At 33.1% G+C, this 115,343-nt stretch carries 109 protein-coding genes, 2 tRNA genes and 1 riboswitch (1 of these 112 running past the window's edge); of the genes, 60 read left to right on the top strand and 51 right to left on the bottom strand.

All coding sequences use genetic code 11. The annotated features are described in order from the left end of the window. The 3 genes from VP395_RS11605 to VP395_RS11595 all read right to left on the bottom strand — a co-directional run. Window positions 1-1,542, bottom strand: the 5' portion of a protein-coding gene (locus tag VP395_RS11605) for a phospho-sugar mutase (RefSeq protein WP_346242177.1). The gene continues 189 nt to the left of window position 1, outside the view; 1,542 of the gene's 1,731 nt are visible here — the first part of the coding sequence; its start codon is at window positions 1,540-1,542; the stop codon falls past the left edge of the window. 344 nt (window positions 1,543-1,886) lie between these two features. Further along, entirely contained in the window at window positions 1,887-2,837 is a 951-nt protein-coding gene (locus VP395_RS11600; protein ID WP_346242176.1) for a glycosyltransferase family 2 protein, read from the bottom strand. Between the two features lie 41 nt (window positions 2,838-2,878). Beyond that, the gene (locus VP395_RS11595; protein WP_346242175.1) at window positions 2,879-3,409 is read right to left on the bottom strand and encodes a DUF4199 domain-containing protein; all 531 of its coding nucleotides are present in this window, start codon (window positions 3,407-3,409) and stop codon (window positions 2,879-2,881) included. A gap of 159 nt (window positions 3,410-3,568) precedes the next feature. On the opposite strand from VP395_RS11595, the gene VP395_RS11590 reads away from it, so the two are divergent. From VP395_RS11590 to VP395_RS11580, 3 genes are all read left to right on the top strand, one after another. Next, complete coding sequence (locus VP395_RS11590; protein WP_346242174.1) at window positions 3,569-3,820, top strand: type B 50S ribosomal protein L31; 252 nt, start codon at window positions 3,569-3,571, stop codon at window positions 3,818-3,820. A 145-nt stretch (window positions 3,821-3,965) separates the two neighbouring features. After that, window positions 3,966-5,141 carry a GlmU family protein gene (locus tag VP395_RS11585; RefSeq protein ID WP_346242173.1) on the top strand — a complete coding sequence of 392 codons (1,176 nt, stop codon included), beginning with the start codon at window positions 3,966-3,968 and terminating at the stop codon, window positions 5,139-5,141. A 69-nt stretch (window positions 5,142-5,210) separates the two neighbouring features. Beyond that, window positions 5,211-6,107, top strand: a complete 897-nt coding sequence (locus tag VP395_RS11580) for a TolB family protein (RefSeq protein ID WP_346242172.1) — start codon at window positions 5,211-5,213, stop codon at window positions 6,105-6,107. Here the strand turns inward: VP395_RS11580 and VP395_RS11575 are convergent. Then, the gene (locus VP395_RS11575) at window positions 6,104-7,723 is read right to left on the bottom strand and encodes an ABC transporter substrate-binding protein (protein WP_346242171.1); all 1,620 of its coding nucleotides are present in this window, start codon (window positions 7,721-7,723) and stop codon (window positions 6,104-6,106) included. The two genes, VP395_RS11580 and VP395_RS11575, sit on opposite strands and share 4 nt — an antisense overlap. A gap of 90 nt (window positions 7,724-7,813) precedes the next feature. On the opposite strand from VP395_RS11575, the gene mtaB reads away from it, so the two are divergent. Together mtaB and VP395_RS11565 are read left to right on the top strand one after the other, a co-directional pair. Continuing rightward, a complete protein-coding gene (mtaB, locus tag VP395_RS11570) occupies window positions 7,814-9,139 on the top strand; it encodes a tRNA (N(6)-L-threonylcarbamoyladenosine(37)-C(2))-methylthiotransferase MtaB (RefSeq protein ID WP_346242170.1) in 1,326 nt (441 codons plus the stop codon). 112 nt (window positions 9,140-9,251) lie between these two features. Continuing rightward, window positions 9,252-9,755, top strand: coding sequence for a hypothetical protein (locus VP395_RS11565; RefSeq protein ID WP_346242169.1), 504 nt, complete (start codon window positions 9,252-9,254; stop codon window positions 9,753-9,755). A gap of 71 nt (window positions 9,756-9,826) precedes the next feature. Here the strand turns inward: VP395_RS11565 and VP395_RS11560 are convergent, their stop codons facing one another. Next, a complete protein-coding gene (locus tag VP395_RS11560; protein ID WP_346242168.1) occupies window positions 9,827-10,123 on the bottom strand; it encodes an N-acetyltransferase in 297 nt (98 codons plus the stop codon). Between the two features lie 171 nt (window positions 10,124-10,294). Between VP395_RS11560 and VP395_RS11555 the strand changes: the two genes are divergently transcribed. From VP395_RS11555 to VP395_RS11545, 3 genes are read left to right on the top strand one after another with little or no spacing between them, the layout of a single operon-like run. Further along, complete coding sequence (locus tag VP395_RS11555) at window positions 10,295-10,960, top strand: alpha/beta hydrolase (RefSeq protein ID WP_346242167.1); 666 nt, start codon at window positions 10,295-10,297, stop codon at window positions 10,958-10,960. Window positions 10,961-10,994: 34 nt separating this feature from the next. After that, a complete protein-coding gene (locus tag VP395_RS11550) occupies window positions 10,995-11,921 on the top strand; it encodes a lytic transglycosylase domain-containing protein (protein ID WP_346242166.1) in 927 nt (308 codons plus the stop codon). Between the two features lie 27 nt (window positions 11,922-11,948). Further along, on the top strand, window positions 11,949-12,707 hold the full coding sequence (locus VP395_RS11545; RefSeq protein ID WP_346242165.1) for a DJ-1/PfpI family protein: 759 nt from the start codon (window positions 11,949-11,951) through the stop codon (window positions 12,705-12,707). Window positions 12,708-12,711: 4 nt separating this feature from the next. Here VP395_RS11545 and VP395_RS11540 read toward each other — a convergent pair whose 3' ends face one another. Beyond that, window positions 12,712-13,287 carry a DUF2892 domain-containing protein gene (locus VP395_RS11540; protein ID WP_346242164.1) on the bottom strand — a complete coding sequence of 192 codons (576 nt, stop codon included), beginning with the start codon at window positions 13,285-13,287 and terminating at the stop codon, window positions 12,712-12,714. Window positions 13,288-13,580: 293 nt separating this feature from the next. Between VP395_RS11540 and rpmH the strand changes: the two genes are divergently transcribed. Both rpmH and carB read left to right on the top strand, forming a co-directional pair. Next, a complete protein-coding gene (rpmH, locus tag VP395_RS11535) occupies window positions 13,581-13,742 on the top strand; it encodes a 50S ribosomal protein L34 (RefSeq protein WP_038527912.1) in 162 nt (53 codons plus the stop codon). A gap of 112 nt (window positions 13,743-13,854) precedes the next feature. Beyond that, window positions 13,855-16,707 (top strand): carbamoyl-phosphate synthase large subunit, encoded by a 2,853-nt coding sequence (carB, locus tag VP395_RS11530; RefSeq protein WP_346242163.1) that lies wholly within the window; start codon window positions 13,855-13,857, stop codon window positions 16,705-16,707. Window positions 16,708-16,737: 30 nt separating this feature from the next. On the opposite strand, the gene VP395_RS11525 is transcribed toward carB, so the two are convergent. The 6 genes from VP395_RS11525 to VP395_RS11500 all read right to left on the bottom strand — a co-directional run bounded on the left by VP395_RS11525 (window position 16,738) and on the right by VP395_RS11500 (window position 21,105). Beyond that, window positions 16,738-17,283 carry a YceI family protein gene (locus VP395_RS11525; RefSeq protein ID WP_346242162.1) on the bottom strand — a complete coding sequence of 182 codons (546 nt, stop codon included), beginning with the start codon at window positions 17,281-17,283 and terminating at the stop codon, window positions 16,738-16,740. Between the two features lie 40 nt (window positions 17,284-17,323). Next, a complete protein-coding gene (locus VP395_RS11520; protein WP_346242161.1) occupies window positions 17,324-17,698 on the bottom strand; it encodes a cytochrome c in 375 nt (124 codons plus the stop codon). Between the two features lie 54 nt (window positions 17,699-17,752). Beyond that, window positions 17,753-18,604: a DUF5777 family beta-barrel protein gene (locus tag VP395_RS11515; protein WP_346242160.1), complete on the bottom strand. Its 852-nt coding sequence runs from the start codon at window positions 18,602-18,604 to the stop codon at window positions 17,753-17,755. Between the two features lie 25 nt (window positions 18,605-18,629). Then, the gene (locus tag VP395_RS11510; protein ID WP_346242159.1) at window positions 18,630-19,478 is read right to left on the bottom strand and encodes a T9SS type A sorting domain-containing protein; all 849 of its coding nucleotides are present in this window, start codon (window positions 19,476-19,478) and stop codon (window positions 18,630-18,632) included. A 19-nt stretch (window positions 19,479-19,497) separates the two neighbouring features. Then, on the bottom strand, window positions 19,498-19,872 hold the full coding sequence (locus VP395_RS11505; RefSeq protein ID WP_346242158.1) for an OB-fold protein: 375 nt from the start codon (window positions 19,870-19,872) through the stop codon (window positions 19,498-19,500). 156 nt (window positions 19,873-20,028) lie between these two features. Continuing rightward, window positions 20,029-21,105, bottom strand: a complete 1,077-nt coding sequence (locus VP395_RS11500) for a hypothetical protein (protein WP_346242157.1) — start codon at window positions 21,103-21,105, stop codon at window positions 20,029-20,031. 110 nt (window positions 21,106-21,215) lie between these two features. On the opposite strand from VP395_RS11500, the gene VP395_RS11495 reads away from it, so the two are divergent. From VP395_RS11495 to VP395_RS11485, 3 genes are read left to right on the top strand one after another with little or no spacing between them, the layout of a single operon-like run. After that, window positions 21,216-21,740 carry an RNA polymerase sigma factor gene (locus VP395_RS11495; protein ID WP_346242156.1) on the top strand — a complete coding sequence of 175 codons (525 nt, stop codon included), beginning with the start codon at window positions 21,216-21,218 and terminating at the stop codon, window positions 21,738-21,740. 49 nt (window positions 21,741-21,789) lie between these two features. Continuing rightward, window positions 21,790-22,701 (top strand): FecR family protein, encoded by a 912-nt coding sequence (locus tag VP395_RS11490; RefSeq protein ID WP_346242155.1) that lies wholly within the window; start codon window positions 21,790-21,792, stop codon window positions 22,699-22,701. Then, window positions 22,685-25,201 (top strand): TonB-dependent receptor, encoded by a 2,517-nt coding sequence (locus VP395_RS11485; RefSeq protein ID WP_346242154.1) that lies wholly within the window; start codon window positions 22,685-22,687, stop codon window positions 25,199-25,201. Before VP395_RS11490 ends, VP395_RS11485 begins: the two co-directional genes overlap by 17 nt. A gap of 7 nt (window positions 25,202-25,208) precedes the next feature. On the opposite strand, the gene VP395_RS11480 is transcribed toward VP395_RS11485, so the two are convergent. The 8 genes from VP395_RS11480 to VP395_RS11445 all read right to left on the bottom strand — a co-directional run bounded on the left by VP395_RS11480 (window position 25,209) and on the right by VP395_RS11445 (window position 33,426). Continuing rightward, the gene (locus tag VP395_RS11480; RefSeq protein ID WP_346242153.1) at window positions 25,209-25,754 is read right to left on the bottom strand and encodes an acyl-CoA thioesterase; all 546 of its coding nucleotides are present in this window, start codon (window positions 25,752-25,754) and stop codon (window positions 25,209-25,211) included. Window positions 25,755-25,758: 4 nt separating this feature from the next. Beyond that, entirely contained in the window at window positions 25,759-26,463 is a 705-nt protein-coding gene (locus VP395_RS11475) for a DUF3307 domain-containing protein (RefSeq protein WP_346242152.1), read from the bottom strand. After that, window positions 26,460-27,071: a transcriptional regulator gene (locus tag VP395_RS11470; protein ID WP_346242151.1), complete on the bottom strand. Its 612-nt coding sequence runs from the start codon at window positions 27,069-27,071 to the stop codon at window positions 26,460-26,462. The genes VP395_RS11475 and VP395_RS11470 overlap by 4 nt, the downstream gene beginning before the upstream one ends. Before the next feature lie 104 nt (window positions 27,072-27,175). Beyond that, a complete protein-coding gene (locus VP395_RS11465) occupies window positions 27,176-28,492 on the bottom strand; it encodes a DNA recombination protein RmuC (protein ID WP_346242150.1) in 1,317 nt (438 codons plus the stop codon). Window positions 28,493-28,581: 89 nt separating this feature from the next. Further along, the gene (locus tag VP395_RS11460) at window positions 28,582-30,306 is read right to left on the bottom strand and encodes a hypothetical protein (RefSeq protein WP_346242149.1); all 1,725 of its coding nucleotides are present in this window, start codon (window positions 30,304-30,306) and stop codon (window positions 28,582-28,584) included. Window positions 30,307-30,453: 147 nt separating this feature from the next. Further along, window positions 30,454-31,248 (bottom strand): ABC transporter ATP-binding protein, encoded by a 795-nt coding sequence (locus VP395_RS11455; protein WP_346242148.1) that lies wholly within the window; start codon window positions 31,246-31,248, stop codon window positions 30,454-30,456. Then, window positions 31,249-32,280 (bottom strand): FecCD family ABC transporter permease, encoded by a 1,032-nt coding sequence (locus tag VP395_RS11450; RefSeq protein ID WP_346242147.1) that lies wholly within the window; start codon window positions 32,278-32,280, stop codon window positions 31,249-31,251. Further along, window positions 32,281-33,426: an ABC transporter substrate-binding protein gene (locus VP395_RS11445; protein WP_346242146.1), complete on the bottom strand. Its 1,146-nt coding sequence runs from the start codon at window positions 33,424-33,426 to the stop codon at window positions 32,281-32,283. A gap of 68 nt (window positions 33,427-33,494) precedes the next feature. Next, a riboswitch (cobalamin riboswitch) is annotated at window positions 33,495-33,770 on the top strand. 66 nt (window positions 33,771-33,836) lie between these two features. Here VP395_RS11445 and VP395_RS11440 point away from each other — a divergent pair. Next, complete coding sequence (locus VP395_RS11440; RefSeq protein WP_346242145.1) at window positions 33,837-35,708, top strand: TonB-dependent receptor plug domain-containing protein; 1,872 nt, start codon at window positions 33,837-33,839, stop codon at window positions 35,706-35,708. Window positions 35,709-35,746: 38 nt separating this feature from the next. Here VP395_RS11440 and VP395_RS11435 read toward each other — a convergent pair whose 3' ends face one another. Beyond that, window positions 35,747-37,234, bottom strand: a complete 1,488-nt coding sequence (locus tag VP395_RS11435) for a S41 family peptidase (protein ID WP_346242144.1) — start codon at window positions 37,232-37,234, stop codon at window positions 35,747-35,749. Between the two features lie 160 nt (window positions 37,235-37,394). On the opposite strand from VP395_RS11435, the gene VP395_RS11430 reads away from it, so the two are divergent. The 4 genes from VP395_RS11430 to VP395_RS11415 all read left to right on the top strand — a co-directional run bounded on the left by VP395_RS11430 (window position 37,395) and on the right by VP395_RS11415 (window position 39,587). Continuing rightward, window positions 37,395-37,904, top strand: a complete 510-nt coding sequence (locus tag VP395_RS11430; protein ID WP_346242143.1) for an RNA polymerase sigma factor — start codon at window positions 37,395-37,397, stop codon at window positions 37,902-37,904. Continuing rightward, a complete protein-coding gene (locus VP395_RS11425) occupies window positions 37,891-38,391 on the top strand; it encodes a hypothetical protein (RefSeq protein ID WP_346242142.1) in 501 nt (166 codons plus the stop codon). Before VP395_RS11430 ends, VP395_RS11425 begins: the two co-directional genes overlap by 14 nt. 74 nt (window positions 38,392-38,465) lie before the next feature. Next, window positions 38,466-39,029, top strand: coding sequence for a DUF4252 domain-containing protein (locus VP395_RS11420; protein ID WP_346242141.1), 564 nt, complete (start codon window positions 38,466-38,468; stop codon window positions 39,027-39,029). Between the two features lie 15 nt (window positions 39,030-39,044). Continuing rightward, window positions 39,045-39,587: a DUF4252 domain-containing protein gene (locus VP395_RS11415; RefSeq protein WP_346242140.1), complete on the top strand. Its 543-nt coding sequence runs from the start codon at window positions 39,045-39,047 to the stop codon at window positions 39,585-39,587. Between the two features lie 51 nt (window positions 39,588-39,638). On the opposite strand, the gene VP395_RS11410 is transcribed toward VP395_RS11415, so the two are convergent. The 3 genes from VP395_RS11410 to VP395_RS11400 all read right to left on the bottom strand — a co-directional run bounded on the left by VP395_RS11410 (window position 39,639) and on the right by VP395_RS11400 (window position 42,012). Further along, window positions 39,639-39,830 (bottom strand): hypothetical protein, encoded by a 192-nt coding sequence (locus VP395_RS11410; RefSeq protein ID WP_346242139.1) that lies wholly within the window; start codon window positions 39,828-39,830, stop codon window positions 39,639-39,641. Window positions 39,831-39,840: 10 nt separating this feature from the next. Beyond that, the gene (purB, locus tag VP395_RS11405) at window positions 39,841-41,184 is read right to left on the bottom strand and encodes an adenylosuccinate lyase (protein WP_346242138.1); all 1,344 of its coding nucleotides are present in this window, start codon (window positions 41,182-41,184) and stop codon (window positions 39,841-39,843) included. A gap of 264 nt (window positions 41,185-41,448) precedes the next feature. After that, window positions 41,449-42,012: an adenylosuccinate lyase gene (locus VP395_RS11400; protein WP_346242137.1), complete on the bottom strand. Its 564-nt coding sequence runs from the start codon at window positions 42,010-42,012 to the stop codon at window positions 41,449-41,451. Between the two features lie 40 nt (window positions 42,013-42,052). Between VP395_RS11400 and VP395_RS11395 the strand changes: the two genes are divergently transcribed. Beyond that, on the top strand, window positions 42,053-42,526 hold the full coding sequence (locus VP395_RS11395; protein ID WP_346242136.1) for a heme-binding domain-containing protein: 474 nt from the start codon (window positions 42,053-42,055) through the stop codon (window positions 42,524-42,526). Window positions 42,527-42,624: 98 nt separating this feature from the next. Further along, entirely contained in the window at window positions 42,625-43,872 is a 1,248-nt protein-coding gene (locus VP395_RS11390) for a glycosyltransferase (protein WP_346242135.1), read from the top strand. Window positions 43,873-43,890: 18 nt separating this feature from the next. Here VP395_RS11390 and VP395_RS11385 read toward each other — a convergent pair whose 3' ends face one another. Next, entirely contained in the window at window positions 43,891-44,337 is a 447-nt protein-coding gene (locus tag VP395_RS11385; RefSeq protein ID WP_346242134.1) for a KTSC domain-containing protein, read from the bottom strand. A 129-nt stretch (window positions 44,338-44,466) separates the two neighbouring features. Between VP395_RS11385 and VP395_RS11380 the strand changes: the two genes are divergently transcribed. From VP395_RS11380 to VP395_RS11370, 3 genes are all read left to right on the top strand, one after another. Next, window positions 44,467-46,104, top strand: a complete 1,638-nt coding sequence (locus VP395_RS11380; protein WP_346242133.1) for an ABC-F family ATP-binding cassette domain-containing protein — start codon at window positions 44,467-44,469, stop codon at window positions 46,102-46,104. A 285-nt stretch (window positions 46,105-46,389) separates the two neighbouring features. Further along, the gene (locus VP395_RS11375) at window positions 46,390-47,175 is read left to right on the top strand and encodes a hypothetical protein (protein WP_346242132.1); all 786 of its coding nucleotides are present in this window, start codon (window positions 46,390-46,392) and stop codon (window positions 47,173-47,175) included. A gap of 155 nt (window positions 47,176-47,330) precedes the next feature. Further along, complete coding sequence (locus VP395_RS11370) at window positions 47,331-48,065, top strand: DUF2490 domain-containing protein (RefSeq protein WP_346242131.1); 735 nt, start codon at window positions 47,331-47,333, stop codon at window positions 48,063-48,065. Window positions 48,066-48,079: 14 nt separating this feature from the next. On the opposite strand, the gene VP395_RS11365 is transcribed toward VP395_RS11370, so the two are convergent. Together VP395_RS11365 and VP395_RS11360 are read right to left on the bottom strand one after the other, a co-directional pair. Then, window positions 48,080-48,874 carry a transglutaminase-like domain-containing protein gene (locus VP395_RS11365; RefSeq protein ID WP_346242130.1) on the bottom strand — a complete coding sequence of 265 codons (795 nt, stop codon included), beginning with the start codon at window positions 48,872-48,874 and terminating at the stop codon, window positions 48,080-48,082. 129 nt (window positions 48,875-49,003) lie between these two features. Then, window positions 49,004-49,651 (bottom strand): SIR2 family NAD-dependent protein deacylase, encoded by a 648-nt coding sequence (locus VP395_RS11360; protein ID WP_346242282.1) that lies wholly within the window; start codon window positions 49,649-49,651, stop codon window positions 49,004-49,006. Between the two features lie 72 nt (window positions 49,652-49,723). Between VP395_RS11360 and VP395_RS11355 the strand changes: the two genes are divergently transcribed. From VP395_RS11355 to VP395_RS11340, 4 genes are all read left to right on the top strand, one after another. Continuing rightward, a complete protein-coding gene (locus VP395_RS11355; protein WP_346242129.1) occupies window positions 49,724-51,451 on the top strand; it encodes a recombinase family protein in 1,728 nt (575 codons plus the stop codon). Between the two features lie 140 nt (window positions 51,452-51,591). Further along, entirely contained in the window at window positions 51,592-54,096 is a 2,505-nt protein-coding gene (locus tag VP395_RS11350) for a hypothetical protein (protein WP_346242128.1), read from the top strand. Continuing rightward, window positions 54,089-55,018, top strand: a complete 930-nt coding sequence (locus tag VP395_RS11345; protein WP_346242127.1) for a hypothetical protein — start codon at window positions 54,089-54,091, stop codon at window positions 55,016-55,018. The genes VP395_RS11350 and VP395_RS11345 overlap by 8 nt, the downstream gene beginning before the upstream one ends. Before the next feature lie 239 nt (window positions 55,019-55,257). Further along, complete coding sequence (locus tag VP395_RS11340; RefSeq protein WP_346242126.1) at window positions 55,258-55,695, top strand: hypothetical protein; 438 nt, start codon at window positions 55,258-55,260, stop codon at window positions 55,693-55,695. Here VP395_RS11340 and VP395_RS11335 read toward each other — a convergent pair. Then, on the bottom strand, window positions 55,681-55,908 hold the full coding sequence (locus VP395_RS11335) for a helix-turn-helix domain-containing protein (RefSeq protein ID WP_346242125.1): 228 nt from the start codon (window positions 55,906-55,908) through the stop codon (window positions 55,681-55,683). The two genes, VP395_RS11340 and VP395_RS11335, sit on opposite strands and share 15 nt — an antisense overlap. 160 nt (window positions 55,909-56,068) lie before the next feature. Here VP395_RS11335 and VP395_RS11330 point away from each other — a divergent pair, with 160 nt between their 5' ends. From VP395_RS11330 to VP395_RS11320, 3 genes are all read left to right on the top strand, one after another. After that, window positions 56,069-56,536, top strand: coding sequence for a hypothetical protein (locus VP395_RS11330; RefSeq protein WP_346242124.1), 468 nt, complete (start codon window positions 56,069-56,071; stop codon window positions 56,534-56,536). A gap of 1 nt (window position 56,537) precedes the next feature. Continuing rightward, the gene (locus VP395_RS11325; protein WP_346242123.1) at window positions 56,538-56,963 is read left to right on the top strand and encodes a hypothetical protein; all 426 of its coding nucleotides are present in this window, start codon (window positions 56,538-56,540) and stop codon (window positions 56,961-56,963) included. Window positions 56,964-57,861: 898 nt separating this feature from the next. After that, the gene (locus tag VP395_RS11320) at window positions 57,862-58,464 is read left to right on the top strand and encodes a recombinase family protein (RefSeq protein WP_346242122.1); all 603 of its coding nucleotides are present in this window, start codon (window positions 57,862-57,864) and stop codon (window positions 58,462-58,464) included. A 107-nt stretch (window positions 58,465-58,571) separates the two neighbouring features. On the opposite strand, the gene VP395_RS11315 is transcribed toward VP395_RS11320, so the two are convergent. Then, window positions 58,572-59,309: a helix-turn-helix domain-containing protein gene (locus VP395_RS11315; protein ID WP_346242121.1), complete on the bottom strand. Its 738-nt coding sequence runs from the start codon at window positions 59,307-59,309 to the stop codon at window positions 58,572-58,574. Window positions 59,310-60,105: 796 nt separating this feature from the next. On the opposite strand from VP395_RS11315, the gene VP395_RS11310 reads away from it, so the two are divergent. Together VP395_RS11310 and VP395_RS11305 are read left to right on the top strand one after the other, a co-directional pair. Then, a complete protein-coding gene (locus VP395_RS11310) occupies window positions 60,106-60,759 on the top strand; it encodes a TrmH family RNA methyltransferase (RefSeq protein ID WP_346242120.1) in 654 nt (217 codons plus the stop codon). Between the two features lie 39 nt (window positions 60,760-60,798). Then, window positions 60,799-61,329: an SRPBCC family protein gene (locus VP395_RS11305; protein ID WP_346242119.1), complete on the top strand. Its 531-nt coding sequence runs from the start codon at window positions 60,799-60,801 to the stop codon at window positions 61,327-61,329. Between the two features lie 50 nt (window positions 61,330-61,379). Here VP395_RS11305 and VP395_RS11300 read toward each other — a convergent pair whose 3' ends face one another. The 3 genes from VP395_RS11300 to VP395_RS11290 form a co-directional block, all read right to left on the bottom strand. After that, window positions 61,380-62,144: a carboxypeptidase-like regulatory domain-containing protein gene (locus tag VP395_RS11300; RefSeq protein WP_346242118.1), complete on the bottom strand. Its 765-nt coding sequence runs from the start codon at window positions 62,142-62,144 to the stop codon at window positions 61,380-61,382. A 104-nt stretch (window positions 62,145-62,248) separates the two neighbouring features. Next, window positions 62,249-64,147 carry a DEAD/DEAH box helicase gene (locus tag VP395_RS11295; RefSeq protein ID WP_346242117.1) on the bottom strand — a complete coding sequence of 633 codons (1,899 nt, stop codon included), beginning with the start codon at window positions 64,145-64,147 and terminating at the stop codon, window positions 62,249-62,251. 143 nt (window positions 64,148-64,290) lie between these two features. After that, window positions 64,291-65,187, bottom strand: a complete 897-nt coding sequence (locus tag VP395_RS11290) for a LysR family transcriptional regulator (protein ID WP_346242116.1) — start codon at window positions 65,185-65,187, stop codon at window positions 64,291-64,293. 104 nt (window positions 65,188-65,291) lie between these two features. On the opposite strand from VP395_RS11290, the gene hutH reads away from it, so the two are divergent. The 3 genes from hutH to hutI are packed head-to-tail and all read left to right on the top strand — an operon-like array spanning window position 65,292 to window position 70,022. Further along, the gene (hutH, locus tag VP395_RS11285) at window positions 65,292-66,782 is read left to right on the top strand and encodes a histidine ammonia-lyase (protein ID WP_346242115.1); all 1,491 of its coding nucleotides are present in this window, start codon (window positions 65,292-65,294) and stop codon (window positions 66,780-66,782) included. A gap of 7 nt (window positions 66,783-66,789) precedes the next feature. After that, a complete protein-coding gene (gene hutU, locus VP395_RS11280; RefSeq protein ID WP_346242114.1) occupies window positions 66,790-68,787 on the top strand; it encodes a urocanate hydratase in 1,998 nt (665 codons plus the stop codon). Beyond that, window positions 68,787-70,022, top strand: a complete 1,236-nt coding sequence (gene hutI / locus VP395_RS11275) for an imidazolonepropionase (protein WP_346242113.1) — start codon at window positions 68,787-68,789, stop codon at window positions 70,020-70,022. The genes hutU and hutI overlap by 1 nt, the downstream gene beginning before the upstream one ends. Before the next feature lie 265 nt (window positions 70,023-70,287). Here hutI and VP395_RS11270 read toward each other — a convergent pair whose 3' ends face one another. Together VP395_RS11270 and VP395_RS11265 are read right to left on the bottom strand one after the other, a co-directional pair. Then, a complete protein-coding gene (locus VP395_RS11270) occupies window positions 70,288-71,520 on the bottom strand; it encodes a M48 family metallopeptidase (protein WP_346242112.1) in 1,233 nt (410 codons plus the stop codon). A gap of 66 nt (window positions 71,521-71,586) precedes the next feature. Next, entirely contained in the window at window positions 71,587-72,387 is an 801-nt protein-coding gene (locus VP395_RS11265) for a TrmH family RNA methyltransferase (protein ID WP_346242111.1), read from the bottom strand. A gap of 127 nt (window positions 72,388-72,514) precedes the next feature. Here VP395_RS11265 and VP395_RS11260 point away from each other — a divergent pair, with 127 nt between their 5' ends. Beyond that, complete coding sequence (locus tag VP395_RS11260) at window positions 72,515-75,157, top strand: T9SS type A sorting domain-containing protein (RefSeq protein ID WP_346242110.1); 2,643 nt, start codon at window positions 72,515-72,517, stop codon at window positions 75,155-75,157. 62 nt (window positions 75,158-75,219) lie between these two features. Then, window positions 75,220-76,011, top strand: coding sequence for a DUF6503 family protein (locus tag VP395_RS11255; protein ID WP_346242109.1), 792 nt, complete (start codon window positions 75,220-75,222; stop codon window positions 76,009-76,011). Window positions 76,012-76,013: 2 nt separating this feature from the next. Here the strand turns inward: VP395_RS11255 and VP395_RS11250 are convergent, their stop codons facing one another. Further along, entirely contained in the window at window positions 76,014-77,081 is a 1,068-nt protein-coding gene (locus VP395_RS11250) for a DUF3810 domain-containing protein (RefSeq protein ID WP_346242108.1), read from the bottom strand. A gap of 173 nt (window positions 77,082-77,254) precedes the next feature. On the opposite strand from VP395_RS11250, the gene VP395_RS11245 reads away from it, so the two are divergent. Continuing rightward, a complete protein-coding gene (locus VP395_RS11245) occupies window positions 77,255-78,718 on the top strand; it encodes an aminoacyl-histidine dipeptidase (RefSeq protein WP_346242107.1) in 1,464 nt (487 codons plus the stop codon). 45 nt (window positions 78,719-78,763) lie between these two features. Here VP395_RS11245 and VP395_RS11240 read toward each other — a convergent pair whose 3' ends face one another. Then, window positions 78,764-79,906: a hypothetical protein gene (locus tag VP395_RS11240; RefSeq protein ID WP_346242106.1), complete on the bottom strand. Its 1,143-nt coding sequence runs from the start codon at window positions 79,904-79,906 to the stop codon at window positions 78,764-78,766. 100 nt (window positions 79,907-80,006) lie between these two features. Here VP395_RS11240 and VP395_RS11235 point away from each other — a divergent pair, with 100 nt between their 5' ends. Both VP395_RS11235 and VP395_RS11230 read left to right on the top strand, forming a co-directional pair. After that, entirely contained in the window at window positions 80,007-80,588 is a 582-nt protein-coding gene (locus VP395_RS11235; RefSeq protein ID WP_346242105.1) for a HupE/UreJ family protein, read from the top strand. A gap of 10 nt (window positions 80,589-80,598) precedes the next feature. Further along, a complete protein-coding gene (locus VP395_RS11230; protein ID WP_346242104.1) occupies window positions 80,599-81,111 on the top strand; it encodes a DUF6702 family protein in 513 nt (170 codons plus the stop codon). Window positions 81,112-81,117: 6 nt separating this feature from the next. Here VP395_RS11230 and yidD read toward each other — a convergent pair whose 3' ends face one another. From yidD to VP395_RS11205, 5 genes are all read right to left on the bottom strand, one after another. After that, a complete protein-coding gene (yidD, locus tag VP395_RS11225; protein WP_346242103.1) occupies window positions 81,118-81,339 on the bottom strand; it encodes a membrane protein insertion efficiency factor YidD in 222 nt (73 codons plus the stop codon). Between the two features lie 95 nt (window positions 81,340-81,434). Then, window positions 81,435-82,916 carry a cysteine--tRNA ligase gene (gene cysS, locus VP395_RS11220; RefSeq protein ID WP_346242102.1) on the bottom strand — a complete coding sequence of 494 codons (1,482 nt, stop codon included), beginning with the start codon at window positions 82,914-82,916 and terminating at the stop codon, window positions 81,435-81,437. A gap of 21 nt (window positions 82,917-82,937) precedes the next feature. Continuing rightward, window positions 82,938-83,615: a GTP cyclohydrolase I FolE gene (gene folE / locus VP395_RS11215; RefSeq protein WP_346242101.1), complete on the bottom strand. Its 678-nt coding sequence runs from the start codon at window positions 83,613-83,615 to the stop codon at window positions 82,938-82,940. Between the two features lie 171 nt (window positions 83,616-83,786). Then, entirely contained in the window at window positions 83,787-85,295 is a 1,509-nt protein-coding gene (locus VP395_RS11210; protein WP_346242100.1) for an outer membrane protein transport protein, read from the bottom strand. Window positions 85,296-85,324: 29 nt separating this feature from the next. Next, window positions 85,325-86,461 carry a hypothetical protein gene (locus VP395_RS11205; RefSeq protein WP_346242099.1) on the bottom strand — a complete coding sequence of 379 codons (1,137 nt, stop codon included), beginning with the start codon at window positions 86,459-86,461 and terminating at the stop codon, window positions 85,325-85,327. A gap of 99 nt (window positions 86,462-86,560) precedes the next feature. Here VP395_RS11205 and proS point away from each other — a divergent pair, with 99 nt between their 5' ends. From proS to VP395_RS11185, 4 genes are all read left to right on the top strand, one after another. Then, entirely contained in the window at window positions 86,561-88,039 is a 1,479-nt protein-coding gene (proS, locus tag VP395_RS11200; RefSeq protein WP_346242098.1) for a proline--tRNA ligase, read from the top strand. A 173-nt stretch (window positions 88,040-88,212) separates the two neighbouring features. Continuing rightward, window positions 88,213-88,284: transfer RNA gene (locus tag VP395_RS11195), tRNA-Glu, on the top strand. A 28-nt stretch (window positions 88,285-88,312) separates the two neighbouring features. Further along, window positions 88,313-88,564 carry a 30S ribosomal protein S20 gene (gene rpsT / locus VP395_RS11190; RefSeq protein ID WP_132218587.1) on the top strand — a complete coding sequence of 84 codons (252 nt, stop codon included), beginning with the start codon at window positions 88,313-88,315 and terminating at the stop codon, window positions 88,562-88,564. Window positions 88,565-88,770: 206 nt separating this feature from the next. Beyond that, complete coding sequence (locus VP395_RS11185; RefSeq protein ID WP_346242097.1) at window positions 88,771-89,124, top strand: hypothetical protein; 354 nt, start codon at window positions 88,771-88,773, stop codon at window positions 89,122-89,124. Window positions 89,125-89,212: 88 nt separating this feature from the next. Here VP395_RS11185 and rho read toward each other — a convergent pair whose 3' ends face one another. Beyond that, entirely contained in the window at window positions 89,213-90,865 is a 1,653-nt protein-coding gene (rho, locus tag VP395_RS11180; protein WP_346242096.1) for a transcription termination factor Rho, read from the bottom strand. A 196-nt stretch (window positions 90,866-91,061) separates the two neighbouring features. On the opposite strand from rho, the gene VP395_RS11175 reads away from it, so the two are divergent. Then, window positions 91,062-91,472, top strand: coding sequence for a DUF4293 domain-containing protein (locus VP395_RS11175; RefSeq protein WP_346242095.1), 411 nt, complete (start codon window positions 91,062-91,064; stop codon window positions 91,470-91,472). Window positions 91,473-91,761: 289 nt separating this feature from the next. On the opposite strand, the gene VP395_RS11170 is transcribed toward VP395_RS11175, so the two are convergent. Next, complete coding sequence (locus tag VP395_RS11170; RefSeq protein ID WP_346242094.1) at window positions 91,762-92,190, bottom strand: FKBP-type peptidyl-prolyl cis-trans isomerase; 429 nt, start codon at window positions 92,188-92,190, stop codon at window positions 91,762-91,764. Between the two features lie 279 nt (window positions 92,191-92,469). After that, window positions 92,470-92,961, bottom strand: coding sequence for a metallophosphoesterase family protein (locus tag VP395_RS11165; protein WP_346242093.1), 492 nt, complete (start codon window positions 92,959-92,961; stop codon window positions 92,470-92,472). A gap of 150 nt (window positions 92,962-93,111) precedes the next feature. Here VP395_RS11165 and truA point away from each other — a divergent pair, with 150 nt between their 5' ends. Further along, window positions 93,112-93,861 carry a tRNA pseudouridine(38-40) synthase TruA gene (gene truA / locus VP395_RS11160; RefSeq protein ID WP_346242281.1) on the top strand — a complete coding sequence of 250 codons (750 nt, stop codon included), beginning with the start codon at window positions 93,112-93,114 and terminating at the stop codon, window positions 93,859-93,861. Further along, on the top strand, window positions 93,854-95,626 hold the full coding sequence (locus VP395_RS11155) for an ABC transporter ATP-binding protein (protein WP_346242092.1): 1,773 nt from the start codon (window positions 93,854-93,856) through the stop codon (window positions 95,624-95,626). Before truA ends, VP395_RS11155 begins: the two co-directional genes overlap by 8 nt. Here the strand turns inward: VP395_RS11155 and VP395_RS11150 are convergent. From VP395_RS11150 to folP, 3 genes are read right to left on the bottom strand one after another with little or no spacing between them, the layout of a single operon-like run. Continuing rightward, window positions 95,623-96,408, bottom strand: coding sequence for a diadenylate cyclase (locus tag VP395_RS11150; RefSeq protein ID WP_346242091.1), 786 nt, complete (start codon window positions 96,406-96,408; stop codon window positions 95,623-95,625). The two genes, VP395_RS11155 and VP395_RS11150, sit on opposite strands and share 4 nt — an antisense overlap. Window positions 96,409-96,444: 36 nt before the next feature. Further along, entirely contained in the window at window positions 96,445-97,122 is a 678-nt protein-coding gene (locus VP395_RS11145; protein WP_346242090.1) for a hypothetical protein, read from the bottom strand. 1 nt (window position 97,123) lies between these two features. Next, window positions 97,124-97,948 carry a dihydropteroate synthase gene (gene folP / locus VP395_RS11140; RefSeq protein WP_346242089.1) on the bottom strand — a complete coding sequence of 275 codons (825 nt, stop codon included), beginning with the start codon at window positions 97,946-97,948 and terminating at the stop codon, window positions 97,124-97,126. A gap of 201 nt (window positions 97,949-98,149) precedes the next feature. Between folP and VP395_RS11135 the strand changes: the two genes are divergently transcribed. The 7 genes from VP395_RS11135 to VP395_RS11105 all read left to right on the top strand — a co-directional run bounded on the left by VP395_RS11135 (window position 98,150) and on the right by VP395_RS11105 (window position 103,554). Next, on the top strand, window positions 98,150-98,686 hold the full coding sequence (locus VP395_RS11135) for a DUF1599 domain-containing protein (protein WP_346242088.1): 537 nt from the start codon (window positions 98,150-98,152) through the stop codon (window positions 98,684-98,686). Between the two features lies 1 nt (window position 98,687). After that, complete coding sequence (locus tag VP395_RS11130; protein WP_346242087.1) at window positions 98,688-99,782, top strand: BT_3928 family protein; 1,095 nt, start codon at window positions 98,688-98,690, stop codon at window positions 99,780-99,782. Window positions 99,783-99,873: 91 nt separating this feature from the next. Further along, window positions 99,874-100,950: an ABC transporter permease gene (locus VP395_RS11125; protein WP_346242280.1), complete on the top strand. Its 1,077-nt coding sequence runs from the start codon at window positions 99,874-99,876 to the stop codon at window positions 100,948-100,950. Window positions 100,951-100,985: 35 nt separating this feature from the next. Continuing rightward, the gene (locus VP395_RS11120) at window positions 100,986-101,465 is read left to right on the top strand and encodes a TlpA family protein disulfide reductase (RefSeq protein ID WP_346242086.1); all 480 of its coding nucleotides are present in this window, start codon (window positions 100,986-100,988) and stop codon (window positions 101,463-101,465) included. A gap of 39 nt (window positions 101,466-101,504) precedes the next feature. Then, on the top strand, window positions 101,505-102,254 hold the full coding sequence (gene tpiA, locus VP395_RS11115; RefSeq protein ID WP_346242085.1) for a triose-phosphate isomerase: 750 nt from the start codon (window positions 101,505-101,507) through the stop codon (window positions 102,252-102,254). A gap of 134 nt (window positions 102,255-102,388) precedes the next feature. After that, window positions 102,389-103,225 carry a 50S ribosomal protein L11 methyltransferase gene (gene prmA / locus VP395_RS11110; protein ID WP_346242084.1) on the top strand — a complete coding sequence of 279 codons (837 nt, stop codon included), beginning with the start codon at window positions 102,389-102,391 and terminating at the stop codon, window positions 103,223-103,225. A gap of 53 nt (window positions 103,226-103,278) precedes the next feature. Then, a complete protein-coding gene (locus VP395_RS11105) occupies window positions 103,279-103,554 on the top strand; it encodes an ATP-dependent Clp protease adaptor ClpS (protein WP_346242083.1) in 276 nt (91 codons plus the stop codon). A 1-nt stretch (window position 103,555) separates the two neighbouring features. Here VP395_RS11105 and VP395_RS11100 read toward each other — a convergent pair whose 3' ends face one another. Together VP395_RS11100 and VP395_RS11095 are read right to left on the bottom strand one after the other, a co-directional pair. Continuing rightward, entirely contained in the window at window positions 103,556-103,969 is a 414-nt protein-coding gene (locus tag VP395_RS11100) for a DUF6691 family protein (protein WP_346242082.1), read from the bottom strand. A 3-nt stretch (window positions 103,970-103,972) separates the two neighbouring features. Further along, entirely contained in the window at window positions 103,973-104,530 is a 558-nt protein-coding gene (locus VP395_RS11095) for a YeeE/YedE family protein (RefSeq protein WP_346242081.1), read from the bottom strand. Between the two features lie 188 nt (window positions 104,531-104,718). Here VP395_RS11095 and VP395_RS11090 point away from each other — a divergent pair. Then, window positions 104,719-104,792: transfer RNA gene (locus tag VP395_RS11090), tRNA-Arg, on the top strand. A 54-nt stretch (window positions 104,793-104,846) separates the two neighbouring features. Here VP395_RS11090 and VP395_RS11085 read toward each other — a convergent pair. Further along, entirely contained in the window at window positions 104,847-104,999 is a 153-nt protein-coding gene (locus VP395_RS11085; protein ID WP_346242080.1) for an SsrA-binding protein, read from the bottom strand. A gap of 460 nt (window positions 105,000-105,459) precedes the next feature. On the opposite strand from VP395_RS11085, the gene VP395_RS11080 reads away from it, so the two are divergent. After that, window positions 105,460-106,404, top strand: coding sequence for a calcium/sodium antiporter (locus tag VP395_RS11080; RefSeq protein WP_346242079.1), 945 nt, complete (start codon window positions 105,460-105,462; stop codon window positions 106,402-106,404). A gap of 75 nt (window positions 106,405-106,479) precedes the next feature. Here VP395_RS11080 and VP395_RS11075 read toward each other — a convergent pair whose 3' ends face one another. Continuing rightward, the gene (locus VP395_RS11075; protein ID WP_346242078.1) at window positions 106,480-107,502 is read right to left on the bottom strand and encodes a glutamine synthetase beta-grasp domain-containing protein; all 1,023 of its coding nucleotides are present in this window, start codon (window positions 107,500-107,502) and stop codon (window positions 106,480-106,482) included. A 260-nt stretch (window positions 107,503-107,762) separates the two neighbouring features. On the opposite strand from VP395_RS11075, the gene VP395_RS11070 reads away from it, so the two are divergent. From VP395_RS11070 to VP395_RS11055, 4 genes are all read left to right on the top strand, one after another. Then, a complete protein-coding gene (locus tag VP395_RS11070) occupies window positions 107,763-109,949 on the top strand; it encodes a glutamine synthetase III family protein (protein WP_346242077.1) in 2,187 nt (728 codons plus the stop codon). A gap of 183 nt (window positions 109,950-110,132) precedes the next feature. Then, complete coding sequence (locus VP395_RS11065; protein ID WP_346242076.1) at window positions 110,133-111,311, top strand: AIR synthase related protein; 1,179 nt, start codon at window positions 110,133-110,135, stop codon at window positions 111,309-111,311. Between the two features lie 79 nt (window positions 111,312-111,390). Beyond that, window positions 111,391-112,350, top strand: a complete 960-nt coding sequence (locus VP395_RS11060) for a DUF3078 domain-containing protein (RefSeq protein WP_346242075.1) — start codon at window positions 111,391-111,393, stop codon at window positions 112,348-112,350. A 186-nt stretch (window positions 112,351-112,536) separates the two neighbouring features. Beyond that, the gene (locus VP395_RS11055; RefSeq protein ID WP_346242074.1) at window positions 112,537-115,089 is read left to right on the top strand and encodes an adenosylcobalamin-dependent ribonucleoside-diphosphate reductase; all 2,553 of its coding nucleotides are present in this window, start codon (window positions 112,537-112,539) and stop codon (window positions 115,087-115,089) included. Window positions 115,090-115,343 lie beyond the last annotated feature (254 nt).

The raw sequence follows: 115,343 nt of genomic DNA, 5'->3' as shown, positions 1-115,343 counted from the left end.
TTTCGGAATATCGATTGAAGATGTTTCGCCAGTTATTATGTTTTTTGACGTTGATAAATCATAATCTTCAATTTTTAAAACTTTTGAACCATTTACTATTTTTAATGGGTTTTCACGTGCATCAACCATCATTTGTGTAATTTCTTGAGCACCTTCAATCCCTTTTTTAGTAAGCGAAACTAATTTTTCTTTGTAGCAGCCATGTTCGACATAAAGGTTTAGAAGTTCGCTGTAAAATGAACTGCCATTTTCTTTTGTTATAGCAGCTATCTCGCAAGCCAATAGGGTAGAAGTAACGGCATCTTTATCGCGTACAAAATCGCCTACCATATAACCAAAACTTTCTTCGCCACCCCCAATAAAATCAAGTTCAGGGAAATCTTTAATAAGTTTTGCAATCCATTTAAAACCTGTTAAAACAATTTTACTTTCAACTTTGTAAGCTTCAGCAAGTTTATTTAGCATAGGTGTTGAAACGATGGTGGAAGCAATAAATTCTTTTCCTTTTATTTTGCCTTCGGCTTTCCATTGTTTTAATAAGAAATCGGTCATCATCAACATCGTTTGATTTCCGTTAAGCAATTGTAATTTATTTTCAGAATTTCTAACAGCTACACCTAAACGGTCGCAGTCTGGATCGGTACCAATAACAATGTCTGCATTTACTTTTTCAGCCAATTCTAAAGCCATTTTTAATGCCGCAGGTTCTTCTGGGTTTGGTGAAGCTACAGTTGGAAAGTTTCCGTTTGGTGCTTCCTGTTCTTTTACTATATGAACATTTTTAAAGCCTGCACGTTTTAAAGTTTCAGGTACGGTAGTTATAGATGTTCCATGAAGTGATGTGAATACAACAGTTAAATTATCTTTTGCTTTTGCAGACGTATTGAAATTTGCATTTTTAACTGATTCATTTATAAAAGCATCATCAACTTCTTTACCTATATATTTTATTAAAGAATTGTTGGCTTCAAACTTGATATCGGAATATTGTAAACTATCTATAACGTTAATAATTTCACCGTCTTGTGGTGGTACCAATTGCCCACCATCTTGCCAATACACTTTGTAACCATTATATTCTGGAGGGTTGTGTGATGCGGTTAATACAATGCCGCAGTGGCAGTTTAAATGTTTTACTGCGAACGATAATTCCGGAGTTGCACGCAAATCTTCAAATAAATATACTTGTATACCATTTGCTGAAAACACGTCGGCAACTACTTTTGCAAGCGATTTACTGTTGTTTCTACAATCGTAGGCTATAACTGCCTTTGGTGTTTCGTTTGGAAACGATTTTTTTAAGTAGTCACTTAAACCTTGTGTGCTTTTTCCAAGGGTAAATTTATTTATTCGATTGGTGCCTACTCCCATAACACCACGCATACCACCAGTACCGAATTCTAGGTCTTTATAAAAACTTTCTTGAATGTCTTTTGGGTTGTTTGCAATACTGTTTTTTATAATAGATTGGGTTTCTTCATCAAAAGTTGGAGTTAACCATGAGTTAATTCGATCTAAAATTTTTGGTTCAATGTGTATCATAATGTCTTAAAATATGAGTTTCAAAAGTAATTAATTGTAAGAGAATATTTTTGTAAAAGTTACTAATTTGAAGTGAAATGCTAAGGTTTTTGAATGATTTTTTATTAAAAAAAATAAAATATTATTTGAATTTGCCATTTGCGTTAGGGATTGCAGTGAAAATCCTTTTTAAAACTTGTGAAAACCGAATTTTAGGTTTAATTGAAAATTGACAGGTTGCTTTGTCTTGCCTGTTTGCAAAGACGCTTTGAAAGGATTGAAACCTTTCGGCTTCGCTCAAGATAAACTTCAAACCCGACGACCTTCCGTCCCGATAGCAATCGGGAGTGGTAACGCCCAAATAGTTATTCTAAATTCAATACTTCTTTAACTAAATAGCGTTTTTTGTCTTGTTTTGTGCGTAAAATAATTTCACCTAAAAACCCAGCTACAAAAAACTGTGTGCCAATAATCATGGTTGAAAGCGATAAATAAAATTGTGGACGCTCTGTTATTAACCTGCCGCTAGGGTTTAAAAATAATTTATCTATGCCTAAGTACAGTGCAAAACCAAAACCTATGGCGAACATTATAAAACCTAAAGCACCAAACAAATGCATGGGCTGTTTGCCAAAACGCGATAAAAACCAAATAGTGATTAAATCTAGAAAACCATGTATGAAACGGTTCATGCCAAACTTGGTTTCTCCATATTTTCTAGCTTGATGCTGAACGACTTTTTCGGTGATTTTTATAAAGCCTGCATTTTTGGCCAAAACAGGAATGTAGCGGTGCATTTCGCCATTAACATCAATGTTTTTAACAAGTTCAAGTTTGTATGCTTTAAGGCCACAATTAAAATCATGAAGTTTTACCCCCGAAGTTTTTCGTGCTGCCCAATTAAATAGCTTTGATGGTAAATTTTTAGAAATAACAGAATCATAGCGCTTCTTTTTCCAGCCAGAAACCAAATCATAACCATTAGTTACAATCATGTTGTATAGTTCTGGAATTTCGTCTGGATTGTCCTGTAAATCGGCATCCATAGTTATTACCACATTACCAGAAGCCTTTTCAAAACCAGCATGTAGTGCTTGCGATTTACCAAAGTTTTTTAAAAACTTGATACCTTTAATGTTTTTGTTTTTAGAAGATAATTGAGAAATTATTTTCCAAGAATCGTCGGTACTGCCATCATCTATAAAAATGATTTCATAAGAAAAACTATTGGATTGCATCACTTTTGCAATCCAATCGTGTAATTCGGTTAAAGAATCTTGTTCGTTAAGTAGTGGTATAACTACTGATATGTTCATTTAAAAGCTTTCAAAAAGTTGATGCTTCAAAAATACAGAATTTATTCGGTGTCAGGTTTACTTTTTTTCATGGCAGCAGCAACTATTAACCCAATAATACTAAAAAACACTAAGTAACCAGCTAATCCTTTAATAATATTGCCTAATCCAAATTGGTTTTGACTCTCAATATTATCAACTGCTTGAGCAATTGCTTCATTTGGTGTATTAAAACTTTCCATCATTTGAACTGTTTTTTCGATGGTTTTTTCTTTCAAAACAGCAGCGGCATCTGTGTCAATAAAGTTAAATAGTAAATATGAAACCAGTGTACTTATTAATAAACCAACTAAAACAGTAATAAAATAAGAAGAGAAAGCATCTTTAAAACTAGCATAGCCATCTTGTGCTTGTTTAGTTTTGGCTACAGATATAATTCCTAAAGCAACTATAGCTATTAAAATAAAAATTCCATACCAAGTATTTGTAAGTAGCTCTAGATTAATGGCATAAGATAACACGGTAAGAAACGCTAATAAAACACCTAAGTATAAGCCGTAATTAGTAGCGATTGATTTTAAAGATTTTTCCATAAATATTGTATTTTTGTGATTAGTTCTTTAGTTAGTATTCAAAGATAGTAATTCGTTACAATAATATTAGTGATAAAAAATGTAAAAATTATTGTGAGATTGTAAAAAATGCTTATTTTTGCACTTCCAAAATTGAAAAGAATATTAAAGCTTTAAGCGATGAAAAAAGGTATACATCCAGAAAATTATAGAATTGTAGCATTTAAAGATATGTCTAACGAAGATGTGTTTTTAACAAAATCTACTGCAAACACAAATGAAACTTTAGAGGTTGATGGTGTTGAGTATCCACTTATTAAAATGGAGATTTCTAGATCATCGCACCCATTTTATACTGGTAAGTCTAAATTAATTGATACTGCTGGTCGTATTGATAAATTCAAAAACAAATACGCTAAGTTTAGTAAATAAACTTAACAAAACTTATTATACAAAGCCTTCATATTTATATTGAAGGCTTTTTTATTTTATACAATTAGCCTACTTTTGGATAGATAACTAATAAGTTTAGGTTTTGAGTGAACAACTTTTAACCTTTAAACTTTAAACTCGTTTTATGAACTATATTCTTTTTGACGGACCTTCGCGCAACAATTTATTGCCATTTACATTTACACGCCCTGTTGCCGATATAAGGGTAGGGATTTTGACCATTCGTGAAAAATGGGAAACGTTTTTAGACTCTACAACCACAACCATTACCGAAGATTATTTGTCTGACAAATATCCCATGGTAGAAATGGATGAAAATGTAATGATAAATGCTTCCTATTTGCCAAATTTAGAATTGGTTGAAATGGTGAAAGATTTACAGGAAAACCAGGCCATTTTTAAAGATGAAGATGTGATTGCTTTCTTTTCAAAAGACACACAGGAAGATGTTAATTTTGATACTTATGAAGCCATCGAGTTTGATGATGATGTTCTTAAAATAGAACATACCTGGGATATATTTTCGAAAAACGGTGAGGCGATTCAAGAAGATTTTAATTTGTTAACTAACGGTAGAAGGTCGCAACCAATACCGTCGAGTAATAATGTTATAGCTGCTGAAAACATTTTTATAGAAGAAGGTGCCAAATTAGAGTTTACAACACTAAACGCTACTGCAGGACCAATTTATATAGGGAAAAACTCCGAAATTATGGAAGGCTCAATAATTCGTGGCCCTTTGGCATTATGTGAAGGTGCGGGAATTAAATTAGGTGCTAAAATTTATGGACCAACTACTATAGGGCCATACAGTAAAGTTGGTGGCGAGGTTAATAACTCTGTTTTATTTGCCTATTCGAATAAAGGACACGATGGTTTTTTAGGGAACTCAGTCTTGGGCGAATGGTGTAATTTAGGAGCAGATACCAATAATTCGAATTTAAAAAACAATTATGCTGAAGTTCGTCTTTGGGATTATAAAACAGAAGGTTTTGCTAGAACGGGACTGCAGTTTTGTGGGCTCATGATGGGCGATCATAGTAAATGTGGCATCAATACCATGTTTAACACCGGTACGGTTGTAGGGGTAAGTGCCAATATTTTTGGTAGTGGCTTCCCTAGAAATTTTGTACCTAGTTTTAGTTGGGGAGGTAGCGCTGGATTTACGGTTTATTTAACTAAAAAAGCTTTTGAAGTGGCTGAGGTTGTTATGTCGAGACGCCAAATAGAATTTACCGAACAAGATAAAGCCATTTTAGAACACGTTTTTCAAGAAACTAAAAAGTACAGGCGCGAGTAAATTTGTGGTATTTTTAATGGAGTTTATTTAAATTCAAATGGTTATATTTGTGTGTAACACCTTGTTTTTATGACAAAACTACTATGTACCGCATATTTTTTAATAAGTCTTATTGGATTTTCTCAAACAGAAGTTTACTCTGTAAAAAATATTGAAATGAATACCGAATACCCGCATTTTGGATTAATGCTGGTAAACAATTCTAAAATAATCTTCACGTCTTACTTATTAGACAACAAAGGCAGATTAAAACGTTTTCAAGGAAACCCCGTGCTTTCTATTTTTGAAGGTGAGTTATTTGAAAATGGCAGTATTAAGAATATTAAAAATATTGAAATTGCACCTGATGAAAAAATAAAGTATATAACGAGTGCAACCTTATCTCCCGATAGTAAAAAACTTTATTTAACCACAACTACAAGTGATGATTTTAGCGAGGATAACTTCCAAATTAAAGTTGGCGCGTTTAAAGAAGGAGAAGGTTGGATTCATTTCGAAACCTTGCCATTTTGTAATCCTAAATATTCTTATGCACATCCAGCAATAAGTATAGATGGGAAAACTTTATACTTTACATCGAATATTAGAGGTGGAAAAGAAACAACTAAAGGCGGTTCAGATATTTTTATGGTCAATATATTAGATGATAACACCTTTAGCGAGCCTAAAAATTTAGGTAGTAAAGTGAACTCTTATAGTAAAGAGATGTTTCCTTTTATTAGTGCAGATAATACGCTGTATTTTGCTTCCAACAGGCCCAATGGTTTTGGAGGTTTTGATATTTATAAAAGTAAAATGATTGCCGATGGCGCTTTTGAAAAAGCCGAAAAACTACCCAAACCCATTAATAGTTTTCAAGACGATTTTTGTTTAGTTATTGATAGTGCAAATAATTCTGGCTATTTTTCATCAAAACGCGATGGTGGTAAGGGCGATGATGATATTTATTATTTTATTTTAAATTAATTTTTTCGTACTCTTTTTAATTCCAATAAATTAATAGGATTTATTCCCAAGCCATTTATGTTTTTTCTTGTGAAACGCACCACTTCATCATAAAATAATGGCACTACAGGTGCTTCGTGCATAATTAAAGAATCCATTTTCGTGTAAAGCTGTTCTCTTGTAACGGTATTTGTTTCTGTAAACGCTTTTTCATACCAAGTGTCAAATAAATCACTTTTATAATGTGTGTAATTTGGCCCGTTTGGAGCAAAATTTTTGCTGTAATATAGTGATAAATAGTTTTCCGCATCAGGGTAATCAGCAACCCAACTGGCTCTGAATAAATTAAGCTTACCATTTGCTTTGGCGTCTTTTAAAGTTGCAGCAGGAATGACATCTACTTGAACAATGAGCCCAATTTTTTGAAGCTCGCGCTGAATGTATTCACAAAAGCTTAGATAGTTGCTAGTTGTTGTAATAGATATTTCTGGGGTTTTGTTTCCGGTTTCGGTTTTAAATTGATTGATTAGTTGTTTGGCTTTTTCCGGTTGAAACGTAAAGCCTATAGATTCATTATATCCCGGCAAACCTTTTGGGATAAAACCACCATGTGCAGGTATACCCACGCCATTTCGTAAATAAATCATCATTTTTTTTCTGTCGAATCCATAATTTACTGCTTTTCTGATTAATTCTGATTGTATTTCCGTCACGTCTGAATCCATGTAAAACGCTAAATATTCGGTATTTAAATAAGGTCCACGAATCATATTCACGTCATTTGAATATAAGTCGCGTAGTTGTCCATCGGCCGTTAAAATTTCATCTTTATACGAGGCATCTAGCCCAGAAACAAAATCGATGTTTCCTTGTGCAAATTGCAAAAACTCACTTTGTTTGTCAGGTAGAAAAGTAATGGATACTGCCTCTAAATAAGGCAGCGCCTTGCCGTTTTCATCTGCTTCAAAATAGTTTTCATTTCTTCTAAATACTAATTTGATGTTTTCTTCCCATCGTTTAAACTTAAATGGGCCTGTGCCAATAGGGTGCGACCTAAAATCACTTCCATAATGTTTTACAATTTCTTTTGGAACTACCGAGCAATATTTCATGGTTAATAAGCCTAAAAACGCTGGAAATGGTTGCTTTAATTGAATTTGAAAAAGCGTGTCGTTCACGGCTTTAAAACCATCAACTTTTGCCAATACCCAACTACCTGGTGAAGCGACTTGCTTGTTCAACAAGCGGTTTAAACTGTATTCAAAATCTTTAGCTATTACGGTTCTGGTGGAATCATTTCCAAATAAAATATCCTTATGAAAATAGACGTCATTTCTTAATGAAAATGAGTAGGTAAGGGCATCTTCTGAAATCGTCCAGTTTTTTGCGATACATGGCTGCACGTTTAGGTTTTCATCCATTTGCACCAATCCATTAAAAAGTTGGTTGGTAGCCCATATATCTGCAATGTCTTTTGAAAATGCAGGGTCTAAGGAGCCTATGTTTTTGTGTTCATTGTACTTAAAAACTAAATGATTATTATTTGATCTTGAATTTTTTTCGCAAGAAAAGGATAGAATTAAAATACAACTAATTGATAAATAGTTTGTTATTTGTTTTAAAACATGTTTTACCATATAACTTATTAATTGTAAATTTGCAGCCTTATTATGAAAGTAGGTAAATATAATGAGATTTCTACCTTCATGGAAATGGCGATACAATAAATGAGAAAAAAAGTTGCATTTTATACACTTGGTTGTAAGCTGAATTTTTCTGAAACCTCTACCATTGCTAGAAGTTTTACAGATGAAGGCTTTGATCGTGTAGATTTTTCAGAGAAAGCAGATATATATGTTATTAACACGTGTTCGGTGACAGAGAATGCAGATAAACGTTTTAAAACTATTGTAAAGCAAGCACAAAAAGCAAATCAAAAAGCATTTGTTGCTGCAGTTGGGTGTTATGCCCAATTGAAACCACAAGAATTAGCCGATGTTAACGGGGTCGATTTGGTTTTGGGTGCTACCGAAAAGTTTAAAATTACCGATTATATAAACGATCTATCTAAAAACGATTTTGGAGAAGTACATTCTTGTGAAATAGAAGACGCCGATTTTTACGTAGGAAGTTATTCTATAGGGGATAGAACACGTGCTTTTTTAAAAGTACAAGATGGTTGCGATTATAAATGTACTTATTGTACCATTCCTTTGGCACGTGGTATTTCTAGAAGTGATACTGTACAAAATGTACTGGAGAATGCTCGGGAAATTTCTGCCCAAAACATAAAAGAAATTGTTTTAACAGGTGTGAATATTGGCGATTACGGTAAAGGTGAATTTGGAAACAAAAAGCACGAACATACGTTCTTAGATTTAGTTACCGAATTAGATAAAGTAGAAGGTATTGAGCGTTTACGAATTTCTTCTATAGAACCCAATCTTTTAAAGAACGAAACCATCGATTTGGTTTCAAAATCCAGGGCCTTTGTACCCCATTTTCATATCCCGTTGCAATCTGGAAGCAATGAAATCTTAAAAAAAATGAAACGTCGTTACATGCGTGAATTGTATGTAGACCGCGTTTCAAAAATAAAAGAAGTAATGCCGAGTGCCTGTATTGGTGTTGATGTAATTGTTGGATTTCCAGGTGAAACAGACGAACACTTTTTAGAAACTTACAACTTTTTAACCGAACTGGATATCTCATACTTACATGTATTTACTTATTCTGAGCGAGACAATACAGAGGCAGCAGAAATGGAAGGAGTTGTGCCTATGAATGTTAGAAATAAACGCAGTAAAATGTTGCGAGGATTATCGGTTAAAAAGCGTCGTGCTTTTTACGAAAGTCAGTTAGGTAGCCGTAAAACAGTTTTGTTTGAAAGTGAAAATAAAGAAGGCTATATTTATGGTTTTACTGAAAATTATATAAAAGTTAAAGCGCCTTGGAATCCTGAACTTGTAAATACATTGCATCAAGTAGAACTAATTAAAATTGATGACGATGGCTTGGTGCGGTTCGAATTTATTGAAGTATTTTCAAATTAAATAACTAGAGTAATACAATTCATCCCAATTATATCTTGTTTAACTTATTTATGATTGAAATTAAACCTGGTTTTGTATATTATTATAAACAATTGTAAATCATGTCCTAAATATGAAGAGAATAGTTTGCATGCTGTGTTTTGTCCCGTTCTTGTTGCTTAGTTGCTTTAATGATACTGACGATGATTATACAATTGAAGGTGTTTGGAAACTTACAGATTGGAATGTTGCCGATGGATTTGATATTAATAATGATGGCATTGTAAATACAAATATTTTAAATGAAATAGACTGCCCAAATAATGAAACCTTGGTTTTTGAATCTACAGGAGTGGTATCTTCAAATGAAACTTTCAATCCAACAATAGAAATAGCTTTGCAAAACGGCATTTTAAATTCTTATGCTTTTAATGTTGTTTGTGATGAAGAAGGTATTATAAGTTTTGCCACAACTTATATTAAAAATGGTAATGTGATTTTAATTGATAATGGCATAGCTAATATGAACAGAAATCAATTAATACGTGTATTTATTGATGCCATTAAAATATATAATGAAGATTTTACTGAAGTAGTGGCTACTAAAGATTTAACCTTAGTTTATACCAAGCAATAATTCTAAATACCAAGCACAAAAAAAAATCCGAAGCCAAACTTCGGATTCTATATTTTTCGTAAATCGAAAACTCATATTCTCAACCCAACAGGAAGCATACGCTTATATTTTCTATTGCTTCTTATAAACTTAGCAATTTCAGGACTAGTTGGTACAATACTTAAGTTGCGTTCTTCAATTTGTTGAAAAACAGCAGTTAAAAATTCTTTGCAAAAACCTTCGTCATTAATTTCTTCAGGAATAATAAGTTTAGTTAAAAAAATCTTTCGTTCTTGTAAAGAGTATTCAATTTTAGCTAAATGATTGTCAATTTTCAGTTCATATTGGCGTAAAAAATCATTATCTACTAATTCTGCAACATCAATCATAGTGAGTGTTTTTTAATTTTTTAGGAAACTTAAAATAGTGAGTACTATTATATAACTTTGTTCAGCAAAAATACGAAAAATAATCGTTAGTAAAAAGCAAAATATAGGTTTAATACCTTATGAAATAAACTATTAGCGGTTATCTTGTTTTTTATTTTTACATTAGAATTTATGAGTGAAGAAATAATACATGTTTATTTAATGCCAGGAATGGCAGCGAGTTCTAAAATTTTTGAATATATTAAATTGCCAGAAAACCAATTTAAAATACATTATTTGGAATGGATTTTACCCTTAAAAAACGAAACTATTAGCGCGTATGCCCTAAGAATGACCAAACATATAGTGCATGAAAACATCGTGTTAATGGGGGTGTCTTTTGGAGGTGTTTTAGTGCAAGAAATAAGCAAATATATTAAGGTTAGAAAGCTTATTATAGTATCTAGTGTGAAGTCTGCCCAGGAATTGCCCAAGAAAATGATATTGGCCAAAACAACTATGGCATATAAATTGTTGCCAATACAATTAGTAAGTAATATAGAGCTTTTTGCTAAGTATGCTTTTGGTAGCAATATTACAAAGCGGTTGGAGTTATATAAAAAATATTTATCGGTAAATGATAGTTCCTATTTAAGTTGGGCCATAAAAGAAATGGTTTGTTGGAACCAAGAAACCCGTCTAGCAGATATTATACACATTCATGGTGATAATGATGTGGTGTTTCCAATAAAAAATATTTCAAACTGCATTACGGTAAAAGGTGGAACGCATATTATGATTATCAATAAGTATAAATGGTTTAACGAAAATTTACCGTGTATAATTTTAAAGAATTAAACAAAATATTTACCTTTAAATAAAACTTTTTAAAATGAAGACTGTGCAGAAAATATTGGCGTTTGTGGGATTATTAAGTTTATGTGCGCTATTTGTTTATGCCCTACAAGATGCGCCAACCGATGAAAATTTTGAGAAGAAGCTTATAAACGATTATAATGTTTATGCGCTTCAAGTACCGAGCAATCTAGATTTTGCTGGTGAAGCTATGCCGCTTAAAAGTCCTGATATTTATGAGCGCATGGATAAAGAACTATTGGTTAATACTTATTGGCAATCTAATGGATTGTTAATGTTTAAGCGTGCCAAAAAATATTTCCCAATTATAGAACCTATTTTAGCAAAATACAATATTCCAGATGATTTTAAGTATTTAGCAGTTATAGAAAGTGGTTTAACAAATGCTGTTTCTCCTGCTGGAGCTAGAGGTGTTTGGCAAATTATGCCAGCTACAGGTAGAGAAAATGGATTAGAGGTTAATGATAATGTAGATGAACGCTATCATTTAGAAAAAGCGACAGAAGTAGCATGTAAATATCTGTTGAAATCTAAGGATGAATTAGGCTCATGGACATTGGCTGCCGCTGCATACAATGCGGGTAATTCAGGTATATCCAGATATTTAAGAGAACAAAATGTTAGCAATTATTACGATTTGCTATTAGGTGAAGAAACTGGACGTTATGTTTTTAGAATTGTAGCATTGAAAGAGATTTTAACCAACCCTGCAAAGTATGGTTTTAATTTCAGAGAAAAGGATTTATACAGTAATGTCCCAACCTACAAAGTTGAAGTGAAAACAGAAATAACAGATTTTACAAAATTTGCAGAACAGTACGGTATTAATTATAAAATATTAAAGATTCATAACCCATGGCTAAGAGAACCAAGGCTTAATAATAAATCTGGTAAAAATTATACGATTGAAATCCCTGAAATAGGGTATTATAATGTACGGTAGCGTATTAGCACGCTAAAAATAATTTTCATGAATAGAAGAGTCGGAACTGTTGCTATTACTGTGTTTATGCTCGGCTTGTGCAGTTGTAATAATTCAGATAAATCAAAAATTGATTCTGTTAATAACGAACAAAATAGTGTAGTAGAATCCGATACACTAACCAAACATTTAAAGCTTTTTAAAACAGATTTGCCAACCATTGGACTGTTAGTTTACAATGGAGTACTAATAACCGAGGTAACGGCTTCAGCAGATGTTTTTACAAAGCCTACTGAAAATTGCAACCAAGTTTTTAACGTTGTTACTATTGGCGAAACTAAAAATCCCATTGTTTCAGAAGAAGGTTTAAAAATAGTTCCTGATTATACGTTTGAAAATTGTCCGAAGTTGGAAGTTCTTTTCGTGCCAAGTGCTTACGATATATATGCCCAAGTTCACAACAAAAAAATTGTGGAGTTTATAAAAGAGAAAAATAAAGAAACCAAATATACGGTAAGCAATTGTGCTGGCGCGCAATTAATTGGCATATCTGGCATTGCAGATGGAATGAAAATTGTTACTTGGATAGGTGGTGGCGAGCAATTACAAAAAGATTACCCTAATTTAATTGTACAAAATGATGCTTTAGTAACTTATGTTGAAGACGGTAAATTCAGCTCTTCAAACGGTAATTTGGCGAGTTATATTTCTGCTTTGAATTTGGTAGAAAAAATGACCAACAAGGCACATAGGAAATTTGTAGAATCGTATTTGTATCTAGATAGGCTTCAAAACTGGAAGCAATAGTTAATTAACCTCTTCTTTTCTGAGATCGAATAGAGCCACCTGCACCAAAATGTTGGTTTGGCATTTGTGAACGCTTCATGTTTTCCTTCATCATTTTTATTTGGTCAGTAAGCATGCCTTGTTTATCTAATTTTTGAGCTTCAGAAAGCAATTTTTCAGCTTCTAGTTTTCTGCGTTTAGAAAAAGCAATGCCAGATAAATTTAGTTTCGCCATAGCCAAATCATGGTTCATAGACAATCCTAAAGCAATAGCTTTCTTAAAATATTTTTCTGCTTCATTCATGTTGGTTTGAGAAACCATCAAACCATGTAAATAATTATAATACCCTTGTTGCTTGGTAACTAAAGCAGCTTCAGGATTTTTAATTTTATCAAGCCATTTTTTAGCGCCTTCAAAATCTTGTTTACGTAACCTTAAAAATGCCAATAAAATAAACTCGTTTTTAAAATATAGAAACACAAAAATTAAGGAAAGTAATATAAACATAATACCGTTGCCAATATTTCCTTCCGTAAATTGATAAACTGCAAAGGCTATTATTCCAGCTGCTATAATTAATTTTATTATTTTATTGTACATTTTTTATGGTTTGAATTGTTGCATTGGATGCTTTTTTGCATCTAGTTTTAATATAGAATGCAAAGAAACTAAATTTTTATCAAAATCAATCCATAGATATTTAACAAAAAAGTGATGTTTCAACCAAATAAATTAAGTGTTTATTAAGGTGTTTAATCTCAAAAAAATAATTCAAAATATTTTTAAAATAACATTTGCCAAAGTAAAAACTCTTTGTATATTTGCGCTCAGTTTTGGAGAAAGCCAAAATTATAAATAATAAAGTACAATTCAGATTTTAAAGATATAAGATAATGAGTAAAAGAACATTTCAGCCATCAAAAAGAAAAAGAAGAAACAAACATGGTTTTAGAGAAAGAATGGCTTCTGCTAATGGAAGAAAAGTACTTGCTCGTAGAAGAGCTAAAGGTAGAAAAAAGTTGTCTGTATCATCTGAATCAAGACATAAAAAATAATGATTAACAATTGTTGATATTTAAAAGGTGTTACTTAAGTGTAACGCCTTTTTTTATATCTACAAATCACTACTTTTGTAACTTATTATAAAACACTATTTAAACAATAAAAATGCCGAAAAATTCAAAACTAAAATCTATCCTAATTATTGGCTCAGGACCTATTGTAATAGGGCAAGCATGCGAATTTGACTATTCAGGGTCTCAAGCTCTACGATCGTTAAGAGAAGATGGAATTGAAACAATTTTAATTAATTCTAACCCAGCAACTATTATGACTGACCCTTCGATGGCAGATCATATTTATTTGTTGCCGCTTACTACTAAATCGTTAGTAAAAATTCTTAAGGAACATCCACAAATCGATGCCGTTTTACCAACAATGGGAGGTCAAACCGCACTGAATTTATGTATTGAAGCTGATGAAAAAGGTATCTGGAATGATTTTGACGTAGAAATAATTGGAGTAGATATAGATGCTATTAATATTACAGAAGACAGAGAGAAGTTTAGAGAATTGATGCTTAAAATAGGCATCCCTATGGCGCCTCAGGCTACTGCAACTTCTTATTTAAAAGGAAAAGAAATAGCACAAGAATATGGCTTTCCATTAGTAATTAGAGCTTCATTTACCCTTGGAGGCGCAGGAGCATCGATTGTGTATAATGAAGAAAGTTATGATGAGTTATTGACTCGCGGATTAGAAATTTCTCCTATCCATGAAGTCATGATTGATAAAGCGTTGATTGGTTGGAAAGAGTATGAGTTAGAGCTACTTCGTGATGCAAATGATAACGTGGTTATTATTTGTTCTATTGAAAACATGGACCCGATGGGGATTCATACGGGAGATTCCATTACGGTTGCTCCGGCAATGACTTTAAGCGATAAAACGTATCAAAAAATGCGTGATATGGCTATACATATGATGCGTAGTATTGGCGATTTTGCTGGAGGGTGTAACGTGCAATTTGCAGTAAGTCCAGATGAAAAAGAAGATATAATTGCTATTGAAATAAATCCACGTGTATCGCGTTCATCAGCGTTGGCAAGTAAAGCAACAGGTTATCCTATAGCAAAAATTGCTGCTAAACTAGCGATTGGCTATCATTTAGATGAATTGCAAAATCAAATAACTAAATCTACTTCAGCTTTATTTGAACCAACTTTAGATTATGTTATTGTAAAAATACCACGTTGGAATTTCGATAAATTTGAAGGAAGTGATAGAACTTTGGGAATTCAAATGAAATCGGTTGGCGAAGTTATGGGTATTGGTCGATCGTTTCAGGAAGCACTTCATAAAGCAACGCAATCCCTTGAAATTAAGCGTAATGGTTTAGGAGCAGATGGAAAGGAAAATAAGAATTACGAGCAAATTATAGAAAAACTTACTTACGCTTCTTGGGATCGTGTATTTATTATTTATGATGCCATAGCAATGGGGATTCCGTTAAGTAGAATTCATGAAATCACAAAAATAGATATGTGGTTTCTAAGACAGTATGAAGAATTGCACTTGCTTCAAAAAGAAATTTCTACTTATACAATTGATACTATTCAAAAAGACTTGTTGCTTGAGGCAAAGCAAAAAGGTTATGGAGATAGACAAATAGCTCACATGCTTGGGTGTTTGGAAAGTCAGGTTTATAACAAACGTGAAGAATTTGGTGTGAATCGTGTGTATAAATTGGTAGATACGTGTGCAGCTGAGTTTAAAGCAAAAACACCCTATTATTATTCAACATTTGAAAGTGACATGGAAACTGCCGACGGAAAACGTTATGCAGATAACGAAAGTATTGTTACAGATAAAAAGAAAGTTATTGTTCTAGGCTCTGGTCCAAACCGAATTGGACAAGGTATTGAGTTCGATTATTGCTGTGTACACGGTGTTTTAGCTGCTGCGGAATGTGGTTATGAAACCATCATGATTAACTGTAATCCTGAAACGGTTTCAACCGATTTTGATACCGCTCATAAACTTTATTTCGAACCAGTTTTCTGGGAACATATTTACGATATCATTAAGCACGAAAAACCGGAAGGTGTTATCGTTCAACTAGGTGGGCAAACCGCTTTAAAACTTGCTGAAAAATTAACCAAATACGGTATTAAAATTATAGGAACAAGTTTTGAATCTTTAGATTTAGCTGAAGATAGAGGGCATTTTTCAAACCTTTTAAAAGAGAATAACATCCCTTATCCAGAGTTCGATATTGCAACTACTGCCGACGAAGCTGCAGCAATAGCAGATGTGTTGGATTTTCCAATATTGGTACGTCCATCATACGTACTTGGTGGGCAAGGCATGAAGATTGTAATCAATAAAGAAGAACTTGAAAAGCATGTGGTTGATTTATTAAGCCAAATGCCAGGGAACCAATTGCTTTTAGACCATTATTTGGAAGGCGCTATTGAAGCAGAAGCTGATGCCATTTGTGATGGAGAAGATGTCTATATTATTGGTATCATGGAACATATTGAACCTTGTGGAATCCATTCAGGAGATAGTAATTCTATGCTGCCTCCATTTAATTTAGGTGAGTTTGTGATGCAACAAATTAAAGACCACACTAAAAAAATTGCTTTAGCACTTAATACGGTTGGTTTAATAAATATTCAGTTTGCCATTAAAGACGATATTGTTTACATTATTGAAGCGAACCCAAGGGCATCTCGTACCGTACCATTTATAGCTAAAGCTTATGGAGAACCGTATGTAAACTATGCTACTAAAGTGATGCTTGGAGAAAAGAAAGTGAAAGATTTTAACTTTAATCCGCAGTTAACAGGGTATGCCATTAAACAACCTGTATTCTCTTTCAATAAGTTTCATAATGTGAATAAGAAGTTAGGACCAGAAATGAAAAGTACGGGTGAGAGTATTTTGTTTATAGATAGTTTAAAAGACGATGAGTTTTACGAACTATACTCAAGACGAAAAATGTACTTAAATAAATAAAAACAGAAAAGCCGCTTTAAGCGGCTTTTTTTATGTCTTTTTAAGGGAGAAATTTAAGGAGACTTCAACTGTTTCAGAGACTTTGTCTTTTACTACTTTAGGAATTTTTATATCAAAATCTGATGCATTTACTTTGAAATTACCTGACACATTTATAAAAACCCCTTCTCGTGAAAACGTTAGAGGAATGGATTCTAGCTTTTTTGTTTTACCATGAAAAGTTAAAGAGCCACTTATTTTAAATACCGTATTTGAACTTAATTTTTCTATAGAGAAATCTTTTAAGTTTCCTTTAAAAGTGGCTTTTGGATACTTGTCAGATTCTGCATAGTTTTCATTAAAATGTTCTTCCATAAGAGCATTTTTAAATCGAAACCCTTTAACCAAAATCAATGCTGCAAACGCACCGCTTTCAACTTCAATTATAGCTGTCGCAGAATTATTAATAGCTTTAACTTCTTCAAAAGAAGAAACAGAAGCTTCAAAGTTTACTATGCCTGTTTTTGTAATATACTTGGTTTGTGAAAATATATTAAGGCTTAAAAAGGCAATAAAATATGTTATTGTTTTTTTCATTTTGAATTTATTTAATATACTAAATCAATATGAACTTTATCTAATTTTCCAGCAAACCGTCATCTACCCATTGTTGAATTAAATCTCTATTATTTTGAGACATTAATCCACTTTGGGGCATAGGGTTGTTAGTACTGTTTATTCTGCTGATTAAACCTCTTGTTTCTACGGCGCTTTTTACCTGGCTATATGTTGTTAAAGACATGGGTGCACTATTTGTTGGTGGATTACCATGGCATGAAGTGCAATGAGCATTCATTATACTTTTTATATTAGCATTATAAGTAACTTTACCAGAGGGGTTGGGGTTGGGGTTCGGATTTGGTGTAGGCGAAGTTTCATCGTCACTACCACTAGAGCAATTGAATAGCAATATAATTGTTGCAAATACATAGATTAAACTTTTAAATTTCATAACGTCAAATTTTAAATTAATTTTTATTAATATTATTTATTTATGGGGTTGGACCTAAAAAGTTCTACTTAGGTTAAATCCAAAGTATATATTGCCATCGGTCCAATCTCCTGTTGCTTGACCTAAAAAGCCGTTGGTATTCATGGCTTGTGCATTGGTAAAGTGCATTTGAAAAACATGCCCACCAGTTTCTAGGTCTAAGCCAAGGGATAATGGGTTTTTAAAGGGCGAATTACCAGATCTATTTAAATGCCAGCCGTAATCGGCATTTATAGACCATCTTTTCCCTAATTTATAACGCCCACCTATACCTAAAGCAAACTGGGAATTATCTTGTTCTTCTATTAAAACATAGTTGTCGTGAAAAAATGTAGGAGCGAATTCTATAGATAAATTGGTGTTCACCTTTCTAGAAATTAATAGTTGTGCAGCATATCCTAAACGATCCTTGAATTTAATTGATGGTACATCGTTTTCATCTAAAGCTGTATTGATTAGGAGGTCATTAAAACCAACAATAGTAAAAGGAAATCCATCCTTTTCCTGTCTTATAAGTCTATATTTTAATGAGGTTTCATAAGTTTTTTGAAACGAACTCCTTGATACGCCAATATTTAGCCCATCTGAAATTCCGTATACAAAATTGAGTCTGGTTACGGCATCATCAAGTCCAAAAAACGTGTTTATGCCATTTTTAATTGTGCCAAATCTGTGTGATACAATAAATGTTAATTGTTTTTTTGCAACCAGTTTAGTAGATTCGAAGTTTACAATTTTCAATCCTTTAAATGTTGCTATTTCATATTGATAATTTGTCGAGTCTATATCAATTTCTTTTAACAAATCATTTTGAGCATAAGCGAATAAAGAAAATATTGATAAGATAAATATTGTGATGATTTTCATAGGTTCAATTGTATTTAAATGGTAGCTATTGTTTTAAAAATCGTATCGTTTTAGAAAAGTTATTTGCTGATATTTTTAAAATATACATGCCTTTGCTCCATTTTGAAACATCTATTAGACTTTCTAACACTTTGCTTGTATACACTTGTTTTCCCAATAAATCAAACACTACTACGCTATTTATGCTTAAGTTTGAATTTGATGGTTTTTTTAATTGGATAAGGGTATTAGCAGGATTTGGAGATATAATGATTTCGTTTAATTGAAAATTGTCTAAACTTAAAGTTGTAGATGCTTCAATAACATCAATATCTAAAGTGGCTGAAATGGCAGCACCTTCCCAGGCGGGAGACGAACTGCTTAGAATACGCATCGTATTAACATTTTGTAATGTTTGGGATATGTTTGTGCCTCCAACCAATGTGAAGTCAGAGGCGCTAATTGGAATTGTTACATCTGTCCACGGACTACCACTAGTAATAGTAAAGGCATTTGTTGTACATATTCTGCCGCCAGTTCCATCAAAAGCGATTCTTAAGTTTAGAGAGTTTGTTGTTGCTTTAGCTTTGAATTTTATAGCAACAATACTTTGCCCAGTATAATTGCCAGTCCATTGGTTTTGGTTAAACATGATCATTTTACTTCCAGCTCCAAAACCTCCACTCGAAACATTTCGTAAAAAATTGTCGTTTGCCCCATTTGGTCCTCCAGTAGAAATATTAACAGGAGGATTTGGTGAAGACGACGAACCTCCGCCTTCTTCCCAAGACTGTGCTGTGCCGTTTTCAAAATCATCAATTTGACCTGCAACCACCTGGGATGAAACCGATGTTGAAATCAATATTGAAAGAATAAAAAGTAATGTTGTTTTCATGATGTTTTAGTTTTTAGGATTAATCAATAATAGTACATTGGTCTAGTTTTACTTGTTCTAACAAGTCATCATAGCCAATAAAACGTCCTTTAATTTTAATTTGGTCAGTACTTAGATCCGTTTGGATTTCACTTGAAAATTGACAAAACACTTTGCTCTCTATAGTGATGTTTTTTGGGTTTTTATCTGAAATACTGCCACTAACTTCAATAGTTTTATTTAAATATTTATTTTCTGACGATATGGGGTTAATTGCAAATTCATTCGAAATGTTTGATGCTGTAAGTTTATACATAGATGTCTCGGTAGCTATATCCCGATGGTCTTGATAAATGTATCTGTAGCCTATAATAGCTACAATACATAGCAATATTAATATGAACCATTTTTTCATAACCTTTTGTTTTTTAAACTGCTTCAGCTTTTAAACTGAAGCAGTTCTGCTAGTAATCAAATGTTTTTAACACTTAAAAATTACATTTGAAATGAAATTTTTCTTTTTCATTAAGTATTTCTACTAGCTTGTTTATTTAATAAAACGAAAAAATAATTAGTTACAATTATTTTTATATCGCATTCTATCGTTCCCGCCAACTCTTAGGTCAATTTTGGTTTCGGTATATTTTGATATTTCATGTAAAACCCAGTTGTTGTTGCAATACGGTAAATTGGGGATATTTATAGAAACTGTTAAACTGTTTCCGGAGCCTGTAGTAGTGTAAGTACCGTAATCTGTATTATTGGAGTAATAAGCAGAAACAGTTCCATTGGTGCGAAAATTAAAGGTGTAACCATCGTAATAGTTATCATAATCATTTCCATAACGCTCTAATTTATCAATGGTCCAACCCGAACAGTTGGTTAAAATGTTAAGTAATTGGTCTTGATTACAGTCATTACAATCATCATCATTATAATCATAATCATCATCTTCATCACAATTATTATTATAAGTTTCTATAAGGTTTTTTAGTTCAATTAGATTGTTAATAGTTAATTGGGTGCCATTATATAGTGTTACTTCAATTGGGAATTTAATGGTAACAAAATCTTTACTACTTAAATTTTTGATAAACCCATATAGCTGAATATCTGAAGTCATGGTAATGCTATCTATAATTTCGTTGCTTGAGTTGTACAAAGACGCAGTAATAGGGTAATTAAAATCTAAGCATTCTATATCGTCGTCGATTTCATTTTCACCATTGCAAGTGCTGGAGTAATTATATAATTCTGTATAATTATAGATGGTTACATTCCTGAAATCACTAAGAATTATAGTAATTGGGAAAGAAATGGATAAAGTATCAATATCATCATCGTCATCATCAAAAATGTATTCAATAATTTTGTAATCTTCTTCTGTATTAATAGTAATGCTATTACCGTTTACCGTTACAGTAATAGGTAATTTTATATTAAAGCAATTCGCTTTATCTATGATATTATCGTTAGACCCATCATTGGTAGAGGTTTTTTGCATTAAACTAGCAACCGAAGAATTGGCAACCAAAACTTCATCTTCTGGAGCCTGTATAGATTCAGTTTCTTCGGTTCTGCAAGAAGTAATGAGCACCATTGATGTTATAAAGATGTAAAAGATAACTTTTAGAGCTATTGTTTTCATAATTTGGCGGTCTTTACAGAAGCTTTTATTAATTAAACAACTTGGAATGTAGAACTCCTGAAACTTTTAATAATTTTTTTATATAACTTTAAAGCACTAAATTAAATACTTTGCCAAAAGAACTTAACAACCATATTTGTAATGACAAAGTTTTTGAGCGTGTTTACAATAAATACTCACAAGACTTGCTTAATTTTTTATACTATAAATATGGTTCGCAAATAAACCCTAACGACGTTGCACAAGATGCGTTTATCAAATTATGGGATAATTGTAAAAATGTTAGTTTAAGTAAAGCTAAATCTTTTTTGTTTACGGTTGCCAACAATATGATGTTGAATGAAATAAAGCACCAAAAAGTGGTTTTAAAATTCCGTCAAGTTAAACCAAAAGATTTTACTAATGAAACGCCAGAGTTTATTTTAGAAAAAGAGCAATTTTTACAACGCTATCAAAAAACATTGGAAAATTTAAATGAAGAACAGCGTGTTGCTTTTTTATTGAATAAAGTGGAAGGAAAAAAGCATAGCGAAATTGCTGAACTTTTGGGAGTTACTCAAAAAGTTGTTGAATATAGAATTTATAGTGCCTTTAACACTTTGAAGAAAGAGTTGGAAGGATTTAAAATAAAATAGTCAGGAGAATTTAGTTTGAGGTTGTTATATATGTAAAAGTTAAGGATAGATGGACAAAGAGCAATTAATGGGGAAATGGTTAAAAGGAGAGCTAAATGATTCTGAAAAAGAAATTTTTAGCAAGTTAGATGATGCACAGCTAAACGGATATATTATTGATAATGCGCAACATTTTAAAGCATCACATTTTTTTAAGTTAAATGATTTTGATACGTTTAAAAGGCAGTACAAATCATCAAAAGCACCTGTTGAAAAATTAAATGGGTTTAGTGCGCTGCTAAAAGTAGCGAGTGTTATTGTAATTAGTTTAGGTATCTATTTTACCTTTTTTTCAAACTCACTTTCCCATTTCGAAACCTTAGCTGGCGAGAAATCTGCTTTTGAGCTTCCAGACCATTCTAAAGTAGAATTAAATGCGCTATCTTCAATTGAATTCAATACCAAAAATTGGGATGACAATAGGTTTTTAATGCTTGATGGAGAAGCTTATTTTATGGTTTCCAAAGGGAAAACCTTTAATGTTAAAACCAAAAGCGGAACAGTAACAGTTGTAGGTACACAGTTTAATGTAAAACAGCGTGATAATTTTTTTGAAGTAAAGTGTTTTGAAGGTATTGTAAAAGTAACTTCGGATACTATAACTAGAAAACTATTGGAAGGCGATGTGTATCAAATTTTAAATGGTAAGTTCACCCAAAGTAAAGTTTTGACTTCTGCTCCAAAATGGACAGACAATAGGAGTGAATTTGAGGCTATTCCAATAAAAGAAGTGCTTTCGGAATTAGAACGACAATATAATGTACAAGTCACTTTTAAAAATATCGATACTAACAGATTGTTTACTGGGGGCTTTGTACATAATAACCTTGAAAATGCCCTCATTGCCATAACGCAACCTATGAATATGACCTATGAATTGAGTTCTTCAAAACTGGTAATAATTCATGGAAAGGAGCATTAAGAAAACAACCACTTTTTTTAGTTTTTTGCTTTTTGTCTTTTTTAGTAGTTATGCTCAAAATGCCAATAAGCAGGAATCATTGACTCATGTTATAAATGCATTAGAGGAGCAGTATCAGGTTCAATTTAATTATGCCGAAGATACTATTGAAGCTATTTTACTTATTCCTCCAATTAAAAGTTTATCATTAAACGAAGCCTTAACTTATCTAGAAGATCAAACTGGGTTGTTGTTTTCTATAATGAGTGATAGCATTGTTCTTGTTAAACCTAAAGAATTCATGGTGTTGTGTGGTTATTTAAGAGATAAAGATAATTTGCAACCCTTAGCATCGGCAACAGTTCAAACTTTAAATAACTCTACCATAACAGACGAAAATGGCTTTTTTCAAATTAAAGTTGAAAATATCACACAGCCTATCACTATTCGGTTTTTAGGATATAAAACCATTGTCCTAAGGTATGATCAATTTTCAAAATCTGGTTGTGAAGATGTTTTTTTATTTCCAAATCTTCAATCACTATCAGAAGTTGTTGTTTCAAATTATATTACAAGTGGTATTAGTAAGATTAACAATGGTTCTTATGAAATAGATTTTTCTGATTTTGATATTCTTCCGGGATTAATTGATAATGATGTTTTACAGTCTGTTCAGGCATTTCCAGGTATTCAAAGTATCAACGAAACGGTTTCAAATATTAATATTAGAGGTGGCACCCACGATCAAAACCTCATTCTTTGGGATGATATTAAAATGTACCAATCTGGTCATTTTTTTGGACTAATCTCAATGTATAATCCACAAATTACGCAAACAGTTACTTTAAGGAAAAATGGTAGTGATGTAGGTTATACAGATGGTGTTTCTGGCACCATTTCAATGCAAACCAATCCATCGGTTAACAACAAGTTTAACGCAACTATGGGCGTTAACCTAATCGATGCCAATGCCTTTGTAGACGTTCCAATTAATAAAGCGTCTTCTATACAAGTGGCAGCAAGAAAATCGATTAGCAATTTTGTGGAAACGCCAACTTACACGGCCTTTTTTGACAGAATTTCTCAAAATACAGAGGTTTCTAACAATACCACAACTATAACCAATTCAGATAAAACATTTGATTTTTACGATACTTCTTTACGTTGGATATATAAAATAAGCAGCAAAGATGAATTGCGTATTAATTTTATAAATGTTTATAATGAACTTCAGTTTAACGAAAATGCACTTGTAATTGAAAAAGCGGAATCTAAGGAAAGTAATTTAACCCAAAATAGTATTGCAGGGGCATTGCATTATCACAGAATATGGAACGACAAACTGCAAACAACATTCGAAGCTTATGAAACCGATTATAAACTTAAAGCTGTAAATGTCGATATACTAGGTTCCCAACGATTTTTACAAGAAAATATCGTATCAGAAACTAGTTTAAAGTTAAAAAGTAATTACAGATTTAATGATGTTTTACATTTATTGAGCGGTTACCATTTTGTAGAAACCGAAGTTACCAATTTAGATGATGTGGATACCCCATTGTTCAGGCTTTTGATTTCGGAGGTGGTTAGAACACATGGTGTTTTTTCACAATTGGGTTACAGGTCTATTAACAGGAGTTCAAATTTTAATTTTGGTGTTAGATATAATTTTATTGAGAAATTCAGTAAGTCTATTTGGGAACCTCGATTAAGTTTTAGTCAGCGATTTTTAGACTTTTTTACGGTTGAAGTTTTGGGCGAGTTTAAGCATCAGAATACATCACAGGTTATCAATTTCCAAAACGATTTTTTAGGAATTGAAAAACGTAGGTGGCAACTATCAAATAACAATGATATTCCTGTTATTACAAGCAAACAGGTGTCTTTAGGTTTAAACTATAGTCATAGAGATTGGTTATTTAATATAGAGGGATATATAAAGCATATTGAAGGTATTACAGCACAAAGCCAAGGATTTCAAAATCAATTCGAATTTGCCAAAGGTACGGGTGTTAACCATGTAAGTGGTATTGATTTTTTATTTAGAAAGCATTTCAATAAGTTTAATACTTGGATAAGTTATGCGTATATGCACAATAACTACCGTTTTAAAGACTTGCAATCCAATTATTTTCCAAGTAATTATAACATTAAACATGCCGCTACTTTAGGTGTTTCTTATAGCTTAGCGAATTTAAAACTATCGGCTGGATTTAATTGGCATTCTGGAAAACCTACTACTTTACCAGTTTCAGGAAATGAAATTGTAAATGGAGAAGTGAATTATGAAGCTGTTAATATTTCAAATCTAGAAGACTATTTACGCTTAGATATGTCTGCGCTTTATAACTTTAAATTAACCAACAAAACCAAAGCAAATGTTGGGGTTTCATTTTGGAATGTTTTAAATAGAGAAAATCAGATTAATCAATTTTATAAAATAAACAGTGAAGAGTTAAATGAAACAAATCAACGCTCTTTGGGTTTAACCCCTAATGCTGTTTTGAGGGTAGATTTCTAAAATTAGTTTAATTTTCAGTCAATTCAATTTTTGCATTTTGATCTTTTAAAGAATCTAAATACAGTTCCATTTTAAATTCTGAGGTTCTGAATGCAGTGGTTCTGTTTTTAGCTTGCTCTTGTCTTGCAATACTTCTGGCAAAACGACGCACCTTGTTTTTAGTGTCTAAAATAATACCCGGAACGGGTACGTTCTTGCCATTTTCATCTTTAGCAACCATGGTAAAATAAGATGAATTACAGTGTTTTTTTTCGCCTGTTTGAATGTTTTCAGATTCAATTCTAACACCAATAACCATAGAGGTTTTTCCTGTGTAATTAACAGAAGCTTTTAGTGTTACAAGTTCGCCAACTTCTATTGGATTTAAAAAATCTACCTTATTTACCGATGCGGTTACACAATAATTTCTTGAGTGTTTAGAGGCGCAAGCAAAAGCTATTTGGTCCATTAGACCTAAAATAAAACCTCCATGAATTTTACCACTAAAATTAGAATGCGATGGTAGCATTAATTGTGTAATGGTTATTTGCGATTCTTCAATTGTTCTAAGCATAGTATTAAGTTAAAGTCGAGTAGATAATTCCTGTTATTATAGCAATTCCAAAACTTATTAAAGTTCCTATTAAAATGTATTCTGTGAGTTGCCTGTGTTTAGACTTTCTTAAATCACCAAATCTAAAAACAGATTTAGCTGTAATTAAAAAACCAACAGCTTCCCAGTGTCCTACTATTATGAAAATAAACACTAAAATACGCTCTAAAATACCAATATATTTCCCTGCATCCTCTAGTGACTTGTTATTTTTAGTAAGTTCTGAAATATTCCATTTAAAAAAAATGGTTTTCATAATTATAGAGGTAGGAATTGTTAAGAATAGCAAACACGTTACTAGTAATAAGTTGTTTTCGGTAATATAAAAACTTAAGTTGAAGGTGTTCTCAGTAAACAAATAATAGCTAAAATAAATAACTGAAATATGAAGTAATTGGTCAACAAAAAACAACAAGCGTTTTGTTTTTTTCTTTTGAATTAAAAGCTTTGTAGCATCAATAATTAAATGTGTAATACCTATGGTTAGAATTATGGGCCATAGGGAAATATCCCAAAGGAAAATGCTGGTTAAAATAACATGAATTAAAACATGCAGATAAAGTTTTTTTGATTTTAGTTTTTTCTTCTCTTTTTCTTTAACCCATTTTTTAGGTTGAAGAAAAAAATCACCAATAATATGTGCTAATAAAAGCTTTATCAAAACCATCATAATGAACTTATTTTATGTTTATACATTTGGTTTAACTCTAAAATTTCTTCTAAATGAGCCCGTTTTTGGCGGTTGCTAATGGCGTTTTGGTTAATGCCTATCAGTTTTCCTAATTCGCTTTGTAATGCATTGGGGTTTTCAATGCTTAGTTTTACAATTTCAGCGGAATTAACACTCCAAGTGTCCATCGTAATTAATGCTAATTTAAAATATAAATTTAACTCTTTGTTAATTTCACGGTTATCGGTTTTAATACGCAAATTCTGTTTTTCCTTTTTTAAAGTTTCTAAAACTTCACCCGAAAATACAAACGCATCACCATTAGATTCTGTAACATCGTTTCCTTCAAAGGTTTTATTGCCAATACCAATTGCTAATCTAACATCTAAACCTTTAATCATTTTAATAGCGGCTTTTATGTATAAAGCAGCTATAAAACTAGTAGGATAATCGCTTATTTCTATTTGAAAACTGTCGCCTCTGTATAGTTCCCAAAACGAGGTTTCAGGACTTAAATAAGACAATACCTTTTTTAAGGTGTTTATCCATACTTCGGGGTCTTTTTGTTTTCTGGAGTTTATAATATCTCCTGTTATAACACTTGTCATTCAGTTAGAATTTATATATCATCTAATTACATGATAAACAAATATATCACTTAATTGGGTGATAAACAAGTTTATCACTTAAATAAGTGATATGTGATAAGATGTTAATCTTCTTCTGCACGCTTAATAATGGCTTCTGGTAACGCTTTTTTAGCTTTAGCTCCCATTTTTTTAAGGCGTTCTACACTCGAAATTAAATTTCCTTTGCCATCAACCAGCTTGTTCATAGCGGCAGAATAATCGCTTTTAGCTGCATCAATTTTTTTACCAACACCAGTTAAATCAGATACCAAGCCCTCAAATTTATCGTATAGCGCACCTGCTTGTCTAGCAATTTCAACAGCGTTTTGTTGTTGCTTTTCATTGTTCCACATACTGTCAATAGTGCGTAAAGTTGCTAAAAGGGTAGAAGGTGTTACTATAACAATATTTTTCTCGAAGGCTTTGTTGTAAATACTATTGTCTTCGTTTACAACTACAGCAAAGGCAGGTTCAATAGGGATGAACATTAAAACAAAATCGGGCGATTCAATATCGTATAAATCTTGATAGTTTTTTTCTGATAATTGGTCAACGTGTCTTTTAATTGAGTTTACGTGTGCTTTTAAAAATAGCGTTTTGTCATCATCATCGGCATTTACTAAGCGCTCATAATCTGTTAAAGATACTTTAGAATCGATAATCATTTTTTTGCCATCGGGAAGATGTAAAACCACATCGGGTAAAACTCGAGAACCATTTTCTAAAGTAAAACTTTGCTGTACAAAATATTCTCTATCTTTTTCTAACCCCGATTTTTCTAGCACACGTTCTAAAACCAATTCGCCCCAATTCCCTTGCATTTTACTGTCACCTTTTAAGGCTCTGGTTAAGTTGGTGGCTTCTTTGGTCATTTGTTGGTTGAGGTCTTTTAAACCTAACAACTGCTCTTTTAAAGCCGAATGCATACTAATGCTTTCTTTTTGGGTTAAATCGACTTTGTCTTCAAAGGTTTTGATTTTATCTTGAAGCGGTTTTAGAATGGCGTTTAAGTTTTCTTTGTTTTTAGTGGTGAATTTTTCAGATTTCTCTTCTAAAATTTTATTGGCCAACAACTCAAAATCTTTACGAAGTTGTTCTTGGCGCTCTTCTATTTCTTGGTCACGTTTGGAACTTAAATGTTGCAGGTTTTCGTATTCGGTATTCCTACGAGTTAATTCAGAATTTAAAAATTCTTTTTCACGACGAATATCTTCACGTTCTCTTTCAACTTTATCGATGTTTTGTTTCAGTTCACTAATAGTTGTGTTTAATTGACTTTGGCGCTCTTCTAAAGTGCTTTGTTCGCTTTTACTTTTTAGTTTGGTGATGGTCATGCCAATATAAGCACCTATGCCTCCAGAGATAAGAATGGCAAGAATTAGGATCAGGTTGTCGTTCATTTAAAAAAAATATGTTTGACCAAAGATAATTTTTTTAGTCGGATGAACGAAGAATGACATTGTCAGAAATCTATTTTTTTCAAGTTAATTTAAAAAATAGATGAATCAATTTTTATATCAGCATTGCTCCAAGCTTGATTAAATTCTTGTTTTATTTTTTTAGCTTCTTCCATTTTACCTTGCGATTTTAGACTTTTATATAACCCAGTTAAGGACCATCCATTTTGTCTTAGAACATGCAAATCTTCATTGTATATCTTTTCAGCTTCTTCATATTTTTTAGCTTTCATAAGCATTGCTCCCAAGTTTTGTCTGGTAGGGATATGCCATGCAGCAGGTTCGTTATATATTAGCCCATCTTCTAAAACAACTGCTTTTCTTAAGTGTTCAATTGCTAAATTATAATTCCCTTCTAATCCGGCCAATTCCCCAGAAACAACTTCATAAGCTAATTTTGCGATAATAGTTCCGGAATCAAACCCGGTGGCTATGATGGTTTCCATCTCAGGGTCTTTAACAACTTCACTAATTGCCTCAAGTTCTTCTTTAGCTTCTTTAATATTATTCTTTCTGATGAATGCGATGCCTCTCGCATAATGCCAAATAAGTTTTAAATGCTTAATGTTATCATTTGGTTTTGGGTAGGTAAGGATATCGTTCCATTTTCCAAATCGTGTATATGCCAGAAGAGGCGTAGAAGCAAAATTTTGTAAAAAATGAAGTTCTTTCATTTCACCTACTGGAACTTTTTCTGATGTTTTTTTTGCAGCATCAATTGCTAGCTGACTATTTCCTAAAAGGCTTGAAGCAGACCAAAGAAAATGGATGTTGTGGGGGTAATAACCTAACGGATACATGCCTTGAGAAAAGCATTGAGAAATATAATCCTCATCTGCTAGAATAGCTTCTTGATTAACCCTTACGGCATCTTGGTATCTGCCAACTCTAATGTAAATATGAGATGGCATATGCACAATATGACCTGCAGCAGGCATTAAAGTACCTAGTTTTTCAGCACTGGGAACTCCTAAGTGGGGGTATGGCAGTTCAACCATATGGATATAATAATGATGAGCACCAGGATTATTGGGGTCTAATTTCATTGCTTTTTCAAGGGCTGCTTTTGCATCAGGAATGCTTGGAGATGGTTTCCCGTCTTTGGTCCAATAATTCCAAGGGACGGTATTCATAACGGCATCAGCATATAGTGTGAGAATATCAGAATCTTCAGAATATTTTTTAGCAACTTTTGCCATCGATTCCATATAAGCCATATTTAAATTGGCAACATCTTCCTCTAAGTCTTTTGAGTATCTATGTGTTAATGCCTCAATGAGTGCTTGTTCTTTTGGAGTTGATTCATTGATGAGCTTCATAGCTTTAGCAATAGCCTCATTATATTTGTTTTTACGTTCATCATCGGGTAAGGGATCATTAATATTAGGGCCTAAAACATATGCTTGCCCCCAATAAGCCATGGCGCACTTAGGGTCTAATCGTGACGCTTCCATAAACGATCGATGGGCTTCGGCATGATTGAAAGCATAAGTTAGTCGTAACCCTTGGTTAAAAAACTGCTGCGCTAATTTGTTTTTTGTACTTACTGTGTATGTGTGATTTCCCAAGTTTTCAAATAAAGGAGCAATTTGTTTTGTCGTATCAACATTTTTAAGCAAAAATTTAGTGACGGTACAACTCATTGAGTTAGCCCCAATTCTTTTAGAATAGTCGAAAGTGTCTGTGCTTCTTGTTTTATGCAAAATGGCAGTAGCCAGAATAACAGAAGTAAATAAAAGGGTTAATTTAGTTTTCATAATTTCTGAAATAATTTTAGTAAAGATGAAACATGTTTAATAGCAACCAATTGTAATAAGCAGACTGGTAAATCTCTCTATTAGGTTGGTTATTAAGGAATAACCTATTATAAATGTAGTGAATTTTAGGAGGTTAAGAAAATAATTTTATTTCTTCACTCGAAAACTTCCCGTTTTCTCATCAAAGGCAATTAAATCTTTAGGGAATAATGATTTGAATGTTCCATTTGAAATGAGGTTGCAAGGTGTGTCAGTCACCACAGAATCTTTAGACATCACAATCATGGTGTCGCAAAGTTGAATAGCTAAATCTATTTCGTGTGATGAAAACAGAATGGTTTTTCCGGTTTCTTTAGCCAATTTTTGAAGCAGTTTTAAAATATAGGCTTTATGGTACATATCTAGATGGGTCGTAGGTTCATCTAAAATAATCAAGTTGGTATCTTGAGCTAAAGCACGCGAAATCATCACTTTCTGTAATTGGCCATCACTTAATTCGAAGCACCTTTTGTGTTTTAAATCGGTTATATTGGTTTGGGTTAAGGCGATGTTTATGCGCGTTATATCATTTTCAGATAAACTACCCACCCAGTTGGTATAGGGTTGCCTGCCCAAAGCTACTAATTCGAAAACCGATAAATTTTTTGACATCATTTGTTCGGTTAAAACCAAACTCATCACTTTTGCTAAATCGAGTGCAGCAAATTGTTTTATGTTTCTTTTAGCTATATAAACCTCACCACTTAAAGCATCTTGAACATTGGTAAGTGTTCGTAAAAGAGTCGATTTTCCAATACCATTACCTCCAACTAAACCAACTAATTCACCTTTGTGTAATTCAATGTTAATATTTGAAGCCACAATATTACGCTCTTTTTTTGAAGCATACCCAATAGATAAATTTTTGGTTTTTAAAATGATATGCTGATTTGTGTTTTCCATTTAAAATATCATTTTACGTTTTCTTACCAATAACCAAATAACTACAGGCGCACCCACTAAAGAAGTTATGGCGTTAATAGGCAATGTGTAATCGCTATTGGGTACTTGTGCAATAGTGTCGCAAATAAGCATAACAATCGCACCAATTAAAAATACGGCAGGTAATAATATTTTATGGTTTGAGGTATTGAAAACTTGACGTGTTAAATGAGGTATAGCTAACCCAATAAATGCAATAGGTCCTGCAAAAGCGGTTATGGTTCCAGCTAATAAACTGGTGGAGATGATAATGGCTAAGCGACTTCTTTTAATATCCAAGCCTAAACTTTTGGCGTAATTTTCACCTAAAAGCAAGGTGTTTAACGATTTTACCGAGCCTAAACTAATAATGATTCCAAGACTGTAAATTATAAAGAATATCAATAATTCATCCCAAGATAGATTACCTAAACTTCCAAAGCCCCAGAAAATATATTGTTGCAATTGTTGCGCTGAACCAAAATAGGAAAGTACACTTACAATAGCCGCTGTTATACTAGCAAACATAAGCCCTATAATAAGTATCGCCATGGTATCGCGTACTTTTATGGATACCATCAAAACGGCTAATAATACCAAGAAACTACCTAAACTAGCAGCAATTACAATGCTCCATTTTGAAATTAAAAAAGCCATAAACACCCCTCCAAATACAGATGAACCCAATATAATTAAAGCAACCCCTAAACTAGCACCCGAACTAATACCTAAAACAAAAGGGCCCGCTAACGGATTTCGAAATAAGGTTTGCATTAAAAGTCCAGAAATGCCCAAACCAGAACCTACTAAAATAGCAGTTAAAGCTTTTGGTAATCTGTAATTTTGAATGATGTGTTGCCAGGTTTCTTGTTCAGTGGCGATACCTATTAGACTATTGAAAACGTCTTTAAGCGGAATATAAATAGAGCCCAAACTTATGTTTGTTAAAAAGCAAAGTATGACTATAAGAAATAATACTAAAAAGGAGAGGCTGTATGTTTTTGAGTTTGGCAATTATTCTAATTTTTTAAAAAAGTAAAGATGATAATTTTTTAGGAGTTGTGGGTGACAAATTTTAATAAGGTCTTTTAAAACCAAATCGGGTCGGGTAGTGCCCAATTCAAAATACAAAATACCACCAGATTTTCCTTTTGTGTTTATGGAAGAATAAATGTTGTTATTTTGAAAGGCATTAAACATGGCATGGTGTGAATTGGCCTTTTTCAATGCTTCTTTGTTCTCGTAATTTGAAGGACTTATCCAAATATCGGCCTCTTTAGCTTTGGAGAAAACGGTTTCAAAGTTAAGCGATAAACTTCCCGTTCCTTCTGAATCGCTCCATAAATAATTGGTGTTGGCATCTTTTAAAAGTTTCGCTTCGGTACTGGTGCCATTTGGTAAAAACCAAACATCGTTATGCATGGCACCACTTAAAATACTCGGTTTTGTTTTTGCGTTTTTTGCTAATGTTTTGGCTTCTAAATAGTCTTTTTCAATAGCATTGAATATAGAATCAGCTTCTTTTTCTTTATTAAATAAAACACCAAAAAACTTAATCCATTCTGCTTTTGCTAAAGGGGATTCTTCAACCCAATCGCCATTAAAAATAACAGGAATACCTGATTTTTTAATGGTTTCAAAAGTTCTGTTATTGCCATCAATTCCAAAACCAATCACCACGTCTGGCTTTAATTCTAATAACACTTCTGTATTGATACCTTCGTTTTTTCCTAATTCTCTCACCAATCCGTTATCAATTCTATTTCTGGTTTTTTCAGAAGAAATATAATCGGTTCCCGGAAAACCAACCAGTGTTTGCTCCACGTTCAATAATTCTAAAGCTGGAATGTGAGTGGTGCTTGTTACTACTATTTTTTTAATAGGAATTTCAATAATGGCATCAAAACGAGATTTTTCTGTGTACCAAAACTCAACATCATAATTTTTATTCAAAAGTGCAAAGTGATAACTTTTATATGCTTTTGGCCACGGACTTATTATTTCTAAAATTTTATAAGTACCATAATCTTTAACCGTAAAACCCTTGGCGTATTTTAATTGCAATGGTTCTCCACTAAAAGCCTCAGTTAATTGTTTTGCTTGTTCATTTTTACAAGCTGTTAAACATGTAATTAGAAAGAATAGGATTATTTTTTTCAATGGATGATTTTATTTTTTCAAAAGTAAGATTATTTAATCTTTTGAATAAATCATTAGACAAAATGTTTATTTTTGCAGCGAAATTTGGTTTTATCTATTTCAAGTAGATGAATTAAAAGGGAATCTGGTGCAATGATTTTAGATTTACGACTGTAGATTTACGATTTTCAACATTTAACTGAAAATCAGTAAATCGTAATTCAAAAATCATTAATTCCAGAGCTGTTCCCGCAACTGTAGGCTATCAAGCTTCATGTAAAACTTCTAGTCACTGAAGATTTATTCTTTGGGAAGACCAACATGAAGACGCAAGTCAGGAGACCTGCCATTTTCAAAACAAATAAGTTAAACTTTCGGGATAAAAGTTTGCGTATGTAGTCCATGCGATTCTCGAGTAATTATTCATTAAAATGAACAAAAAAACAAATGTTTTTGGTGTACTATGTTTTAGTATGTCAATGGTTGGTTTTGCGCAACAGCAAATCGACTCAACTACGGTGGAGCAACTTGATGAAGTTGTTGTTACCGACTCACGTTTTGATTTAAAGCGTGAACATTCAGGAAAAACAGTTATTAAAATTTCGAAAAATGAAATTGAAAACAACCAAGGAAGAAGTATTTCAGAATTAATAAATACCAAAAGTGGTATTGAAATTAATGGAAGCCGAAGTGCAGAGGGCCAAAATTTAGGCTATTATGTTCGTGGTGGAAATAACCGCCAAGTGTTGGTGCTTATTGATGGCATACAAGTAAATGACCCATCGCTAGTTTCAAATGAGTTTGATTTACGTTTGTTAGATTTAAACACCATTGAATCTATTGAAATTATAAAAGGGGCTGCCAGCACCTTATACGGGAATGCCGCAGCTACAGCAGTTATAAGTATTACAACAAAAAAATCTTCAAAAGAAAAAGTAGCTGCTAATTTTTTAACGGTGGTTGGAACGAATCAATCTCAAGACGATTTGAATTATTATGGTTCTAGCTTTACAAATAGTGTGTCTGTAAACGGAAGTGTTGATAAATTTAACTACTTAGCAAGTTTTGGAAATAGATATGTTGATGGTTTATCTGCTGCAAACCTAGAAAATGCTGAAAAAGATGCCTTTTCAAGATATAATACCAATTTAAAATTGGGCTACCAATTTAGCGATGCTTTTGAAATGACTGCATTTGCAAGTTATGATAAATTAAAAACCGATATTGATGGGTTTCCTCCACCAACATATGCGCCTGGAGATACTTTTGATGCGTATTATTCCAACCAAACCAGATTTGCAATAGCACCTAAATTTACATACAACAACGGTAGTTTTCAGGTTAATGCAGCGTATTCTAAGATTGACAGAGAAACCATTTCTAGTTTTTCAACCACCAATGAAGCCGAAAGCTATGTGGTTGATGCCTTTAATAAATATGTTTTTAATGAAGATTTTTACACTATTGTTGGTGTGAATCATGCGGATTATAAAAGTTTATTTGCCACCAATGAAAGTTACTCGAATACCGATCCTTACTTAAATATGGTATATGTATCAGATTTTGGTTTGAATTTGAATGCAGGAATGCGTTTAAACAACCATAGTGAGTATGGTTCGCACTTGGTTTACAGTTTAAATCCGTCGTACAGTGTTCCTGTTGATGCGGGATATTTGAAGCTTTTAGGTTCTTACGCTACATCATTTATTGCACCTAACTTATCGCAATTATTTGGTTACTTTGGTGCAAACCCAAATTTAGAACCAGAAGATAATAGAACTATTGAAGGTGGTTTAGAATTCTCAAATAAAAAGGGGTTTCGTGTAAACGGATTGTATTTTAATAGAAACGAAGAGAACACAATTATTTATACTACAGGTTATGAAAATGCAACAACAGATGCCACAGTACATGGTGTTGAAGTTGAAGCCGAAATTAAAATTATAGACGATTTGTTTTTTAATGCAAACTATACGTTTACAGAGTTAAAAGAAGGGACGCGTTTACGTTTACCTAAGCATAAAGTAAATGCTGGTTTGGGGTATAGCTTCTCGAATAAATTGTTTGCTTCTGTAAATTATCAATTTGTTGGTGAGCGATTGGATACCGATTTTTCAACGTATCAAAATACAAAATTAAAATCGTATTCGTTAATAGATCTTTATTTTAGTCAGAAATTAATAAAAAATAAGTTGAAGCTTTTTGCGGGCATCACTAATCTTTTAAATGAAGATTATACAGAAATTATTGGTTTTACAACAAAAGGGAGAAATGTAAGCTTAGGATTGAATATCAATTTATAAAAGTAAAAGCCCGATTAAAATTTAATCGGGCTTTGTTTTTATTCATTGAAATTTCTTCTTTTTAAATCCGTCGGAAGTTTTTTCTCAACATGCATCTCATTATTAAAGGGTTCAAAACTATTACTATCTTTAATTGATTTTAAAAATGGTTTAGATTTAGATTTTATGGTTTCTAATTTAATAATAGAGCCTTCAATGTTGGCTAAAGCAGCTGCTAAAAGTGTTTCGTTTTCATCACCTAAAACGCCTAAATTTGTATAGCTTTCTTTAATTTGAATGTCTGGGGTTAGTCCATTATCGTAATCGGTATTACCTACTTTGTTCAACGATTTAAAAATAAGTGGCTGCATCGCGTAGGCATGGTTAGGATTGGCTCCTTCACGTCCAAAATCATCCGAATCATATAAGGTAGTAGACGCTTGGTATTTTCCCGTTGTGAAATCTCCAATATGGATAACGTTAATATAAGGGTCTAGACTGTTTATTACCAATTCGCTTGCAGAGGCAGAGGCATCTGTTGCCAATATATATACTTTTTGAAGATTCAAACTATTTAAAGCAGTGCCTTTATTGTTGTTTGTAAAACGGTTAATTAATAATTCTGGATTTTGGTTTTCAAAGAAAGTTTGAAATTCAGTATTCCATGCTTCGGTACTAAAAATTTCACCATTAAATTGTCCTGTTATCATGCTTGATAATAAAATAGCTGAATTGACAGCCCCCCCCGGGTTGTATCTTAAATCTAAAATAAGATGCTTAACATTGTTGGCTTTAAAATTTGCAAAAGCGGCGTTAAGTTGAGAATCATAATTGGCAGTAAAACCATTGTACATTAAGTAACCAACATTTTCGCCTTTTACAGTTATGACTTTAGTTTTGTAAATGGGATTTTCAGAATACTGTAACTTGTTAAGTGTAATAGATTCATTTTTAGACGCCACGGTATCATCACTTGTTTCAGAGGTATTATTAGTGTTGTAAGTCGCTAAATTTATTTTGTATGAGTTTGAGGCTAATAAACGACTATAATTATTGGTGGTTAAAGGTGTTCCATTAATGGCGTTAAAAACGTCACCACGCTTTAACCCTTTATTTTCGGCATCACTATTTGCTAAAACTAAACGAACAATACCAATAACTTTGGTTGAGCTATTAGGCTCTAAGAATAACTTAAATTCCATACCGTTACTGGTGGAAACACCGCTGAACAATTGTTCTAAAGCAATATAATCATCAACTATCCAACTGTATTTGTCTACGGTTTCACGCTGATGAATGAGACTTTCAAACAAATCTTCAGGACTGGAATGGCTGTTTAAATAATCTACATACGTTATGTTTGATGTAAACCTATCATTAGCAAGATTAGGAATGTTGTTTTTGTATAGGTAAAATGTATTCATACCTTTCCAAACGAAATCGTTAATTGAACTTGCGGAAATTTGATTGTCGTCATCGTCTTTAAAACAACTTGTGGTTATAAAGGAAACTGTAAATATTAGGATTAGGGCTTTTGTAAATTTCATCAACCTGTGTTTATTATTTTTAGGTGTTAGTCTTTAAAACTCTAAATTTACTTACATTATTATATAATTAAAAAATATTTGTAACAAATTAGATTAACGGTCGTCGTAATATCAAATAGCCCAAACAAAGTTATTTTAACCAACTAATGCAAACCAAAAAATGACTCAAAACGAGTTTTTAAATATTGTGATGCCTTTTAAGGATAAAGTATTTCGTTTAGCAAAACGATTACTAGTATCTACCGAGGAAGCAGAAGATGCTACACAAGAGGTTTTGATGAAGTTGTGGAACAATAAAACAAAAATTGAAGATTACAAGAATATTGAAGCGTTTTCAATGACCATGACAAAGAATTTTTGTTTTGATAAATTAAAATCGAAACAAGCGCAAAATTTAAAAATTGTGCATAATAATTACCAAGATGGAAATGCATCTTTACAAAAGCAGGTTGAATTAAACGATAGTATTAACTGGGTGTCGAAAATTATTGAAGAGTTGCCCGAACAACAAAAATTAGTCATTCAATTACGAGATATAGAGGAATATGACCTAGACGAGATTGCAAAAATGTTAGATATGAACAACACAGCAGTACGCGTAACCTTGTCTAGAGCCAGAAAAACAATAAGAGAAAAATTAACTAATACACATAATTATGGTATTAAATAGTATAGAAAAGTTATTAGAAAAATATGAAAATGGAGAAACGTCTCTTAAAGAAGAGGAACAGTTAAAAAACTATTTTTCGCAAGAAACTGTAGCGCCACATTTAGAAATGTACAAGCCCATGTTCACTTATTTTTCAGTAAGTAAACAAGAACAATTTACTAAACCCCTTCCATTAAATTTCGATAGCTATCGAGGTAAAAAGGTATTTATCTATAAATGGATTGCTGTAGCAGCAGTAGTTGTTCTTATCTTGGGAGTTTATTTTAAAGAACCAGCTGTTTCTTCTTATGAAGAATATGCCTATGGTACTTACAATAACCCTGAAGATGCGCTTAATGAAGTCACAAAGCAGTTAGTAATGATTTCAAATCATTTTAATAAAGGAATCTCTACAGTAAACTACCTTGAAGAAGTAAACAAAGGCACTGAAACTCTTGGTTATTTGAATGAAATTGAAAGCGCCACAAGTATCATTTTTAAAAAGTAATCAACCTGTGCTGAACTTGTTTCAGTATCAAAAACGAACAAATACATAAATCAAATCAACTAAAAATTAATAAAATGAAAAAAACAATAATAGTATTCGTAATGGCAATCATGTTATTGCCTCTTTCTGGAATGGCTCAGGATATTTTTGAAAAATATAATGATAATTCCGATGTTACCTATGTGTCCATTAAACCTAAAATGTTTCAAATGATTGCAAAAATGGGGATTAATGTTGATGAACCAGAGGCAAAAGCTTATATGGATATGGTGAAAAGCATCACTAGTTTTAGAACCATTGTTACCGATAATAAAACCATTTCGGCCGATATTAGTAAATGGGTTAAATCGCGTTCTGGTTCTTTAGAAGAATTAATGGAAGTTAAAGATGATGGTGCAGAAGTGAAATTCTATGTAAAAGAAGGCAAAGACTCAAACCATGTAAAGGAGTTATTAATTTTTGTAAATGGCATCAATAAAGTCATGAAAGAAAGTGTTGATGTGAACGGGCAACAGCGACGTTTTGAAACAGTTATCGTGTCGCTTACAGGAGACATAAATTTAAATGAAATTTCTAAGTTAACCGAGAAAATGAATATCCCTGGCGGAAATCATTTAGATAAAAAGAAAAAGAAATAGCAATACGTATCAATCATGAACCGGACAATAAACCATATCCTAATAGTTTTATCTACATCCTTCATATTGGTGAGTTGTACTGATGGGGCTAGTTTGCAGCGTTATTTTGTAGACCATCAAGAGTCTAAAGATTTTATAACGCAAGATGTGCCAATATCTATGTTGAAAATTGATGAATCTAAATTCAATAATGAACAAAAGGAAGCTTATAATTCCGTAAAACGTTTGAATTTTTTAGGTTTTAAAGCCAATGAAATTAACGATGAATCACTGAAAGTAGAATTAGCAAAAGTTAAAACTATTTTGAGCAATAAAAAGTATAACGACCTTGTGGAATTTAGCGATAGAGGAAATAAAGTTGTTGTGAAATATATTGGAACAGATGAAGAGGCCGATGAAGTAGTTGTTTTTGGAACTTCGAAAGAAATGGGCTTTGGAATTGTTCGGGTACTAGGGGACGATATGAGCCCAGATAAAATGGTAACTTTAGTTAGTATTTTACAAAGTGCTAATGTAGAGGAAGCGCAAGTTCAAGACATTATGAACTTTTTTAAATAAAGATAGTTTGTTAATAGTAAAAAGGTTTGCCAAATTTTTGGCAAACCTTTTTTATTTTAAGTCGTTTTGTTCTTCCTTTTTAGATTTAGAATGTACAATGAAAAAGTTGGTTAAAATCACTAAAAAAATGATAGTTAATACGGTTTTAACTATGTAATTATCTAAAACCTCTAATATTCCAGACACAAAAATACCTCCAACTACTATGCCGCAAAGTATTAATGATTGTCTGTCGTTTAACATGGCTTAAGTTTTAAATTCCTGTATAATTACTAGGTGTAATACGTTTTAATTCGTCTTTTATTGTGTTAGATATCTCTAAAGTATCAATAAAATTAGAAATGGAATCTTTATTTATTTTTTCATTGGTACGTGTTAAACCTTTTAAAGCTTCATACGGATTTGGGTATGCTTCACGGCGTAAAATTGTTTGAATCGCTTCAGCAACCACGGCCCAATTGTTTTCTAAGTCTTCAGCAAACTTAGCTTCATTTAACAATAATTTATCCAACCCTTTTAAAGTTGATTTAAAGCCAATTAATGTGTGCCCAAAAGGAACACCTACATTTCTTAAAACGGTACTGTCAGTTAAATCGCGTTGCAATCTAGATAACGGAAGTTTTGCCGATAAATGTTCAAAAACTGCATTGGCAATTCCTAAATTACCTTCACTGTTTTCAAAATCAATAGGGTTTACTTTGTGTGGCATCGCAGAACTTCCTACTTCGCCGGCTTTAATTTTTTGTTTGAAATAATCCATTGATACATAGGTCCAAATATCACGGTTTAAATCAATTATAATCGTGTTAATACGTTTTAAAGTATCAAACAACCCAGCCATATGGTCGTAATGTTCAATTTGCGTCGTTGGAAACGAATGGTGCAACCCTAATTTCTCCTGAACAAATTTACCGCCAAAAGCTTTCCAGTCAATGTTTGGATATGCCACATGGTGTGCGTTAAAATTTCCAGTAGCACCACCAAATTTGGCAGCACTCGGTATGTCATTAAGTAAATTGAATTGCTCTTGCAACCTAACCACAAACACTTCAATTTCTTTCCCAAGTCGGGTAGGGGAAGCCGGTTGCCCATGCGTTCTTGCCAGCATAGAAACGCTTGCCCAATCTTTAGATAAAGCTTTTAATTTATTTAAAACAATTGTGTATTCAGGTACATAGACATCATTAATAGCTTCTTTAATACTTAGCGGAATCGCCGTATTATTAATATCTTGAGAGGTTAATCCAAAGTGGATAAATTCTTTATATTTAGTCAAGCTTAGCTTGTCAAATTTTTCTTTTATAAAATATTCAACCGCTTTAACATCGTGGTTTGTAACGCTTTCAATCTTTTTTATTGCTAACGCATCATCACTACTGAAATTTTTGTAAATCGCTCTTAAATCATCAAAAATATTAGAATTAACATCTTTAAGTTGAGGTAATGGAATTTCGCAAAGCGCGATAAAATATTCTACTTCAACCAGAACACGATATTTTATTAAAGCCTCTTCAGAGAAAAAAGGGGCTAATTCGTTTACTTTACTTCTATAGCGTCCATCAATTGGTGAGATGGCATTTAAAGGTGATAATTGCATGTGTTGTTTGGTTTTTTTGAAGTTGCAAAGATACGTTTTTGATTTACGATTTACGATTTTGATTCACGATTTTTGAAGTTTAATAGAAAACAAAAAAAAACAATTAATTGGGAGTTACCCTTCCCGATAATTATCGGAAGGGTTGGGCTTGGAGTTTGCCCTGAGCGTAGACGAAGGGTTACAATTCCTCGTTCCTGCGTCACTGCGGGCTTTTCACTACAATTCCTAACGCACCTACCAGCTATGTATAATTATAAATGAATATCAGTTTTTTATTTTTTTAAGTATCCGTTTTGCCCTCACTTTATAACCGGCACTTTGCGTTTGAAAGTCTTGTTCTAAAATTTGTACTAATTCCGGGTGTACCCAAGGGTAGTCTTTGCCTAAAAGAAATAAAGTGTCCATAGCATACGCTTTGGCCGCAATTTTTTGGTCGCCAATTAACCAATCAAAGCAAGCTTCAATCATCAATTCAGTATGTTTTGGTTTCAATACTTTTTTTATAGTATTGGGTTGTTTAGAGTTGTATTCCTGTGCTATAAAACTACAAACCTTAGCCACAGGGCGCACTGCAGAATCTAAATGGACTTTTTTTATATGGTTACAAAAAGTATCCAAATAAGGTACAATGGCATAAACATAATGGTCGCAAACAAATTCAAAAACCCAGGAAGCGCGACACGATATTTTGTCATCAACCCGAAACATTACATCAATCAGTTTTGGAAATAAGCTCATATCGTTTAAAATCATTTGGGCATATTTTAAACGGTTTTCCCGAGAAGCATCTACATAATTCAATTCATCATAAAATTCTTCTAAACTCATATATTAATTTACTATTTTTAAACCTTTAATTTAAACCGACATGAAAATAATAAAAAAAATCTTCTTATTCTTACTAATCGTATTGGTCATTGCACAATTTTTTGGACCAGAAAAAAACGAAGGTGATTTAGCCTCTATTGATGCTTTTTTAACTGAAACCAATCCGCCAGAAGACGTAAAACTTATTTTGAAAGAAACCTGTTACGATTGCCATAGCGATGTAACCAGATACCTGTGGTACAACAACATTACACCTGTAAATTATTGGTTAGCAGGTCATGTAAAAGATGGAAAAAAACATTTTAATTTTTCAAATTGGGAAGGTAATTCGGTAAAACGTAAAGACCATAAATTTGAGGAATTAATAGAAATGGTAGAAGATAAAGAAATGCCATTGGAATCTTATACTTGGACGCACACCGAAGCGAAACTTACCGATGCACAAATAGCTTCAGTAGTAGATTGGGCAAAACAAGTACGTTTTACATATAGTTTAATGCAAAAACCTGAGTAAAGAAGCCCCATCCTATCCTTCAGCAGTGCTTTAAATGAGGTTCAGGGTGAAATCATGTATAGAGAATCACATATTCAAAATAAAACATTCGTGCATTAGTGGCTAAGGAACTCCTTATTATTGGTTTTGTATGGCCAGAGCCCAAAAGTTCTGCGGCAGGTGGCCGTATGATGCAATTGATGCGGTTTTTTCAAACTCAAAACTATCAAATAACGTTTGCTAGTCCGTGCGCTAAAAGTGATAATGCCTTCGATTTGGAAAGTATTGGTGTAGTGCAAGTTGCTATCGAGTTAAACCATTCCAGTTTTGATGGGTTTGTAAAAGAACTAAATCCGAATATTGTTTTGTTCGACCGCTTTATGATGGAAGAACAATTTGGTTGGCGTATTGCCGAACAATGTCCAGATGCTTTAAGGATTTTAGATACGGAAGATTTACATTGCCTACGAAAAGGCAGACACCAAGCTTTTAAAGATGGAAAGCCGTTTGATTTATCCTATTTATACAACGACACAGCCAAGCGAGAAATAGCCAGTATTTATAGAAGTGATTTGAGCTTGATTATTTCTGAAGCTGAAATGGAGATTCTTAAAAATGACTTTAAAGTTTCTGATGATTTGTTAGTCTATTTACCATTTCTTTTAGATGAAATTTCAGAAGAAAACATTCAAAAGCTTTCAAAATTTGAAGACCGCCAACATTTTATAACCATTGGTAATTTTCTGCACGAACCCAATTATAATGCGGTTCTGTATTTAAAAGAAACCATTTGGCCATTGATTAGAAAACAGCTTCCTATTGCCGAATTACATATTTATGGTGCCTATGCTTCGCAAAAAGTAAATCAGCTTCATAACGAAAAAGAAGGTTTCTTAATAAAAGGATTTGCTGATGATGTTAACGAAGTAATGCAACAAGCAAAAGTATGTTTAGCTCCCATTCGTTTTGGTGCTGGTTTAAAAGGTAAATTAGTAGATGCGATGCAAAACGGAACACCATGTATAACAACTTCAATTGGAGCAGAAGGGATGTTTGGTAATTTGGATGTTAACGGTTTTATTGAAGATGAACCAGACGCTTTTGCAAACAAAGTTGTTCAACTATATCTAGATGAAAACCTTTGGAAAGAAAAACAATTAAATGGATTTCAAATATTCAACAATCGTTTTAATAAAGCAGAATTTCAACAAGAATTAGCTTCAATTGTTGATGAAACAATTCAACAGCTTCACAGCAAACGCCTAAACAACTTCACAGGCAATATGTTACAACATCACGCGATGCAAAGCACCAAATTTATGAGTAAATGGATTGAGGAAAAGAATTCTAATAATCTAAAATTCTAGTAGTTTATGTGTCTAAACTCAAGCCTCAACTTCTTGCTTCTTAATTTTTCTGTAAGTAAATGAGTTGAAAATATTACGTTTTGCAAAACGCGTTAATTTGTCAGATTGACAAAGCTTAATATATAAGGCCTTATTTACACCAAAATATTCATAGGTGTTGCCATCTAAAAAAGTCACTTCTAAAAGCAACCCTTTATGTTGCCAATCTACAATCGGGCTGTTTATAGTTTCGTTGTACTCCTCTAAATTAGCCGCTTTGGTTTCAGGAGCAATACTCACTAAAAAATGATAGCCGTCAATAATTTTTCTGCTCATTAATTCGGCTTCAATAGCTTTTTCATCACCTGCTTGAAACTTATCAGGATGCCACTCTTTTACTAAGTTTCTATAAGTGGTTTTTAGTTGTTTAAGTGTCATGTCATTCTCAACACTGAACAATTTTTTGTACTCGTTAATACGCTTCATAAGGTGATTTTTCTAAATAAGGCGCGAAGATACTCATTTTAATACATTGAATAACAACTGTTTTCATTATTATAATATTTCTTTTTACTATGCGGCTTTTTTATAGCTTTGCAACTTTAAAAATTTACTATGATTTCAGTTGATAATTTAGCGGTAGAATTTGGCGGAACTGCCTTATTTAGTGAGGTTTCTTTTACTATAAATGAAAATGATAAAATTGCCCTCATGGGTAAAAATGGTGCGGGAAAATCGACCATGATGAAAATTATTGCAGGTGAACAAAAAGCGTCTCGTGGGCATGTGCGTTTTCCAAAAGATGTGGTTATTGCTTATTTACCTCAGCATTTGTTAACTGAAGATAATTGCACTGTTTTTGAAGAAGCCTCTAAAGCTTTTGAACATGTTTTTGTGATGCGCGATGAAATGGCACGTTTAAACAAAGAATTGGAAACCAGAACCGATTATGAGTCTGATGATTACATGAAAATCATTGAGCAGGTGTCCGATCTAGGCGAAAAGTATTATGCTTTAGAAGATGTAAATTACGATGCAGAGGTTGAAAAGGCTTTAGGTGGTTTAGGATTTAAACGTGACGATTTCACCCGATTAACTAGTGAGTTTAGTGGTGGTTACCGCATGCGTATTGAGTTGGCTAAAATTTTATTGCAAAAACCCGACTTAATTTTATTGGATGAGCCTACCAACCACATCGATATCGAATCGGTTATTTGGTTGGAGGATTTTTTGTTGAATAAAGCCAAAGCGGTTATGGTTATTTCGCATGATAAAGCGTTTATCGATAATATTACCAATCGTACCATTGAAGTCACTATGGGGCGTATTTACGATTATAAAGCAAACTATTCACATTATTTACAATTACGTGAAGATAGGCGCGCACACCAGGTAAAAGCTTACCAAGAACAGCAAAAATTTATTGCCGACAATATGTTGTTTATAGAGCGTTTTAAAGGAACCTATTCTAAAACCAACCAAGTAACTTCCCGCGAGCGTATGTTGGAAAAATTGGAAATTATTGAAATTGATGAAGTAGATACATCGGCTTTAAAATTACGTTTTCCACCAGCACCACGTTCGGGCGATTATCCTGTAACGGTGAAAGATTTATCAAAATCGTATGATGGTCATGTGGTTTTTAAAGATGCCAACATGTCTATTTCTCGTGGTGAGAAAGTATCGTTTGTTGGTAGAAATGGTGAAGGAAAATCAACCATGATTAAATCTATTTTAGGTGAAATAGATTTTGAAGGTAAATGTGCTTTAGGTCATAACGTGAAGGTTGGCTATTTTGCACAAAATCAAGCCTCTTTGTTAGATGAAAATTTAACCATTTTTCAAACTGTAGATGAAGTTGCGGAAGGCGATATTCGTACCCAAATTAAAACTATTTTAGGTGGTTTTATGTTTAAAGGCGATGATATTGATAAAAAAGTAAGTGTGCTTTCTGGTGGTGAAAAAACCCGATTAGCAATGGTAAAACTGCTTTTAGAACCTGTTAATTTGTTGATTCTGGATGAGCCTACCAACCATTTAGATTTAAAATCGAAAGATGTTTTAAAGGAAGCTTTAAAGAATTTTGATGGCACCTTGATTCTAGTTTCGCATGACCGAGATTTTCTTCAAGGTTTGTCTCAAAAAGTATTCGAATTTAAAGACCAACGTGTTATAGAACATTTTGAAACTATTGACGATTTCTTAGTTAGAAACAGAATAGAGAATTTAAAGCAGATTGATTTGAGAAAATAAGAGTTTAATATTTGTTTTTATCAGAAAAAGGACATATTATTATTCAGTTTTTTTAAAGTAATAAAATTAGAAAAGCATTGATGCTTAACAATAAATTGATTTAGTATTAAAATAGTTAATATAGATTAATCAACTTATGTATACTATGAAAAATTTTAGTTTTGTCTTCCTAATTTTTATTATGCTTTTTTCTTGTTCAGATACAAATGACACAGTTTAGCAAATGATAAAAATGAGTTTATTCCGTTAAACTATGTAAAAAGTTATCCTGATGATTTACAATTAGTGAAAGTTATTGAGGAATACAATAAAATTTACAGAGAGTTGAATGGAGATTATAAATACATTGAAATTAAAACTACAGAAATAAATTTTACATATAATGAAAATAATACTATAAGCAATATAAAAAGGTTTTGGATTGAAAAATATTATGAAGTTAATTCAGATGGTAGTAAAGGTGGTGAAATAAAGCGTCCTACATGGGCGGAATATGATTTGCAGTTTTATTATAAAGATGATAAAATAAACTCAATTAAAACCTATGAGCATAAAGTAATCAGTGCTAGTTGTTATTATGAACATGAAACCATTTTTTCTTATAATGATTCAGGACAATTAGGAGAATATACTCAACGATATAAAGATATATCTAACAAAAGACCATGGGAAGAATATAAAGTTGTTTGTAAATATGATAAGAATAAAATTCTAAGAACTCAAATAACTGATGAAACTAAAACAAGCGGAGGTTTTATTAGGGATATTTTATATTCTGTAGTTTTGAATAAATATGGAAATTTTATGAAACTTGAAAGTAATAATGAAAATGCCATTGAAAATGAAACGAAGTTTGATAACAAATACAATCCAAATGACTTAGTGTATCCAAAATACTTATTAGGTTGGACAGATTGCCGATATGGAGTAGGGAATAGACTTGAGACGAATTATTCCCATATTTACAATGAATTTGATTTTCCTTTTGAAAGTAAATATGATTACAATATAGATTACCCTGCTGCTACTGTTTTTGGTACAGTTACAACAACTTATGAGTATAATAAATAATTTTTTGTTTGCTCTTAAAAAATATTCAAATTTAAAACAGATAGATTTAAAGAAGTAAAAGATTCATTTTTAAACAATTATAGCTGTTATTAAATATATACCAAACCTATATGTTTAATAGAGATTAATATATTTGTAAAAATAATTAGATAATAATGTTTAAATATATAGTACTAAGTATTCTGTTTCTTTTCTTGGCTTCATCAGAAGTGTGTGCTCAAAAAAATATAGAAAACCAGCAGTTGTTATGGTTGCGTTATAATCTTAGATTAAAATTAAGCGACTCTTATCAAATAACACAAGAATTTGACGAACGTAATTTTGTGTCGCCATGGAGACAGCATCAATTTTTAGCTAGAACTCGTTTAGAGCGAACTTTTAATAACCGTTGGAAAGCAGCGGTTGGGCTTACTATTATAGAGCAATCGTTACCTGCTAATCCAGAAGTTAAAAACTATCATAATATTACAGAGTTAACCCCTCAATTTGAAGTTTATAATAAGCAAGCACTAACAAATAAACTTGCTTTAGAGCATAGATATTGGACAGATTTTAGATTTTTTGAGCAACCAGATGGCTCCTTTGAATTTAATAATTTAAGAGCACGTTATAGGTTGGAATTACAATACAATGTTGTTGAAACTGTAACTTTAAAAGTATTTGATGAAATTTTTTTAAACGTTGGAAGTAAAATTGTAAATAATGTATTTGATCAAAACCGAGTAGGAGGCAGTGTTCAATATATGCCAACAAAAGCTATGGGATTAGAATTGGGCTATTTTAATTCATTTCAGCAAAGACCAACAGGTGTAGATTTTTATAATAGAAACATTTTTCGGTTCACTATTCATCATAATGTGAATTTTAAAAAATCAAAACTACATGCTTAAATTTTAGTGTGTTTTTAATTTTTTTCCTCAATTAGCTCCACACTAACCACTTGTTTTGTTGGATAAACCGATGGTCCAAATTGATTAAATACTGCCACATCGGCAGCATCATGTCCGAAACCAATAGCTACATAACCACCTTTTCGTCTGTTTTGGGTAGCATCAAACGTGTACCAACGTCCGCCAACATAAGCTTCAAACCATGCATGCATATCCATAGGTTCTAATTTATACAAATAACCTACTACCATGCGCGCAGGAATGCTAAGGTTTCGGCATAAAGCAATACCCAAATGAGCTAAATCTCTGCAAACCCCAGATTGTTTGTAATTAACCTCAATAGCCGAAATAGGGTAGTCGCTACTTCCAGGAATATAACTAATGGTATCTAGCAACCAAGTTTCAATGGCGGCTACTTGGTTGTAGCCCGGTAAATAGTTTGCTGTAATGGTCATTGCTAAATCGCTAAATCTGTCAGATTCGCAATAGCGACTTGGTAATAAATAGCTAAGTACGTCGTGTGGTAAGTTTTGAATTTCCACAAAAGGAGCACCCGGTTCTACATCAACAAACTCAGAAGTTTTAACATCGGCGTTGGTTTTTATAGAAAAGTTTCCAGGAGGTGCTACAAGACGTTGGCACAGGTTTCCGTAATCATCGGTAAATTCAACAACCGGCACGTTTGGTTTTATTTTAAATTCATCGCGAGCCACCCATTGTTGTGAACCGCTCCTGGGGCGGAGCATGAGTATAAAAGGCGTAGGAACTTCTATTTCAAATAATAAGTCGCAACCAATTCGTAACCACATATGTTATTGTATTTTTAATAAGTAAATACCTATTCAAAATTAACTGATTTATTAGATAAATTTTGTTATTTAAATAGTTTTGAATGTTTCAACGTGTATTAAAATACATAATAAAAAATGAATGCCTGTTTATTGGGTTTTTAATAATTCCACAACCCTTTTCATTCCAATTGTTGCATTTTCACTGATAACCGTTAAATTGTAATTGCTTGTTATAGTTGGTTTAGGGTCAATAAAATAAGTTGGAGAGTTTATTGGTACATAATGGCGTAAACCCGCAGCGGGATATACTTGCATAGAGGTGCCAATAATTAGTAAAAAGTCGGCTGTTTGGCATATTTTTTTAGCCTCTTTAATCATAGGTACTTCTTCACCAAACCAAACTATGTGCGGACGTAATTGGTATCCGTTTGGGCAAGTATCGCCTAATTTGATATCTGTTTTACAATCAAAAAAAGTAAAGGCATCTAAAATGTTTCTCGATTTTAGTAATTCACCATGTAAATGAATGACGTTGCTGCTTCCGGCACGCTCGTGTAAATCATCTACATTTTGGGTGATGATGCTTACTTTAAATTGGGTTTCAAGTGCTGCTAAATCAAAATGAGCCTCATTGGGTTCTACTTCGAATAATTGCCTGCGTCGTTGGTTGTAAAAATCTAAAACCAGTTCGGGGTTAGCATCAAAACCTTCTGGGGAGGCTACTTCCATAACGTCATGACCTTCCCATAAGCCATCGGCATCTCTAAAGGTTTTTAATCCACTTTCGGCACTCATGCCTGCAGTATAATAATTTGTGTAAAACAAAATTTTAATTTAACTATCTTTACCTAAACTAAATTTTAGTATATGGAGCAATTAGCGATATACTGCCGTAAATCACAGGAGAATAAGGATAGGGACTCATCTTCTATTGAAGAACAGGAACTTCAAGGCAAGAAACTTGCAAAGGAACTTGGATTAGAACCAGTATTATTTATAGAACAAACTAGTTCGGGTAAATTAGATTTGAAGGATAGACCTATAATGATCGATATGCTACAAAAAATTAGCGTAAAGGGTTCTAGCATCAAAGCTGTATTCGCTTATGACACAAGTAGATTATATAGGAACGACGAAACTAAAGGGCAGTTTTTGACGATAATAAAAAGAAAAAATATAGAATTATATTTTAAAGCAGGCAGGTACGATTGGAACGACCCACACGCCAAGCTTCTACATAACATCTTATCAGCTACAGACGAATTTTTTGTCGATTTAACTTCAATGAAGATTAAAGATACTTTGCGTTCTAAAGCTAAAAATGGTAAGGTAAACGGAGCCGTTCTACCCTATGGGTATGCTAAAGATGAAAACAACTACCTAAAAATAGACAAAGAAGAGTCCAAAATAATAATAAAGATATTTGACGATTTTATAGACGGTAAGACTTCTACCCAAATAAGAAACTGGCTTATAGATAATAAAATACCTACTAGGTATAATAAGATAGGTGGAACAAATAAAATCATTCACAAAGAAAGAAACGAAACCAGAGTATATAAAAAATCAGATTCTGTTTGGACCAACGGAACTATATTACAGTATCTAAGGAATCCAATCTATAAAGGGCAAAGGCGTTGGGGAGAGGAATTTTTTGATGCTCCAATTATAATAGACCCAATAAAATGGGAAAAGGCAAACAAAAGTTATATTAATAGAAATAAAGGTTCTTTAAGGGGCAAAAGTACTGAACATAAATACTTACTTACACCGTTACTACAATGTGGATGTGGACAATCTTTAAATGGGCGTTCTAACAAGCTAGAAAATTATTATGGCTGTGCTGGTAAAAGGTACAAAGAAAAGCGATGTAACTCAAAATATATGCCTATTAGGGTGCTTGATGCTATAATAACTCACTTAGTTTATGGTAAACTGTATGATACAGTTAAAGAATCGTTCTCTGGTAGTAATTCTCAAAAAAGGGAAGAACTTCAGAGTAGAATAAATAACCTTGAATCTGAACTACAAAAAATTGAAACTAATCAAATTAGAATAGAAGATTTATTAGCGGACGGTATTTATACAAAAGACAAGTATCTAAGACAAACTAAAAGATTAGATGATAAGACTAACGACATTAAGATAAAGAAGTCTAATATTGAAGAAAGCTTAAAATCACTAAAAGGAGATACAAATATTTTAGAAGAAATAGATGAACTCACAAATCTTGCTCACTCGCAAATAGACTACCCGTTTGAAGATACACACCCTGATTTAATGAAGAATTTAGCCAATACTATTTTTAAAGGTTATTTGGCGTTAAATTTACCGTTTGAAGAAAAGCAGAAAACTATAAGAAAGTATATCAAAAATATACTTGTAAAGTGGATTCCAGAAAGTAAAATATATGAAATAGTAATTAGTTACAGGTTGCCTATAGATGACGAAATTTATTTGATGGATAGCTTAACACTACACCTTGTAGATGCACAAAAAAGAAAAATACAATGGGTAAACCAAGCCAGATATAATAAGCATAGGGATGTTGCTATTGAAAAAGCTCAAAAGAAATTACAAAAATATGTTTTATAAAACTATTAACCTATATTATAAAAGTAAACTACAATAAGTAAATCTATTATAATTTGTAGGATATTTTTTTAGGAAATTACTTGGAAAAACTATCTTTATAAAAAATACACTTCTAAATTTAAAATTTTAAGAGAGCTAGCTTGTTAAGAGATAAACTATACGATTACAAGGTTTTTTGGGTAATTAAGGGAAAATTCAAATCTCTTAAATTAAAATATAATATTTTAAGGTTTAGGGCTTCTAATGCTTATTTTAAAGAAAGAGAAAAATTCTCGTTAGGTAAAGCTTACTTATCTGAAATATCCATAAATATTATAAGGGCAATATTATTTGTAGGGTTTTTGTATATTATTGAACATTTCACACAAGACGCAATAAGTTCAAATTATACCAATTTGTTTGACTGGTTTAAATGGGTTGTTGATACTATTCCAAAGCCATCCTATCCAGATGGAAGAGATTCTGTAAACGGCTACGTTTCTTTTATAGCTAGTGTCTCAGGACTACTTTTAGCATTGTTTTATCCAATTTTAGCCACTATAGCAAGTACTGGGTACGCTAACGTAAATTCAAGTTTAAGGAATCTTTTATTTGCAGAGCCTGTAACTCAAAATTATTTAAGAGAATTAGCATTTCTGACAGCCTATTCTTTACTTACGTTACTATTAATTATTTTCGGTTTCAACCCAGGTAACCTAATATTAATAATTTTATCTGTTTTAGCACTTAGAAGTCTTTTTAGCTTATTAAAATTGGGGGCAGGAGTCTACAATTTATTTGAGCCTAAAACCCTTTCCAAAATACTAAATAAGGATATTGTCGATAATGTAAAAAATGTCACTGTAAAGGGCGTTTATTGGTATAATATAAATTTTCAAGATTATTTTAGACGTAAATCAGAGAAAAAATTAAAAATTATTAGATTAGTCAATGAGTTAAGTCTTGAGGGAGTTCTGGTAAATAACCAATCATTATTGGATACTATAACACAGACTTTTAACCTATTGAATGTATATTTAACTTATAAGAATCAAATTCCAACTGACAGTAAGTGGTTCAAGGGAAAAGATTATCACAAATCTTATTTTGAGACGGGTGCAGAAAACAGACAACTATCTGTTTCCACCAGCACTTATGTTCAACCAGAACATAGGTCTAATCTTTTTTGGTTTGAAGAAGAAATCCTTAAAATATATGAAGATATTGGAATCAAGGTACTTCCAATTGAAAACGAAAATATTAAACAAGAATATTTAGCCATTTCACTAAACACCTTGCGGTTTCTTGGACATTCGTTTGAATATGATTTAGCAAACAAATTGTTGGTAAAGAATCTGGCATTAACGACAAAGTCGCTAGACCATCAAAGCAAAAGTACATATGATGATTCTAAGTCTAACCTAATTTTAATTGAGACTTTCTTATATGGTCTAAGAAATTTTCAGATTAATTTTTTTGAAAGGATAGAGTTTCTGACAAAAGAAGAGTTCAATGGTCAAATATCAAAAATTAATTGGACTAATAAAGCGTCGGTTTACAAGCTAAATCTTCCAACAAATTTATATTCTTATTTAGAAAAGTACTTTGAAAACATCAAAAATGAAAGATTGGTTGAAAACCTCAGAGTTACTCCAGATTGGTATATCGTTCAACATATTAGTGCGGAATATTTGTTAGCCGTGAATAAAATAATTGACGAAGTTATAACCCAAATTAAAACATTTGCTTTTCCTTTAATAGATAATTGTAAAGAAAATAACAATCCGTTGTTGCTCTCATTTACTAGCCATATCATTTTAGAACTTATAGAGAAAGTGAAATTTAGATTACCACGAACATTAAATGTATTAGAAGGGTTTGAAACAAATAATTTATATAAAGGAGCTTTCAAATGGACATCAATTGATGACAAACAATGTATTAATAAATTGGATGCCTATAAGAACGAGATAATGTCATTAATTTCAAATAATATGTCTCAAGTAGCAATGGTAAAATGGAACGAGAATTATCCCGACGTATTTGCTAGGTCTTATTCGATTATTTCAAATGAAATTGGAAGGTGTTTATACAGTAAAGATATAGAAGGTTTTAAAAGTTTGGTGCCAGACTTTATAAAGGCCTCAATAATTTCATTTCATACATTATATCAAAACTTCAAAGAAAAGTATAGCAGTGAATTAGAGATTAATCATCAAGTTCATTTAGAATTAATGCAGATTTGCGGTATTAGTTATATATATACAAAGTTAACTGGTATTCCGTTTTGGGATATAGTTGTTGAGGAACTTGATAAAATCAAATGGACAGAAACTACTATAAGACTTTTTACGGCTTCTTATTTGTTTGTTAAGTCTAAATTAGGTATTAACATTAACTGGAATGAGAATCAGTTAAGACAAACACAATTACGCAAGCTAATAGAAAATGAGAATATTAACATTGAAGACTATAAAGAAGATATTGTTACATTTAAGTATATCTATTCATCTTCATATCACAAAAATGAATATGAAGAAATTTTTATGGATATGTACTTATTAACTTTTATCGAATCTAAGGAATGGGCAGAGAAATTAAGTAATTTACATAAAAGAGATTTGTTTGATATGATTGTAAGACGAACTAAAACAAAGGATGAGTAATATTAATACTGATAGGGTTTCTATAGAGTTTAAAGAAGATATGGATAGAGATTTTTTCCTGAGACATAATACTTCAATGCTTCTTGATGATTTAAAAGTTTCGAGATACAACTTTAGGGATGATTCTGTGGATTTAAGTATTGATTCTAAAATTGAGGATATTGTCAACATTATTGATGAGAAATTCCCAGATTACAACTTTAACAGTTGGAGAATTGACTTGACAAATACAATTCTAGATTTTTTTGATGTTATTTCAGATGAATTAGTTAAAAATGGTATCTGTGTATTTGAGAAAGTATGCAATAGTGATGACGGAGTTTTTAACTCTTTGAGTATAGTAAATGGAAAAAAGGAAATAAAAAGAAAATTAATAGTACAACAAATTCCTAAAAATATTTCAATTAAAAATAATATTAACAAAAGTGTCTCAATTCCAATTGACAAGTGCTTTGTTTTAGAATTTCCAAAAACAATATGCACTAAAAAACAATATATAAGAATTTTAGACAATGTTAAGAATATTGACAGTAAAGACCCTGTTCTTACTGTAATCAATTCCACAGATTTAAGTAGAACCCAAGGTTATGATGTTTGGGATCATAGAAAAAAGTTAGACTTAATTTTATGGCAAATGACTAAAAAAATTTCTTGGCATCATAGACAGCATTATTCTTCCAAGGAATTGTTTTCTAATTACTATATGACCTTGAAGAACTTGAAATTTTATAAAACTAAGTTAATTTTGGTTGAACATATTTTCAACTTTATAAAGCATGTTATAGAGAATATTTTTGAAGAAACAACCTTTAACTTTAAACTAAAAAAGAGTCTTGAAGATATAGATTTGATTATAGATGATTTTAAAAAAGGTAATTTTACACATCAACAATATATGGGGGTGATTAGTGACTATTTTTAGTATCTAAAAATCAGATTTAAAAAAAAGGAATTTATTTTAAAGCATTAAATACTTACCACTCTCTTATTAGGGCGTTTTTTAAGAGATTAGAGCTATCTAAAGAAACAAATCAACATAAACCTTGGACAAGATTTTCAGGTCCAAAAAAAAGCTTAATTTGAAAGACAGTATATTAATCAAAATTTGTCCCTACTTCAAAATATAACTTAGGAACATAAAAAATAATTTAACGAGAACGAATGAAGCTAATAGTAACCTTTAAACAACCTAATCCAGATTTTGACCAAAAATATGCAAATCAACATCATGCAGGAAAAGAAAGTAACGAGAATATGAAACATCATTGGTCAAAAGGCTATAAGATAAGTGTTAATATAGACGAAGTTATATTGAAAGATGGTACTTTTTTAGTTGATAATTTGTTAGTCGATGAAGATAAAGTTGAATTAAGTCTGCCAAACATGAAAATCCTTGAGTGTGTGTCTAATAGTGCAGTTGTAAATAAGTTTGCTGTGTCTAAAGATTTATTAAAAAAAACACAAAAGACTTATAATGAGAAGTACGATATTATGAGATTTTATTTTTATTTGAATCCCCGAGAAGATTATGTTCAGCTAGGAAAAAATATATACCTATTAGAATCTGATATTCCTAAAGAATTATTAGAATTTAAATAGTTCAGAAATATCTACATTAAGGGCTTTAGAAACACTTAAAAGTGTGGTAGTAGTTGGGTTAGTTCTGCCTGATTCGATACGCCGTAGCGAGCCGTCATCAATATCTAACAAGTCCGAAAGCTCCTTTTGTTTAATTCCTTTCTCTTCTCTAATAGCAATAATGCGATTACCAAGTTTTTTTAAATATTTTTTTTCTTCTAAGGTTAAAGGCATTTCAACTTATTAATGAACGGACAAAGTATATTTTTGGCATCATTAAAAAGAGGGCTTAAATGCCCTGTGTGATATTTTATTTATATATTTGGGTTTGTTTTATGGTAACCCGAAAGGTCACTATTCATTTGAGGATTAAGTTTAACCCCAAAATAATACCGTGAAGAAAATATTTTTATTACTATTTGTTATTATGTTATTTGGTTGTTCATCCTCTAGTGATGAAAATGATTTGCAGTTAAGTAAATCCGAATTATTAATTTTAAATAGCCCTTGGAAACTAACCCACCATGAGGTATTAGAGATTACAGACCTTAATGGAACTAGCGTTACAAAATCTCAAATACAAGGTAGTCTTAATAGTGATACTGCAACAAGAATAATGATATTTAACGATGACGGTACTGGAACAACAGTTTCAGAATACCCAGGGAACAGTCCTTTATATGGAAATTTTACATGGACTATTCCTAACGGAAACAAACTTCAGATTAATGATAATGTAGCTGATTCCTTTACAGTTAATAATAACGAACTAACTTTTACAACTAGTAATGCTGAATATTATCAGTTGGGAACAGTTGTTAAATTCACAGTAAAAACTTTCTATAACAAGAACAACATATAGTATGGCATTTATATATATCGGTATTTTTATACTAATAGTGGTGGTTATTGTAAATATTTCTGATTCTAGTCAAAAACAAAAAACAAGACCCAAGTCGCAACCGCAAAGAGTTACTATGGATAGTATTGAAGCTACTATGAAGTCTCAGGAAGTTGCTATGAAAAAAATTGAGCAACTAACAGAAGCACAATTATATAAAGCCTTAACTTTTGCTATAGAAAATACCCCTGTGGAGATTCAAGAAAATCCTGACTACTTAAAGAAATACATGGATGCTTTTATAGACAAGCAAAAAGAAGTGATGAAGAACTCAATTTTTAGTACTCCAGACCTCATTTCTATTTTAAGTAAGGAACAGATTAACTACTCTATTAACGAAGCTACTAAAAGAGTAGCTAAACATTCTACTTATTTAAATAAGCAATAAATTAGTTACAAAAACTTCTGTTTCACATCTTTCTAAGATAAAAATAAGCAATTACAAACCTAAAATGCACTATTTTTTGATGAAATTAAGGAGAATGTGTGTTGATGTACCTCTATACTATGCAAAATAGGTGTTTATATACTTTTAAAAGACTAGAAACACTTAACAACTTTACTTTTAAAAAAGTTAATATTTAGTCCCAAAAAACATGCTTAATAATCTAATAATAAGCATGTTAAATTTAAATTATTTATCTAAATCAAATTATACCTTCTAATGGTTTTTTGTAGGTTAAAGCAATTAGTTAAAAACTTGGGATTTTAGTCCAAAAACATATAATAAAAGCTATTTTGCCCAAAATGGATTTTTAAGGGTAAATAAGGGTAAATTTCCTTAACAACTTAATATTTGACCAAACCGCATTTTTAATCTATTACCACCCCTGAAAACCCCTGTAATTAAAGGTTATTAAGAGATAATTTTAAGATCAAAAAATTGTTGATTTAAATAAGTGTTTGTTATGCTTTTTTGTAGGGTAAACAATATGTTCAAATTTACTTAAGTTACTGACTGTCTATGAACCTTCCCCCACACAACTTATACGATTTAAATCTTTTTTAGTACCCCTACCAATTGCTTTAAATTTTTTAAGAAACGCAAACTGTAAATGAAAATAAATTTGGTTTTAGTTTGCAAAATCTTCAACATGTTAAATATACTCTATTTTAATAACAATATTCATCAGTGTACTATATTTAGATTATAGTCTAACCATGATACATTTTAAAATTAATTCAACACTATTTTATTGATGTCAAATTATGCTAATAATTACCACCCTAAAATTAGCATACTAAATAAGTAAAATGTATATTTACCTAACACTAAATGTTTCACTATGAAAGCACGTTATAACCGCATAAGCACCGCAAACCAAAACATTGAAAGGCAACTAGCCAAAGAAAATCCAAACGAAGTTATATATAACGATGTTATTAGTGGTTCAGTTCCATTTGCAAAACGTCCGAAGGGTTCTGAACTATTTGAAGCTGTTAACAATGGTACAATTAACTATATCAGTGTCTCATCAATTGACCGTCTGGGCAGAAACACATTAGATATACTAAAAACACTTGAATTGTTCAATAATAAAGGTGTTACTCTTAAAGTTGATAATTTGGGTATTGAAAGCATAACCAACGGCAAACCAAATCAAGTATTTAATCTAATTATAAGTGTTATGAGTAATGTTAGTGAAATGGAGCGTGAAACACTTTTAGAACGTCAGCGTGAGGGTATTGCATTAGCTAAATTAAAAGGAGTTTACAATGGGAGAGTTAAGGGAAGTACCGAATCAAGAGATGAATTTCTAAATAAATATAAAAAGGTTGTTAGGCAACTAAATAAGGGTAAATCTTTACGAGATATTGTTGATATATGTGGCGTTAGCCTTGGTACAGTACAAAAGGTTAAAAGCGTATATTTAAAAGATACCAATTAGAAAGAATTAAACGAATATATAAAAATTTAAAGTACCAATACAGGCACTTGTTTACTATTAATTTGAAATAATATTTCATGAACAAATATATTTTTAGTTGACAATTGTTATGCTGCTATCAGATAGCCTTTTTGTTGACTGTAAACCTCTAGAACATCCTTCCACCGTCTTTTGATTGTACTTAGACTTAGTTTAGATTTTTCTGCTAACTCTTTTTGGGTCATTCCTTCCGTATATAATTTTATAACAGTTTTAAGACCTTTATTTACTAAAGACTTACCCCTCTCTTTGTTAAATATTTCTGTTTTTTCTTGAGGAGTTAAATCGTAATCTGGGTTCCAGAATATCTTTTCATATTTTTTGCGTCCCTTGAAAATTGAAGGGGATGCTATTACTTTATCTATAATATCTTCTATTTTCTGAAAAGACTCTAATCTTTCTTCAGTCATATTATAGACATGAAATAAAGGAGCATAGTAATGATAAATCTCGTTAGCAAGAGATATTAACCTGTCTTTATTTGCTTTAGTGCATACGTGATAACCGTTAAGAATACCTTTTAAAACTCGATAGAAGTGATTTATCGAGTTTGTTCTTTTAGTGGGTAATAATACCTGCATATACTCAAATTTACCTCTTAAAAAAGGCTCTCCATTAAAATCTTGACTATATAAAACGCTATTAATATTAGAGGTTAATACATTGCCAAATGGTTTGTGGTATATTTTTCTTTTGTTTGGCTCGAGATAATCTATTCTAATACCAGGTAAATTTATACCTAAAGTAAAAAGAGCATACAGTTCCTCTTTCGTATTGAAATCAGGGGAAATAATTTTACTCTCCATATTTTTAAAAGATTTATTTAATATTTTATGTAAAATTATTGCTTAAGTTACTTACTCGCAATTTCGTCACAAAAACCCATGATTCTCTACTAAATTAATAGGAATTAGGGGGTAGTTCAACTTTATATTATTATATATATACTGTGTGACACCTTCTTTATAGTCGATTTTATACTAAATCACTTTTATTTACATTCTTTAGTGGGTAAACTTCGGTTTTAGATACAAAAAAGCAAAAAGCCCCAAAAAAAGCCCTAAAGGTGGATGAAAAACGTGCCAAGGCACTAGAATTAACCACCTATTTAGATTAGTCTTTTTAAAGTATTATGTGCCAGTCCGTCCTAATTTTTACTTTACTTCTAATATTTTAAAGATTAGATGGCACGTAGATAGCTATACCTTTACTATCTTTTTTTATGTTTAGGTTTACCCAACTATGATAGGTTTATCTAAATGGCGGTTGGGCTATCAAGTATAAGAGTATTTTAAGAGTAGAGTTTTTAACGCCTATTTCCTATACCTATCACAATATGCTTATCTAAGTAATGTGAATTTAGCCTACAATTTTAGATTGGGAAATACCGAGGGTTATACATAAAAATCGTTGGTTTAAATTTGTTGCCAACAAATATTTTTACAGCACCTGTAAGTACAACTAAATGTTTCATGTATATTCTTTTTGTCATTCTCGCCAAGACGGAACCTATTCAAAAATAAGCAAATTTACCGTCATTGCGAGGATGCTTTAAGCAATCTGTTTGTTTTTTGTTTCCATATATATAATTACTTTTGAACTATGATAGACTTGAAACTCTTAGGGCATCTGGAAACTTTTTTAACCGAAGCACGCAAAGAAAAATTTGAAAAAGTATTAGCGCAACGCACCAAACATTTTACAGTGGCTACCGAAGATGTGTACCAATTGCATAACACCAGTGCGGTAATACGGAGTTGTGATATTTTTGGAATTCAGGAAGTTAATATAGTTGAAGAACGAAACTCAAAGCGTATTGATAGGGAAATTGCAATGGGTGCCCAAAAATGGGTAGATTTAAATCGGTTCCATACGGTGAAAGATTGTATTGCCGATTTAAAACAAAAAGGCTACCAAATTGTGGCTACCACGCCACATAACAACGATTGTGAACTGCACGAATTTGATGTAACAAAAAAGTCGTGTTTTTTCTTTGGAAGGGAAACGGAAGGCTTATCGGAAGAGGTTTTAAATGCCGCTGATTGTTATTTGAAAATACCGATGGTTGGTTTTACCGAAAGTTTGAATATATCGGTAAGTGCAGCTATTATTTTGCAACATGTGACGACGAAACTGAAGCAGACAAATATTGATTGTAGGTTAACGGAAGCAGAGTTGGTTGAAAAACGTTTGGATTGGATCAAGAAAACGATTAAAAGTTACGATGAAATTGTATCACGTTATTACAGTGAATGATTTTTTTATTACTTTTAAGTTTATAAAAATAAATGCGTTATGATGGCGTTGCTTTATGTTTTTATAGGTGTTGTAGTTTCGCTAATAATTGTTATGTTTATAGCCCCTCAAAACTTCGAACTGAACAGGAGCATTATTATTAGGAAACCTGTGTCTGAAGTTTTTCAATATTTAAAATATATTAAGAATCAGGACGATTGGTCTCCTTGGAAAAAGAAAGACCCTAACATGAAACAAAGTTATGTTGGTACCGATGGCAATATAGGTTTTATTTCTAAATGGGAGGGGAATAAGGACGTAGGGATGGGGGAACAGGAGATTTTAAGCATTACTGAAAACGAAAGTGTAAATTCTAAATTACGCTTTTTTAAACCATGGAAATCGGAATCGGATGCCTATTTGAGGCTTACGGAATTAAGTGTGTCGCAAACCAAAGTTACATGGGGATTTATGGGTAAAAATCCCATACCCTTTAATGTTTTTATGCTGTTTTTTAATATGGATAAAACGGTAGGGAAAGATTTTGAAGAAGGTTTGGCTAGTTTAAAACAAATTCTAGAAAAACAATAATTTACTAGAAATAAAAAAAGAAGCGATTTGCTTCCTTTTTTATTTAAATTTTATTTTCGGTTTCTATTTAAAACCTTGTATTCTTCATAACATTCGCTAATAGCATCCAGTATTTGAAGATCGTTTGCAGTTTGTATAAACCCTTTAGAATAATTGCACTGGCTAACAATTTCATCTAAATCAATCCGGTCAACTTGCAGTAACGCCATAAGCATTTCTCTATCAAAACGAGAAGCCAAAAGGTTTCTTATTTCATCATCTTCCTTCATCTTTTTTAACTTACGCATTTCGTTTGGATTTTTACCAAACATACGATGTAGAAAATCGGCAGGATTAAAAATAGACCCGATAATTTTTGTAATGGTTGATGATTTTCCAGCTTCATATCCGCTGGGTAAACCAGAAATACTATACCTGTAATTATTGTTAATTATTGGAACTTGTTTAATGTCTACTTCTAAGTATCCCGTTAATTTTAATTGGTTTACAATTATTTCTTCAAGTGCCAAGGCTAATTCGGTAAGCTCAATTTTAGAACTGCCAAACTTTAACCAATCGTTGGTAACACGTACTTTTATAGATTTAAAACCTAAATACGATAAATGTAGTGTATCGTTTACTTTTGCAACAATTTGAAAACTTCCTTGGTTATTGGTTGATGTCCCTTTTACTTGATTGAGGTTAACAATGTTGACATTTTCTAAAGGTTCACCATTAGATGAGTTTACAACAACTCCCATAACACTATTTATTTCTTGTGCCATGGTTATAGCCGAAATAAATAAACATATAAAAAGGAGTAGGTAATTCTTCATGTAATTGATCGGTTAACGTAAAATATCGTCATAAAAGTACTAAACGAAACACTAAAATCTAATTTCTAGGTTTATTTTGACTTAAAATTAACAAAAGCGTTTAATTAGCGTCTTGACCGTCTTGGTCTTGAAATACCCGTATCACTTGGTTTTGAATCGCCACCAGAACGTCTTGCAGCTCTGTTTGGTGCAGAACCGTTTGATTTGAAATCGCCACCAGAGCGTCTTGGTCTAGACTCGTCGCTACCTCTTCTTTCGCCTCTGTTTCCAGAATCACCTCTAGAACTAGATCTACGTTCTCCACCACCACGTCTTTCACCACTTTTTTTATCATCACGTCTTCCACCACCACGTCTGTCGTTGCGTCTTCCGCCACCACCACGGTTTTCAGAAACTTCAACATTTACAAAGCGTCCGTTGTGTTTGTAATCGGTAAAGAATGCTAGTATTTTATCTTTTAATTCATTTTCAGTATTGAAGAATGAGAAACTGTCTTTAACTTCCACTTTAAACACATCATCTCTACCAAGCTCTAAAACTTCTTTTAAGAAGTCTTTTAACTGCATCCAATCAAAACCATCTTTACTACCAACGTTTATAAAATATCTGGTAGAATCAGAACTTCCACCAAAATCGCGTCCACCATCACGTCCATTATCTCTATCACGCACATCAGCATCCGAAATATTAAGGTTTTTAGATTTTTGGTAATAATTGAAGAAACGTGTAAACTCAACCGAGAAGAATTTTTTAATTAATTCGTCTTTTGAAGTGTCTTCAAACAATTCGTTGATGCTTGCTAAATGTTTGTCTATTTCGTGATTGATTTCTGTATTGTGAATTTTATTGGCAAGCGACATTAACTGCACTTCACAAATCTCAGAACCATCAGGAATGTCTTTTTTCTCAAAAGCTTTATTGATAATACGCTCGATGCTTTTTATTTTACGTACCTCACTTTTAGAAACAATAACCATAGAAACCCCAGTTTTTCCGGCACGACCTGTACGTCCAGAACGGTGTGTATAGGTTTCAATTTCATCAGGAAGTTGGTAATTTATTACGTGTGTAATATCATCTACATCAATACCACGGGCAGCGACATCAGTAGCCACAAGCATTTGGATTTGGTTATTTCTAAACGATTTCATTACCAAATCGCGTTGGTTTTGGCTTAAATCGCCATGTAAAGCACCAGCGCTATAACCATCTTCAATTAAGCGTTCGGCAACTTTTTGTGTATCGTTTTTAGTTCTACAGAAAACCACCGAGAAAATATCAGGATTCGCATCTGCTAAGCGTTTTAAAGCATCGTAACGGTCTCTGGAATTTACTAAATAATACTCATGTGAAACCTGACTTGTACTTTCGTTTTTATTTCCAACAGTAATTTCCTGGGGATTTTCCATGAATTTCTTAGCAATAACCGCAACTTCTCTTGGCATAGTTGCAGAAAATAACCACGTGCATTTATCTTCAGGTGTATTTGAAAGAATATCGGTAATATCTTCATAAAAACCCATATTCAGCATTTCGTCAGCTTCATCTAAAACAGCATATTCTATTTTAGAAATGTCAACTAACTTTCTGTTAATCATATCTTTAATACGTCCAGGAGTTGCCACAATAATTTGTGCGCCTTTTTTGACGTCTCTCGCTTGGTCCGTAATGCTAGAACCACCGTAAACAGCAACCACGTTTAAGCCCTTACAGTATTTACCGTAAAGTTTCATTTCGTTGGTAATTTGTAAACAAAGTTCGCGTGTAGGCGATAAAATTAAGCCTTGTGTAGTTCTGCTATCTACATTAATTTTGTGAAGCATCGGGAAACCAAAGGCAGCTGTTTTTCCTGTTCCTGTTTGGGCTAATGCCACTAAATCGGTTTCAGATTCTAATAAAATTGGGATTGCTTTGCTTTGTACTTCACTTGGTTTTGTAAAACCTAAATCGGTAATAGCGTGTAAAAGATCCTCATTAAGACCTAAATCTTGGAATGTGTTCATTCTGTTATATAAGTATTCGATTGTTTTATGTGGTGTTACATAAGAAGCGAATCGACATACTTAAACCTAACCTTCTAGTAACACATCCTCACTCTGAGGAATTATTTCAAGCGGCAAAGGTACACATTTATTTTAAATTTTAACTATGTTATGATTTCCTTATGAATTAAGGATAAGATCTTACCTAAAATGGGGTTTTGATTGTCTTTGTTCCAAATGACTGATAGTGTGGTTCTTTGTGGGATTTTAGTGAGTTCAATAAACTTAATGTTGGCATTATTTTCCGTTTGAAGTGACTTAGGGACAATAGAAATACCGAAATTGTTTTCAACCAATTTATAGATAGAACCCGCGTGTATGGTGTTATGTGAAACCAGCGGATTAAACCCGTTGCCATCAAAAATTTCCATCACTTTTTCATAGTAAGAAGCACTGTATTCGGGGTCGAATAGGATGAAATGTTCTTCTTTACACTGTGATAGTGTTTTAAAATTTGTAGCGTCAAGAGGGTGGTTTTTATGAAGTACCAAACAAAACGGTTCCTTTACAATAGGGTAAAGTTCCAAGCCTCTTGGTGCTTTTTCTAACCGAACAAACCCAATATCAATATCTTGAGCCAGTAAACCTTCTATTTGTTTATTGTTGTCCATCTCCTTAAGGCTAAACAAAATGTTAGGGTGCGTTTTGGTAAAACTTAATAGTAATTCGGGTATTATTTTTTGCATAGCCGAACCTACATAACCAAAGTTTAATTGCCCATCCTTGCCATCCTCCAGCAACTTCGCATGGTGTAAAATACCATCTAAACTTTTAAGGTTTTTGGTGAGTTCTGTTTTTAAATATAAGCCTACAGCTGTTAATTTTACGTTTCGGTTATGGCGTTCAAAGAGTTTAACACCTAAGCTTTCTTCCATTTCTTTTATTTGCCTGCTTAAACCAGGTTGCGAAATATATAGGATTTCTGCAGCTTTTCTAAAGTGCAAATGTTCGGCAACAGCCAAAAAATATTTTAAGTGCCTGTATTCTATTTGATAACCCATGATTATTAATTAGGTTAATAAATGGTCTTGTTGAGTATCAAATTTATCGATAATTTTGTAATGAACGTAGCTAATACGTAACTTTTTAATCAAATTATAAAACCATGTTTGTTTACGGAACGGATAGATTAACGGTAACTCATGTCATGGACATTGCTAATGGGAGTTTAAAAGGCGTCTTGTCTGAATATGTGATTTCTAAAATTAAAGATTCCAGACGAAAAGTGGAGATTTTGGCGGCTTCTAATAAGGCTGTTTATGGTATTAATACAGGTTTCGGGCCTCTATGCGATGTTAAAATTTCTCCAGACGAAACCAGTCTACTTCAAAAAAATCTTCTTATAACCCATGCCGTTGGTGTTGGAAATCCTATTGGCAAAGAATTATCAAAAATCATGATGATTTGTAAAGTACACGCTTTAAGCAAAGGCTTTTCGGGCATTCGCTTAGAAGTTATTGAGCGCATTATTTATTTTATTGAACATGATTTGTTACCCGTAGTACCCGAACAAGGTTCGGTGGGGGCTTCTGGCGATTTGGCACCTTTGGCTCATTTGTTTTTACCATTAATTGGTGAAGGTGAATTTTGGATTGGTAATGATATAGTTCCTGCAAAAACACTTTTGGAAAAGCAAGATTTAAAACCAATTCAATTACAAGCTAAAGAAGGGTTGGCACTTATAAACGGTACCCAATTTATTTTGGCACATGCTATTACAGGACTTCATAGAATGGCGTATTTGCTTGATTTAGCTGATATTGCTGGTGCCATGAGTTTAGAAGGCTATCAAGGAAGTGAATCTCCTTTTAAAGAATTGTTACACAGCATCCGTCCATTTAAAGGAAATTTGGAAGTAGCCAAACGCATGCGTATGTTGTTTAAGAATTCTAAAAATATCAAGTCACATAAAAATTGTGCACGTGTGCAAGACCCTTATTCTATGCGCTGTATTCCGCAGGTACATGGAGCTTCAAGAAATGCATACTATCATTTGGAAGAACTGACCAACATTGAAATGAATTCGGTAACCGACAACCCTATTGTTTTAAGCGACACCGAAGCCATTTCTGGAGGTAATTTTCACGGGCAACCACTAGCCATGGCATTAGATTATGCATCAATTGCCGCATCCGAATTAGGAAATATTTCCGATAGACGATGCTATTTATTAATTGAAGGCAAATATGGATTGCCACGATTATTAACAGCAAGTGGCGGCTTAAATTCAGGTTTCATGATACCGCAATATACCACAGCGGCTTTAGTGACCGAGAATAAATCTTTGTGTTTTCCACCTTCAGCAGATAGTATTCCTACCTCATTGGGGCAAGAAGACCATGTGTCTATGGGGAGTATTTCTGGACGTCAATTCAACCAAATATTAGGGAATATTGAAAAAATATTGGCCATCGAACTTATGTACGCTGCCCAAGCCATGGAATTCAGGCGTCCAAATACTTTTTCGGATATTATTGAGAAGAACTTTCGAATGGTACGCAGGAAAGTAGCAAAATTAGAAGAAGACCGCCTACTTAAAAACGATATAGACGCTTTGGTTACTTTGGTTAGAAATCGCGCATTTATAGTAAATTAAAGGATATATGACTTTTAAAGCAAACATATTACAAGGTATTCCAACGGAGTTACCACCGCCATATCGGTTTACGATAAATGTGAATCGCGCTCCCAAACGAAAGGATGTGTTATCTAATGAAGAAAAAAAACTAGCTATAAAAAATGCACTTAGGTATTTTCCTAAAGATTGGCACGAAGTGTTGGCTGTAGAATTTGCCCAGGAACTTCAAGATTTTGGTCGTATTTATATGTATCGCTTCAAACCAACATATAAAATACATGCACGACCCATTTCAGAATATCCAGCAAGGTCTAAACAGGCAGCAGCCATTATGCTGATGATTCAAAATAATTTAGATCCTGCAGTGGCGCAACACCCCGAGGAATTAATAACTTATGGAGGGAACGGCGCTGTTTTTCAAAATTGGGCGCAGTACTTGTTGACCATGCACTATTTAGCAATTATGACAGAAGAACAAACCTTGCATATGTATTCGGGACACCCTATGGGTTTATTTCCTTCTTCAAAAAATGCGCCAAGAGTGGTGGTTACCAATGGGATGATGGTTCCTAATTATTCAAAGCCAGACGACTGGGAAAAATTTAATGCCTTGGGTGTTACGCAATATGGGCAAATGACAGCTGGTTCGTTTATGTATATAGGACCGCAAGGCATTGTACACGGTACTACTATTACTGTTATGAATGCTTTTAGAAAAATTTTAAAAAGTGGAGAAAACCCCAATGGTAAGATATTTTTAACCGCTGGATTGGGAGGTATGAGTGGCGCACAACCTAAAGCGGGTAACATTGTGGGGTGTATCACAATTTGTGCAGAAGTAAATGCTAAAGCGGCTACCAAACGCTATGAACAAGGTTGGGTAGATGTATTGGTTGATAATTTAAACGATTTGGTAGCTTGTGTTAAATCCGCTCAAAACAACAAAGAAGTAGTTTCTATCGCCTTTATTGGTAATATTGTAGATGTTTGGGAACGTTTTGATGAAGAAAATATTTTTATTCACGTCGGATCCGACCAAACCTCTTTGCATATTCCTTGGACGGGTGGTTATTATCCAGTAGGTTTATCATATGAAGCATCCAACCGATTGATTCGTGAAGAACCAGAAGTGTTTAAAGAAAAAGTTCAAGAATCATTACGAAGACATGCGGAAGCGATAAACAAACATGTTGCAAAAGGCACCTATTTTTTCGATTATGGTAATGCATTTTTATTAGAAGCATCGCGAGCTGGAGCCGATGTGATGGCAGATAATAACATCGATTTTAAATATCCATCCTATGTGCAGGATATTTTAGGCCCCATATGTTTCGATTATGGGTTTGGACCATTCCGTTGGGTTTGTACTTCTGGGAAACCAGAAGATTTAGATAAAACTGATACAATGGCAATGGAAGTACTTCAGGAAATTATGAATAGTGCTCCTGAAGAAATTCAATTGCAAATGCAAGATAACATCACTTGGATAAAGGATGCAAAGAAGAATAAGATGGTAGTAGGTTCACAGGCACGAATTTTATATGCCGATGCTGAAGGGCGTACTAAAATAGCCCAAGCTTTTAATAATGCCATTGCCCTAGGAGAAATTGGCCCTGTGGTTTTAGGGCGTGATCATCATGATGTGAGTGGCACCGATTCTCCCTATCGTGAAACTTCCAATATTTATGATGGCAGTAAATTTACGGCAGATATGGCTATTCATAACGTAATAGGTGATAGCTTTAGAGGCGCGACGTGGGTATCCATACATAATGGTGGTGGCGTTGGTTGGGGAGAAGTGATTAATGGTGGTTTCGGCATGTTATTGGATGGTACAAAAGAAGCCGAAGCCCGATTAAAAAGCATGTTGTTTTTTGATGTAAACAATGGAATTGCACGTAGAAGTTGGGCAAGAAACGATGAGGCACTTTTTGCTATAAAACGCGAAATGGCACGTACACCAAATCTAAAAGTAACCATGCCCAATATGGTAGATAATCAACTATTGGAAAACCTATTTTAATGCGAACGCTATTTAAAAACATAAAGGAATTACTTCAAATTCGAGACGAATCGATAAAATTTGTTTCGGGGAAAGCCATGGTGGAATTACCCACCATAAAAAATGCCTATTTGTTAGTGGAAGATGGTATCATCAAAGAATTTGGTAGTATGGCGAATTGCCCAAAAACAGAAGTAAACAATCTGGTTGATGCCACTGGAAAAATGTTATTACCAACATGGTGCGATTCGCATACCCACCTCGTTTATGCAGGCAACAGAGAAAGCGAGTTTGTCGATAAAATTAAAGGACTTTCCTATCAAGAAATCGCCAATAAAGGCGGTGGCATTCTAAATTCAGCCAAAGCACTTCAAGAAACACTCGAAGACGATTTATACCAGCAAAGTAAAACACGTTTGGAAGAAATAATGGCTTTAGGTACGGGTGCGGTTGAAATTAAATCGGGTTACGGTTTAACTCTAGAAGCCGAATTAAAAATGCTGCGCGTTATAAAACGCTTAAAACAAAACTATCAATTACCAATTAAAGCCACTTTTTTAGGTGCACATGCCGTTCCTTTAGAATATAAAGACGACAAAGCGGGTTATATACAATTGCTTATCGAAACCATGTTGCCACAAATAGCCGAAGCTCAATTAGCCGAATACATCGATGTGTTTTGCGAAACGGGATATTTCACTGTTCAAGACACCGATCGTATTTTAGAAGCTGGAAAACAATACGGTCTCATTCCTAAAATTCACGTCAACCAATTCACATCCATTGGTGGCGTACAAATAGGTGTAAAGTATCACGCCCTTTCAGTGGATCATTTAGAGGAAATGCGCGATGAAGATATTCAAGTATTAAAAAACACACAAACCATGCCTGTAGCCCTACCCGGTTGTTCGTTTTTTTTAGGAATTCCCTACACACCCGCACGAAAAATGATGGATGCCGGTTTACCTTTAGCTTTAGCAACCGACTATAACCCTGGTTCATCACCATCAGGAAATATGAATTTTGTAGTATCAACATCCTGTATAAAAATGAAATTAACGCCCGAAGAAGCTATCAATGCCGCCACCATAAATGGCGCTTATGCTATGGGTTTGGAAAAAGTAGTAGGTAGTATAACCGTTGGTAAAAAAGCCAATTTAATACTTACCAAACCAATAAACTCGTATGGTTTTATGCCTTATGCTTTTGGTGCAAACCAAATTGATAAGGTATTTATAAATGGAATAGCAATATGATTTTTGGGCGTTTTAACACGCTTTCACTACTCGCTCCCTCCTGTGTCGGGGAGCTCAAACATGCCGTTCAATCGTTAACGCACCTGTTTGCTAAATTTATTCCATTGGAAAATAATTCACTATCTATTGTCATGTCGAAATGAGGTATGATTGAGACATCGCAAAAAGTTGGTAAATTTAAGCTGCATTTTGTTACACTAAATCTTTGAGATGATACAAATAATGAGATTTCTCCTAACGTCCAAATGGTATAGTTGACGACTCTTTACTTCCTTAAGTTCCTAATCCGTTCCAAAAGCGTAGGATGCGAATAATGCATAAACACATACGCGGGGTGTGGTGTTAAGTTACTCAAACTATTTTTTGAAAGTTTTTTAAGCGACGTAATAAGCGGTTCGCCTTTATAGGTGTTTTTGGCATAATCATCAGCTTCATATTCAAACTTTCTTGAAAACCAATTCATAATTAAACCTGTAATTTCCGAAATAGGTGAGTAGAGCAATCCAAAAGCAATCAACCCAATATGAAAACTTGGTATGTTTACACCCAAAGCATTCGATAATAACGGATTTGAAATAAACAACGATAAAATATAAAGTGTTAATCCGGTTAGTAAAATAGAAGCTGTTAAGTTGAAAATAATGTGTTTCTTTTTGTAGTGCCCCACTTCGTGCGCCAAAACCGCCACTATTTCTTCATCCTCCAAATCATTAATTAATGTATCATAAAGCGTAACGCGCTTTTCACTACCAAAACCAGAAAAATAGGCATTGGCTTTGGTGCTTCGTTTCGAGCCATCAATCACAAATATTTTATCGAGCTTAAACCCAACCGTTTCTGCATAGGCTGAAATTTTATCACGCAAACTTCCTGCTTCCAAAGGCGTTTGTTTGTTAAATAATGGGACTATGAGTTTGGAGTAAAACATATTCATAAATACGGTAAACACCGTAACCAAACCCCAGGCATATAGCCAAAAATAACTTCCGGTAGATTGGTAAAACCAAATAATTAAAGCTAAAATACTACCGCCTAAAACAATCATCATGAACCAACTTTTTAATTTATCTAGAAAGAAGGTTGTTTTTGTGGTTTTATTAAACCCGAATTTTTCTTCAATAACAAAGGTGCTGTAATACGAAAAAGGTGTGGTTAAAATGTCGCTACCCAGCATAATAATTCCAAAGAACACTAAAGCAATCCAAATGGGGTTGTCGCTATAACTTCTGGCAATAGTATCTACAAATTCAAAGCCATCAAAAAATAAAAATCCTAAAGTTAATAGTATAGAAAATGTTGAAGTCAGCAACCCAAATTTATAATTAGTTGCTTTATAGTTTTGCGATTTTTTATATTCCGCTTCATCATAAACATCTTGTAATTCTTTAGGAAGCGCATCGTTAAAATGTTTGGCATTTAAAGCATCTAAAATTTTATCAATTATAAAATTGATGATGATGATGGCTATGATGATGTAGAATAATGTTGTTGAAGTCATTAATATAGTATTCAGTTTACAGTTACAGTTTACAGAAATGTCACTTTGCGACTTAGCGAGCTAATTTTATTTAAAATTTCGTTGTCTTTTCGCTTCAAAAATAAGAATTCCTGCCGCAACCGATACATTCATGGAATCTATTTCGCCTTGCATCGGGATAATAATATTTTGCGAAGCATTTTCTAACCACTCATCACTTAACCCAGTAGCTTCTGTACCAACCACAATAGCAGTTGGTTTAGTGAAATCTTGTGTGTTGTAATTTACTGAAGCTTGTAAGGCAGCACAATAAATATGGATGTTTTCAGATTTTAAAAAAGTAATAATTTCAGTGGTTGTTCCTGTAGCAATAGCGTTGGTAAAAACACAACCCACACTAGACCGAATGATGTTTGGGTTGTATAAATCGGTTTTTGGGTTGGCTATAATTACAGCATTTATATTGGCAGCATCGGCAGTTCGTAAAATCGCGCCAATATTTCCGGGTTTTTCGGGTGCTTCGGCCACTAAAATCAATGGGGTTTTGGTGTTGAATTTTAAATCGGCAATTTTATGGTTTTTGCTTTTAGCAACGGCAATCACGCCTTCGGTAGTATCGCGATACGCTAATTTTTGGTACACATCGGCAGTAACCTCAATTAAGTTAATTTGTTGATTTGTTGATTTGTTGATTTGTTCCTCAGAAATTATTTCTGGATTAAATAACACACATTCCAACTCATAGCCACCTTTTAACGCAAGTGTTATTTCACGTTCACCTTCAATTAAAAACAATCCGCTTTTTTTGCGTTCGCGCGACTTATCCTTTAATTGAGCCAATTGTCGAATTAATGGGTTTTGTAAACTGGATATTAATTTTGTAGTCAATTATTTACTATGTTTGTTTCGCAAATTTACGTTATATGAAATGACCGTGATGTGCCAAATGCAAAAATTTATAAATATTTTCCTTTTGGCATTACCTATGTCTTTTAAAAACAATAAAAAATCATAGATGAAATTAAAAATTACTTTTTTGTTTATTGGCTTATTGCCTTTTATAGGTTTTTCTCAGATTGCAGGACCGCCGGCTCCTTGTGGTTATTTTGTGGAATATGCTTGTGATGATAATGAAGATGGTTTTGCGCAATTTAATTTAGTTGAATTATTTCCATTTTCTACTTTTTGTAGAGAAGATAAAGGAAATCCAGAAGATTATTACCCTATAGTTTATTATGAAACGAGTGAGGATATGTATAATGAAACGAATCCTATAATAAATCCGGAAACATACACCAACACATCCAGTTCACAAATCATCTATTACCGGGCTAATAAAATTTCACCAGATAATATAGAATATCTTATAGCGGAAAATTATATAGAAGTAAAAAGATTAGCTTATTCTATACCGGATTATGAACTGTATGGAACTACGCAAGGTGAATCTGTAGAATTTGACTTAACGAGTGTGAATTTGTTATGTATGGGTAATTCAAATGCAAATTATACTATTACTTACCATTTATCCCAGACGGATGCTAGTTCGGGAATAAATTCCATAGCGACTCCTTCAAGTTACTCAATTAATAATTCACAAGATATTTATGTGAGGGGAGAGCATAATTCAACCGATTATGTTGAAATGACTTCATTTGTAATAAGAGTTTTATTTGCAGTCGCTCATGACCCAGTCGTACCTAGCATATACAAGTGTGATTTTGATGAAGATAGGCAAGATGGTATTTATGTTATAGATTTAACAGAATACAATTCTGTAATTTTAGGGAATCAAGACCCTGAAAACTTTACAGTTTCTTACTATGCATCACTATTTGATGCAGATAGCAAGGTGAATATCTTGCCATCAATTTATGCTGTTAGCGATCAACAAACGATCTATGCTAGAGTAGATGAAAATACTATGGGGAGCTATGCGATAACTTCATTTGTTATTTCCATTTTCACACCTCCAATAGTAAGTTCATTAGATCCTTATGAAGTTTGTGATGATGATGGTGACGGAAAGGCTGTATTTGATTTGTCTATAATATGGGATATAATAAATAGTGGGGGGATAACTTATGATATGCCAATGTTCGAGAATTATGAAGATGCTTTAAATGGTGACGGAAACAGCCATTTAGGTTTTGCTAATGATTATTATAATTATACAAATGTTACTAATCCCCAAACCATCTATGTTAAGGTTGAAGATATGGACGGCTTTGGTTGTTATACTATTTTGCCACTTGAATTGGTTGTTAAGGATTGCTCTCAAGCAGGCGTTATAGAAGTCAATGCATTTCATGATGCCAACACCAATACTACTTTCGATACTAATGAAATCAAATTTTTAAGCGGAACACTTACTTACGAAAAAAATAACGATGGTATTCAGCATGTGTTATATACTTCAACTGGAATTTTTAATATCATAAGTGATGTAGAAACGGATACTTATGATATTGGATATAGTATTTATGATGAATTTCAGGATTGTTATAGTTTAACAACTTATTTATACGAAAATGTAAGTGTTACTAATGGAAGTCGCGTTAATTACAATTTTCCAGTTACCAAAATTAAGGAATGTAGCGATGTAGCAGTTTATTTAACACCCGTTAATCCTCCAAGACCAGGGTTTGATTATAGTACCAATTTGATAATACGCAATTTAGGGATTGAAACGATAAGCTCTGGCTCCGTGGAATTTATTAAAGATGATTTGGTAACGTTTAAAAGTGTGTCTTTTGTGGATTCAGGAAATTCAATCACCAATACTTCCACAGGGTTTATTTTAAATTTTAATAATTTACAACCAAATAGTGCAGAACATGTTGTAGTAAATATGAATGTGCCTGTTTCTGTGAATTTAGGAGATTTATTAACAAGTACAGCAACCTATTCGGTTGATGATTTAGATGTATCAAACAACATATCAATACTTACTGAAACCGTTATAGGATCTTACGACCCTAATGACATAGCAGAATCACACGGACCAGAAATTCTTTATGACAATTTTACAACCAATGATTATTTATACTACACAGTAAGATTTCAAAACGTTGGAACTGCCGATGCTATTAGTGTGTCTATCGATAATACATTAGATTCAAAATTAGACAAGTCAACCATTCAAATGCTTAATGCAAGTCACGATTATGTATTTACAAGAACTGATAATCAACTTAATTGGAAGTTTGATAATATACAATTGCCAAGCGAAAGTATGGACGAACCCAACAGCCATGGCTATGTATATTATAAAATAAAACCCACAGCAGGTTATAAAGTAAGTGATATTATACCCAATACTGCTGAAATTTATTTTGACTTTAATCCTGCGGTGGTAACCAATACTTTTGAAACGGAGTTTATTACAACTTTAGCAAGCAAGCAGTTTAATGTGGTTGATTTTTCAATTTTCCCAAACCCCACAAAAGGCTTGGTTGAACTAATATTCAATAACAAAACAAACAGTAAAATTCAGGTTGATGTATATAATATTCAAGGGAAATTGATTCTTAATTCCGAACATGAATTAAAAAATAAGGCGGTACAAATTAATGTGTCCAATTTGAAAAGCGGACTCTATTTTCTAAAAGCTTCAGATGGTTTAAATAACGTTACAAGAAAACTTATTGTAGATTAATTGGTTTTATACGTAATATCTAGTATAGTTACTTGACAAAAATGAAATCAATCTAAAATATAATGAAGAAAATTTTATTACTAGTGATAATTGCTTCCATGGTGTCGTGTAAACAATCATCAGAAGAAAAAAAGACACAAGAAAAAGCTATTGAAAAAGTAGTTATTGCTAAAAATTACCCTGAAAATATCTCAAAAGTATTTGAAGCCCATGGAGGATTAGATACATGGAACAAAATGCAAACTCTCGTGTTTACTATGCAAAAACCAGATGGCGATGAAATTACGACTACTAATTTAATAAACAGGAAATCGCTTATAGAAATGCCAAAACACACCATTGGATATAATGGGGAAGCCGTTTGGTTACAGTCTAAAGATACAGTGGTATATAAAGGAAATCCGAAATTCTATTATAACCTCATGTTCTACTTTTATGCCATGCCTTTTATTTTATCAGATGATGGTATTTTGTATGAAGATGCTGCTCCTTTGGTTTTTGAAGGTAAAAATTATCCAGGTATAAAAATTTCATATGAAGCAGGAATAGGAGAGTCGCCTGATGACGAATATATTTTATATTATGATTCTGAAACCTATAAAATGAGTTGGTTAGCATATACCGTAACCTATTTTTTAAAAGAGAAAGCAAAGGAATTTCATTTTATTAAATATAGCAATTGGCAAACCGTTGAAGGATTGTTATTACCACAAAAATTAACTTGGTATGATTATAAAAATAATTTACCAACCACAAAGCGCAACGATTTACCATTTGTAAACGTTAAGTTATCATTAAAAAAAACTAATAAAGAAATTTTTGAAGTTCCAGCAGGAGCTAAAATAATTGAGTAAAATTAAAAGTTTTTATCTTCAAAATAATTAACCAATAAAGCAACCACATAGCTATAACTCTCCATGCCTTTTGCTTGTTTGTTCGCTTTTAGGTACGAGCTATAGGTTATTTTAAAAAGTGGTTCTAAAGGGTTTTCGTAGGCATCCCAAAAATCACGAGCCTCTTTATAATTATTTAAAACACCTTTATTTACAGTTTGGTAAAGTTCATCAAATAGTGCTTCGTCACGCTTAGAAATTTCATTTAAACAAAAACGCAACGCAAAAGTATAGCCAGAGTAATTAAAGTAAATATCGTCGTGGTTTATAGCGGCTAAGCAACCAATAAAATTAGCTTCGTTTTCGGCAGCATATCCTAACTGATGTGCCATTTCATGCGATGTTGTTGTAGGAAACAAATAAACAGGAATCAAAGCATCAACTTGCGCTTCATTGGTTAGCGGATTTAAATACCCACTAAAACCCATATAAGTTAACGGATAGCTAAACAACGATTTCTTAACGCTTTTTGGATGGTATTCTAAATGGGGAAACGTGTTTTTTAAACGCTCATACCCTAAAGGTGCCAAATTTAAGATGTCCCTTTTGCTGTACGGAATATCAATTTTTAAAGTGTCATTTCCAGCAATTTCAAAGAAAATATTATTTGATTTTTCAATCAGTTTTTTCGTTACTTCAACCAGTTGTTCGGTGGTGTAATCGGTATTCAGATTCAAAGTTTTATGTAGAGGCAAGCGGTAATAATTCAGTCCCCAAAATAAATGAAACGCAAAATAGATTATAGACACAGCACAAACTACATCAACAATCCAGTGTTTCGTGTTTTTAATTAAACGTTTTCGGTTTACGTAAAACCACCTAATAATGTAAATAATGGCCAATGCATATACGAAATCACCAAACGAAAATGGCATCCAACCCAGTGAATATCTAAGAGTTTTAGAGATAAACGGGTAAACCCCTTCACTATAATACTCTTCAATAAACTCAGGATAATGTGATATCCATTTTATGAACAAGAACTGAGGAATCAATAAAAGTGCAATAACAAGTTTTGTGTTTTTCGGCATGCTTCAAAAGTAGTAAAAATTTGTACCTAATCGTCGCTGCATATTTATAAAGGTTTCTTCCTGCTTTCCGTTATATCTTTTTTTCGTACCTCAAAAAAGGATGCCACTTCAATCAGGAGTAACAGCCAAAGTCTGTCCCTTTTTGCTACCTTTGCAAAACTAAAATTAACATCATGAATTCAGAAATAAGACAACTACAACCTACACAACTTTGGAATAAATTTGCCGATTTAAATGCTGTACCACGACCTTCAAAAAAAGAAGAACGCGTTATTGCTTTTATAAAAAACTTTGGAGAAAATTTAGGGTTGGAAACTATTGTTGATGAAGTTGGAAATGTTATTATAAAAAAACCAGCCACCGCAGGTATGGAAAACAGAACTACTGTGGTCATGCAATCGCATTTAGATATGGTGCATCAAAAAAATAACGATACACAATTCGATTTTAATACACAAGGCATAGAAATGTATGTTGATGGCGACTGGGTTCGTGCCAAAGGAACCACTTTGGGTGCCGACAACGGTTTGGGCGTTGCTACCATTATGGCAATTTTAGAAAGTACCGACATACCGCATCCTGCTATTGAAGCATTGTTTACTATTGACGAAGAAACAGGAATGACGGGTGCTATGGGTTTAAAAGAAGGTTTACTTTCTGGTGATATTTTATTGAATTTAGATACCGAAGAAGACGACGAAATTGGTGTGGGTTGTGCTGGCGGAATGGACGTTACTGCAACCAGAACCTATCAAGAAGAAGAAACACCCGAATTTAAAATTGGTTTTAGTATCGTGGTTAAAGGTTTACAAGGTGGACACTCCGGAATGCAAATTCATGAAGGTTTAGGAAATGCCAATAAAATCATGAATCGCTTATTGTTTGATGGTTTTGAAAACTTCGGACTTCGAATTTCAGAAATTAATGGTGGTAGTTTACGTAACGCCATTCCTAGAGAAAGCACAGCTATTGTTGCCGTAGATGCTATTCATGAAGAAACGTTTGTAGCAGAAATTAACGAATTGGCAGAAACTATAAAAACCGAGTTAAAAACCATGGAACCCGATTTAAAAATTGAGGTTTCTAGTTGTGAAACACCTGAGAATATTATGGATTTAGGTGTTCAAGAAGGTTTTACACGCGCCTTATATGCGGCTCAAAACGGGGTATATAGAATGAGTGCCGATATTCCCGAGTTGGTTGAAACTTCTAATAACATTGCTAGGGTAGTGGTTAAAGACGGACAAATTCATGTGGGATGCTTAACACGTTCCTCGGTTGAAAGTTCTAAAATAGATTTAGCAAATACACTACGTTCTACGTTTGAGTTAACAGGTTGCGAAGTAGAGTTTTCGGGCGATTATCCAGGATGGACACCCAATATGAAATCACCTATTTTAAAAGTGCTTTCTAAAATTTATAAGGACATGAATGGGGAAGAAGCACATGTTGCAGCGTGTCATGCGGGTTTAGAATGTGGAATTCTTGGGCAGAATTATCCAGAAATGGATATGATTAGTTTTGGTCCAAACATTAAAGGAGCCCATTCACCCGATGAGCGTGCTCAAATTTCATCGGTTCAAAAATATTGGAAATTTGTTCTGGAAATTTTAAGTAATATCCCATTAAAAAATTAGTTTGATTAATATCTCAATCATTAATTAAGTTTAATGATTGAGATATTATTTAATTAATCCAAACTCCATGGTCGTAAATCCATTTAATTTTTCATAGGGTATTACAGACCATGTACTGTCATCACATTTTTTGTTGGTTTGAGATTGGTATTTTAAATAAAGACCTTTGGGAGTGAAATACCATTCTGGGAATTCCCAAAGCTTAACATCGTTATAATTACACTCAATTGGTTTTTGGGGAGTAATTTTTTCAGGATATAATTCTGTTAACAATGCCAATATTTTGGGACCAAATTCTTTATATCTATATTGAAACCACTCATATTCGCCTTTTTGTAATTCAGGTTGAGGTTTATTTCCAAACCAATACAAATCTTCTAAAATGATTTTTTTTGCATCAATCATCTTAAATGTTTCATGTTCGGTACTGTCTTCACCTTGGTCTCCATAGCATGCTTGATGTGTGTTTATTGAGAAGCTAATTAATTGAGGATTTAAAAAATGTACTTCAAAATTAGAAGTATAATTTCCTTTACTAACAGCATAAACACAAGAATATTTTTCATTAATCATATTTAGATGAATAGCCACTAACTTATCATTAATAGTATCTGCTATTATGTTTTTTTTTGGATTGTTTAACACTCTAAAAAAGGATATTTTAGAAATAGGATCTATGGTGTGTTTTATATAAATTCCTTTTGATATTTTTTCTTTTTTAATATCTGTAAAATAGACGTCTTGCGTTCTGTAGGCATTGAATGGGGTAATGACGTGTTTTTTTATGGCTGAGGTATAAGGATGGTTTAAAGCTTCAATTAAAATAGGCGTTAAAACAAAATTCACTTCTTTTCCATCTTTATACTTCCAGGTTCCGCTCCATATGTTTTTTTCTTTTTCAATTAAGTAAACAGAATCATCTATGATTGTTGTTTTTTTATCTTTGTCCCAGTGTTTTGAATACAAATTAAATTGTCCGTTCTCTAATATTTCACCTTCTAAAATGCTGTCATATTTATCTTTTTTGGTTATGTAACGAGCTGTACAATCTGTACCGTATTCATCTAATTGTATAGCGACCTCTGTTTCCCCAATTTTACCAAATAAGTAATATGTTTTTTCACGATGGGCATAAAGCGACATGATATTAAAATAAAGTAGTAGACTAAATATAAAGGCGCCCTTCATTTTTTAAATAATTATTATAAAGTTAAAAAGTAAAATACAGTTATTTTTTTTGCAAAATGAGTAAATTGCAGTGCAACTTAATTAAAATAATTGTAAAGAAGTGAATGAATTTGTGTTTTATTTAAAGCAAGGTATTAGTCATATTACAGACTTGCAGGGAATTGATCACTTAGTTTTTATTATTACACTTTGTGCTGTTTATCAAATAAGCCAATGGAAAAAAACGCTTATTTTAATAACTGCTTTTACTATAGGACATACTGTTACACTAGCACTTTCAGGGCTTAGTATTATTTCGGTTAATCAACAACTTATAGAGACTTTAATTCCTATTACGATATTGCTAACGGCAATTTATAATATTGTAAAAAAACAGACCTCCAAAAATCAAATACAGATAAATTACTTTTTAGCTTTGTTTTTTGGATTGATACATGGTATGGGGTTCTCTAATTTTTTTCGATCTATGATGATGGGTATTTCAGATGAATCGATAATAGTGCCATTATTTTCATTTAATCTTGGCATTGAATTTGGACAATTGGTAATTATTGGTCTGTTTTTGTTAATTAATTTCTTATTAACAAAGGTGTTTTCTATCCAACACCGCGACTGGAATTTAGTTGTTTCAGGTGCGGGAGGAGGCATTGCCGCAACCATGATTATTGAAGCTTTAATTTAAAGAAATAGTTTTGAAAAATATTAAATATATATTATTTATAGTATTAGTATTTGTTGGAGTATGGTGTGTAAATGCGCATGCCATAAAAATGACTACTGGCAAGCTAATTTTTGACACCCAACATAAAACTTGTGTTCTTACTTTAAATTTCTTTATTGATGATTTTGAAACTGAACTACGTAAAATGTATCCTCAGCCACCTTTTAACTATGAAAACCCAGGGTACGAAATGGAGGATACCATTTATAACTATATATTGGATAATGTAGCGATTAGGTTTGGTGAAATAAAATTGAAACTGAAGTTGAATTCCATCACGAAAATTGAAGATAATGTTTGTCAGGTTAGTTTTAAATCTGAAGTGCCTGATATTCAAAATTTTGATGTTTTCAATATTAAAAACACCCTATTGTTTTCTTCGTTTAATAAGCAATCCAACATATTACATTTGTACGTTAACCAAGAGAAAAGACAAATTATAAGGTTTTTTGCTACAGCACCTATAAGAACCGAAAGGATTTAATAATTTTTAGGGAACTGGATCGTAACCACTTCCACCCCAAGGATGGCAACTAAAAATACGTTTTATAGCCAACCAACCACCTTTTAATAAACCATGTTTTTGTAGTGCCTCTTTGGTGTAATGCGAGCATGTGGGTTGGTATCTACATGTTGCGGGCGTTAATGGGGATAAAAGCATTTGGTACACTTTTATCAAAAATAAAAACGGAGCAATGAGTAGTTTTTTCATGATGCTTTCGTTAACCTGAACTTGTTTCAAGCTCAAATTGGATTCTATATGTTTTGATGTGATTCTGAAATGAATTTTCAGAATGACGGCATAAACTAATTTACAGAAAACGTTGTGCCTTCTTTACCATCTTTTAGTTGAATGCCAGCTTCAGCCAATTCATCACGAATTTTATCTGATAAAGCAAAATCTTTATTTGTGCGAGCATCTTGCCTTAACCTAATTAAAATATCAACAGCACCCGATAATTTGTCGGTTCCTGTATTTTTTTTAGTAACGTTTTCTAGACCTAGTATGTCAAAAGTGAAAATGTTTAAGGTGTCTTTTAAAAGTGATAAATCTTCGGCAGTTAATGTTGCAGTTCCTTCTTTAACTTGATTGATGTATTTAACAGCTTCAAATAAATTAGCGATTAAAATAGGTGAATTAAAATCGTCATTCATAGCATTATAACACGCCTGTTTCCAAGATGTAATATCAATACTAGAAGTTATTGAAGGTTTTAAACTATCTAATAAATTAATGGCATCCATTAATCTGTAAAAGCCTTTTTCGCTTCCCAATAGGCCATCATCTGTTAAATCGAGTACACTTCTATAATGAGCTTGTGCAATAAAAAACCTAATAACGCTTGGAGCAAATGCTTTACTAAAGAAGTTGTTGTTTCCTGAAAGTAGTTCATCTGGATTTACTGTATTTCCGGTAGATTTGGACATGCGTTGTCCGTTCAGCTCCAGCATATTGGCGTGCATCCAATAGTTTACTGGCGATTGTCCTTTTGCTGCTTCATTTTGAGCGATTTCACATTCATGGTGTGGAAATTTTAAATCCATACCGCCACCATGAATATCAAATTGATCTCCAAGATACTTAGTGCTCATAGCGGTACATTCTAAATGCCACCCAGGGAATCCATCACCCCAAGGTGAAGGCCAGCGCATAATGTGTTGAGGTTCCGCTTTTTTCCAAAGGGCAAAATCTTGTGGGTTTTTTTTATCGCTTTGACCGTCTAATTCTCTTGTATTGTGAATTAAATCCTCCAATTTACGTTTGCTTAATTTTCCGTAATTGTTAGTTTCATTAAATTTATGAACATCAAAATAAACCGAACCGTTTACTTCATAAGCATAACCATTAGCAATAATATCTTTAATAAGTTCAATTTGTTCAATAATATGACCAGTAGCAGTAGGCTCGATGCTTGGAGGTAAAAAATTGAACGTGTTTAATATATTATGGAAATCTACGGTGTAGCGTTGCACTACTTCCATAGGTTCTATTTGTTCTATACGAGCTTTTTTGGTTATTTTATCTTCACCAGCATCAGCATCGTTTTCTAAATGACCTGCATCTGTTATATTCCTTACATAGCGTACCTTGTACCCAAGATGTTTTAAGTAACGGAAAATCATATCAAACGACATAAAAGTTCTCACGTTTCCTAAATGCACATTGCTATAAACCGTTGGTCCGCAAACATACATGCCTACATAGCCCTCGTTAATAGGTTTAAAATTTTCTTTGGTACCAGTAAGTGAATTGTAGATTTTTATTTGATGCTGCGGAAAAAGATGCATTGTAGTTTAATGTTAAGCTGTTTAAAACTTTGTTTCTAACTTGATGTAATCTAAAAATTCTCTACGTGTAGTTTCTTCTTTAAATTTTCCTCCAAACTCAGAGGTTACGGTGCTGCAATCAACATCTCTAATGCCTCTAGAATTTACACACAAATGTTTGGCATCAATAACACAAGCTACATCTTGGGTTTTTAAAACTTCTTGAAGTTCTTTTACAATTTGAATGGTTAAGCGCTCTTGTACTTGTGGGCGTTTTGCGTAATAATCTACGATACGGTTCATTTTAGATAACCCAACTACCGAACCGTTTGAAATATAAGCAATATGAGCTTTCCCAACTATGGGTAATAAATGGTGCTCGCAAGTTGAGTAAACTGTAATGTTTTTCTCAACCAGCATTTCACCATATTTATACTTGTTTTCGAAAGTTGAAGCGCTTGGTTTTTTCTTTGGGTCCAAACCTCCAAAAATTTCTTTAACAAACATTTTAGCAACACGGTTTGGTGTGCCATTTAAACTGTCGTCTGTTAAATCTAATCCTAGGGTTTCCATAATGTGGCGTACATCATCCTTGATTATATCTATTTTTTCTTCATTAGAAAGTTTGAAAGCATCACGTCTTAATGGTGTATCAAACGATGTTCCTATGTGGTCGTCTCCTAAAGATTCGAATTCTTCTATGTTATTTTCAATTTTCATCTATCAACTAAATCACGATTTTGGTCTGCAAAGATAAGCAAAACACTTTTCTTATGTTTTGTATTAACAAACAATTAATTTGCTTCCTTTTATTAATCGAATGACTTAAAAAAACAAAAGCCTGAATTTAAAAAAAAAAAATCAGGCTTTTTAAAATTCTTAAGATCCCATTTAAATATTAAAGCTTAAAGACAAGGTTATGTTAGAATTTGTTTTGTCAATTACGGCGGCATCGGTTAAACCTACATTATATAAAGGTGTTTCATTAGTACGATTCGCTTGATCGAAAGTAACATCAAGTTTAGTGTTTCCAAAATTGTAACCAATACCTAGCGAGTAGCCAGTTAAATCGCCTATAGTAACACCATCTTTATATGGGCTTTCTTCAAAACGATAACCGCCTCTTAAACTAAATTGCTTGATTTTATATTCGCCACCCAATCTGTAAGTAGAGGCATCTGTAAGTGCATTGCTAATTACTGCGTTTTGGTCTGCAAAAAAGGTGTCAGATTCTGGTTTAAACTTTGTTTTACTATAATCTTTTTTAGAATAATCAAAACTTAATAAACCTTGTGTTCCAAAAACATAAGCTAAACTTCCTGTTATTTTTGAAGGTGTTTGTAGTTTGTATCGTGGATATACGTTTACTGTTTGTGGGTTTATTCTAACAGGAGGGTTTGCATTGTCATAAGTTGAAAGGCTTTGACTTGTTTCTTCTTCAATAGAGTACCAAGTAGGCGAGTCGAAAGCAACACCGAATCTAAATTCAGGGCTTAGTTTTATGATACCTCCTAGTTGAAATGAGAATCCATTACCGGTAGTAGATAAGTAATTGTCAAAATCTATTCGGGTTATTTGTGAGCCGGCACTTGTATCTTCAATTAATGATGTTGATTTTTGATAATCAATAAAGTGAGAATTTAAATTTAAACCTAAATATAAATTATCTTCATATTGGGTAGCCATATTAAAAGATATTTTACCATTGTATCCTGTGGAAGTATAAAGATAATCATGCTCAAAATTGCCATCTACTAAATTTGAAAAGTATGTAGTGTTGGCATCATCATCAGCATCTGGTTCTAAAATATAAGATTCGAAACCTAAAAAAGCTTGTTGATGTGCAAAACCATAAACATTACCAATATCAGTATAGGCATCAGCTAAAGTTTCACCAGGTAAAGTGGAAATTTGGTCCAATCGTTTTCCATCAGCATAATTTAAAAAATATAAATCGATTGATTGATTGTTTGGGTTGGTTCCTACCGCATTCCAATTATCATCATAATTGTTTGTTCTGTCATACGCAACACCTATTGAAAATTTTCTCCAAGGCGAATTATTTCTACTTTCAAAAACAAAGGCAGCACCTCCTTGATTGATATCAAAATTGGAAGTGTTACTTGTGGTAAACCCGTTAAAATATTGGGTGTCGATTGAAGTGTCAACATTCGATAAGGTGAAAGAAGCATGACTTTGGCTAAACACAGCAGAACTTGCAGGGTTTATGCTAACAGCACTCATGTCGCCACCCAAGGCTCCAAAAGCACCACTTAAGGCTCTGAAACGAGCGGTTCCTTGAATTTCACTTTGCGAGTAGCGCAACGCATCACTTATATCTTGTGCGTTTAATGAGCACACCGATAGCATGCCTATAAATAGTAGGTTTAACTTTTTCATAGTGTATTTTTTTTGTTTTTTGAGATTTATCAACGTCTTCCGCCTCCACTTGAGGAACCAGAACTTCTGCTACTTCCAGAACTGCCGCTTGAAGATCTTGAACTACTGTTGCTTGAAGAAGCACTAGAGCTTCTACTAGGCGTATAAGTAGAATTGCTTGATGAAGAGGGGCTCGAGTATGTTCTTCGTGAATTATTACTGTTTGAAGGTGTATAAGTGTTTCCAGAGCTTCGTCTTACTGTGGAAGTAGAAGATGATCTGGTAGTAGAATTCGCAGAAGGAGTACTGTATGTTGTTCTTCTTTGGGTATTTGAATAAACACGTGTTCCGTTAGAATTGTTTTGTCTCGAATTATAGGCTGAATTTGGTGAACTAGTGTTCACACTACTTCTTCTGGAAGTGTTGTACTTCGAAGTGTTTCCAGAATTAACCGTATTGCCTCTTCTAGAAGTGCTATAATTATTATTGCTACTTAAGCTTCCAGAGTTGCTGCTATAATTGCTGCCTCTTCTACTGGTGCTGTAAGATACATTACGTCTATTGTAATAGCCGTTATTCCCGTAAAACCCATAATTATTATACCTATTATATCCATAGTATCTATAAGGATTGCCATAATATCCATAACCCCAAGGGTTGTAACCCCAACTATTGTAAAAACCACCGTAAAATCCTGAATTCCAATACGGGTCGTAATAGCCCCAAGTATTCCATCCTCTGTTCCAGCGATTATTCCATCCCCAGCCATACATAAATGGATCATTCCAACCCCAGTTATTCCAACCGCTATTTACATAGTTTATGGTAACATTGGTGTTCGTTTGTCCCCAGCCTCCGTAACCTTGGTAGTTATTAGTTAAAGAATCATTTTCATTATAGTTGTTACCCTCATAAGCATCTATATCGGTAAAAATCTCGTTGTTAGATGTCATGTACTCTGTTTCCAAAGATTTATTCTTAAAGTAATTTTGGTAATAATTACTGTTTGAATTCTGAGGTACTTCAACAACGGTTTCTTCATACTGTACGGTTCTAGTTGTGCTACCATAAATACCGTCATTATCTACACCAACATATTGATATGAACCACATGAGTATAAGCTAAATACTAAGCTAAGAATTGCCAAGTATGGCATTTTTTTTATTAAGTAGGTATTTAATTGCATATCTCTTGATTTTTATTGTTGAACATAACAAAAATAGTTAGTTTTGCTGAACTATTTTTTTATTTAACATAAGCACAATATTTGTGCCAAAACACATATATGAGTAAAAAACTTACTAGTAGGGCGGAAGATTATTCCAAATGGTATAACGAATTGGTTGTTAAAGCAGACCTAGCAGAGAATTCGGCGGTTCGTGGTTGTATGGTAATTAAACCTTATGGATATGCTATTTGGGAAAAAATGCAGGCAGAATTGGATAAAATGTTTAAAGAAACAGGCCATCAAAACGCCTATTTTCCATTATTTGTGCCAAAAAGTTTATTTGAAGCTGAAGAAAAAAACGCTGAAGGATTTGCAAAAGAATGCGCTATTGTAACACATTACAGATTACAAGCCGATCCAGATAAACCTGGTAAATTACGTGTAGACCCAGAAGCAAAACTTGAAGAAGAATTAATAGTGCGCCCAACAAGTGAAGCTATTATTTGGAATACTTATAGAAACTGGATTCAATCTTACAGAGATTTACCCATATTAATAAACCAATGGGCTAATGTGGTACGTTGGGAAATGCGAACCCGCTTATTTTTGCGTACCGCAGAATTTTTATGGCAAGAAGGGCATACTGCCCATCAAACCAAAGCAGAGGCCATGGCGGAAGCTAGATTGATGAATAATGTATATGCAACGTTTGCTGAAAACTTCATGGCAATTCCTGTGGTACAAGGTGTGAAAACCGAGAGTGAGCGTTTCGCAGGTGCAGACGAAACGTTTTGTATTGAAGCATTAATGCAAGATGGAAAGGCGTTGCAAGCGGGAACTTCGCATTTTTTAGGGCAGAACTTTGCTAAAGCTTTTGATGTTAAGTTTGCCAATAAAGAAGGTAAACAAGATTATGTTTGGGCAACTTCTTGGGGAGTTTCTACCCGTTTAATGGGTGCTTTAATTATGACGCATAGTGATGATAACGGATTGGTGTTGCCACCAAGCTTAGCGCCAAACCAAGTGGTTATTGTTCCTATATATAAGAGTGATGAAGAGTTTGATGCTGTTTCGAAAGTAGCTAAAAGTATTCAAAGTGAATTAAGAGCTAAAGGTATCACGGTTAAGTTTGATGATAGAGATACGCAACGCCCTGGTGCTAAATTTGCTCAACACGAATTGCAAGGCGTGCCTTTACGTATAGCTATAGGACCAAAAGATTTACAAAACGGTACGGTTGAACTAGCAAGACGCGATACTTTAACAAAAGAAGTAGTTGCTTTAAATAATTTAACCCAAACAGTTGAAAGTTTGCTAAAAGAAATTCAAGAGGCATTATTTAAAAAAGCATTGGATTTCAGAGATAGTCATATTACTGAGGTGAATTCTTTTGAAGAATTTAAAGATGTTTTAGAGAAAAAGACAGGATTTGTTTCTGCACATTGGGATGGTACTAACGAAACTGAAGAAAAGATAAAAGAACTTACAAAAGCAACAATTAGATGTATTCCTTTGGAAATGAAGGAGGAAAAAGGAGTCTGCATACATTCAGGAAAGCCTTCAAAAGGCAGGGTTTTGTTTGCAAAAGCATACTAATAATTTTTTTTTAAAAAAGTTTGCGTAGCTATTGTGACATTTAAAAATAGTTGTATTTTTGCATCCGCAATGGAAACGTTGTAAGTTATTTGAAAAAATAGTTGAGCAAATTTTAAATTTTTAAGTTGTACATTTAAAAATTAAATTTATCTTTGCACACTCAAAAAACAAATGGCCCGTTCGTCTATCGGCTAGGACGCCAGGTTTTCATCCTGGTAAGAGGGGTTCGATTCCCCTACGGGCTACAATTTTTAAAAAAAAATAAAGTATAAAATGGCAAATCATAAGTCAGCATTAAAAAGAATAAGAAGTAACGAAGCTAAGCGTTTGGTTAATAAATATCAGCATAAAACAACTCGTAATGCTATTAAAAAATTACGTGAGTTAACTGATAAGAAAGAAGCTGAGGCATTATTTCCTTCTGTAGTTTCTATGTTAGATAGATTAGCTAAGAAAAATGTTATTCATTTCAATAAAGCGGCTAACCTTAAATCTGGTTTAGCTAAGCATATTGCTGCGCTTTAAAACTTTCATTTTTAAAAGTATTTAAAAGCTTCTCCATATCGAGAAGCTTTTTTTATGAACTTTTTTTATGCATATGGCAGTGTCTGTAGAATTATTTGATTAGTTAAAATAAAATGTAAAATCATAGAATAAATAGCCGTATTTGATTTCTAAAAATCTAAATTTGCAAATACAATAAATAAATTATTCACATAAATATTACCCTTTTGGAAAATAAAGCAGCACACAAATTAATTGATAAAATCCTGAATGATCTTGATAAAACAGGTATTAACACAGATGCATTAATTAACGATATTAAAGAGTTAAGAGCTTATGCCTTAGAAGAGCAAATTCCTTTAGTAGTTAAGGTTTTAAGACTTGCTCATGAGCATATTGAGGAGAATAACTCTTTTTTAATACCGATGCTTGTTGATGAAGAAGATGGAGATGTTGGGAATGACGTAGAAAACGAACCTGTTGAAAGCTTGAAATACTTAATTGCACTTATAAAAAATCTGAATAACAAAATTAATATATCAGACTTAAAAGAGTATAGAGATCTTTTAAATCAATATTAGTTAGAAGTCATTTCTGAATTAATAATTAAAAAGCCTTAACAGAAATTAGTTAAGGCTTTTTGGTTTAGTTTAATGTTTAGTTAGTATGCTATCCATTCATGGATATTAAAAATTCTTCGTTGTTTCTGGTTTGTTTAAAACGATCATTGATGAACTCCATAGCTTCAACAGGGTTCATGTCTGCAAGGTATTTGCGCATTACCCACATGCGTTGTATGGTGTTTTCATCTAGTAATAAATCGTCTCGACGCGTGCTTGATGATGTTAAATCGATAGCAGGGAAAATACGACGGTTAGAGATTTTTCTATCCAACTGTAACTCCATATTACCTGTACCTTTAAATTCTTCAAAAATTACTTCGTCCATTTTAGAACCTGTTTCAGTTAAGGCCGTAGCTATAATGGTTAAAGAACCGCCATTTTCTATATTACGAGCTGCACCAAAGAAACGTTTAGGTTTGTGTAAGGCATTAGCATCTACACCACCACTTAATATTTTACCAGAAGCAGGTTGAACTGTATTGTAAGCTCTGGCCAAACGTGTAATAGAATCTAAAAGAATCACTACATCGTGTCCGCATTCTACCAATCGTTTTGCTTTTTCTAATACAATATCGGCAATTTTAACGTGTTCGTGCGCTTCTTTATCAAAAGTTGAAGAAATAACTTCACCACGTACGTTACGTTGCATATCGGTAACCTCTTCTGGGCGTTCGTCAATCAGTAAAATCATTAAATATACTTCAGGATGGTTGGCAGCAATAGCATTGGCAACATCTTTAAGTAACATGGTTTTACCAGTTTTTGGTTGCGATACAATCATACCACGTTGTCCTTTTCCAATTGGTGAAAACAAATCCATAATTCGTGTAGAAATAGTGCTTTGCTTTTCAGCTAAATTGAATTTCTCTTTAGGAAATAATGGTGTTAAATGTTCGAAAGACACACGGTCTCTAACAACCTCAGGTTTTTGTCCATTAATTCTTATTACCTTAATTAATGGGAAGTATTTCTCACCTTCTTTTGGAGGTCTTACGTTTCCAAGAACGGTATCTCCTTTTTTCAAACCAAAAAGTCTGATTTGTGATTGCGATACATAAATATCATCAGGAGAAGATAAATAATTGTAATCTGATGAACGTAAAAAACCATAGCCATCTTGCATAACATCTAAAACACCTTCGCTTTCAATAATAGCATCAAATTCATAATCTGGCTCGCGGTAACGATTTCTAGTGTCTTTATTTCCCGCGTCAACATTAACGTTACCGTTCTTTTGGTTTTTATGTTGATTTTTTTGAGGCTGATTCTGGTTGTGTTCTCTTTTTTGATTAGCTGGTTTTTGTTGATTGTCATTGGTGCGCTCATTCTGAACTCTAGGTTTAGGAGCATTAACAGTTTGTTTAGTTTCTTGAGGCGCTTTCTCTGTTTTTTCAACAGAAGAGGCTGCTTTTTCAACTATAGGTTTTTGCTCTTGTTGTTTTATGGGCGTATTTTTAACAGGCTTTACAACGCGTTGTCTAGGTCTTTTTGTTTCCTTTTTTTCAGGAGTATTAACTGTAGGTTGTGGTGTTGGTTCTGTTACAGCTGCTACAGCTTTTGGGTTGGTAGCTTGATGATCTAGTATTTGATAAACTAAATCTGCTTTTTTTAACGAACGATACTTTGGGACGTTCAATTTTTGTGCAATCTCCTGTAAGTCAGAGAGCTTCTTTTCGTTTAATTGTGAAATTTCAAACATTGATGTTTAATATAAATGTATTTTGAATAAAAATTTGAGTTATTCTGAAAAAAAATGAATTTTATTCTGAAGAATTAACAACCTCTCTTAGTGGTTGTTGAGAATTATTACTGCAATTATACAACTTTATTTTAATTTTTTGCATTTATTTTACAAAAGAAACTATTATTTTTGCCATCTAGTATTTTACATTTATATGTTACAACGCATCCAAACGGTTTACCTTTTAATCGCAGCAATAATATCCGCTGGGTTAATATTTGTATTGCATTTATGGGTAACCAATGCCGATGTAATAGTATATGCAAAAGATAATTTGTTGTATTTAAGCATGTTTCTTGGGTCGGCATTATTATCTATAATTACCATATTTAAGTATAAAAACAGGAAGTCTCAATTTATGTTGGGTCGACTTAACATCATATTAAACTTTATTTTACTAGGATTTTTTGTGTATCAATCTCTAAATGTATCTGGAGAAACGGCGGTTTCTGAGAAAGGTATTGGGATGCTTCTTCCTATTGTTTCTATCGTGTTATTGGCTTTAGCCAATAAGGCCATCAAGAAGGACGAAGAACTCGTAAAATCTGTAGATCGATTGCGATAAACCTAACATCTTAGTAGTATTAGTGCGTTAAAACCCAAAGTGAAAGCTTTGGGTTTTTTATTTTTATAATTTGGGCGTTTACCCTAAAGGGTCGGGCTATCCGTTACAAGTCCGCGCTCCTACGTCGCTGTGGGCTTTCCACTTCTATCCCTAACGCAACTATCCGCCTGTTTAAACCTTTAATCAATGTGCCGGTATTTCTGCGAAAGCAAGAGTTAAAACCCAATTTACATAAACAAAAAAGTCTGGAAATTTTCCAGACTTTTTAAACTTTTACCGAAGTAAAAGACTATTTTATTTCAACAAGTTCTAAATCGAACGTTAAATCTTGCCCTGCTAATGGGTGGTTAGCATCTATAATGATGTGTTCTTCATGAACTTCTGCTACGCGAAATTGCACTTCAGATCCATCAGGGTTTTTTGAAGCTAATCCCATACCAACTTCAGGTGCCATGTCCTGTGGTAATTGATCTCTTTTTACTTCGTGAAACAATTCTTTTTGTACCTCGCCGTAAGCTTCAGCAACAGGAATATTAATTGTTTTTTTTTCATTAACCTTCATGTTTACCATGCCTTTTTCAAAACCAGGAATCAACATGCCTTGTCCTAAAGTTATTTCTAACGGTTCTCTTTCTAAAGAACTGTCAAAAATTTGGCCATTGCTTAATTTTCCTGTGTAATGAACTCTTACAGTATCATTCTCTTTTACTTGACTCATAAATAATTATGTTTTCTATTTTTAAATAGCCACAAAACTACAATTAATGAATAGAACAGCATAATTTGAGCCAATTAATGCTGTTATTTATGGGAATATTAACATTAAAGATGAGGAAACTGACTTAAAAAGTTGAATTATTAGTCATTGCGAGGCACGAAGCAATCTTTTTATTATTAACTCTAACTCATGAGAAGGCTTCGTACCTCGCCATGACGTAAAGAATAAGGTTTTTAGTGAGATTCGATAAAGGGATAACGTAAATAAAAGATTTATAAACTACTTAGGAAACTCAATCACTTCCAAATTATCAATTTTAGTACCATCGATAGTAAAACGAAGCATCGTACGCACTTTATGAAATCCATGTTTGCCAACAGCACCCGGATTTATGTGTAGTAAATTCAGCTTTTTATCAGGCATCACTTTTAAAATGTGTGAATGCCCACAAATAAATAGTTTTGGAGGGTTAGCTCTAATGTCTTCTCGAACTCTTACGTTATAAGCACCTGGGTAACCACCTATATGGGTTATCCAAACATCGACCCCTTCGCACATAAACCGATTGTTTTCGGGGAATTCGCCTCTAATTTTAGCCTCGTCAATATTTCCATAAACAGCTCGCAACGGTTTCAGCTCTTTTATGGCATCACTTACTTTTAAATCGCCAATATCACCTGCATGCCAAACTTCATCGGCTTGTTTTACGTATTTTAAAATAGCGTCATCTATATAACTATGCGTATCGGAAAGTAAAAGTATTTTTGTCATTAATTTTATTGTAATCTTTTAATATATAATTAAGATTGTTGCCTTACTCATAAATTCTTATTTTTATTATATGGAATTCGTGAATCTTCGATTTCGCAGGAACAACAAAACTGTCTATATTTGCTTTTTCAACAAAAGTATAAAAACAAATTGCGATATTTTATAGAACTTTCTTATAATGGCAGTGCCTATCATGGTTGGCAAAATCAGCCTAAAGCAATATCTGTACAAGAAGTTATTGAAAATGCATTGTCATTACTTTTAAAAGAAACTGTTTCTATTATGGGAGCGGGCAGAACGGATACAGGAGTTCACGCCATACAAATGTTTGCGCATTTTGATACGGATGTTGAATTTGAAGTAGATGATTTAACTTTTAAACTCAATTCCTTTTTACCAAAGGATATTGCTGTTCATACTGTTTTTAAAGTAAAAGCAGATGCACATGCGCGTTTCAACGCCTTAAGTAGAATGTATCTCTATAGAATTACGTTGAAAAAAAACGTATTTAATTTTGATACTGCTTATTACGTAAAGCAAGATTTGGATGTTGATAAAATGAAAGAAGCTTCAAAAATTCTATTTCAGTATAAAGATTTTCAATGTTTTTCAAAAGTAAATACCGATGTAAAAACGTATTATTGCGATATTATGGAAGCAGAATGGTTTTTTGATAATGATGAACTACACTTTATAATAAAAGCAGATCGTTTTTTGAGAAATATGGTACGTGCCATTGTTGGCACAATGGTGCAGGTTGGTTTAGGAAAATTACAAGTTGAAGATTTGCACGCCATTATAAATTCTAAAAACAGGAGTGAAGCTGGTTTTTCTGTACCTGCACACGCTTTATATCTAACCAAAATTGAATATCCAAACGATATAAAATATAATGACTAAAGCAAAAGAAAACATTTTTGATTTCACATTATTTAAACGGCTGTTTCAGTATATAAAACCCTACAAGGTTATCTTTTTTGGGTTACTTGTTTTGGTTATTTTGTTGGCTATTTTATCAACAGCAACACCTTACATAACTAAATACGCTATTGATAATAGTATTGCGGTTAAACAACAAAAAAGCTTTCTGTTTTACGTTGTTATCATGTTTGGAGTTTTAATTTTTCAAACTATTTTTCAGCTTGCTTTTATTTATTATGCTGCGTGGTTGGGACAAAATTTGGTAATGGATGTGCGTGTAAAATTGTTCAACCATTTGCTGAGTTTTAAAATGAAGTATTACGATAATTCTTCAGTAGGTGTTTTAATAACCCGCTCAGTTACCGATATGGAACGTATTGCCGATATTTTTGGTCAAGGATTATTTACCATTTTTAGAGACTTACTCGCCATGATTGTTGTTTTTAGTGTGATGGTTTACATTAACTGGCGCTTGAGTTTAATCGTTTTTATTATGCTGCCATTATTAATGTATGCCACCAGAATTTTTCAAAAGTATATGAAAGTGGCTTTTGAAGAAGTTAGAAATGAAGTCTCAAACCTAAATTCTTTTGTGCAAGAGCGCATAACAGGCATGAAAATTTTGCATCTGTTTACACGCGAGAAAATTGATTATAAAAACTTTGTTGATATTAATGAGCGTCATAAAAAAGGTTGGTTAAAAACGGTTTGGTATAATTCCATTTTCTTTCCGTTAGCCGATTTGGTATCGTCTATAAGTATAGGTTTAATTGCTTGGTATGGAGGTTTAACCGTTGTTTTAAAAGGAACAGAAGTTTCTCAAGGTGATTTGATTGCATTCGTAATGTTTATCCCGATGTTGTTTAGGCCGTTGCGTCAAATGGCAGATAATTTCAACACTCTTCAAATGGGTATGGTGGCAGCAAACCGTGTATTTAAAATTTTAGATACCACTTCGCATATTGATGATACAGGCACACATATAGTAGAACATTTTAAAGGAAATATAAATTTCGATAAGGTGTTCTTTAATTATATTGAAGATGAAGATGTTTTGAAAGATGTGTCTTTTGATGTAAAACCAGGTGAAACGGTTGCTATTGTGGGTGCTACGGGCGCAGGGAAATCGACCATTATTAATTTATTAAATCGTTTTTATGAAATTAAAGATGGCGTTATTTCTATTGATAGCATAGATATAAGGGAAATTACTTTAGCATCGTTGCGCACCCAAATTGCTGTGGTGTTACAGGATGTGTTTTTGTTTGCCGATACCATTTTAAATAATATTACCTTAAACAATCCTGAAATTACAGAGGCAGAAGTAATTTTAGCAGCTAAAGAAATTGGCGTACACGATTTTATTGTTAGTTTACCAGGTGGCTATCATTATAATGTGAAAGAGCGCGGGGTGATGCTGTCTTCCGGTCAGCGTCAACTTATTTCGTTTTTAAGAGCTTATGTTACTAATCCAAGTATTTTGGTTTTGGATGAAGCGACTTCGTCTGTAGATTCACATTCTGAACAACTCATTCAAAATGCTACTGATAAAATGACTAATGGAAGAACCTCTATTGTTATTGCCCACAGATTGGCCACTGTTAAGAAAGCAGATAAAATTATTGTGATGGATGCAGGTGAAATTGTTGAAGAGGGCACGCATGCTCAGCTTCTTAAAAAAGAAAATGGGTATTATAAGAATTTATATGAAGTACAGTTTTTAAAAGAAGAAGTGATTATTTAAGCTAAGTCTTTTTTAATCAATAAATTAAGTTGGGTGTTGTCTTCAAAAACTACAAACTCACCATCTTTAAAGTAAGAGATGTTTCCTGTTTCTTCACTAACAACAAGTGCTAAAGCATCTGTTTTTTCAGTAACTCCAATGGCCGCTCTATGGCGTAAACCAAACCGTTTTGGAATCACTTTTTCGTTATTTAAAGGTAGAATAACACGCGTTGCTTTTACAATATTATTGCTCACTATAATAGCCCCATCATGTAACGGACTGTTTTTAAAAAAGATGCTTTCAATAATAGGTTGTGTTACTTTTATATTCATTTCATCACCACTAGCACTTAAAAAATCTAGATTATTATTACGTTCAAAAACAATTAATGCACCAGTTCTGGAGTTTCCCATTTTAATACAAGCTGATAAAACAGCATCTACATTGGTTTCGTCGCTAGTTTCGGTTTTTAAGAATTTGAATTGTTTGAAAATTTTCCCGCGTTTGCTAAAATTAGTTGAACCAACCATCAATAAAAACTTTCTAATTTCAGGTTGAAAAACAACTATTAAAGCAATGATTCCCACTTTCATAAACCCACCAAAAATTCCCGAAAGCAGTTCCATGTTTAAGAAATTGGTAAGTTGCCAAACCAAATAAATAATGATGATGCCAATAAAAATATTAATGGCTACAGTACCTTTAACAAGTTTGTAAATATAGTAGAGTAGCAGCGCTACTAAAATAACATCTATAATATCAACTGCAGAGAGTTTTAAAAGGTCATTAAAAATTTCCAAGATAATATGGGTTTTGGTAAATTTAGTAAAATATGGTTAATTGGAAATTATTTCTTCGTTTGATATTGATATATTATTTCTTTTCATCTTTTCTAAAAAAACCTTGAAAGTTATATAATCTTGAAATAATAAATTTTCATCAAAAATGATATCTATTGGATTTGTAGATTTATCAAAACCAAAATCATTAAATTTATTAGAGAAATCCTTCCAATTGAAGGTTAACAAATTTCCACAAAAACCATCCGAACTTATAATAGTAATAGACTCTAAAGATTTAAAATTAATAGAAATATTAATATACAACGAATCGGGAGGCTTTTCATCAAAAGGATAAATTTTGTAAACCACATTCGTAAACTCAATAAACCCTAAATCCTTTTTGCTTATATCATTACAGGTAAAATAGTTTTTAGCATTTTCATTTTTATGTTCAGACTTTTGTTTCTTTTCTTGCAGAAATTTAATTTTAGGAATGACTTGTTTTAATGTTAAACGTTTGTCCACATTTACCAACCAATTAGTAGTGCTAATCAGGTTTTTTCTGTTTAACTCAATACTGTCCACTTCTGTTTCATTATAAAATAAATAAGCAGCGGAAACATCGTTGATTTCAGAGATTTCAGAATGGTTTATTTCTGGTAGTTGAACCATCTTATCTTTTCCGCAAGAAAAAATAAATAGTGATGCATATAAAATTAAAATATACCGCATGTTAAATATTTAAAGATTCAACAAGTTTAACGGTTTCCATGGCTTCTTTTACATCATGAACCCGTAAAATTGAGGCTCCTTTTTGCAATGCAATGGTATTTAAAACAGTTGTGCCATTTAGTGCTTCATTAGCTGTGGTTTCTAAAGTTTTGTAAATCATAGATTTTCTGGAAACTCCTACCAAAATAGGTTTTTCAATCATTTTAAATAATTCCAAATGGTTTAATAACTCGTAATTTTGCTCTAAATTTTTCGCAAAACCAAAACCTGGGTCTATAACAATATCAACAATTCCTAATGATTTTGCTAATGCAATTCGTTCAGAAAAATAAAATAGAATATCTTTGGTTAAATTGGAGTAATTGGTGTGTTGTTGCATTGTTTGTGGTGTGCCTTCCATGTGCATCATAATATAAGGTACATGCAAATTAGCCACGGTTTGCAACATGTTTTTATCTAATTTTCCAGCAGAAATATCATTTACCAAAGCAGCACCAGCTTCAATACACTGTTTTGCAACGGCGCTTCTAAACGTGTCAATGGAGATTAATGCTTTTGGGAAGTGTTTTAAAACCGTTTCAATAATAGGTAATATGCGTTGTAGTTCAATAGATTCACTTACAAAATCGGCATTGGGTCGCGAACTATAAGCACCTATGTCTATAAAGGAAGCACCTTGATTCAGCATTGATTCAACATGATTTAAAATGGCAGTTTCATTTTTAAAATGGCCACCATCGTAAAACGAATCGGGGGTAATATTTAAAATACCCATCACTTTTGGTGATAATAAATCAATAAGATTTCCTTTGCAATTAATGGTCATATTTTTTTATGCTACTAACGGACGAACGTTTTTTGGGTTTGAAGTAAATTTAAAAAGCTCTCAAAATTAAGAATTCAGCATTGGTTTTGTGCTAAAAAAACAATTATTTGTGTATTCGTAGTAAGTTTAAAAAACAATTGAACTTTCAACTTTGAACTTTGAACTATTTAAGCGAAATTTACGCAAAATTCATTTTATTACATGCAAGATACTTCAAAACAATACGATGCCGTTATAGCTACCTGTAAAAGTTTATTCAAAAAAAAAATGTCCGATTATGGAAGTGCTTGGCGTATCTTGCGCTTGCCATCACTTACCGATCAAATTTTTATCAAAGCGCAACGTATTCGAGGATTACAACAAAATGCCGTTAGAAAGGTCGACGAGGGCGAGGTTAGTGAGTTTATTGGTATTATAAATTATTGTATTATGGCTTTAATTCAGTTGGAAAAAGGGGTGGTGGAGCAACCTGATCTATCAGCCATTGAAGCTACCGAATTATATGAAAAACATGTGGCCATTACCAAAAAATTAATGGAAGATAAAAACCACGATTATGGCGAAGCATGGCGGGATATGCGCGTAAGCAGTTTGACTGATTTGATTTTACAAAAACTATTACGCGTTAAACAAATTGAAGACAACAAAGGCAAAACATTGGTTAGTGAAGGTATTGATGCTAATTACCAAGATATGATTAATTATGCTGTTTTTGCTATGATTCATTTAACAGAATAACATGAGAATATTAGTAAGCTTATCAAGAATTTTAGTAGGTGTTTTGTTCATCATTTCAGGTTTAATTAAACTTAACGACCCGCTTGGTTTTTCATATAAATTACAAGAATACTTTAGTGTAGATGTTTTAAATATGCCGTCATTAGAGCCGTATGCCTTAATTATTTCGGTATTAGTGGTTGTTTTTGAAGTGGTTTTAGGTGTGTTTTTAATTATTGGATATAAACCAAAATTCACAGTTTGGAGTTTGATGGGTATGATTGTGTTCTTTACGTTCTTAACTTTTTATTCGGCGTATTTTGATAAAGTTAAAGATTGTGGCTGCTTTGGTGATGCTTTAAAGCTAACTCCATGGGAAAGCTTTACCAAAGATGTTATTTTATTAGTTTTAATCCTTGTTTTATTTATTGGATTAAAGTATGTAAAACCTGTTTTTGGTAGTTTACAAACTACTATTTTGGCACTTTTGAGTTTTATTTTTAGTTTTTGGTTGGGGTATCACGTACTTATGCATCTACCTGTGGTAGATTTTAGGCCCTATAAAATTGGGAATAATATTTTAGAAGGTATGTCTACGCCAGAGGGCGCTCAAAAACCCGTTGTTGAGTACTATTGGAAATTTAAGGTTAATGGTGAAGAACAAGTAATAACCACTGATGGTTCATATCCAGAGGTAGCAGGTGATTTTATAAGTGTTGAAACTAAAATTATAGATGAAGGATACAAACCTCCTGTAGTAGATTTTTCAATAGAAAGTGATGAAGAAGATTTAACCCAACAATTTCTTTCAGAAGAAAACCTAATTATTGTAGTTGCCTACAATTTAGGAACTATGGAAAAAGAGGGTGCAGAAAAGTTAAAAGCCATGTCTGATTCTGCTTTGAAAAAAGGTTATAAAGTAATTGGCTTAACAGCATCGGGTGAAGATGATAAACAGAAAATAAATAAACTTTATAAATTGAATTTCACTTGGTATCTATGTGACGAAAAAGCCCTAAAAACCGTAGTGCGCTCAAACCCTGGAATTTTAGAGTTAGATAAAGGCACCATAAAGCAAAAAGTACATTGGAATGATATTGATGAATTAAAGTTATAAAGTAGAAAAGTTAAAAGTTTAAAAGTTATTTTAGCCAAACACCAAACACCAAACACCAAACACCAAACACCAAACACCAAACACCAAACACCTGATAACCTATCTTCTAAATAAAATCACTTACGCATTACTCACTTTGTTTGGGGTGGTTACTGTTATTTTCTTTTTATTCAACGTGCTTCCTGGCGACCCTGCACAAATGATGTTGGGGCAAAACGAAGGCAGCGATCAATTAGCCATTGTAAAACAAAAATATGGTTTCGATAAACCTATAAGTACACAATATTTTTATTATTTGAACGATTTGTCTCCCATATCCTTCCATTCAAATAAAAGTCAGGATTATACATTTTTAAAAACAGGTAAATATTCTGCCTCAAAATTATTCTCTATAGGAAATACAACAACAGTTTTAAAGTTTCCTTATTTACGCGAGTCGTTTACAAAACAAGGTAAAAAAGTGAGTGCAGTTTTAGGTGAAACACTTCCAAATACGTTTGTGCTAGCGGTTTCGGCTATAATAATAGCCATGGTGGTTGGCATTTTTTTGGGCATTATTTCAGCACTTTATAAAGACCGTTGGATTGATAAAACCATACAAATATTCAGCACCTTTGGTATGAGTGTGCCCTCGTTTTTTAGTGCCATTTTATTTGCCTGGTTCTTTGGTTTTGTATTGCACAAGTACACAAATTTGGAAATGACAGGTAGTCTTTATGAGTTAGACGATTTTGGAGAAGCCAACCATATGCAACTCAAAAACCTCATATTGCCAGCTATTGTTTTGGGTATTCGCCCGTTGGCGGTGGTTATTCAGTTAATGCGTAACTCGTTATTAGAAGTTTTTAATCAGGATTATATTAGAACTGCCAGGGCCAAAGGGCTTAGTGAGTTTCAAATTATAAAAAGACATGCGGTTAAAAACGCATTAAATCCTGTAGTTACAGCTATTTCTGGATGGTTTGCTTCTATGTTGGCTGGTGCTGTTTTTGTAGAGTTTATTTTTGGATGGAATGGTCTTGGAAAAGAAATAGTAAATGCTTTAAACACATTAGATTTGCCCGTAATTATGGGTTCGGTGTTAATAATCGCGTTATTCTTCATAATTATTAATATTTTTGTCGACATCATTTACGTTTGGTTAGATCCTAAAGTGAAGTTAGAATAATTCCTGTTCAGACAGGAATCGCATAAATTGAAAACATGAAATATATATTAATATGCTTTCTTAGTATTTTAAGCTGTAAAGCACAAGATGTGCCTACCAAATTTTCGGAAGCAGCATTAAATGATACATTTGTTACACTCCGAGGCAATTCTATAAGCTTTAAAGACATTTTAGAAGTTAATAAAGGAAAAACGCTGGTGATAGATGTTTGGGCATCTTGGTGTAAAGATTGTATTGGTGGTATGCCTAAAGTTAAAAGTTTGCAAAAAACAAATAAGAATGTAACCTATCTATTTTTGTCTTTGGATAAAACCCAAGAGGCATGGAAAAGAGGCATTAAAAAATACGATGTACAAGGACAACATTATTTTATGCAATCTGGCTGGAAAGGCCCTTTTGGTGAATTCATTCAATTAGATTGGATACCAAGATATATGGTTGTAGATGCAGATGGAGCCATTAAATTATTTAAAGCCATTGAGGCCGATGATAAAAGGATCAAAGAAATTTTATAGAAACTTAATAAAATCCCTTCATTAAAAGGTAAATTAAAAATGAGAAAACAAATTGTTGCAGGAAATTGGAAAATGAATAATGATTTAGCGCAAACGGAATCATTAATTACAGCTTTGAAAGCAAAATCGAAAACATCAAATGCCGAGGTTATGGTCGCTCCAACCTTTACAAACCTTTTTCAAGCCTTTCAAGCGTTAAAAGAAACTGAAGTAGAGGTAATTGCGCAAAATATGCACTTTGCAGCTAATGGAGCTTATACAGGAGAGATTAGTGCCAGTATGCTTAAAAGTGTAGGTGTAAAAACCGTTATTTTAGGACATAGCGAGCGTCGTGAGTATTTTGGTGAAACAGATGCTATTTTAGCTAAGAAAGTAGATGCAGCATTGGCGAACGATTTACGTACTATTTTCTGCTTTGGTGAAGTGTTGGCCGATAGAAAATCAGGTAATCACGAAGCAATTGTAGAAAGCCAAATTAAAAATGCTTTATTTCACTTAGAAGCATCTGCCTTTAAAAACATCGTGTTGGCTTACGAGCCTGTTTGGGCCATTGGAACCGGCGAAACCGCTAGTCCAGAGCAAGCGCAAGACATGCACGCTTTTATCCGTAAAACTTTAAACAATAAATATGGTACCGATGTAGCAAACAGCGTATCTATTTTATACGGTGGAAGTGTAAAACCAAACAACGCACAAGAAATTTTCGGAAAACCAGACGTAGATGGTGGCTTAATTGGTGGTGCTGCGCTTAATGCAGACGACTTTTTTGCTATTGTAAACGCATTTTAAGTATATAATTATTTGGGCGTTACCGCAAGGGTCGCGCTATACACTGTATCTTTTTGGCGCTTTAGGGCGCCAAAAAGGATGCCGTTTCTATCGCTAACGCAAATCACAACAAACAACCATATTCGTAAATCATCATGTCCAATATCATTTATATAGGTTACGAATTTAAAGTAACACCATTACAACCCGGAGTAGAAATCCTTATAGCAGAACTTGGTTATGCAGGTTTTGAAAGCTTCGTAGAAACCGAAGAAGGTGTTACGGCATACATTCAAAAAGAAGAGTGGAACGATTCCATACTTGATGATGTTCAAATATTAAATTCCGAAGAAATAAAAATAGATTTTACCTTCAGCGAAATAGAGCAAACCAATTGGAACGAAGAATGGGAAAAGAATTTTAATCCTATTGTAGTTGACGATGTTTGTTCGGTTCGTGCACCATTCCACGAAAAGCCAAATACCCAATACGATATCATCATCGAGCCAAAAATGAGTTTTGGTACTGGGCATCATGAAACCACCCATATGATGATTCAGCATATTTTAAAAAATGATTTCACCAATAAATCGGTTTTAGATATGGGTTGCGGTACAGGTGTTTTAGCCATTTTGGCTCAAATGAAAGGAGCAAAACCTGTTGATGCTATCGATTATGATAATTGGTGTTATTTGAACAGTTTAGAAAATGTAGAACGCAATAATTGTGAAAACATCACAGTGATAGAAGGCGATGCCAGTGTTTTGTCAGGTAGAAAATACGATATCATTATAGCCAACATTAATCGTAATATTTTACTTAACGATATGGAAACTTATGTGTCTTGTTTAAATAAAGGAGGACTCTTGTTTTTAAGCGGATTTTATAACGATGACATTCCCGTTATACAAGAAACGTGCGAAAAGTATTTGTTAAAATTTGACAAAAAATTGGAAAGAAACCATTGGGTTGCCTTAAAATTTTTAAATTAGTGTAAAATGTCCCCTCGAGCGCAGTCGAGAGGTATAACTTTTAAAATTTGATTATGAGTACTCAAGAAAAAACATTAGAAGAATTATTATTAAAAGAAGCTGTAGAAACCCAAAACGAGATTGTGTTGTTTAATGACGACGTTAATACCTTCGATCATGTAATAAACACACTTATTTATGCCTGCGAGCATACTGCAGAACAAGCAGAACAATGCGCATTGTTAGTTCATTACAAAGGAAAATGCACTGTTAAAACAGGACTTTACGATGATTTAAAACCACGTTGCAGCATGTTGCTTGATGCTGGGTTAAGTGCCGAAATTATATAGCTTAATGTGGTAGTTTGTCTTTCAGAACGCCATAAATAAAAGTACCTAAAACGGCAGCGGCAATTACTATAAGCATGCTGTAAACACCAGTTCCCAGTAAAATATACATGGGGCCAGGACAAGCACCAATTAGCGCCCAACCCAATCCAAAAATAGTACCACCTACAATATATCTTATCAATCCATTATCCTTTTTTGGAACGAAAATTTCTGCTCCTTTGATGCTTTTTATATAGCCTTTCTTTGAAATTTGAAGAAATAGCACTCCAGAAGCAATAGCAGTTCCAATAATACCGTACATGTGGAACGATTGAAAACGAAACATTTCATAAATACGATACCAGGATACGGCTTCAGATTTAACTAAAACAATTCCAAAAAACACGCCTACTAATAAGAATTTTAAATACTTCACTGTCTAAAAAATTAAGGGTAAAATAAAGTTTGTCATTATCAAGCCGCCAATAAAAAATCCGATAACGGCAATTAGAGATGGTTTTTGTAAGCTGCTTAGTCCTGTAATGGCATGCCCTGAAGTACAGCCGCCAGCATAGCGGGTTCCAAAACCTACCAATAATCCACCAATAATTAATAATAGTAAACCTTTTACAGATCTTATGGCTTCTAGGTTGTACATTTCATTAGGGACTAAACTTGAACCAGCATTTTTAAAACCCATGTGTTGTAGTTCTGTAACGGTAGTAGGGTTTAAATTGGTTACACTATCGTTTGATAAATAGTGGGTAGCTATAAACCCGCCAATAATAGCCCCTGCAACAACTGTTAAGTTCCATGATTGGTCTTTCCAATTGAATTTAAAAAAGTTGGAATATTTATCGGCACCCATCATTGTACACATAGTTCTTAAGTTTGAAGACATGCCAAATGTTTTGCCAAAATAGAGAAGTAGTGCCATAATGATGGCTATAAGTGGACCCGAAATATACCAAGGCCACGGGTTTAAAATAAAATTCATAGCTGTTAATTTAAAGCAAAGGTAAATAGAAGTAAAACTTAGTTTTGTAATAAATGTTACTTAAGTTGTATTTCTATTAAAATTACTATTTATATAAGTATAATTATAAGAATAAAAAATGGATTATAATATTGAAATAAATTTGGTGATATTTTAATAAAATTATTATATTTGCACCCACTTAAAAAGGCCTCGTGGCGCAACTGAATAGCGCACTTGATTACGGCTCAAGAGGTTACTGGTTTGAATCCAGTCGAGGTCACAAAAGTAAATAAGACTTTCAAGAAATTGAAGGTCTTTTTTTTTATCTAAAAAATTAATCTAATGCATTTTTTGTTACAAACCATCTCCATCCAATAATGGCCATTTGAAGTTTGGTTGCTTTAGCTAAATCCAATTGTCTCCGTGAGTAACTGGGCAGTGTTAGTTTGTTAAGCTTTGCTAAAAATTTAAATACGTACTTTTTCATTTTTTATAAACCTTCTTAGATACAAAAGTAATAAAACTTATTTTAGACTAAGTTTTACGCTTGTTGGTTTATATAATGAACATTACTTGAACGATTATTAGTTTGTCAAGTGTTATGATAATTTAAGGTTAGTTAATAGTTTAACAATGTCATTGTTTTTTTTTGAAGATGCATTTTTGCAATAATAGAGACCTGATGGATTTACTAAAATCGACATAATTTAACAATTTTATTTTTTTAGTTTAATTGTGATGTAGTTAGATAAGTATTTTGTCAATTAAAATATTTCCAAATCCAGTATTAGGGTTGTTTTCATAAATAGCATGAAAAGCGAAAGTACTGTAGGTGTATTTTCGTTAGCTAACGGAACTGGGAGCTCTGAATTATAGTTCAAATAAAAACTTCAAAGTTTTAACTTCAAGCTTTTAACTTTCATTTATCTTCGCAAAAAATTAAATTAATGAGTGTAGTTTTAGTTGTTTTAGGTTTTGCCTTACTGGTAGTAGGTGGCGAGTTTCTTGTACGGTCGTCTGTAGCTTTGTCATTTAAATTTAAAATTTCTAAAATGGTGATAGGGATGACGGTAGTGTCCTTTGCAACCTCTGTACCAGAATTATTAGTGAGTTTACAGGCGGCATTATCAGGTTCACCAGCTATCGCCATAAATAATGTCGTGGGTTCAAATATTGCCAACATTGGGTTGGTTTTAGGTATTACGGCCATGGTAGGTAGCATATCTGTGGATAAATCTTTTTACAAGCTTAATTGGCCGGTTATGATGGTTTTCTCCATTGTTTTGTACTATTTTCTTAGAAATGACAATATGCTTTCTGCTTTTGAAGGCATAATACTCTTTGCGGGTATTATTTTGTTTTTAGTTGTATTAATTAAAAGCACTAAAAAAGATGCAATTATTGAAGAAGTAGATGATACTCTAAGCATTGTTTCAAATTTTAAAATATTTATTTGGTTAGCTATTGGAGCTGCTGCTTTATATTTTGGTAGTGATTGGTTGGTTAAGGGGGCTAAAGAAATAGCTTTGTCCATTGGTGTAAGTGAAGCTGTAATTGGTGTTTCTTTAATAGCAGTGGGTACTAGCGTTCCTGAATTAGCAGCATCGGTTATAGCAGCGGCGAAACAAGAAAAAGCCATTTCGTTGGGTAATTTAATTGGGTCTAATATTTTTAATATTGCTACCGTTTTAGGTTTAACTGCCATAATAAAGCCAATACATGTTACAGAACCGTTAATTCTTTCTCGCGATATTTTCTGGATGTTAGGGTTTGCCTTTATACTAATACCAATAGTATTTCTTGGGAAAAAGTTTGAAATTAACAGATTTAAAGGTTTCTGTTTGGTATTTGCTTATGGAATATTTATGATGCTGTTATTTACGCATAAATAGTAATGAGGAATAATTAGAAATAAAAAGGGTTTGCAATTAGCAAACCCTTTTTATTATAACATTTATTTAAAAAAATTAAATCTTAGCAGATTTAACAGTTTCAACAATTACTGCTGCAATTTTGTATGGATCTCCATTAGAAGCAGGGCGTCTATCTTCTAACCAGCCTTTCCAACCTTTATTAACTGCGATTAATGGAATACGAATTGAAGCGCCCCTGTCGGAAATTCCCCAAGAGAAATCGTTAATTGAAGCTGTTTCATGTTTACCAGTTAAACGTTGATCGTTAAACTCACCATAAACAGCAATATGTTCTTTAACACGAGGTCTGAACGCTTCGCAAATCTTAGCATAAACTTCTTTGTCTCCACAAGTTCTTAATGTAGAGTTAGAGAAGTTGGCATGCATACCAGAACCATTCCAATCCATGTCTTTACCAAGTGGTTTAGGGTGGTATTCAATATAGTATCCGTATTTTTCAGTTAATCTGTCAAGTAAATATCTAGCAATCCAAAGTTCGTCACCAGCTAATTTAGCACCTTTTGCGAATAATTGGAATTCCCATTGTCCACAAGCAACTTCTTGGTTGATACCTTCAAAGTTTAAACCAGCTTGAATACATAAATCGGCATGCTCTTCAACTAAATCTCTACCATGTGTGTTTTTTCCACCAACTGAACAGTAGTACATGCCTTGTGGTGCAGGATAGCCACCAACAGGGAAACCTAATGGTAATTGTGTTGCTGTATCCATTATAAAATATTCTTGCTCAAAACCAAACCAGAAATCATCATTGTCGTCATCAATAGTAGCTCTTCCATTAGATACGTGAGGTGTTCCATCAGCATTCATAACTTCAGTCATTACTAAATATCCGTTGATACGCTCTGGATCAGGATAAATTGCTACAGGCACCAATAAACAGTCCGAAGATCCACCTTCTGCTTGTCTTGTAGAAGATCCGTCAAAAGACCAATTTCCTATTTCTTCAAGAGTTCCTTTAAAGTTTTCATGCTCTTCTACTTTGGTTTTGCTTCTCATGTTCTGAGTTGGGAAATAACCGTCTAACCAAATGTATTCTAATTTAATTTTTGCCATAATTTTTAAAATGAGAAATTAATAATGTTTCAACAAATATATATTTTTATTGAGATACTTCATGTTTGCAGGGGTGTTAATGTGAAAACATAAGTTATTTTTATTTATACCCTATTTTTTTAAGGCATCTATTAAAAAAAGTATATTTATTTATATAAAAAATGAAAAATTCTTAACACTATGAAAACATATTCTTTATGTTATATTTACGATATTATTACTTTTGTAAAAAAAATCAATAACTTAATTATATAGAGCCAATGTCTACTTTAAGATTTCATGCTATTAAAGAATCGCTTGCTAATAAGCCTGTTTTGGTTGAGGAGAAAGAACGTCGCTCCGATTTGTTTGGGAAAAACGTGTTTAACGAAAATACCATGCGTCAATATTTAACTAAAGATGCCTTTATAGGTGTTATGAATGCTATTCAATACGGTAAAAAAATTGATAGAAATATTGCAGATCAAGTATCGTCTTCCATGAAAGATTGGGCATTGTCTAAAGGAGTTACACATTATACACATTGGTTTCAGCCGTTAACAGGAACAACAGCCGAAAAACACGATGCTTTTTTTGAAACCATTGGTAATGGTATGGCTATTGAAAAATTTGGTGGCAGTCAATTAGTGCAGCAAGAACCCGATGCTTCTAGTTTTCCAAGTGGAGGTATTAGAAATACTTTTGAAGCTAGAGGTTATACTGCTTGGGATCCCACATCGCCCGCATTTATTTATGGTACAACACTTTGTATTCCAACTATATTTGTAGCTTATACGGGTGAAGCGCTAGATTATAAAACACCTTTGTTGAGGGCCTTAAATGCAGTTGACAATGCGGCTACAGATGTTTGTAAATATTTTGACAAAAACGTTAAAAAGGTGACATCTTCGTTAGGGTGGGAACAAGAGTATTTTTTAATAGACAGATTGCTTGCAGCCAGTAGGCCAGACATTACATTGACAGGCAGAACTTTATTAGGTCATTCATCTGCAAAAGGGCAACAGCTTGACGACCATTATTTCGGGTCTATCCCAAATAGGGCATTAAATTTTATGCGTGAGCTGGAAACCGAATGTATGCTTTTAGGTATTCCGGTTAAAACGCGTCATAATGAAGTAGCTCCAAACCAGTTTGAATTAGCGCCAATTTTTGAAGAAGCTAATTTGGCGGTAGACCATAATTCATTATTAATGGATATTATGGGGCGGGTGGCATCGCGTCATAACTTAAAAGTGCTATTTCACGAAAAACCATTTGCAGGTATAAACGGTTCTGGTAAACACAATAACTGGTCGCTTTCAACCGATACAGGTGTTAATTTGTTAGCTCCCGGAAAAACCCCAATGAGTAATCTGCAGTTTTTAACCTTTTTTATAAATACCATCAAAGCTGTTTATGAGAATGAAGAATTGTTAAGAGCCTCTATAGCATCGGCTAGTAATGATCATAGATTGGGTGCCAACGAAGCGCCACCGGCAATCATGTCGGTGTTTATTGGGCAGCAACTAACCAAAGTTTTAGAGGAGTTAGAAGGGGTTACCAAGGGCAAGTTATCACCAGAAGAAAAAACCGAGCTTAAACTAAACGTTGTTGGTAAAATTCCAGATGTTTTACTGGATAATACAGATAGAAACAGAACCTCACCTTTTGCATTCACTGGTAATAAATTCGAATTTAGAGCCGTTGGGTCTTTGGCAAATTGTGGTAATCCCATGACGGTTTTAAATACTATTGTGGCGAAACAATTAATAGATTTTAAAAAAGAAGTAGATCTTTTAATTGATAAAAAAGGACTCAAAAAGGATGAAGCTGTTTTTAATGTGCTAAGGGAGTATATAAAATCTACAAAAGCTATTTTGTTTGAGGGCAATGGTTACGGAAAAGCTTGGGAAGATGAAGCTAAGAAGCGCGGCTTAAGTAATAATAAAAGCACTCCTGAAGCTTTGAAAGCTAAAATTTCAAAAAAATCAATAGCATTGTTTGAAGACATGAATGTGATGAGTAAAATAGAATCGGAAGCACGTTACGAAATTGAAATGGAAGCCTATATTATGCACATTCAAATTGAAGGTAGGGTGTTAGGTGATGTTGCTCGTAATCACATCGTTCCAACCGCTGTTAAATATCAAAACATTTTAATCGAAAATGTAAAAGGTTTAAAAGAAATTTTTGAAGAGAATTATAAAGCCGTATCGCAAGAACAAATCAATTTAATTGAAGAAATATCCAGTCATATTAAAGGAATAAATGCCACGGTTACAAAAATGACAAACGAGCGTAGAAAAGCAAATGCTATCGAAAATATTGAAGAAAAGGCACTAGCTTACTGTTACCAAGTAAAGCCGTTATTCGATGATATTCGTAAACATTGCGACAAATTAGAACTGTTGGTTGACGATGAGATTTGGCCATTAACAAAATACAGAGAGTTGCTGTTTACCAGATAATTTGGGCGTTACCACAAGGGTCGGGCTTTTCGTTACAAGTCCTCGCTCGTACCTCGCTGTGGGCTTTCCACTTCAATCCCTAACGCTACTCAACATGAAGGTTAGTAACAAATAATAAAATCCCGTTGTAAAAAGCGGGATTTTTTAATTCAAAAAATTAACTTTGCGGCTCAATACAATACTATGGGTCAAGAAGTTTCTAAACGCTATGCACAACGTGGCGTTTCTGCATCAAAAGAAGATGTTCACAATGCTATTAAAAACATAGATAAAGGATTGTTTCCAAAAGCATTCTGTAAAATAGTTCCGGATTATTTAACAAATGATGATGATTATTGTTTAATAATGCATGCCGATGGTGCGGGCACAAAATCGTCACTTGCATATATGTATTGGAAAGAAACAGGCGATATTTCTGTTTGGAAAGGCATTGCGCAAGATGCACTAATAATGAATATAGACGATTTGTTGTGTGTAGGTGCAACAGATAATATTATGCTATCTTCAACCATCGGGAGAAATAAAAATTTAATCCCAGGTGAAGTGCTTTCAGCAATCATAAACGGTACCGAGGAATTAATTTCAGAATTAAAGAATTTTGGTGTTACCATTCATTCAACCGGTGGTGAAACAGCCGATGTGGGCGACTTAGTGCGTACCATCATCGTAGATTCTACGGTAACAGCTCGTATGAAACGTAGCGACGTTATTGATAATGCCAATATTAAAGCAGGCGATGTTATTGTAGGTTTAGAAAGTTTTGGACAAGCGTCTTATGAGAAGTCGTATAACGGTGGTATGGGAAGTAACGGATTAACCTCTGCGCGTCACGATGTTTTTAATACCTATTTAGCACATAAATACCCAGAAAGTTTTGATGCTTCTGTTCCAGAAGATTTGGTGTATTCTGGAAATATAAGATTAACAGATGCTGTGGAGGATTCTCCAATAGATGCAGGTAAATTGGTGTTGTCTCCAACACGTACCTATGCACCTATTATCAAAAAAATACTATTAGAATATAGTAGTGACCAAATACATGGTATGGTGCATTGTTCTGGTGGGGCACAAACTAAAATTCTTCATTTTGTTGATGAATTTCATATCATAAAAGATAATATGTTTCCTATTCCACCATTATTTAAGCTAATACAAGAACAATCAAAAACCGATTGGAAAGAAATGTACCAAGTGTTTAACTGTGGGCATAGAATGGAATTGTATGTGTCTCCGGAAATTGCAGAAAATATCATTAATATATCGAAATCTTTCAGCGTAAATGCTAAAATAATTGGTCGTGTTGAAGCGTCAAAAACCAAAAAGCTTACAATAAAAAGTGAGTTTGGAGAGTTTAGTTATTAAATTTTTGTCTTTTTTTTATTAAAACGGAATAGTTATTGATGAAAATGCTAATTTGTAAAAACCAACCGAATACATTATTATGAAGCATGTTTTATTAGTCGCTGTTTGTTTCTTTTTTCAGCTTGCACAATCTCAACCAGATACTTTATTTTTAAGAACAAAGGCACCAAAATACGACGGTCCAGAATGGATTCAAAAAAATAAAGCTTCGGTAAATTTAAACGAAGTGGCTTTTGTAAATTGGAATTCTGGGGGTAGCAATTCTATTTCTGGACTTTTTGGAATGGAATCTTCAGCTAATTATACCGATAAGTATTTTTCATGGAGAAACAATGCAGTAATGCGTTACGGTGTTAATAAACAGCAAGCGAGAGAACTTAGGAAAACCGACGATTTATTTGAATTAAATTCAGATATTGGTTTTAAGCCAGACAGTATAACAAATTGGTATTATTCTGCAAAACTTAATTTTAGAACCCAATTAGCAAACGGTTATAAATATCCAAATAAAGATACGCCAATTTCAAGATTGATGGCTCCGGGTTATTTGTTTTTTGGAGGGGGTATGGAATATGGTAAAAATATAGACCAATTATCTTTTTACTTTTCACCATTAACATTAAAAGCAACATTTGTATTAGATGAAGATTTGGCAAATGCAGGTAAGTTTGGTGTTACGCGTGCTGTTTTAGATAGTGAAGGTAATATTATTGTTCCAGGAGAACGTATTAGAAAAGAGGTAGGCATTTTAATAAATAATAGCTACGAAATGGAAGTTGCAACAAATATTAAAGTGAAGCAACAGGTGAGCCTTTATTCCGATTATATAAATAATTTTGGAAACGTAGATGTAGACTGGAGGCTTGACTTCGATTTTAAAGTAAATAATTTTGTAAAAGCGACACTTGGTTCACATTTAAGATACGATGATGATATTAAAACTACAAAACCATCTGATATTGAAGGTGAGACTGATGAGGCTGGAGCTAAAGTACAGTGGAAACAGTTTTTAGGCATTGGTTTCGCTGTAGATTTTTAATTAACCCCTTACTTCAGTGTTAAATAAATTTGTTAACTTTTTTATGTTGATAAATTTTTAATAATCTAAAAATCAATATTTTATATATTTTTTGTTGTAAACTTTATGATTTTTATCATGTTTTAAGTGTTATTTTTTTTGTTATTTTATGGTTTGTATTTTTAGCAACCATAAATTATAATAACAATGAATCCTGAACTAACCAAAACACTTCCTAAAACCTATACACAAGATGAAGCTTTCAATGCTTCTTTAAACTATTTCAATCAAGACGATCTTGCTGCACGTGTTTGGTTAAATAAATATGCGCTAAAAGATTCTGAAGGGAATATTTATGAGTTAACCCCAAATGATATGCATCGTCGTATTGCTAAAGAATTAGCAAGAGTTGAAGCAAAATACGCCAATCCATTATCTGAAAACGATATTTTTGATTTAATAAAAGACTTCAAATACATCGTTCCGCAAGGTAGTCCAATGGCAGGTATTGGCAATCCGTACCAAATTGCATCACTTTCAAATTGTTTTGTTATTGGGAATTCCGGTGGTTCCGATTCCTATGGTGGCATCATGAAAGTAGATCAAGAACAGGTACAACTCATGAAGCGTCGTGGTGGTGTTGGTCATGATTTGTCACACATACGTCCCAAAGGCTCTGCGGTAAAAAATTCCGCATTAACCTCTACGGGCATTGTACCTTTTATGGAGCGTTATTCAAATTCAACTAGGGAAGTGGCGCAAGATGGACGTCGTGGCGCGTTAATGTTATCGGTATCTATCAATCACCCAGATTCTGAAGATTTTATTAATGCGAAATTAGAACAAGGAAAAGTTACAGGTGCGAATGTATCCGTTCGAATAGACGATGCGTTTATGGAAGCGGTTAAAAACGGCACTGAATACACTCAAAAATATCCCATTTTCAGTAGTAACCCAAAAGTATCAAAAACCATTGATGCGAATTCGTTATGGAAAAAAATAGTTCATAACGCATGGAAATCTGCTGAACCAGGTATCTTATTTTGGGATACCATTATTAATGAATCGGTACCAGACTGTTATGCCGATTTAGGTTACAAAACCGTTTCAACAAACCCATGCGGTGAAATCCCGTTATGTCCTTATGATTCTTGCCGATTGTTAGCAATCAACTTATTTTCATATGTTGAAAATCCATTTACCGAAACTGCTAGTTTTAATTTCGATTTATTCAAAAAACACGTGGCAGTAGCACAACGTATTATGGATGATATCATCGATTTAGAGTTAGAAAAAATTGATAATATTCTTCTTAAAATAAACGAAGATCCAGAGCTAGATGAAGTAAAAGCTACCGAACGTAATTTATGGATTAACATAAAAAAGAAAGCCGAAGAAGGTAGACGTACAGGTGTTGGTATTACTGCTGAAGGCGATATGTTGGCGGCCTTAGGCATTAAATACGGCAGTGAAGCAGGTAATGCGTTTTCGCTTGAAGTGCATAAAACCATTGCTATTGAAGCCTATAGAAGTTCGGTACATTTAGCAAAAGAGCGCGGTTCGTTTTTAGTTTTTGATGCTGAACGCGAAAAAAACAATCCGTTTATTCAACGATTAAAAGACGCCGATAGCCAACTATATTATGAAATGTTAGAATATGGCAGAAGAAACATTGCGCTGTTAACCATTGCGCCAACAGGAACAACCAGTTTAATGACGCAAACAACATCGGGTATCGAACCTGTATTTTTACCGGTTTACAAACGCAGACGCAAAGTAAATCCAAATGACAAGGAAGCCCGTGTAGATTTTGTTGATGAAGTAGGAGATTCGTGGGAAGAATACGTAGTGTTTCACCACCGTTTTAAACAATGGATGGAAGTAAATGGTATTGATACAACGAAAAACTACTCACAAAAAGAAATTGATAAACTAATTAAAAAATCGCCTTACCACAAGGCAACGTCTAATGATGTTGATTGGATGAGTAAAGTAAGCATGCAAGGCGCTATACAAAAATGGGTAGATCATTCCATAAGTGTAACTATTAATTTACCTAACGATGTGAATGAAGAATTGGTTGGTGCGTTATACTTAAAAGCTTGGGAAGTAGGTTGTAAAGGAGTAACTGTTTACAGAGATGGTTCTCGCTCAGGGGTGTTGATTTCAAATGAAGAAAAAGAAGAAAGTACAGAAGCGTCATTAACTACATTTCCAACAAAACGTCCGCAAACCTTGGAAGCTGATGTGGTTCGTTTTCAAAATAGTAAAGAAAAATGGATTGCATTTATTGGCTTAATTGATGGCAAACCGTATGAAATATTTACAGGATTGGCTGATGATGAAGATGGTATTTTAATACCACGTTGGGTTAATGAAGGTGTTATTATTAAAAACAGAAATGAAGATGGTACATCGCGTTACGATTTTCAATACAAAAATACCCGAGGTTATAAAACCACTATTGAAGGCCTATCTCATAAGTTTAACCCAGAGTTTTGGAACTACGCCAAACTTATTTCAAGTACGTTACGCCACGGTATGCCAATTGATAAAGTTGTCGATTTAATTAATAGTTTACAGCTAGATAGTGCTTTTATCAACTCTTGGAAAAACGGTGTAGGTCGTGCCTTAAAACGCTATGTGGAAGATGGTACACAAGCCAAAGGCTATCAGTGCGATAATTGCAAATCGGAAAACTTAATATACCAAGAAGGCTGCTTAACGTGTAAAGATTGTGGCTCTTCTAAATGTGGATAGTGCTTTTTTATGATGTTTAAAAAAAGGAAGTTAATTTTATATTGGCTTCCTTTTTGTTGAGTTTCTGGAGTGATCGTTTAACGTGTTTGTGTATGGTTAGTTGCGTGTTTAAGCAACTAATTTAGCAAACAAATCACAGATACAAAATTCCAGCGGAATTTTCGTAAGTAAGCTCTAACTAGCAATTAATTATACACGTCTTAAGTTTGTCTTTTAGTTAAATTTGAATTAAATCAGAAAGAACAAAAGAGAGG

It is taken from the genome of Mariniflexile soesokkakense (assembly GCF_039650365.1).
GTDB classification, from domain to species: domain Bacteria; phylum Bacteroidota; class Bacteroidia; order Flavobacteriales; family Flavobacteriaceae; genus Mariniflexile; species Mariniflexile soesokkakense.
This window is presented reverse-complemented; position numbering and strand designations above follow the sequence as displayed.

Coding starts and splice junctions, on each gene's coding strand:
- VP395_RS11600 (WP_346242176.1), bottom strand. CDS start 2,837: ATGAACATATCAGTAGTTATACCACTACTTAACGAACAAGATTCTTTA.
- VP395_RS11595 (WP_346242175.1), bottom strand. CDS start 3,409: ATGGAAAAATCTTTAAAATCAATCGCTACTAATTACGGCTTATACTTA.
- VP395_RS11590 (WP_346242174.1), top strand. CDS start 3,569: ATGAAAAAAGGTATACATCCAGAAAATTATAGAATTGTAGCATTTAAA.
- VP395_RS11585 (WP_346242173.1), top strand. CDS start 3,966: ATGAACTATATTCTTTTTGACGGACCTTCGCGCAACAATTTATTGCCA.
- VP395_RS11580 (WP_346242172.1), top strand. CDS start 5,211: ATGACAAAACTACTATGTACCGCATATTTTTTAATAAGTCTTATTGGA.
- VP395_RS11575 (WP_346242171.1), bottom strand. CDS start 7,723: ATGGTAAAACATGTTTTAAAACAAATAACAAACTATTTATCAATTAGT.
- mtaB (WP_346242170.1), top strand. CDS start 7,814: ATGAGAAAAAAAGTTGCATTTTATACACTTGGTTGTAAGCTGAATTTT.
- VP395_RS11565 (WP_346242169.1), top strand. CDS start 9,252: ATGAAGAGAATAGTTTGCATGCTGTGTTTTGTCCCGTTCTTGTTGCTT.
- VP395_RS11560 (WP_346242168.1), bottom strand. CDS start 10,123: ATGATTGATGTTGCAGAATTAGTAGATAATGATTTTTTACGCCAATAT.
- VP395_RS11555 (WP_346242167.1), top strand. CDS start 10,295: ATGAGTGAAGAAATAATACATGTTTATTTAATGCCAGGAATGGCAGCG.
- VP395_RS11550 (WP_346242166.1), top strand. CDS start 10,995: ATGAAGACTGTGCAGAAAATATTGGCGTTTGTGGGATTATTAAGTTTA.
- VP395_RS11545 (WP_346242165.1), top strand. CDS start 11,949: ATGAATAGAAGAGTCGGAACTGTTGCTATTACTGTGTTTATGCTCGGC.
- VP395_RS11540 (WP_346242164.1), bottom strand. CDS start 13,287: ATGTACAATAAAATAATAAAATTAATTATAGCAGCTGGAATAATAGCC.
- rpmH (WP_038527912.1), top strand. CDS start 13,581: ATGAGTAAAAGAACATTTCAGCCATCAAAAAGAAAAAGAAGAAACAAA.
- carB (WP_346242163.1), top strand. CDS start 13,855: ATGCCGAAAAATTCAAAACTAAAATCTATCCTAATTATTGGCTCAGGA.
- VP395_RS11525 (WP_346242162.1), bottom strand. CDS start 17,283: ATGAAAAAAACAATAACATATTTTATTGCCTTTTTAAGCCTTAATATA.
- VP395_RS11520 (WP_346242161.1), bottom strand. CDS start 17,698: ATGAAATTTAAAAGTTTAATCTATGTATTTGCAACAATTATATTGCTA.
- VP395_RS11515 (WP_346242160.1), bottom strand. CDS start 18,604: ATGAAAATCATCACAATATTTATCTTATCAATATTTTCTTTATTCGCT.
- VP395_RS11510 (WP_346242159.1), bottom strand. CDS start 19,478: ATGAAAACAACATTACTTTTTATTCTTTCAATATTGATTTCAACATCG.
- VP395_RS11505 (WP_346242158.1), bottom strand. CDS start 19,872: ATGAAAAAATGGTTCATATTAATATTGCTATGTATTGTAGCTATTATA.
- VP395_RS11500 (WP_346242157.1), bottom strand. CDS start 21,105: ATGAAAACAATAGCTCTAAAAGTTATCTTTTACATCTTTATAACATCA.
- VP395_RS11490 (WP_346242155.1), top strand. CDS start 21,790: ATGGACAAAGAGCAATTAATGGGGAAATGGTTAAAAGGAGAGCTAAAT.
- VP395_RS11485 (WP_346242154.1), top strand. CDS start 22,685: ATGGAAAGGAGCATTAAGAAAACAACCACTTTTTTTAGTTTTTTGCTT.
- VP395_RS11480 (WP_346242153.1), bottom strand. CDS start 25,754: ATGCTTAGAACAATTGAAGAATCGCAAATAACCATTACACAATTAATG.
- VP395_RS11475 (WP_346242152.1), bottom strand. CDS start 26,463: ATGATGGTTTTGATAAAGCTTTTATTAGCACATATTATTGGTGATTTT.
- VP395_RS11470 (WP_346242151.1), bottom strand. CDS start 27,071: ATGACAAGTGTTATAACAGGAGATATTATAAACTCCAGAAAACAAAAA.
- VP395_RS11465 (WP_346242150.1), bottom strand. CDS start 28,492: ATGAACGACAACCTGATCCTAATTCTTGCCATTCTTATCTCTGGAGGC.
- VP395_RS11460 (WP_346242149.1), bottom strand. CDS start 30,306: ATGAAAACTAAATTAACCCTTTTATTTACTTCTGTTATTCTGGCTACT.
- VP395_RS11455 (WP_346242148.1), bottom strand. CDS start 31,248: ATGGAAAACACAAATCAGCATATCATTTTAAAAACCAAAAATTTATCT.
- VP395_RS11440 (WP_346242145.1), top strand. CDS start 33,837: ATGAACAAAAAAACAAATGTTTTTGGTGTACTATGTTTTAGTATGTCA.
- VP395_RS11435 (WP_346242144.1), bottom strand. CDS start 37,234: ATGAAATTTACAAAAGCCCTAATCCTAATATTTACAGTTTCCTTTATA.
- VP395_RS11430 (WP_346242143.1), top strand. CDS start 37,395: ATGACTCAAAACGAGTTTTTAAATATTGTGATGCCTTTTAAGGATAAA.
- VP395_RS11425 (WP_346242142.1), top strand. CDS start 37,891: ATGGTATTAAATAGTATAGAAAAGTTATTAGAAAAATATGAAAATGGA.
- VP395_RS11420 (WP_346242141.1), top strand. CDS start 38,466: ATGAAAAAAACAATAATAGTATTCGTAATGGCAATCATGTTATTGCCT.
- VP395_RS11415 (WP_346242140.1), top strand. CDS start 39,045: ATGAACCGGACAATAAACCATATCCTAATAGTTTTATCTACATCCTTC.
- VP395_RS11410 (WP_346242139.1), bottom strand. CDS start 39,830: ATGTTAAACGACAGACAATCATTAATACTTTGCGGCATAGTAGTTGGA.
- purB (WP_346242138.1), bottom strand. CDS start 41,184: ATGCAATTATCACCTTTAAATGCCATCTCACCAATTGATGGACGCTAT.
- VP395_RS11400 (WP_346242137.1), bottom strand. CDS start 42,012: ATGAGTTTAGAAGAATTTTATGATGAATTGAATTATGTAGATGCTTCT.
- VP395_RS11395 (WP_346242136.1), top strand. CDS start 42,053: ATGAAAATAATAAAAAAAATCTTCTTATTCTTACTAATCGTATTGGTC.
- VP395_RS11385 (WP_346242134.1), bottom strand. CDS start 44,337: ATGAAGCGTATTAACGAGTACAAAAAATTGTTCAGTGTTGAGAATGAC.
- VP395_RS11380 (WP_346242133.1), top strand. CDS start 44,467: ATGATTTCAGTTGATAATTTAGCGGTAGAATTTGGCGGAACTGCCTTA.
- VP395_RS11370 (WP_346242131.1), top strand. CDS start 47,331: ATGTTTAAATATATAGTACTAAGTATTCTGTTTCTTTTCTTGGCTTCA.
- VP395_RS11365 (WP_346242130.1), bottom strand. CDS start 48,874: ATGTGGTTACGAATTGGTTGCGACTTATTATTTGAAATAGAAGTTCCT.
- VP395_RS11360 (WP_346242282.1), bottom strand. CDS start 49,651: ATGAGTGCCGAAAGTGGATTAAAAACCTTTAGAGATGCCGATGGCTTA.
- VP395_RS11355 (WP_346242129.1), top strand. CDS start 49,724: ATGGAGCAATTAGCGATATACTGCCGTAAATCACAGGAGAATAAGGAT.
- VP395_RS11345 (WP_346242127.1), top strand. CDS start 54,089: ATGAGTAATATTAATACTGATAGGGTTTCTATAGAGTTTAAAGAAGAT.
- VP395_RS11340 (WP_346242126.1), top strand. CDS start 55,258: ATGAAGCTAATAGTAACCTTTAAACAACCTAATCCAGATTTTGACCAA.
- VP395_RS11335 (WP_346242125.1), bottom strand. CDS start 55,908: ATGCCTTTAACCTTAGAAGAAAAAAAATATTTAAAAAAACTTGGTAAT.
- VP395_RS11325 (WP_346242123.1), top strand. CDS start 56,538: ATGGCATTTATATATATCGGTATTTTTATACTAATAGTGGTGGTTATT.
- VP395_RS11320 (WP_346242122.1), top strand. CDS start 57,862: ATGAAAGCACGTTATAACCGCATAAGCACCGCAAACCAAAACATTGAA.
- VP395_RS11315 (WP_346242121.1), bottom strand. CDS start 59,309: ATGGAGAGTAAAATTATTTCCCCTGATTTCAATACGAAAGAGGAACTG.
- VP395_RS11310 (WP_346242120.1), top strand. CDS start 60,106: ATGATAGACTTGAAACTCTTAGGGCATCTGGAAACTTTTTTAACCGAA.
- VP395_RS11305 (WP_346242119.1), top strand. CDS start 60,799: ATGATGGCGTTGCTTTATGTTTTTATAGGTGTTGTAGTTTCGCTAATA.
- VP395_RS11300 (WP_346242118.1), bottom strand. CDS start 62,144: ATGAAGAATTACCTACTCCTTTTTATATGTTTATTTATTTCGGCTATA.
- VP395_RS11295 (WP_346242117.1), bottom strand. CDS start 64,147: ATGAACACATTCCAAGATTTAGGTCTTAATGAGGATCTTTTACACGCT.
- VP395_RS11290 (WP_346242116.1), bottom strand. CDS start 65,187: ATGGGTTATCAAATAGAATACAGGCACTTAAAATATTTTTTGGCTGTT.
- hutH (WP_346242115.1), top strand. CDS start 65,292: ATGTTTGTTTACGGAACGGATAGATTAACGGTAACTCATGTCATGGAC.
- hutU (WP_346242114.1), top strand. CDS start 66,790: ATGACTTTTAAAGCAAACATATTACAAGGTATTCCAACGGAGTTACCA.
- hutI (WP_346242113.1), top strand. CDS start 68,787: ATGCGAACGCTATTTAAAAACATAAAGGAATTACTTCAAATTCGAGAC.
- VP395_RS11270 (WP_346242112.1), bottom strand. CDS start 71,520: ATGACTTCAACAACATTATTCTACATCATCATAGCCATCATCATCATC.
- VP395_RS11260 (WP_346242110.1), top strand. CDS start 72,515: ATGAAATTAAAAATTACTTTTTTGTTTATTGGCTTATTGCCTTTTATA.
- VP395_RS11255 (WP_346242109.1), top strand. CDS start 75,220: ATGAAGAAAATTTTATTACTAGTGATAATTGCTTCCATGGTGTCGTGT.
- VP395_RS11250 (WP_346242108.1), bottom strand. CDS start 77,081: ATGCCGAAAAACACAAAACTTGTTATTGCACTTTTATTGATTCCTCAG.
- VP395_RS11245 (WP_346242107.1), top strand. CDS start 77,255: ATGAATTCAGAAATAAGACAACTACAACCTACACAACTTTGGAATAAA.
- VP395_RS11240 (WP_346242106.1), bottom strand. CDS start 79,906: ATGAAGGGCGCCTTTATATTTAGTCTACTACTTTATTTTAATATCATG.
- yidD (WP_346242103.1), bottom strand. CDS start 81,339: ATGAAAAAACTACTCATTGCTCCGTTTTTATTTTTGATAAAAGTGTAC.
- cysS (WP_346242102.1), bottom strand. CDS start 82,916: ATGCATCTTTTTCCGCAGCATCAAATAAAAATCTACAATTCACTTACT.
- folE (WP_346242101.1), bottom strand. CDS start 83,615: ATGAAAATTGAAAATAACATAGAAGAATTCGAATCTTTAGGAGACGAC.
- VP395_RS11210 (WP_346242100.1), bottom strand. CDS start 85,295: ATGAAAAAGTTAAACCTACTATTTATAGGCATGCTATCGGTGTGCTCA.
- VP395_RS11205 (WP_346242099.1), bottom strand. CDS start 86,461: ATGCAATTAAATACCTACTTAATAAAAAAAATGCCATACTTGGCAATT.
- proS (WP_346242098.1), top strand. CDS start 86,561: ATGAGTAAAAAACTTACTAGTAGGGCGGAAGATTATTCCAAATGGTAT.
- rpsT (WP_132218587.1), top strand. CDS start 88,313: ATGGCAAATCATAAGTCAGCATTAAAAAGAATAAGAAGTAACGAAGCT.
- rho (WP_346242096.1), bottom strand. CDS start 90,865: ATGTTTGAAATTTCACAATTAAACGAAAAGAAGCTCTCTGACTTACAG.
- VP395_RS11175 (WP_346242095.1), top strand. CDS start 91,062: ATGTTACAACGCATCCAAACGGTTTACCTTTTAATCGCAGCAATAATA.
- VP395_RS11170 (WP_346242094.1), bottom strand. CDS start 92,190: ATGAGTCAAGTAAAAGAGAATGATACTGTAAGAGTTCATTACACAGGA.
- VP395_RS11165 (WP_346242093.1), bottom strand. CDS start 92,961: ATGACAAAAATACTTTTACTTTCCGATACGCATAGTTATATAGATGAC.
- VP395_RS11155 (WP_346242092.1), top strand. CDS start 93,854: ATGACTAAAGCAAAAGAAAACATTTTTGATTTCACATTATTTAAACGG.
- VP395_RS11145 (WP_346242090.1), bottom strand. CDS start 97,122: ATGCGGTATATTTTAATTTTATATGCATCACTATTTATTTTTTCTTGC.
- folP (WP_346242089.1), bottom strand. CDS start 97,948: ATGACCATTAATTGCAAAGGAAATCTTATTGATTTATTATCACCAAAA.
- VP395_RS11135 (WP_346242088.1), top strand. CDS start 98,150: ATGCAAGATACTTCAAAACAATACGATGCCGTTATAGCTACCTGTAAA.
- VP395_RS11130 (WP_346242087.1), top strand. CDS start 98,688: ATGAGAATATTAGTAAGCTTATCAAGAATTTTAGTAGGTGTTTTGTTC.
- VP395_RS11120 (WP_346242086.1), top strand. CDS start 100,986: ATGAAATATATATTAATATGCTTTCTTAGTATTTTAAGCTGTAAAGCA.
- tpiA (WP_346242085.1), top strand. CDS start 101,505: ATGAGAAAACAAATTGTTGCAGGAAATTGGAAAATGAATAATGATTTA.
- prmA (WP_346242084.1), top strand. CDS start 102,389: ATGTCCAATATCATTTATATAGGTTACGAATTTAAAGTAACACCATTA.
- VP395_RS11105 (WP_346242083.1), top strand. CDS start 103,279: ATGAGTACTCAAGAAAAAACATTAGAAGAATTATTATTAAAAGAAGCT.
- VP395_RS11095 (WP_346242081.1), bottom strand. CDS start 104,530: ATGAATTTTATTTTAAACCCGTGGCCTTGGTATATTTCGGGTCCACTT.
- VP395_RS11085 (WP_346242080.1), bottom strand. CDS start 104,999: ATGAAAAAGTACGTATTTAAATTTTTAGCAAAGCTTAACAAACTAACA.
- VP395_RS11080 (WP_346242079.1), top strand. CDS start 105,460: ATGAGTGTAGTTTTAGTTGTTTTAGGTTTTGCCTTACTGGTAGTAGGT.
- VP395_RS11075 (WP_346242078.1), bottom strand. CDS start 107,502: ATGGCAAAAATTAAATTAGAATACATTTGGTTAGACGGTTATTTCCCA.
- VP395_RS11070 (WP_346242077.1), top strand. CDS start 107,763: ATGTCTACTTTAAGATTTCATGCTATTAAAGAATCGCTTGCTAATAAG.
- VP395_RS11065 (WP_346242076.1), top strand. CDS start 110,133: ATGGGTCAAGAAGTTTCTAAACGCTATGCACAACGTGGCGTTTCTGCA.
- VP395_RS11060 (WP_346242075.1), top strand. CDS start 111,391: ATGAAGCATGTTTTATTAGTCGCTGTTTGTTTCTTTTTTCAGCTTGCA.
- VP395_RS11055 (WP_346242074.1), top strand. CDS start 112,537: ATGAATCCTGAACTAACCAAAACACTTCCTAAAACCTATACACAAGAT.